The organism is Stenotrophomonas sp. 1278 (genome assembly GCF_029892765.1).
GTDB classification, from domain to species: Bacteria; Pseudomonadota; Gammaproteobacteria; order Xanthomonadales; family Xanthomonadaceae; genus Stenotrophomonas; species Stenotrophomonas indicatrix.
In genome coordinates this window covers 1-114,795 of record NZ_JARXWD010000001.1, presented here as the reverse complement: position 1 = coordinate 114,795, position 114,795 = coordinate 1, and the positions used below count along the sequence as shown (strand labels likewise).

99 protein-coding genes (1 of these 99 only partly in view) are annotated in these 114,795 nt (G+C 67.2%); 41 read left to right on the top strand and 58 right to left on the bottom strand.

The annotated features are described in order from the left end of the window. Positions 1–930: the 5' portion of a ShlB/FhaC/HecB family hemolysin secretion/activation protein gene (locus tag M2299_RS00495; RefSeq protein WP_280883628.1), read on the bottom strand. 693 nt of this gene lie to the left of the window's left edge; only the first 930 of its 1,623 coding nucleotides appear in the window; it begins with the start codon at positions 928–930; its stop codon lies beyond the left edge, outside the window. 201 nt (positions 931–1,131) lie between these two features. Between M2299_RS00495 and M2299_RS00490 the strand changes: the two genes are divergently transcribed. Continuing rightward, positions 1,132–1,473, top strand: coding sequence for a hypothetical protein (locus M2299_RS00490; RefSeq protein ID WP_032974574.1), 342 nt, complete (start codon positions 1,132–1,134; stop codon positions 1,471–1,473). A gap of 7 nt (positions 1,474–1,480) precedes the next feature. On the opposite strand, the gene M2299_RS00485 is transcribed toward M2299_RS00490, so the two are convergent. Further along, positions 1,481–1,939 (bottom strand): general secretion pathway protein, encoded by a 459-nt coding sequence (locus tag M2299_RS00485; protein WP_280883627.1) that lies wholly within the window; start codon positions 1,937–1,939, stop codon positions 1,481–1,483. A 116-nt stretch (positions 1,940–2,055) separates the two neighbouring features. On the opposite strand from M2299_RS00485, the gene gspH reads away from it, so the two are divergent. Genes gspH through M2299_RS00470 form a run of 3 tightly spaced genes read left to right on the top strand, consistent with a single transcriptional unit; the run spans position 2,056 to position 3,472 of the window. Next, positions 2,056–2,502: a type II secretion system minor pseudopilin GspH gene (gene gspH / locus M2299_RS00480; RefSeq protein WP_025874377.1), complete on the top strand. Its 447-nt coding sequence runs from the start codon at positions 2,056–2,058 to the stop codon at positions 2,500–2,502. Further along, positions 2,499–2,861, top strand: coding sequence for a type II secretion system minor pseudopilin GspI (gene gspI, locus M2299_RS00475; protein WP_025874376.1), 363 nt, complete (start codon positions 2,499–2,501; stop codon positions 2,859–2,861). The genes gspH and gspI overlap by 4 nt, the downstream gene beginning before the upstream one ends. Then, on the top strand, positions 2,858–3,472 hold the full coding sequence (locus M2299_RS00470; RefSeq protein WP_099844321.1) for a prepilin-type N-terminal cleavage/methylation domain-containing protein: 615 nt from the start codon (positions 2,858–2,860) through the stop codon (positions 3,470–3,472). The genes gspI and M2299_RS00470 overlap by 4 nt, the downstream gene beginning before the upstream one ends. A gap of 324 nt (positions 3,473–3,796) precedes the next feature. Here the strand turns inward: M2299_RS00470 and M2299_RS00465 are convergent, their stop codons facing one another. The 15 genes from M2299_RS00465 to M2299_RS00395 form a co-directional block, all read right to left on the bottom strand. Then, positions 3,797–16,198 carry a filamentous haemagglutinin family protein gene (locus tag M2299_RS00465; RefSeq protein ID WP_280883626.1) on the bottom strand — a complete coding sequence of 4,134 codons (12,402 nt, stop codon included), beginning with the start codon at positions 16,196–16,198 and terminating at the stop codon, positions 3,797–3,799. 196 nt (positions 16,199–16,394) lie between these two features. After that, positions 16,395–17,588 (bottom strand): substrate-binding domain-containing protein, encoded by a 1,194-nt coding sequence (locus M2299_RS00460; RefSeq protein WP_025874374.1) that lies wholly within the window; start codon positions 17,586–17,588, stop codon positions 16,395–16,397. 255 nt (positions 17,589–17,843) lie between these two features. After that, positions 17,844–19,043 carry a type II secretion system inner membrane protein GspF gene (gene gspF, locus M2299_RS00455; RefSeq protein ID WP_180831054.1) on the bottom strand — a complete coding sequence of 400 codons (1,200 nt, stop codon included), beginning with the start codon at positions 19,041–19,043 and terminating at the stop codon, positions 17,844–17,846. 7 nt (positions 19,044–19,050) lie between these two features. Beyond that, on the bottom strand, positions 19,051–20,493 hold the full coding sequence (gene gspE / locus M2299_RS00450; RefSeq protein WP_280883625.1) for a type II secretion system ATPase GspE: 1,443 nt from the start codon (positions 20,491–20,493) through the stop codon (positions 19,051–19,053). Beyond that, complete coding sequence (gene gspD / locus M2299_RS00445; RefSeq protein ID WP_280883624.1) at positions 20,490–22,865, bottom strand: type II secretion system secretin GspD; 2,376 nt, start codon at positions 22,863–22,865, stop codon at positions 20,490–20,492. Before gspD ends, gspE begins: the two co-directional genes overlap by 4 nt. Beyond that, entirely contained in the window at positions 22,862–23,389 is a 528-nt protein-coding gene (gene gspM / locus M2299_RS00440; RefSeq protein ID WP_280883623.1) for a type II secretion system protein GspM, read from the bottom strand. The genes gspD and gspM overlap by 4 nt, the downstream gene beginning before the upstream one ends. Beyond that, positions 23,386–24,552: a type II secretion system protein GspL gene (gspL, locus tag M2299_RS00435; protein WP_280883622.1), complete on the bottom strand. Its 1,167-nt coding sequence runs from the start codon at positions 24,550–24,552 to the stop codon at positions 23,386–23,388. The genes gspM and gspL overlap by 4 nt, the downstream gene beginning before the upstream one ends. Next, positions 24,549–25,409, bottom strand: a complete 861-nt coding sequence (gspK, locus tag M2299_RS00430; RefSeq protein ID WP_280883759.1) for a type II secretion system minor pseudopilin GspK — start codon at positions 25,407–25,409, stop codon at positions 24,549–24,551. Before gspK ends, gspL begins: the two co-directional genes overlap by 4 nt. Positions 25,410–25,463: 54 nt before the next feature. After that, on the bottom strand, positions 25,464–25,901 hold the full coding sequence (gene gspG, locus M2299_RS00425) for a type II secretion system major pseudopilin GspG (protein ID WP_033831258.1): 438 nt from the start codon (positions 25,899–25,901) through the stop codon (positions 25,464–25,466). A 57-nt stretch (positions 25,902–25,958) separates the two neighbouring features. Continuing rightward, positions 25,959–26,543, bottom strand: coding sequence for a hypothetical protein (locus M2299_RS00420; RefSeq protein ID WP_280883621.1), 585 nt, complete (start codon positions 26,541–26,543; stop codon positions 25,959–25,961). 119 nt (positions 26,544–26,662) lie between these two features. Next, a complete protein-coding gene (locus tag M2299_RS00415) occupies positions 26,663–27,214 on the bottom strand; it encodes a hypothetical protein (protein ID WP_280883620.1) in 552 nt (183 codons plus the stop codon). Between the two features lie 52 nt (positions 27,215–27,266). Further along, on the bottom strand, positions 27,267–28,247 hold the full coding sequence (locus M2299_RS00410) for a DUF4880 domain-containing protein (RefSeq protein ID WP_280883619.1): 981 nt from the start codon (positions 28,245–28,247) through the stop codon (positions 27,267–27,269). Positions 28,248–28,316: 69 nt separating this feature from the next. Continuing rightward, on the bottom strand, positions 28,317–28,847 hold the full coding sequence (locus M2299_RS00405) for a sigma-70 family RNA polymerase sigma factor (protein WP_280883618.1): 531 nt from the start codon (positions 28,845–28,847) through the stop codon (positions 28,317–28,319). A gap of 16 nt (positions 28,848–28,863) precedes the next feature. Next, entirely contained in the window at positions 28,864–29,544 is a 681-nt protein-coding gene (locus tag M2299_RS00400; protein ID WP_345782451.1) for an STN domain-containing protein, read from the bottom strand. 148 nt (positions 29,545–29,692) lie between these two features. Continuing rightward, a complete protein-coding gene (locus M2299_RS00395; RefSeq protein WP_025874361.1) occupies positions 29,693–30,157 on the bottom strand; it encodes an Lrp/AsnC family transcriptional regulator in 465 nt (154 codons plus the stop codon). Between the two features lie 124 nt (positions 30,158–30,281). Between M2299_RS00395 and M2299_RS00390 the strand changes: the two genes are divergently transcribed. The 5 genes from M2299_RS00390 to M2299_RS00370 all read left to right on the top strand — a co-directional run bounded on the left by M2299_RS00390 (position 30,282) and on the right by M2299_RS00370 (position 34,373). Then, positions 30,282–31,016: an AzlC family ABC transporter permease gene (locus tag M2299_RS00390; protein WP_033831262.1), complete on the top strand. Its 735-nt coding sequence runs from the start codon at positions 30,282–30,284 to the stop codon at positions 31,014–31,016. Further along, the gene (locus M2299_RS00385) at positions 31,013–31,327 is read left to right on the top strand and encodes an AzlD family protein (RefSeq protein WP_033831264.1); all 315 of its coding nucleotides are present in this window, start codon (positions 31,013–31,015) and stop codon (positions 31,325–31,327) included. The genes M2299_RS00390 and M2299_RS00385 overlap by 4 nt, the downstream gene beginning before the upstream one ends. A gap of 117 nt (positions 31,328–31,444) precedes the next feature. Further along, complete coding sequence (locus M2299_RS00380) at positions 31,445–32,272, top strand: hypothetical protein (RefSeq protein ID WP_280883616.1); 828 nt, start codon at positions 31,445–31,447, stop codon at positions 32,270–32,272. Positions 32,273–32,412: 140 nt separating this feature from the next. Next, entirely contained in the window at positions 32,413–32,841 is a 429-nt protein-coding gene (locus M2299_RS00375; RefSeq protein WP_005409905.1) for a PAS sensor domain-containing protein, read from the top strand. Further along, on the top strand, positions 32,838–34,373 hold the full coding sequence (locus M2299_RS00370) for a sulfite reductase flavoprotein subunit alpha (RefSeq protein ID WP_280883615.1): 1,536 nt from the start codon (positions 32,838–32,840) through the stop codon (positions 34,371–34,373). The genes M2299_RS00375 and M2299_RS00370 overlap by 4 nt, the downstream gene beginning before the upstream one ends. A gap of 328 nt (positions 34,374–34,701) precedes the next feature. Here M2299_RS00370 and M2299_RS00365 read toward each other — a convergent pair whose 3' ends face one another. From M2299_RS00365 to moaA, 11 genes are all read right to left on the bottom strand, one after another. Then, on the bottom strand, positions 34,702–35,370 hold the full coding sequence (locus M2299_RS00365) for an ATP-binding cassette domain-containing protein (RefSeq protein WP_032974546.1): 669 nt from the start codon (positions 35,368–35,370) through the stop codon (positions 34,702–34,704). Continuing rightward, a complete protein-coding gene (gene modB / locus M2299_RS00360) occupies positions 35,360–36,043 on the bottom strand; it encodes a molybdate ABC transporter permease subunit (RefSeq protein ID WP_280883614.1) in 684 nt (227 codons plus the stop codon). The genes M2299_RS00365 and modB overlap by 11 nt, the downstream gene beginning before the upstream one ends. A gap of 3 nt (positions 36,044–36,046) precedes the next feature. After that, the gene (gene modA / locus M2299_RS00355) at positions 36,047–36,790 is read right to left on the bottom strand and encodes a molybdate ABC transporter substrate-binding protein (protein WP_222389283.1); all 744 of its coding nucleotides are present in this window, start codon (positions 36,788–36,790) and stop codon (positions 36,047–36,049) included. Between the two features lie 19 nt (positions 36,791–36,809). After that, a complete protein-coding gene (locus M2299_RS00350; RefSeq protein ID WP_093818502.1) occupies positions 36,810–37,586 on the bottom strand; it encodes a helix-turn-helix domain-containing protein in 777 nt (258 codons plus the stop codon). Positions 37,587–37,655: 69 nt separating this feature from the next. Further along, positions 37,656–38,021, bottom strand: a complete 366-nt coding sequence (locus M2299_RS00345) for a hypothetical protein (protein ID WP_223485760.1) — start codon at positions 38,019–38,021, stop codon at positions 37,656–37,658. Then, positions 38,018–38,515, bottom strand: coding sequence for a molybdenum cofactor guanylyltransferase (locus tag M2299_RS00340; protein WP_263291420.1), 498 nt, complete (start codon positions 38,513–38,515; stop codon positions 38,018–38,020). Before M2299_RS00340 ends, M2299_RS00345 begins: the two co-directional genes overlap by 4 nt. A gap of 225 nt (positions 38,516–38,740) precedes the next feature. After that, positions 38,741–39,220 carry a molybdenum cofactor biosynthesis protein MoaE gene (locus tag M2299_RS00335; RefSeq protein WP_280883613.1) on the bottom strand — a complete coding sequence of 160 codons (480 nt, stop codon included), beginning with the start codon at positions 39,218–39,220 and terminating at the stop codon, positions 38,741–38,743. 3 nt (positions 39,221–39,223) lie between these two features. After that, positions 39,224–39,484 (bottom strand): MoaD/ThiS family protein, encoded by a 261-nt coding sequence (locus M2299_RS00330; protein WP_280883612.1) that lies wholly within the window; start codon positions 39,482–39,484, stop codon positions 39,224–39,226. After that, positions 39,484–40,737, bottom strand: coding sequence for a gephyrin-like molybdotransferase Glp (gene glp, locus M2299_RS00325; protein ID WP_280883611.1), 1,254 nt, complete (start codon positions 40,735–40,737; stop codon positions 39,484–39,486). Before glp ends, M2299_RS00330 begins: the two co-directional genes overlap by 1 nt. Then, positions 40,734–41,732, bottom strand: a complete 999-nt coding sequence (gene moaCB / locus M2299_RS00320) for a bifunctional molybdenum cofactor biosynthesis protein MoaC/MoaB (RefSeq protein ID WP_280883758.1) — start codon at positions 41,730–41,732, stop codon at positions 40,734–40,736. The genes glp and moaCB overlap by 4 nt, the downstream gene beginning before the upstream one ends. Positions 41,733–41,740: 8 nt before the next feature. After that, a complete protein-coding gene (moaA, locus tag M2299_RS00315; protein WP_280883610.1) occupies positions 41,741–42,721 on the bottom strand; it encodes a GTP 3',8-cyclase MoaA in 981 nt (326 codons plus the stop codon). Positions 42,722–43,301: 580 nt separating this feature from the next. Here moaA and M2299_RS00310 point away from each other — a divergent pair. The 5 genes from M2299_RS00310 (at position 43,302) to M2299_RS00290 (ending at position 46,245) form a co-directional block, all read left to right on the top strand. Then, positions 43,302–43,679 (top strand): hypothetical protein, encoded by a 378-nt coding sequence (locus M2299_RS00310; RefSeq protein WP_080148616.1) that lies wholly within the window; start codon positions 43,302–43,304, stop codon positions 43,677–43,679. A gap of 210 nt (positions 43,680–43,889) precedes the next feature. Beyond that, positions 43,890–44,405, top strand: coding sequence for a hypothetical protein (locus M2299_RS00305; protein ID WP_280883609.1), 516 nt, complete (start codon positions 43,890–43,892; stop codon positions 44,403–44,405). Further along, positions 44,384–45,196 carry a hypothetical protein gene (locus tag M2299_RS00300; RefSeq protein WP_099842682.1) on the top strand — a complete coding sequence of 271 codons (813 nt, stop codon included), beginning with the start codon at positions 44,384–44,386 and terminating at the stop codon, positions 45,194–45,196. Before M2299_RS00305 ends, M2299_RS00300 begins: the two co-directional genes overlap by 22 nt. 111 nt (positions 45,197–45,307) lie before the next feature. Beyond that, positions 45,308–45,676, top strand: a complete 369-nt coding sequence (locus M2299_RS00295; protein ID WP_280883608.1) for a hypothetical protein — start codon at positions 45,308–45,310, stop codon at positions 45,674–45,676. 5 nt (positions 45,677–45,681) lie between these two features. Continuing rightward, positions 45,682–46,245, top strand: a complete 564-nt coding sequence (locus tag M2299_RS00290; RefSeq protein ID WP_280883757.1) for a nuclear transport factor 2 family protein — start codon at positions 45,682–45,684, stop codon at positions 46,243–46,245. Between the two features lie 37 nt (positions 46,246–46,282). On the opposite strand, the gene M2299_RS00285 is transcribed toward M2299_RS00290, so the two are convergent. Further along, positions 46,283–47,098: a helix-turn-helix transcriptional regulator gene (locus tag M2299_RS00285; protein ID WP_059064369.1), complete on the bottom strand. Its 816-nt coding sequence runs from the start codon at positions 47,096–47,098 to the stop codon at positions 46,283–46,285. A gap of 77 nt (positions 47,099–47,175) precedes the next feature. On the opposite strand from M2299_RS00285, the gene M2299_RS00280 reads away from it, so the two are divergent. The 4 genes from M2299_RS00280 to M2299_RS00265 are packed head-to-tail and all read left to right on the top strand — an operon-like array spanning position 47,176 to position 51,671. After that, entirely contained in the window at positions 47,176–49,134 is a 1,959-nt protein-coding gene (locus M2299_RS00280; protein ID WP_280883607.1) for an FUSC family protein, read from the top strand. Between the two features lie 4 nt (positions 49,135–49,138). Further along, positions 49,139–49,354 carry a DUF1656 domain-containing protein gene (locus tag M2299_RS00275; protein ID WP_032975345.1) on the top strand — a complete coding sequence of 72 codons (216 nt, stop codon included), beginning with the start codon at positions 49,139–49,141 and terminating at the stop codon, positions 49,352–49,354. Further along, entirely contained in the window at positions 49,351–50,235 is an 885-nt protein-coding gene (locus M2299_RS00270) for a biotin/lipoyl-binding protein (RefSeq protein WP_223485781.1), read from the top strand. Before M2299_RS00275 ends, M2299_RS00270 begins: the two co-directional genes overlap by 4 nt. Further along, positions 50,232–51,671, top strand: coding sequence for an efflux transporter outer membrane subunit (locus M2299_RS00265; protein ID WP_280883606.1), 1,440 nt, complete (start codon positions 50,232–50,234; stop codon positions 51,669–51,671). Before M2299_RS00270 ends, M2299_RS00265 begins: the two co-directional genes overlap by 4 nt. A 75-nt stretch (positions 51,672–51,746) precedes the next feature. Here the strand turns inward: M2299_RS00265 and M2299_RS00260 are convergent, their stop codons facing one another. The 3 genes from M2299_RS00260 to M2299_RS00250 form a co-directional block, all read right to left on the bottom strand. Beyond that, on the bottom strand, positions 51,747–52,310 hold the full coding sequence (locus tag M2299_RS00260; RefSeq protein WP_280883605.1) for a fasciclin domain-containing protein: 564 nt from the start codon (positions 52,308–52,310) through the stop codon (positions 51,747–51,749). 292 nt (positions 52,311–52,602) lie between these two features. After that, the gene (locus M2299_RS00255) at positions 52,603–53,250 is read right to left on the bottom strand and encodes a hypothetical protein (protein ID WP_162887658.1); all 648 of its coding nucleotides are present in this window, start codon (positions 53,248–53,250) and stop codon (positions 52,603–52,605) included. 236 nt (positions 53,251–53,486) lie between these two features. Then, entirely contained in the window at positions 53,487–54,404 is a 918-nt protein-coding gene (locus M2299_RS00250; RefSeq protein WP_280883604.1) for a M14 family metallocarboxypeptidase, read from the bottom strand. Positions 54,405–54,548: 144 nt separating this feature from the next. Between M2299_RS00250 and M2299_RS00245 the strand changes: the two genes are divergently transcribed. The 6 genes from M2299_RS00245 to M2299_RS00220 all read left to right on the top strand — a co-directional run bounded on the left by M2299_RS00245 (position 54,549) and on the right by M2299_RS00220 (position 62,563). Continuing rightward, positions 54,549–55,202 (top strand): DUF3348 family protein, encoded by a 654-nt coding sequence (locus M2299_RS00245; protein WP_032975341.1) that lies wholly within the window; start codon positions 54,549–54,551, stop codon positions 55,200–55,202. 10 nt (positions 55,203–55,212) lie between these two features. Then, on the top strand, positions 55,213–57,477 hold the full coding sequence (locus tag M2299_RS00240) for a DUF802 domain-containing protein (protein ID WP_280883603.1): 2,265 nt from the start codon (positions 55,213–55,215) through the stop codon (positions 57,475–57,477). Then, positions 57,474–58,133: an OmpA family protein gene (locus M2299_RS00235; protein WP_100436428.1), complete on the top strand. Its 660-nt coding sequence runs from the start codon at positions 57,474–57,476 to the stop codon at positions 58,131–58,133. The genes M2299_RS00240 and M2299_RS00235 overlap by 4 nt, the downstream gene beginning before the upstream one ends. Then, a complete protein-coding gene (locus M2299_RS00230) occupies positions 58,123–58,500 on the top strand; it encodes a DUF2894 domain-containing protein (RefSeq protein WP_025874312.1) in 378 nt (125 codons plus the stop codon). Before M2299_RS00235 ends, M2299_RS00230 begins: the two co-directional genes overlap by 11 nt. Positions 58,501–58,779: 279 nt before the next feature. Continuing rightward, entirely contained in the window at positions 58,780–61,080 is a 2,301-nt protein-coding gene (locus tag M2299_RS00225; RefSeq protein WP_280883602.1) for a TonB-dependent receptor, read from the top strand. A 22-nt stretch (positions 61,081–61,102) separates the two neighbouring features. After that, on the top strand, positions 61,103–62,563 hold the full coding sequence (locus M2299_RS00220; RefSeq protein ID WP_280883601.1) for an esterase-like activity of phytase family protein: 1,461 nt from the start codon (positions 61,103–61,105) through the stop codon (positions 62,561–62,563). Positions 62,564–62,786: 223 nt separating this feature from the next. Here M2299_RS00220 and M2299_RS00215 read toward each other — a convergent pair whose 3' ends face one another. The 10 genes from M2299_RS00215 to M2299_RS00170 form a co-directional block, all read right to left on the bottom strand. Continuing rightward, positions 62,787–63,230, bottom strand: coding sequence for a transposase (locus M2299_RS00215; RefSeq protein ID WP_025878591.1), 444 nt, complete (start codon positions 63,228–63,230; stop codon positions 62,787–62,789). A 260-nt stretch (positions 63,231–63,490) separates the two neighbouring features. Next, positions 63,491–64,255, bottom strand: a complete 765-nt coding sequence (locus M2299_RS00210) for a 2,3-dihydro-2,3-dihydroxybenzoate dehydrogenase (RefSeq protein WP_280883600.1) — start codon at positions 64,253–64,255, stop codon at positions 63,491–63,493. Then, positions 64,246–68,124, bottom strand: a complete 3,879-nt coding sequence (locus M2299_RS00205) for a non-ribosomal peptide synthetase (RefSeq protein ID WP_099842704.1) — start codon at positions 68,122–68,124, stop codon at positions 64,246–64,248. Before M2299_RS00205 ends, M2299_RS00210 begins: the two co-directional genes overlap by 10 nt. After that, a complete protein-coding gene (locus M2299_RS00200; RefSeq protein WP_088100136.1) occupies positions 68,121–68,378 on the bottom strand; it encodes a phosphopantetheine-binding protein in 258 nt (85 codons plus the stop codon). The genes M2299_RS00205 and M2299_RS00200 overlap by 4 nt, the downstream gene beginning before the upstream one ends. Beyond that, entirely contained in the window at positions 68,378–69,010 is a 633-nt protein-coding gene (locus M2299_RS00195; RefSeq protein WP_099842706.1) for an isochorismatase family protein, read from the bottom strand. Before M2299_RS00195 ends, M2299_RS00200 begins: the two co-directional genes overlap by 1 nt. Then, on the bottom strand, positions 69,010–70,662 hold the full coding sequence (locus M2299_RS00190; RefSeq protein ID WP_280883599.1) for an AMP-binding protein: 1,653 nt from the start codon (positions 70,660–70,662) through the stop codon (positions 69,010–69,012). Before M2299_RS00190 ends, M2299_RS00195 begins: the two co-directional genes overlap by 1 nt. After that, positions 70,659–71,852 (bottom strand): isochorismate synthase, encoded by a 1,194-nt coding sequence (locus tag M2299_RS00185; RefSeq protein ID WP_280883598.1) that lies wholly within the window; start codon positions 71,850–71,852, stop codon positions 70,659–70,661. The genes M2299_RS00190 and M2299_RS00185 overlap by 4 nt, the downstream gene beginning before the upstream one ends. Then, the gene (locus M2299_RS00180; protein WP_100436436.1) at positions 71,849–73,045 is read right to left on the bottom strand and encodes an MFS transporter; all 1,197 of its coding nucleotides are present in this window, start codon (positions 73,043–73,045) and stop codon (positions 71,849–71,851) included. The genes M2299_RS00185 and M2299_RS00180 overlap by 4 nt, the downstream gene beginning before the upstream one ends. A 152-nt stretch (positions 73,046–73,197) precedes the next feature. Beyond that, positions 73,198–73,527 (bottom strand): DUF3817 domain-containing protein, encoded by a 330-nt coding sequence (locus M2299_RS00175; protein WP_238379081.1) that lies wholly within the window; start codon positions 73,525–73,527, stop codon positions 73,198–73,200. Between the two features lie 88 nt (positions 73,528–73,615). Continuing rightward, positions 73,616–74,551: a TIGR03571 family LLM class oxidoreductase gene (locus M2299_RS00170; protein WP_100436437.1), complete on the bottom strand. Its 936-nt coding sequence runs from the start codon at positions 74,549–74,551 to the stop codon at positions 73,616–73,618. 54 nt (positions 74,552–74,605) lie between these two features. On the opposite strand from M2299_RS00170, the gene M2299_RS00165 reads away from it, so the two are divergent. The 5 genes from M2299_RS00165 (at position 74,606) to M2299_RS00145 (ending at position 78,575) form a co-directional block, all read left to right on the top strand. Then, complete coding sequence (locus tag M2299_RS00165) at positions 74,606–75,085, top strand: GNAT family N-acetyltransferase (RefSeq protein ID WP_280883597.1); 480 nt, start codon at positions 74,606–74,608, stop codon at positions 75,083–75,085. Between the two features lie 99 nt (positions 75,086–75,184). Then, positions 75,185–76,708: a thioredoxin family protein gene (locus tag M2299_RS00160; RefSeq protein ID WP_280883596.1), complete on the top strand. Its 1,524-nt coding sequence runs from the start codon at positions 75,185–75,187 to the stop codon at positions 76,706–76,708. 327 nt (positions 76,709–77,035) lie between these two features. Then, on the top strand, positions 77,036–77,665 hold the full coding sequence (locus M2299_RS00155; RefSeq protein WP_099842716.1) for a Fe-Mn family superoxide dismutase: 630 nt from the start codon (positions 77,036–77,038) through the stop codon (positions 77,663–77,665). Then, positions 77,662–78,237, top strand: a complete 576-nt coding sequence (locus M2299_RS00150) for a flavin reductase family protein (RefSeq protein WP_099842718.1) — start codon at positions 77,662–77,664, stop codon at positions 78,235–78,237. The genes M2299_RS00155 and M2299_RS00150 overlap by 4 nt, the downstream gene beginning before the upstream one ends. Beyond that, complete coding sequence (locus tag M2299_RS00145) at positions 78,237–78,575, top strand: tetratricopeptide repeat protein (RefSeq protein ID WP_033831318.1); 339 nt, start codon at positions 78,237–78,239, stop codon at positions 78,573–78,575. Before M2299_RS00150 ends, M2299_RS00145 begins: the two co-directional genes overlap by 1 nt. A 4-nt stretch (positions 78,576–78,579) precedes the next feature. Here the strand turns inward: M2299_RS00145 and M2299_RS00140 are convergent, their stop codons facing one another. Both M2299_RS00140 and M2299_RS00135 read right to left on the bottom strand, forming a co-directional pair. Next, positions 78,580–79,728, bottom strand: coding sequence for an acyl-CoA desaturase (locus M2299_RS00140; RefSeq protein ID WP_280883595.1), 1,149 nt, complete (start codon positions 79,726–79,728; stop codon positions 78,580–78,582). Between the two features lie 13 nt (positions 79,729–79,741). Further along, entirely contained in the window at positions 79,742–80,812 is a 1,071-nt protein-coding gene (locus tag M2299_RS00135; RefSeq protein ID WP_238379082.1) for a ferredoxin reductase, read from the bottom strand. A 92-nt stretch (positions 80,813–80,904) separates the two neighbouring features. On the opposite strand from M2299_RS00135, the gene fabR reads away from it, so the two are divergent. The 3 genes from fabR (at position 80,905) to M2299_RS00120 (ending at position 84,455) form a co-directional block, all read left to right on the top strand. Then, a complete protein-coding gene (fabR, locus tag M2299_RS00130) occupies positions 80,905–81,561 on the top strand; it encodes an HTH-type transcriptional repressor FabR (RefSeq protein WP_025878574.1) in 657 nt (218 codons plus the stop codon). A gap of 196 nt (positions 81,562–81,757) precedes the next feature. Beyond that, a complete protein-coding gene (locus tag M2299_RS00125) occupies positions 81,758–83,917 on the top strand; it encodes a TonB-dependent receptor (protein WP_280883594.1) in 2,160 nt (719 codons plus the stop codon). Beyond that, positions 83,907–84,455 (top strand): thioredoxin-like domain-containing protein, encoded by a 549-nt coding sequence (locus tag M2299_RS00120; protein WP_099842724.1) that lies wholly within the window; start codon positions 83,907–83,909, stop codon positions 84,453–84,455. Before M2299_RS00125 ends, M2299_RS00120 begins: the two co-directional genes overlap by 11 nt. A 62-nt stretch (positions 84,456–84,517) precedes the next feature. Here M2299_RS00120 and mntR read toward each other — a convergent pair whose 3' ends face one another. After that, positions 84,518–84,994, bottom strand: a complete 477-nt coding sequence (gene mntR, locus M2299_RS00115; RefSeq protein ID WP_025878571.1) for a manganese-binding transcriptional regulator MntR — start codon at positions 84,992–84,994, stop codon at positions 84,518–84,520. A 117-nt stretch (positions 84,995–85,111) separates the two neighbouring features. On the opposite strand from mntR, the gene M2299_RS00110 reads away from it, so the two are divergent. Next, a complete protein-coding gene (locus M2299_RS00110) occupies positions 85,112–86,443 on the top strand; it encodes an Nramp family divalent metal transporter (RefSeq protein ID WP_025878570.1) in 1,332 nt (443 codons plus the stop codon). 93 nt (positions 86,444–86,536) lie between these two features. Here M2299_RS00110 and M2299_RS00105 read toward each other — a convergent pair whose 3' ends face one another. The 4 genes from M2299_RS00105 to M2299_RS00090 all read right to left on the bottom strand — a co-directional run bounded on the left by M2299_RS00105 (position 86,537) and on the right by M2299_RS00090 (position 90,809). Next, the gene (locus M2299_RS00105) at positions 86,537–86,863 is read right to left on the bottom strand and encodes a thioredoxin family protein (protein ID WP_032975313.1); all 327 of its coding nucleotides are present in this window, start codon (positions 86,861–86,863) and stop codon (positions 86,537–86,539) included. After that, on the bottom strand, positions 86,835–87,314 hold the full coding sequence (locus M2299_RS00100) for a flavodoxin (RefSeq protein ID WP_223486338.1): 480 nt from the start codon (positions 87,312–87,314) through the stop codon (positions 86,835–86,837). The genes M2299_RS00105 and M2299_RS00100 overlap by 29 nt, the downstream gene beginning before the upstream one ends. 13 nt (positions 87,315–87,327) lie before the next feature. After that, on the bottom strand, positions 87,328–88,368 hold the full coding sequence (locus M2299_RS00095) for a ribonucleotide-diphosphate reductase subunit beta (RefSeq protein ID WP_080148588.1): 1,041 nt from the start codon (positions 88,366–88,368) through the stop codon (positions 87,328–87,330). A gap of 113 nt (positions 88,369–88,481) precedes the next feature. After that, on the bottom strand, positions 88,482–90,809 hold the full coding sequence (locus tag M2299_RS00090) for a ribonucleoside-diphosphate reductase subunit alpha (protein WP_243378228.1): 2,328 nt from the start codon (positions 90,807–90,809) through the stop codon (positions 88,482–88,484). Positions 90,810–91,291: 482 nt separating this feature from the next. Here M2299_RS00090 and M2299_RS00085 point away from each other — a divergent pair, with 482 nt between their 5' ends. Together M2299_RS00085 and M2299_RS00080 are read left to right on the top strand one after the other, a co-directional pair. Beyond that, positions 91,292–92,269: a zinc-binding dehydrogenase gene (locus M2299_RS00085; protein WP_032975309.1), complete on the top strand. Its 978-nt coding sequence runs from the start codon at positions 91,292–91,294 to the stop codon at positions 92,267–92,269. 220 nt (positions 92,270–92,489) lie between these two features. Next, complete coding sequence (locus tag M2299_RS00080; RefSeq protein ID WP_099842734.1) at positions 92,490–95,111, top strand: TonB-dependent receptor; 2,622 nt, start codon at positions 92,490–92,492, stop codon at positions 95,109–95,111. A gap of 69 nt (positions 95,112–95,180) precedes the next feature. Here M2299_RS00080 and betT read toward each other — a convergent pair whose 3' ends face one another. Continuing rightward, positions 95,181–97,160 (bottom strand): choline BCCT transporter BetT, encoded by a 1,980-nt coding sequence (betT, locus tag M2299_RS00075; RefSeq protein ID WP_280883593.1) that lies wholly within the window; start codon positions 97,158–97,160, stop codon positions 95,181–95,183. Positions 97,161–97,361: 201 nt separating this feature from the next. Continuing rightward, positions 97,362–97,742 carry a VOC family protein gene (locus M2299_RS00070; RefSeq protein WP_280883592.1) on the bottom strand — a complete coding sequence of 127 codons (381 nt, stop codon included), beginning with the start codon at positions 97,740–97,742 and terminating at the stop codon, positions 97,362–97,364. A gap of 158 nt (positions 97,743–97,900) precedes the next feature. Here M2299_RS00070 and M2299_RS00065 point away from each other — a divergent pair, with 158 nt between their 5' ends. Next, on the top strand, positions 97,901–99,571 hold the full coding sequence (locus M2299_RS00065; RefSeq protein ID WP_280883591.1) for a hypothetical protein: 1,671 nt from the start codon (positions 97,901–97,903) through the stop codon (positions 99,569–99,571). A gap of 66 nt (positions 99,572–99,637) precedes the next feature. On the opposite strand, the gene M2299_RS00060 is transcribed toward M2299_RS00065, so the two are convergent. Together M2299_RS00060 and M2299_RS00055 are read right to left on the bottom strand one after the other, a co-directional pair. Then, on the bottom strand, positions 99,638–99,958 hold the full coding sequence (locus tag M2299_RS00060; RefSeq protein WP_222389192.1) for a multidrug efflux SMR transporter: 321 nt from the start codon (positions 99,956–99,958) through the stop codon (positions 99,638–99,640). After that, positions 99,958–100,311 (bottom strand): SMR family transporter, encoded by a 354-nt coding sequence (locus M2299_RS00055; protein ID WP_099784469.1) that lies wholly within the window; start codon positions 100,309–100,311, stop codon positions 99,958–99,960. The genes M2299_RS00060 and M2299_RS00055 overlap by 1 nt, the downstream gene beginning before the upstream one ends. Before the next feature lie 161 nt (positions 100,312–100,472). On the opposite strand from M2299_RS00055, the gene M2299_RS00050 reads away from it, so the two are divergent. Continuing rightward, positions 100,473–101,324 carry a LysR family transcriptional regulator gene (locus M2299_RS00050; RefSeq protein WP_033831329.1) on the top strand — a complete coding sequence of 284 codons (852 nt, stop codon included), beginning with the start codon at positions 100,473–100,475 and terminating at the stop codon, positions 101,322–101,324. 67 nt (positions 101,325–101,391) lie between these two features. On the opposite strand, the gene M2299_RS00045 is transcribed toward M2299_RS00050, so the two are convergent. Next, the gene (locus M2299_RS00045; RefSeq protein ID WP_280883590.1) at positions 101,392–102,312 is read right to left on the bottom strand and encodes a M14 family metallocarboxypeptidase; all 921 of its coding nucleotides are present in this window, start codon (positions 102,310–102,312) and stop codon (positions 101,392–101,394) included. 131 nt (positions 102,313–102,443) lie between these two features. On the opposite strand from M2299_RS00045, the gene M2299_RS00040 reads away from it, so the two are divergent. From M2299_RS00040 to M2299_RS00030, 3 genes are all read left to right on the top strand, one after another. Next, positions 102,444–104,525, top strand: coding sequence for a TonB-dependent siderophore receptor (locus tag M2299_RS00040; RefSeq protein WP_280883589.1), 2,082 nt, complete (start codon positions 102,444–102,446; stop codon positions 104,523–104,525). A gap of 63 nt (positions 104,526–104,588) precedes the next feature. Then, complete coding sequence (locus tag M2299_RS00035) at positions 104,589–106,355, top strand: chloride channel protein (protein ID WP_049469216.1); 1,767 nt, start codon at positions 104,589–104,591, stop codon at positions 106,353–106,355. A gap of 84 nt (positions 106,356–106,439) precedes the next feature. Beyond that, complete coding sequence (locus tag M2299_RS00030; protein WP_025878554.1) at positions 106,440–107,156, top strand: MgtC/SapB family protein; 717 nt, start codon at positions 106,440–106,442, stop codon at positions 107,154–107,156. A gap of 15 nt (positions 107,157–107,171) precedes the next feature. On the opposite strand, the gene M2299_RS00025 is transcribed toward M2299_RS00030, so the two are convergent. Continuing rightward, a complete protein-coding gene (locus M2299_RS00025) occupies positions 107,172–107,576 on the bottom strand; it encodes a MerR family transcriptional regulator (protein ID WP_025878553.1) in 405 nt (134 codons plus the stop codon). A gap of 64 nt (positions 107,577–107,640) precedes the next feature. Here M2299_RS00025 and M2299_RS00020 point away from each other — a divergent pair, with 64 nt between their 5' ends. Further along, positions 107,641–108,468, top strand: a complete 828-nt coding sequence (locus M2299_RS00020) for a class I SAM-dependent methyltransferase (RefSeq protein ID WP_280883588.1) — start codon at positions 107,641–107,643, stop codon at positions 108,466–108,468. Between the two features lie 84 nt (positions 108,469–108,552). Here M2299_RS00020 and M2299_RS00015 read toward each other — a convergent pair whose 3' ends face one another. The 3 genes from M2299_RS00015 to M2299_RS00005 form a co-directional block, all read right to left on the bottom strand. Further along, positions 108,553–108,843 (bottom strand): hypothetical protein, encoded by a 291-nt coding sequence (locus tag M2299_RS00015; RefSeq protein WP_170929478.1) that lies wholly within the window; start codon positions 108,841–108,843, stop codon positions 108,553–108,555. Positions 108,844–108,964: 121 nt separating this feature from the next. Next, positions 108,965–109,801 (bottom strand): OmpA family protein, encoded by an 837-nt coding sequence (locus M2299_RS00010; protein WP_025878550.1) that lies wholly within the window; start codon positions 109,799–109,801, stop codon positions 108,965–108,967. A 62-nt stretch (positions 109,802–109,863) separates the two neighbouring features. Further along, on the bottom strand, positions 109,864–114,435 hold the full coding sequence (locus tag M2299_RS00005; protein WP_280883587.1) for a YadA-like family protein: 4,572 nt from the start codon (positions 114,433–114,435) through the stop codon (positions 109,864–109,866). Positions 114,436–114,795: the final 360 nt, after the last annotated feature.

Here is a 114,795-nt window from a genome sequence, read left to right as displayed (position 1 = left end):
CTGGCGCCACCAAGCGCTGCTGCCCGGCAGGCGGTAGTTGAGCTTGAGACCAATGGAATGACCGTTGCCGATCACGTTGGTGCCGGTGCCCGTGCCTGCGCCGCCTTGTCCGCCGGCATTGAGTACGCGGCTGTCGGACGTGTAGCCCGATGCCTCAAGACTCCACGGCGTGCCCTCGAAGGGAACGGTGTAGGAGGCGGAGAACACCTTTGCCTGGTGGGTGTCTTCCGGCGCGATGAACACGCCGATGCTCGCACTGTGGCCGCGCCGCCACAGGTTGTCGTGGGCCAGCGATGCACTCAGGCGCAGCTTCTCGGTATCGGCGCTGTGGTCGTTGTTGAGCGCCGCACTGGCACGCCAGGGCGACTTCTCTTCCACCTGCAGGTCCACATCCATGGTGCCCGGCACCTGGCCTTCGCGCACCAATGGCATCACCTGGCGGCGGCCCCCTTCGTTCAGCGCCGTCAGTTCCTTCTGTGCCTGGTCGAAATCGGGCACGCGCCCTTCAGCCAACGACGGCACCCGCTCGCGGATGCGCTCGGGTGAGTCATGGCGGGCACCGACCACGCGCAGCTGGCCAATGGGCGTCTGCTGCACCTTCAGCAGCACCACGCCCGCGTTGACCTGCTGCTCGGGCAGCTCCACATAGACCGATTGGTAGCCGGCCTGCTGGTACAGCGCGTTGACTGCATCGCGCGCCTTCTCGACATCGGCGAGCGTTTTGCCGGGGCCGAGGAACGGTTCGACCGCGCGTTCGATCTGGCGCGCATCGAGCACGGTGTTGCCGCGCACGATGTACTCGTTGATGTTCACCGTGGGCGCTGGCGCGGCGTCCTGCGCGAACGCTGGAGACGGCAGCGACGCCAGGGCCAGCAGCAAGGGATGCAGGCGCAGCGGAAGGCGAACGGCACGGCACGGAACGGGAGTCATCGAAGGCATCGCGTCGTATCGAAGGGAATGGCCAGGGAGCGGCGCGTGGGTCTACCAACAGGACGTGCAGGCCGCGTCAAAACCGCCAACAGTTTTGTGACAGCACTGTCATCTGTTGACGATGCTGAAACAGGCGCAGGCGGACACTTCGCCTGGCACACGTCTTCATTGCAAAGCGCTTGCTGCCTCGGGTGATTCAGGATGCACACCACTCTGCTTACGCCAAACCGCCCTGCCCTCTGCCTGACGTTGGTTCTGGCTCTGGCTTCGCCCTGGGCGCGGGCCGACCAGGCTGCCAAACAGGCAGATGCAGCGCCATGCATCGAAGTACAGGTCAATGGCGAGCGCATCCCCGCCTGGGACTGCCTGCAACGCAAGCTGGCGCCGGCAGAGAACAACGCCCTCCATCCCAATCTTCCCGAGGCCGAGCGCTTGATGCGCAAGCCCGGCAACCAGTTGCTGCAGTACAACCTGGAGGGCACGCGGCAGCGCATGGGCGATGCGTTCGGGCGTTCGGTGGTGCCGCAGCGTCCAGCGCGCTGAGCCGTGTTCAGTGCCGCCCCAGCGCGGCGGGAACGATGCCATCGGTGGGCAGCGGCGGCAGTTCGGGCACGGGCAGCGAGCGCGGCTGGCCTGCCTGTTGCAGTTCAACCGCGTTCGCGCTGATTGCTGCCAGGACCGTGGATGGGCCGAGACGCTGGCCCGGTGCATAGGCCTGGGCAGGCGCACCATCCACCGACAGCAGCGCCAGCGGCGCCTGCTGCCCGGCCATTACGCCCAGCACGGTCACGTCGGTCTGTACTGCACCTGGCGAAAGCAGCCGCACCAGCGGTGCGCTCGCAGCGTCGTCGAAGGCCGGGGCAGCGGGTACGGCGACCTGCACTGTGGCGGTGCCAATGCGAACCGGCGCCATGAACAGGGCCATGCCCCAGTATCCCGCCACGGTCAGCAGCAGCATGGCCGCCAGCAGGGTCAACGTGCGATTGCGATCCCAACGCCTGCCGTCCATGTTCCGCACCTTCGCCAGGTTCCTGTGCGGCCACGCTAGCAGCTGACGCTGACGCTTTTGTTTCATCATCCGCGCCTACGCTGGCAGGTATCGGCAAGGACGGGAGGCGATGTCCGATGCAACGCAGACCACGCGGTTTCACCCTGATTGAACTGATGGTGGTGCTGGTCATCATCGGCATCTGCACGGCGGGTATCGGCCTCGGCCTGGGCAGCCTGCTCGACCCCGCGCGGCAGCTGCGCCAGGAATCGGAGCGGCTGGCGCAGCGCCTGCAGGTCGCTCGCGATGAAGCGCGCATTGATGGTCGGCCGATCCGCTGGCAGGCCACTGCAGAGGGTTACCGCTTCAGCCGCCGCGACAGCCAGGGCTGGGTCGAGCTGCGGCGTGATGACCTGCTGCGCCCCCAGCAGTGGCAGACCCGTGGCATCACCGTGCAACCCACGGCTGCCATCGAGCTGAGCCCCGAATGGATTGGTGTGCCGTGGGAGCTGGCGTTGTCGCTGGACGGTCGTCGACTGCGTCTTCGTGATGATGGCAGCGGACAATTGCAGGTCCTGCAGTGAAACGGCAGCAACACGGATTCACCCTGATTGAGGTGCTGATCGCGTTGGCCATCGTGGCCATCGCATTGGCGGCGGTGATGCGCTCGGTGGCGGTGGCGACCGATGACCAGTCGCGTCTGCGTGACCGTCGGCTGGCCCTGTTGTGCGCGCAGGACCGCTGGCAGGAGCTGCGTCTGTCCGCACAGCCTCCCGGCGATGCACGTCTGCTGTGCCTGCAGGGGCGCACCCGCTTCCTGGTGCAGCAGCACCTGGGCAATGGCGCCGACGGACAACCGCAGCTGGAGTTGAGCGTGGTGGCCGAAGATGCACCGAAACAATCGCTGACGCGCCTGCAGTTGCCGTGGACGGCGGCGCCATGAAACGCGCGGCGGGCGGTTTCACCCTGATCGAGGTGATGATCGCCATCACCATCATGGGCGTGCTGGCGGTGATCTGCTGGCGCGCCCTGGACAGCGTGGCCAATACGGACCAGCGCCTGCGCCAGGCCGATGCCGAGACCAGCACGGCGATGCGGGTGCTGCAGCAGTTCCAGCGCGATATCGAGATGCGCGCTGACGATGCGCTGATGAACGGCGCGGTGCGCCCGGCCGATCAACCCGCGCGGCTGCTGCCGCCGTCGTTGACCAGTGAGCGCCACCCCGATGGTGGCTTCACGCTGGAGATCACCCGCAGCGTCGGTAGTGATGGGCTGCAGTGGCAGCGCGTTCGCTGGTGGCGGCAAGGCAGCACGTTGTGGCGTGCCAGCGGTACGCCTTCCGATCATTATCCGCTGCCGGCGCCCGAGCCAACGCGCGGGTTGCTGGTGGCACGTGATGTGCAGCGCTTCGAGGTGCGGGCGTGGCAGCCAGGGGTGGGTTGGGCGATGCTGCCGAGCCAGGGCGAGGTATTGCCGGCTACCGGTCTGGAGTTGCGGTTGGGGTTGCGTGATGGGCGCGGGCCGTTGAATTACCGGCGGGTGGTGGCGCTCTGAGAGGAGCATCCACGCATGGCGTGGATCTACTGGACTGCATCCACGCATGGCGTGGATCTACTGGACTGCATCCACGCGTGGCGTGGATCTACTGAGAGGCATCCACGCATGGCGTGGATCTACCGCCCTCCTGCCGCCGGGCGCTGTCCCGCGCCCGGCGGCGCCGTGTCGGTGGTCCTCACCGCTGATGGCTGCTCCTTGCCCTCGGTGCCGTCCTGGCTGGGGCCGCCACCGTTCCCTGGCAGCTGGCCCGATCCTCTGTTCTGCGCGTGGTGGGTGCGGACCTTGGCCCGCACCGCTCCTCCATTCACGTATGGCGTCGGTCTACTGCACCTGCTGCTTGCCCGCGTCTGCGCGCGCCTGCGGGAACTGGAAGGCGCTGTTGACGTCGTAGCCCGTGGCGGCGGCCGTGTTTCCGCGCGTTGGCGGGTCGATGCTGCTGCTGGCACTGCCGAAGCCCAGGATCTGCACGCTGATCACCGACGGCTGGTTGCGCCGCGCATCGTCCTGGCTCTTGCGCATCACGTCCTGTGCGGCCTGGCTGGCGCTGTTGGCCGCAGCGCTTGCCGACGCGAGCGCGTTGACGTTCACCGAGGCCAGTACCGGCAGGCCCTTGCTGTCGCCCTGCACCTGGATATTGGCGGCGTTGAGCACCTGCAGTGCCGCCAGGTTGATGTTGCCCGACACGCGGATACCCGCCTCGCCGGCATCGATGGTGCCCAGCGGCGCGATCAGGTCGACATCGCCCGGCGCCACTTCGGCGATCGGGTTCAACGTTGCGATGCCGGCGCCGCTGGCCGGTGCCTGCGGCGACAGGATGACGTTGCCCCAGGTGTCGTAGACCCGACGCGGTGGGGTGTACAGCAGCGTGGTCTGCGAGCCACGGCCGGCGTTGATGTCGCCCTGCTCGGACCACGCCAGGATGTCACCACCAAAGGTGGTCATCACCCGCGACAGGCCCAGCAGCACGCTGTCCTGGCTGAACAGACGGATGTCGCCCTGGCCCTGGGTGACCAGGCCCGCGCTGGCCGGAGGTACCACGCCCTGCACGCCCACCACGATCTGCCCGCCTGGCGCCATCAGCTCGATGTTGCCACCCGCTTCGGTGCGCACACCGGAGCCGCCATACATCACGACATCGCCAGTACGGTTGATCGTTGCGCCATTGGCATCCTTGTCCGGCATCAGCGTGGCGATCGCTTCGCGCCCGCGCAGGTAGGAACCGAAGCGCGGCCCTTCTGCATTGGTGTACTCACGACCACCTTCGCGCAGTTCAGCGTAGTAGACCTGGCGCAGGAAGATGCGCTGCTGCTCCTTCGGCAATGCGTCGAACACGGCCAGCGCCCCGGCGCCATCGGCAGCCAGACCGAAGCGCTGCTGCAGCCACTGCTTCAGTTCCTTGTCATAGATCTTCACCGCCTTGCCGGGCTGCGATGCCAGCGACTGCGCCGGATCGGCGAGCGCGGCCGGATCCAGATAGCGTGCGCGCAGTGCATCGAAATCAAGATGCTGGTTGCCTGCGGTCACCGCAATGCTCGCACCCGGCCGGGTGTCAGCCTGCACGATACCGCCGAGGCTGACGATGCTTCCCGCCTCTTCCTGGCGCAGCTGGCGGCCGGCGCTGACCTCGACATTGCCGGGGCCGGCCACCGTCAGATTGCTGCGGATGATGTCGCGGCCCGCGTCGATCCCACTGATATCGGTACTGCTGGTGTTGAGCGCGGTAACGTTTGCATTGATGACATCGCGACCGGCGCGCAGCTGTACTGCCGAGCCCGCTTCGTACCAGTCGAACACGGTGCGCCCGTTGTTCCCCGTATCGCGCGACAACTGCCGCCTACTGCCGCTGCCCAGCCCGATGATGTCGCCGGCCACGGCATAGAATCTGCTGGCTACAGTTGGGGTAGTTGGTAGCAGCGCGCCGAGCGCTGTATTGGGACCGAACGCGAAATACGGCAGCACGGCCTCAGGGTCGGCCCTGCCCCCGTCCACGGATACGTTGCTGCGCACGGTTCCGGCATTTCCCGGCCCCCGCGCGATGAAGCCCGGATCGAACGGGCCCGGAACGCGGGCATCACTGCTGGAGCGCACAATCTGGGTGGCCTGTTCGGCAGCCAGGATGGAACCTCCTGCCAGCACCTCCAGTCGACCCGACGCCGAGGGCGCCAGCAGGATGACATCCTGGGCACCGAGGGTGGCGCCGCTCGCCCGCAGACTGGCGAGATTGATGTTGCCGGAGGCCGCCACGGCGCTGAACCGGGACGGATACAACCAGTAGTTGAGGATGACGTCACCATCGCTGGGGCTGATGTCTATTACCTCCCTGCCCTGGTTGCTTCCGCTGACATGCTGCGTGCCGACCAGGCCCGGCGAAAGGTTCCCGCCTGCCGAGAACAGGTCCAGTGCGGTGCGTTGTGTCCACAGCGAGAACCAGCTCGAGCCCGACGCGTGGCTGCCATCGTCCAGCAGGATATCGTTGAAATTGGCCACCGGCACCCGCCCGGGGTCGGCCGCACTGCCCAGCACCACATCGCCGCGCGCCTGCACCAGCGCGGTGGAATCACCCAGGATGAGCACCGGCCCCGCCATCGCCACCGGGGCGTCGGCCACGAACGGATTCTTCAGCCCCAACGTTCCGTAGCTGCTCTGTATCGCACTGACACCACCAATGTGCGCCGCCTGCAGCAGTGTGCTGCCGCGTAGATTGGTCACGGCGCCATTGAGATCCAGATCCTGCAGGAAACCTTCGGGCTGCTGCGCGCTCGCGCGCAGGCCGGGGTTGAGCGCTCCGCCGCTTCGCAGCGTCAGGTCGCCGCCCCCCGTCAGATGCAGCTCACCGTCGCTGACGCGTCCGGTCGATCCGACCGCAGCGACGATCGCGCTGGAATGGGGCGCCGTCAACAAGCCCAGGGCATTGCCCATCGGCGAGATCACGCCCGAGTGGCGGCCTGCTTCCAGGGACAGATTGCCCCCACCCAACGTGCCGAAGCCGGTGAAGCCGACCATGCGGGGCGTCGCGTCCAGTTCGGCGCCGACGGTGCTGTAGGTGCCGAAGTTGATCCACCAGCTGGTTGCTGTGGTCTGCACACCTTCCGTCGTGCCCGAACCCTGCCGCCACAGCCAGCTTCCCACCGCGGCACTGGAATGCCCGGCCTGGTCACGTTGCGCCGTGCCCGATTCGGAGCGGCCGGTCCAGACATCGCCGATGATGTCCCGCCCCGCTTCAACACGCAGATTGCCGCCCTGGTCCGGGTACCACGCCTGGTAGCCGGCGATGGCCGCGTCATAGGATCCGGAGGCCTGCGTCGCGCCGAGCAGCGCGGTGTTCATCGGTTTCGGCGCACGTGCCGCGTTGAAGCGCGCGTCGTTGCCATCGCCCAACAACGTCGGCGCACCTGCGGTGTACACGCCGAAGCCGGACTTCATGCGAACGTCCTGCGCGGCCAGCAGTGCCAGATCACCCTTGCCGGTACGCAGCACGCTCCAGGCCGGTGCCCCCAGCCGCTTGCCATAGGTCGTGACTTCCGTCAGCGTGCCGCCGCCATAGCAGTAGCCCATTGCCGCGCAGATCTCTTCCTCCGACATGCCCATCTCGGCACCCAGTTCCGAAGCCGGGCGGCCGACCCAGGATTCATCGCCCCACCATGCCAGCGAGCCTTCCTTGTCCACCAGGCGCGGCGCGGGGCCGCAGAAGGAGCCTGCACCACAGATCTCCGCCTCGGTGGTCCCGATGATCTCGGCCACCTCGGCAGGTGACTTTCCGGCCAGACTCTCATCGCCCCACCAGTACAGAGAACCCTCCAGATTGACGATGCGATCACCCTTCCATTCCGTCGTCGTGGTGACAGTGCCGATGGTGCTGTAGTGGCTGTCGGCCAGCACGATGCTGCCATCGCTACCCCAACGGCGGGTCCGCGGATCGGCAGCCGCCGTATCCGCACCGGCCACCGCGGTCAGATCCCACGAGGTGGTGCCGTCGGGCAGCATCGCCGCCAGCGCCCAGTTGCGCCCTTGGCGCCCGCTGGCATCGGCCGTTCGCAGCTTCACCGGCGCATCGCCGGCCAGCTCCACCTTGGTCATCGACGGGATGATCGCACCGGCATGCAGGTCCAGTGCGCCGGAAAGCTTCATTGCCATGGGCAGGGCGACACCGGCCGGCCACACCTGTGCGGCCACCGGCGCCGGCGTGCGCAGGCGGAAGCCAGCGCCCAGGCGGGCACCGGACTGCAAAGCCAGCGCCTGTGCCAGCACGGTACCGGCCGCCATCACCTGTCCGCTGCCTGTCGTCACGGCCGCGCCCAGAACGGTACCGGCGGGCAGCAGCAGCGGCCCGGACAACACCATCTCCGCCGGCAGCACGGTTCCCGCCGGCAAGGTTACGGCCTCGAATGGCAGTGCATAGTTCAGCGTGGCGCCAGCACGGAACTCGGTGCCGCGCTGCAGCTGGACACCTTCGCCGGGCACGATCAGGTCGCCGCCGAACGCGGTGTTGGGCGTACCGCTACTGCGCCCTTCCAGCAACACCCAGCCGTCCTCATCGGGATTGGCGGGCGGCGGCGCGAAGCCGTCGTTGATGCTGCCATAGACATTGATATCGCCCTCGGCACGCAGCACCAGCGCGGCCGATTCACCGAAGCCGCGGCGCGCAGGATCGAGCCGGTTCGACTGCGGTCCGTAGCGATAGCCGGACAGATCGATATCGCCGGCCACGACCAGATCGCCACGCGGGTTGTCACTGCTGGTCCGCGCCACGATCTGCACGCCGGGGCGCAGGCGGTAGCTGCCCAAGGCGGCAGTGCGCTGCTGCAATCCCGTATTGACCAGCGCGGCGTTCATCCACTGGCTGTTGTCCGGGTCCACCACCGTATCCAGCCATTGCTGGTTGATCACCTGCGGACGATGGCCATGCACATCCGGAGCGCTGGCCAGCGGCGCCGAATCATAGCTGCGGAAGGCGTTTACCTGGACGTCGGCGGCACCGGCGATGCGGATGCCGCTGGCCACATTGATCGCGGCGTCGTTGCTGCCCACGCGTGGCACGTTGAGCTTGACGCTGCCGCGTGCGCGGCCATCATTCTGGCCGGGGCCGCTCCCCGCGGCCACCGAGGTGCCGGCGCGCAGGTCCATCGAAGAGGCAGCGCCCAGCTGCACGCTGCCATTGGCCGAGGTCAGTTCGATCATGGCCCGGTTCGGGCTGTCGATGATCTTGCCGTAGCTGTCCACGCGCAAGGCGCTGCCATGCGCGTCCAATGTGCCATCGATACGCAGCACATCACGGGCCGACAGGCGGATGCTGCCAACCTGTTCACCGCTGGCATCGATGCGACCATTGACCTGCAGGCTGCCGCCATCGACGCTGACATCAACGTTGCGTGCCTTCACTTCATCGCCGATCACCAGGTCGCCTGCGCTCAACTGGAACGTCCGGCCACCGGTAATGCCGCCGGCGGTAAGCCGTGTGTTCAGTCCGGAGAAATCCTGCAGCTGACGTGCACGCAGCACCAGTTCGCCGCCGTCGTAGGGCACTTCCGTGCCACCGGCGTCGTAGCGGCCACTGGCGCCGCCAAGCAACGTACCCGCCAGATCGACACGGCCGCCCTGCGCGCCCAGCGCGGAAACCGTCAAGCGGCCGCCGCGGTTGTTGCGGGCGGAAAGATCGATGCGCGACGCCGCGTCGGCAACGATGTCACCGTCACGGCTCGACAGCGCTACGTCGCCGCCCCAACTGTACTTGTCCACGTCGAACAGGCTGACCTTGCGCCCGGCCATGTCCAGCACCGCATTGCTGCCGAGCGCCACGCCCTGGCGGGCATTGGCTTCGAACCGGCCGGACGCCAGCGCCACCCGGCTGTCGATCACAACGCGTTCGGCCGTGATGGACAACTCCGCACCCAACGCATCGCTGCCCGCGGTTGCCGCAGCACCGCGCAACTGCACCGTACCGCCATTGCGGATTGCCAGCTGCGCGCCCGCACTGCCGGTCAGCAGCGGGGTAACGATATCCAGCGCGCCGCCGCTGAACTGCCAGCCGCTGCCTGCCACGTAATCGCCCTGCCACTGGAAGACATCCAGACTGCCCTTGCCGGAGAACAACATGCGATCCGATGCTGCCAGGGTAACGCCGGCGAAGCCGAGCACCTGGCGATCCGCGGCCACCGACGAACTGGGCCGGGTAAAGGGCGCACGCCCCAGCTCCAGCGCCCTTGCATTGATTTCCAGCTGCCCTTGGCCAAGCCGGCCCACCATCGCCTCGCCGGCCGGCTGGGTCTGCTCTCCGCCGGGCAATGTGGTGCCGGCCAGCGTACCGTCCCAGACCAGCGTATCGGCGAAGATGCGCGCGCGATCGGTCGCGGTTCCGTAACCGTGAATGGCCGGTGCGCCCAGCACCAGGCTGCGCAGGCTGCTGCGGCCGGTTGCGCCCTCACGGGTATCCAGGTCCACGCTGCCGAACACGTTGATGGCATCGCGCGCGGTCAGGTTGAGGGCTTCCAGCGCCGGCGCGCCGGTAGCGGTGTTTCCGCGCAGCAATCGCTGCAACACCTCCTGGTTCATGGTCATGCCGACCGGCAGGCCGCCGGCCGCCGCTGCCGCCGCAATGGCCTCGGCGCTGCCGAGATTGAGCGCCGACATGCCCAGGCCGAGCTGGCGCGTGCCGTAGCTCACCGCGTCGCCAATGTTCAGGGCGCCGTCGGTGACCACGTTGATGCTGCCTGCCGACAGCAACCGGGTCTGGCCGCTGCAGTCCACCACGCATCCGCCGATGTCGATCGCCACCGGACCTGCAGCGCCTCCGCCCTGTGCACTGAGCGCCGTCAGGCGCTGGTTGGACACGGCAAGCAGGCCGCCCGACACCAGGTAGGGCGCCGTGGGCTGCGCAACACGCGACGGATCGGCCCCGGTCAAGGTATCGATCGAAGCGCCCTGCTCCACCAGGATTCCCTTGCCTCCGAACGCGGCCGACAGCAGCACTTCCTGCGCCGTCAGGGTGACGCCGTTGCGCACCACGATGTGCCGCGCGCTGCCTTCCAGCGAATAGGTCGTCGCGTCACGTCGCAGCACGCCGCCAATCAGCATCGTTTCCGGGCGGAACGCATTGAGCGCGGAGTCGAAGATGGTTGCACCGCTGCCGCTGCCGGCGCTGTCGCCTTCGGTGGCAATCACCAGCACCGCGCCATCGGAGGTGCGCAGGTTGACCGAAAGCGTGCCGCCGCGCCCGTCATTGCTGCCGGCGTTGAAATGGGACAGGCCCTGGAAGATCGCGGCCGGCACGGCCGAACGTCCTGCGCCGTCGCCAAACACCAGGTTGAGGTTGCCGGCGTCGGTCGGCCGCCAGCGCAGCGCTTCGCCACGCCGCTCGGCCACGCCCTGCACGAACGCGCTGTAGGAGGTCTCGTTGTAGCTGGCATGGCGGCGCACCACCTCCGCTGGCGTCAGCACCAGATCGGTGAGCAGCGGTGAGACACCACCGCCCAGGCTCTGCGCCTGGTGTCCACTGACGCGCCAGGAGCCAGTGCCGGTCGCCACTGGCTGGCGGCTGCCGACGGCGCTTTCGGCGCCAACTTCGACGCGGAATGCGCCCTTCTGCAGGGCGTAGCTGGCCGGCAGCAACGTGTAGGTTCCCGCCGGAAGGCCGGGAACGCCGGCGGTTATGACGATCTGTTGGCCAACGCGCGGATCGGCACTGCCGTCAGCGGTGCCCAGCGGCGCCTGCGTGACCGAGTGTCCCGGCATGATCGCGTAGACCGCATTGTCACTGCCGCTGAAGCGGTAGCGCGGGTTCGCATCCGCCAGCGCATGCCGCAGGATGTCCACCGAGCCACCGCGCCCTGCCACGAACGCGGCACCGGACAGCTCGCCTCCGCCGGACACATCCAGCACGCTGCCCGCCGCGCCACTGAAGGCATTGGCCACGATGTCGATACCGATTGGGATGCTGATCGAGCCGGGGCCCAGTACATCGAAGTCGGCACCGTTGCGGCGCCAGCTCACACCGTCCACGGTGCCGCCAAAGGGCAGCGCCAGCCCGGCGCCACTGATGGAGGTCACGCTGCCGGCAAGCAGATCGACACGGCTGGCACGATTCGAGTTGAACTCGTTGCCGCCCAGCTGCACGCGGCCCCACGGCGCCTGCACCGTGCCGCCCTGCACCACCGTTGCCGCCACCAGCTCCAGGCTGCCGAACGCAGAATCCGGTGCCGGTTGCGCGCCGCCCGCAATGCCATGGATGCGCAGCACGGCGTCGGGGTTCTGCCAGGACGGCACGCCCGAGGGACCGATGTCGGGAACGCCGGCCACGATGCGTCCCTGGGCCCTGGCCGCAGGGTACAGGCGTGCGGCGCTGATATCGATCGAACCCGGGCTTGCCAGCGTAGAGATTCGTGAAGTGCTGGCGACTGGCGCCAGCATGCGGATGTCGCCGCTGCTGCGCAGCCCGACCTGATCAAAGCCGGCCAGCCAGGTGACGTCGCGCAGGTCGATCAGATCGGCGTCCACCTCCAGGCGATGCTGCCGGCCGGTATCGAACGGTGCCTCCAGCGGGCGCAGCGTGCCTTCCCCGGCCGGCTGCCACCAGCGCCCCTGCGCAAGGCGGACATACGGCGCGGCCAGTTGCAGGCGGCTGCCCGCGCTGTTGCCCGGGACGAAGCCGAGGTATCGCTCGTTCACGCCTTGCAGGCGCAGGCTCTGGTCCATGCGCAGATTGACATCTCCCTGGGCGCGGATATCGCCGAACAGGGCCAGATGATCGAAACCACCGGCCTCGACTTGCTCCACCGACAGTGCCGCATGGCCGTATTCAAGGCGTGCAGGCAGGCTCGCCGTCTGCGCGGCGTGCTGGGTCAGCGAGATCACCCGCGGCGCCAGCACCTCCTTACCGTCTGCCGTTCTGCCGTAGGTGCCGCCACCGAAGGCAACACCAAGGGTGCCACCGCGCGCACCGTCGCCGCCCGCCGCTGCATCCAGTTCGCCGTGCAGGTACAGGGCATTGCCCGCACGCAGCACGATGCTGCCGCCATCGCTGTCGACCCGGGTACGCCCGCTGCCATCGATATCGAGCAGCGCCGAAGCACCGGACGCATCCAGCCGTGCACCGCGCTCCACCACCACGAAGGTATCGGGCGGCAGGTGGCGCACGTTGTCCTGGTCCTCCCAGTCCAGCGCCCCCCCGATCTCGATGGTTCCGCCCTTGCGCACCTGCCCGCGCAACGTCCTGCGCGCGTCGAGCAGGGAAACGGTGTCGCCGCTCACGTCAAGCAGTGCGCCATCGGTGATCGTCCACTGGCGCTCGCGGCGTGCATCGCCGCGTACGCCCGACGGATCGAATGCCTCGTCCAGGCGGATGCGCCCGCCGGCCGCCTTCAGACTACCGGCCACAGTCAGGTTGCCGGCGCTGAACAGTTCGATCGACTGGCCCGGGTCGACCTCGATCCTGGCCCCCTTGCCAACGCGCAGGTCGGCCGTGGACAACAGATGCCCGGCGCGCAGTGTCAGGCTGGCGCCGCCACGCTGCGACACGCGTCCGCTGGCTGGATCGGCCTCATACAACGATGGCGTCCAGGCCTGCACACCCTGCTCGCGGGCCAGTGCCTGCTGTGCGCCCTCGGCCAGCCGCAGCGCCGGTCGTTCCACCTGCAGCTGGGTACCCTCTTCAACCGTCAAGCCGTTGTGACCGGCGATGTCATAGCCGGCAAAGCCACTCTTGAACAGCGCTTCCTGCAAGTGCAGCGACGACGCCGATGCGTCCGTGCCAGGCGCGCCGATGGCCACCGCACCGCCTGTTGCCAAAGTGAAGTTGCCGCTGCCATTGCCGAGCGCGCTGAAGCGTGCGTCCTTGCCGATACGCAGCCGGCCACTGCCGTCGGTGGCGACCTCGGTGCTGGCCGCGAGCAGGCTGACGCTGCCCCCCTTGCCCACGCGCCCCTTGCCATTGGCATCGATGACACCACCGGCATCCACCGAAATCCGTGCACCCTCGCCCACGTTGATGTCGTGGCTGCCGTTGAAGCGCAGCTGTCCACCGTCGATCCACGCCTGTGCCGGACCGCCTTCCGGCGCGGCAAGCGCATTGCTCCAGCCGCCGCCAAGATCGATCCGCGCGCCCGCCGCAACATCGAGCGCGCCGCGCCCGGAGGACAGCAGGGCCGTCGGCCTGCCGAGCACCAGAAGCAGGTTGCCGGCCTCCACCTGGCCGCCGGCAATCTGCACCGTTCCGCCGAGGCTGACGCGGCTTGCGGCAAGGCCAAGCCGGCCGCCCTCCTGCAACCTGAGCGTGCCGTCCAGATCGATGCGGCCGGCCGAAGCGAGGTCCACCTGCCCCCAACGCTGGGCGCTCAGGACCTCACTGTCCAACCACACGGTATTGCGCTGTGCTTCCCCGACCGGCGCCTGCAGCGTCCACGGCCGGGTGTCGGCCTGGAGCTCTCCGATGCGGACCTGCGAATCGAACACTGCACTGCGCCCGGTGTTGTCGAAACGCCCAAGCCAAAGCTGGGCGTTGCGGGCCGCCGCCGTCTGCGCCTGCGCGTACCCGTCCTGTCCCTGGTCTGGGCGGCGCGTCTGCTGCACGCCCTGGAAGGCCACCGTATCCACCTTGCCCTGCAGGACGGCCGTGGGCGCCGAGATCAACAGGCGGCCGGCGTCGCGTCCCACGGTGTAGCCATTGTCGAAGCGCTGGCCAGGGGCAACCAGTGGATTGCGGAAGGATTCGGTGACCCCCCAACGCTCCTGCTTCAGTTCGTAGCCCTGGTACAGACCGTCGTACAGCATCTCCGCCGGCGCATCGTCAAGCCGGTACAACTGGCCATCGCGCCCACGCAGCCAGCTCTGCTGGACCACGCCCGACTGCACATCCAGGCTGCCACCGGCCAGATTGATGCGCGAACCGGCGTGGCTGACCACTTCCTTGCCTGCCAGCTGGACGGTGCCGCCCTGCGCCGCCCATTCGCTGATCGAATGCCCCTGATTGTCCAGGTAGCCACCCACTTCCAGCAGGCCGCCGCCGGCATACCAGCGCGTACCTTCATAGCCACCGGTACCGGCGGCAACTTCGATCAACTGGCGGCGGTCGATCCACACCTCGCTGCTGATCAGCTTGCCGCTGTCACGGTTGTCCGGCGAATCGCGCAGCTCGTTGCCCTGCACCTTCACCTTGACGTTGTTGCTCTCCATCGCCACCTGCACGCCCACCGCACCGGAGACGTCCACGCGCGCGCCATCATCCAGGTAGCTGCGCCGGCTGGCGTCGGCGATCACCTGGCCGCCGGTGGCCACCGCCAGCGAGCCGGCCTGGAAGTTCACATCGCCGCCGGAGACGACTTCGATGCGTGATTGCTCCCGGCGGTCCTGCAGCCGCGAGAGATTGTCGAAGGTGCCACTGTTGCTGGCGCCACGAAGCTTGTCCTGCTCGGTCGATTCCTTGATGAGGGCGTCGCGCTGGCTGTCAAGCGCGGTGCTCTTGCCATCATCTTCGATCAGCACTGCCGTCGTCGAACCCGTGGCCAGCGTCACGCTGCCCTTGCTGTCGGAGGACGAACTCAGCAGATGCACGGTGCCGCGCTGGTTCAACGTCGTTGTGGCCACCGCCACGCCGGCCTGTTCGACCGTGCGGCCGGCAAGAGTGACGTCGCCCTCGCGCGCCTGGATCAGACCGCTGTTGCGAACGCTGCCGGCCGTGCTGTCGGTGACGAAGCGCGGCGCGATCTCATTGCCCCGCGTGGTCGAAGCCGTGTTCTGCGCCGTACCCGCGCCACGGCGGATCACGAAGCTGTCGCCGGCCGCCAGCTGGGTCTGGCCCCTCCGGGTTTCGATCTGGCCCGCATTCTCCACGCTGTGGCCGGCCAGCAGCACATAGCCACCGCCGCGCGTTGCGCTGGTGGGCTCATGCGTGGTGATGCGCGCACCACGTTCAACCATGATCTTGCCCGCCGCATCGGTCAGGGCGGACGTGTTCGCATCAACGCTGTACAGACCGTTGTCACGGAACTGCGCGTCGCTGATACGTGCTGCAGCAGCAACCAGGTTGCGGACGTTGACCTGGCTGTTGTTGCCGAACACCACGCCGTTGCGGTTGGCAACGAACACCGTGCCATTGGCCTTCAGCTGGCCGAGAATCTGACTGGGCCTTGCGGCCGGATCATTGACCCGGTTCAACACGGCCCAGTCAGCGTTCTGCAGGAAATTCAGCGTGGTGTTGCCACCGATGTTGAAGGTTTCCCAGTTCAGGATCGCCTGGTCGGCGGTCTGCTCGATGCTGACCTGCACCCGGCCGTCGGCGCCCTGCGACTGGGTCGCTTCGCGGGCATTGATCCAGCCACGGGTCAGCGGATTCTCGTCCACCTTCAGGCCATCCTTACCCAGCCCATCGGCCACCACGAAGCCCGCCTCGCGTCGCGCCTGCCGGGCCTGCTCCTGCATGCGCTGCTGCAATGCGATGGCCTGCGCGGCCGTGCCGAGGTTGTCGATCGACTGCTGCAGCTTCTGTCGCGCCGCATCCTGCTGTTGTGCAGGCAGCTGGAACTGGATCGGCGCGCCATTGGGCATACGGCCACTCTGCGCTGCCGCACCTTGGGCGGCGCCGCGGTCGGCGAACCAGCCGGGGCTGAAGGCCTGCTGCGCCTGGCTGGCAGGAGCGACCACGCTGCCCAGCGCCACGGCCACGGCCCAGGCCATCGGGTGGCTGCGCCAGAGGGAGGCGGAGAAACGGGCGGCGGGCGAATGCGGGTGCGACATCGGGGACCTCGTCAACCTGATGGGCCGCGTCGGCCGCGGCGAGTACGAAGGGGGCCTGCGTAACGCATGCCCTGCACCTGATAGACGGTGGCCGCGGCGTGAAGACGACAGCTCAGCGCGGATGCGGTGCCACCACGAAGGAAAGCGCCGGCATTTCGGCCGGCGCTTCGATCAGCAGGTGTTGCCTTGCAGACAGTTACAGCGGACGGCCGATGCTGGCGCAGGTGCTCGGGTTGTTCACGGCGCCAGCATTGCTGGCAGTCGCGAAGCGGGCACGGACCGCATCACGCCAGGCCTTGGTCAGCGGGATGAACTTGTGCGCGCGGATGGCCGCATCGTTCGGGCCCTGCTCGACGCCGGCGACCACGACACTGCCGTAATGGCGGGTCAGGAAGCCACGCACGTTGGCGCCGACAGTGGCGTTCTTGTAGCACTGGCCGAACACGAAGTTGGTGTAGCCAGCGATCGGGTAGCCCGCGCTCGGGTTGCCGAACACCGGCACCCAGTTGGCGGGATTTTCAGCAGCGGCGCCGGTCGGCGGCGCAGCGGTTTCCAGGGTCGCCTGCACGCTCACTTCATCCGGCGAGAAGGACTTGACCTTGGCCACCTTGGTGGCATCGGTCAGGCTCGGGATGACGTCCGGGCCAACGTAGCCGATGCGGCCGTCAACGGCGTACACCGCGTTGTACAGCGAGGTGCCACCGGTGGCCGGCGCGGCGATGAAGTTCGACGGCACGGTGGTGAACAGGTTGGCGAAGGTCGACTGCACCGAGAACGCCGGCACGCCGTTGGTCAGCTTCAGGGTGGTGCCGGAGACGTCCGCCGGCTGGCAGGCGCTGGTCAGGAAGCGGGCCAGCAGCTCGCTGGTACCGCTGCTCTCGCCACGGTAGACAACCTGCAGGGCACCGGTACGGCCCGAACCAGCCAGCTGGCTCCAGTCATTGATCTTGCCGGAGAAGATGCCGCAGATCTGGGTGACCGACAGATCAACCGCCGAACCGGCCTTGTTGAACGGGATGGTGACCGAGGTGGCGACCGACGGGATCTGGACCAGCGCGCCGAAGCGGTTGGCATCGCCAGCCACGTTGTAGGTGCTGTTGTAGGTGCTCAGCTCGGTGCTGCTCAGCACCGAATCGCTGCCGGCGAAATGCACGGTACCGGTGGTCGAGAACAGCGCCGAGTTGTTTTCCAGGAAGGCCTTCTTGCCGGTGCCCGAACCGGTCACGGCGTAGCTGAAGTTGGCCGGCAGGATGCTGTCGGCCTGGCCCTTGTAGAGGTCGGCCGGCAGCGAAGCGCCGCCGCCGGTGACAGCGGTCTGGGCCGACGCGGCACCAGCAGTGGCGAGCAGCGCGGTAGCAACCAGCGCGGCCAGGGTCTTGTACTTGGTCATGATCTTCTCCTGAAGGGTTTACTGCGAAGGTGAAACACCAAGGGAGGAACGGTCACTACACGCCTGCTGCCGCCGAGGGCCTCCCAGCCCACTCTGCGGCGACAGGGACATGCTGGTCGCCGCCGATGACAGGCCGCTTAAGAAACCTGTGGAAGATCGAAAAAAGGTGTGGAGGATTGTGTGGAGAATCGAAAGCCTGCCGCGCTGCGCGCTCGCCGGGCATGGCCCGTCGCTACCCGTGATGCGCTTCGCGCATCACTGCACCAGCTGGTTCATCTCCATGATCGGCATCAGCACGGCCAGCACGATGGTCAGCACCACGCCCCCCATCACCAGGATCATCGTGGGCTCCAGCAATGCAGTGAGTGCCATCGCGCGGCGTTCAATCTCGCGTGAGATGGTCTGTGCAGCGCGGTCGAGCAACGGTGCCAATGAACCGGTCTTCTCGCCACTGGCCACCAGATGCACCAGGATCGGCGGATACACTTTCTGCACCTTCAGCGCAGCGCCAAGCGAAGTACCTTCGCGCACGCGTGCGGCCACATCATCGGCACAGCGCGCCAGCAGCGCATTGCCCAGTGTCTGTCGTGCGGCGTCCAGTGCGCGCAGCAAGGGCACACCGGCATCAAGCAGGATCGCCAGTGTCGATGCGAAGCGTGCGCTGTTCACGCCCAGCACGAAGCGCCCCACCATCGGTACGCGCAGCAGCAGGGTGTCCCAGCGCAGGCGAAGATCCGGCCGCCGCAGTGCCAGCCGCCAGCCCACCACCAGCGCGCCGATGCCCAATCCCGTCCATATGCCCCATGCGCGTACGAACGCACTGGCCACCAGCATCACCTGGGTCAGCATCGGCAGCGTCTGCCGCGCCTGCACGAACGCAGTCACTACTTGGGGAACCACGTAGCTGAGCAGGAAGATCACGATCGCCACCGACACCAGGCTGATTGCCGCCGGGTAGATGAACGCCGTCAGCACCTTCGCCTGCAGCGCGTTGCGCTCTTCGATGTAGTCGGCCAGGCGCTCCATTACCCGCGCCAGATCGCCGGAATCCTCGCCCGCACCCACCAGGGCACGATAGATCGCGGGAAAGTCGCGCGGCCGAGCCGCCAGCGCCACGGTCAACCGTTGGCCGGCGCGCACATCGGCACGCACCGCAGTGAGTGCCTGCGCAATGTGCGGGCGTTCGGCCTGCTCGATCACCGCGCTCAACGCGCTTTCCAGCGGCAGGCTGGCGGCCAGCAGGCTGGCAAGTTGCCGCGTGGCCCAGGCCAGTTCGCTGGCCGACAGCCTGCGCGCGCCCCAGCCACTGCCGGCATTGCGTGCGGCTGATACCTGTACCGGTGTCATCCCACGCCCGCGCAGTTGCTGGCGCACGCCGCGCGCGTTGTCGGCGTCCAGCTGTCCCTTCTCGATGCGCCCCTGCGCGTTGGCGGCCTGGTAGTCGAACAGTGCCATGCGCGCCTCAGTCGTCGCCGGTCACGCGCAGGATCTCCTCCAGCGTAGTCACCCCGCTGTCGACCCAGCGCTGCCCGTCCTGGCGCAGGGTGCGCATGCCGGCGCGCCGCGCGGCCTCGCGCAGCGCAGGTTCGCCCTGCCCTTCATGGATCAGTGCCCGCACGCGCTCATCCACCACGAACAGTTCGTGGATACCGGTGCGCCCGCGGTAGCCGCTGTTCGCACAGGCGGGGCAGCCTACGGCCCGCCACACGGTGCGGCCCTCGGCATCCACTTCGGCACGCCGACACTGCAGGCACAGCCTGCGCACCAGCCGCTGCGCCAGCACGCCACGCAACGATGAGGCGAGCAGGAAAGGTTCCACGCCCATGTCCGCCAGTCGGGTCACCGCCGAAATCGCATCGTTGGTATGCAGCGATGCCAGCACGCCGTGACCGGTCAGCGACGACTGCACCGCGATCTGCGCCGTCTCCAGGTCACGGATCTCGCCGATCATGATGGTGTCCGGATCCTGGCGCAGGATCGCGCGCAATGCCGTGCCGAAGCTCATGCCGATGCGCGCGTTGACCTGGATCTGGCCGATGCCGGCGAAGTCGTACTCCACCGGGTCTTCCACCGTGAGGATGTTGCTGGTGCTGCTGTCGAGCTGCCCCAGTGCCGCATACAGCGATGTGGTCTTGCCGCTGCCGGTCGGCCCGGTCACCAGCGCGATGCCATGCGGCTGGCGGATCAACCCGGTGAAGGTGGCCAGCGTATCGTCGGCCATGCCGAGGCGTTGCAGCTGCAGCCGCCCGGCATCCTTTTCCAGCAGGCGCAGCACCGCCCGTTCGCCGTGCCCGGTGGGCACGGTGGAGACGCGGATATCCAGCGGCCGGCCACCCACGCGGATCGCAATGCGCCCATCCTGCGGCAGGCGCTTCTCGGCGATATCCAGGTGGGCCATGATCTTGATGCGCGAGACCAGCGCCGCGTGCAACGCACGTCGTGGCTGCACCATGTCACGCAGGGTGCCATCGACGCGGTAGCGCACCACCGAATGGGTTTCGAAAGGTTCGATGTGCAGATCGCTTGCACCGTCACGCGCGGCCTGTGCCAGCAGGGCGTTGATCATGCGGATCACCGGCGCGTCGTCCTGTGCATCCAGCAGATCGGTCACCTCGGGCATGTCCTGCATCAGCCTGTCGAGATCGACTTCACTTTCGGCCGCGCCGACCAGTGCAGCGGCATCGCCACCGTCACGATACTGCTCGCCCAACCGCTGCTGCCAGGCCGCCGCATCCAGCACCTGGAACGGCAGCGGCCCGTGCCGGCGGCGCAGTTCGGCCACCGCCCAGGCGGCGGTCTCGGCAGTTCCCAGCAGGACCGGCGCGCCGCCTGCTTCGGCCAGCATCACGCCGTGGCTGCGCACCCAGGCATACGGCAGCGCTGGCGGCGGCGTGGCCATGCTCATGGGCCGATGACCAGTTCCGGGGTGTAGCCCAGCCCGCGCAGCTGCTGCAGCGCCGGGTCGAGCGTGGCCGGGTCGCGTGCCACCCGCACCCGCAGTCGCTGTCCAGTTTCGCCCGGCGTGGTTTCGGCATAGGCCTGCAGGCCAAGCGCGCGCACCTGTGCCACGGCCTGCGTGGCACGCGCTGCATCCAGCCCCTGCGCGAACTGCACCACCTGCACAGTGCCCTCGCTGGCCGGATACAACGCCGCAAGGCTGCCGTTCTGCGGCGGCTGGCCCTGGCCATCACGTGCATTGCCCTGGCCCAGCACCGACAGATCCTGCGGCGGCAGCTGCGGTGCCGACAGTGCCGGCAACGCCCAGCTCTGTACCGGCTGTGCAGCGGCCTGGGCGTTGCGCATGTAGTCGTAGCGGTCGCGGGTCAGGCGCTGTCCGGCGGCCGGGTCGCGCACCACGTGCGGGCGCAGGAACACCATCAGGTTGGTCTTGGCCCGCTTGCGCGTATCGCTGCGGAACAGCGCGCCCAGCACCGGGATCTTCCCCAGCCCCGGCACGGCATCGCGGCCATGGCTGACGCTGTCTTCCAGCAGGCCGCCCAGCACCATGATCTGGCCGTCATCGAGCAGCACGCTGGTGTCCAGCGCGCGCTTGTTGGTGATGATGCCGGCGCTGCCCGAGCTCTGCGCATCGATGCTGCTGACTTCCTGGTAGATGTCCAGCTTCACCGTGCCGCCCTCGGAAATCTGCGGGCGCACCCGCAGCTTCAGGCCCACGTCCTCGCGTTCGATGGTCTGGAACGGGTTGTTGCTGCCACCACCGCCATCGGTCACATAGCGGCCACTGACGAAGGGCACGGTCTGCCCGACCATGATGCTGGCGGCCTCGTTGTCCAGCGTCATCAGGTTCGGCGTGGAGAGGATGTTGGCGCCGCCTTTGCTCTGCAGTGCGTTGGCCAGCGCCTTCATGTTGAGGATCTGGCCCACGCCCGGCAGGTTGATCGTGCCGTCGATCACGCCGATGTTCAGCCCGTCTTTCGGCAACACGTCGAGCGTGGTGCGCGCGGTGGTGTTCAGCCCACTGCCGCCGGTGGTGCCGCCGAAGTGGGTGCCACCGAAGGTGCGGCCGTTGCCCAGCATCCATTGCACGCCCAGCTCGGCGGCGTCGGTCTGGTTGACCTCCACGATCAGGCTCTCCACCAGAACCTGCGCCCGACGCTGGTCCAGCTGGTCGATCACCCGCCGCAGGTTGCGGTACACCGGCTCCGGGGCAGAGATCAGCAAGGTGTTGGTGGCGATGTCGGCCTGCACCGAAATGCCGTTCTGGCTGAAGCCGGTGCTGCCGCCATCGATCGGTTCGCGACGGCCGGGATCAAGCCGCGGCGATTCCAGCGCATTGCCTTTGTTCTTGCCCTGTGCAGGCTGCGGCGGCGGGCTGGCGCTGCGGCTGGTCTCGCCCGGCAATGCAGTGATGCCGTCGCTGCTGCCCATTGCCGGCGCATCGCTCTGCCCTGCCACCACGCCCCGCAGCACCCCGGCCAGCTGGGTGGCCTGGGCGTTGCGCAGGTACACCACATGCAGGTTGCCGGACTCGTCCTGGGCCTTGTCCAGCTTCTCCACCAGCTGCCGCGCCAGGCGCGTGCGGCCCGGGCTGCTGGAACGCAGCAGCACGCTGTTGCTGCGCGGGTCGGCCATCACCACCACCTTCTGCGCCGGCTCCGCGCCCTGCGCATCCAGCAGCGGTGCGACCATCGCCGCCACGTCCACGGCAATGCCCTGCTGCAGCTTCACCACATCGGTGTCCATGCCGGCCGGCGTATCCACGCTGGCGATGACCCGCGCGATGCGCTCCAGGTTGTCGGCGTAGTCGGTGATGACCAGCGTGTTGTTGCCGGGGTTCGCGGTGATCGGATTGTCCGCGGTGATCATCGGCCGCAGCACCGCCACCAGCGCCGCGGCACTCTCGTAGCGCAGGGCAAACGTGCGCGTGGCTATCTCGCCGCCCGCACCACCGGCACCAACGCGGCCGCCCAGCAGCTTGGCATCGGCCTGCGGCACCACCCGGCTGACGCCCCCGCTTTCAACCACGGCAAAACCGCGCATGCGCAATGCACCCAGCAGCAGCTGGTAAGCCTGCACACGGCTGACCGGCCCATCGGAGACCACGGTCATCTTGCCGCTCACCCGGGGGTCGACCAGGAACTGGCGGCCGGTGAAGCGTGCCGCCATGCGCAGCACCCCACCGATGTCGGTGTCCACCAGGTTCAGCTGCACCGGTTCGCCATTGGCGTCCTGCGCCTGCACCGGCGCCGGAAGATGGGCCAGGCCCACCACCAGTGCCAATGCCGCGCTGCAGCCCAGGCTGCGCATCGCCTTCATGGATGGCCACCGCCCTGGGCGGCCATCACGATGTTTCCGGAAATCCGTGCCGCCGGCATGTTCGCGTCCCCTGTCCGTTGCAGTTGCAGTTGCTGCAGTTCGATGGCCGGGTCGGCCAGCAGAGGCAGCAGCCAGTTCCAGAGCGCATCGGCGGGCACACTGCGTACCTGCAGGTGCCAGCGCCCGTCGCGCGTTTCGATATGCAGGCTGCCGGCCAGGCCGGCAGCGGTGATCTGTTGGCGCAGGCCTGCAAGTGTCGGCCGCCGGCCTTGTGCCTGCTGCTGTTGTTCACGGGTGCGCAGCAGCGGTGCAAGTGCTGCCGCCTGCGCCTGCAGCCGTGGTAGCTCAGCCTGCCAATGGCTGCGCTGCTTAAGCAGCGGCTGCAGCCAGCCCAGCCACAGTGCGGCCGCCGCTATCGCCGCAGCCATCAACAGCAGCATCGCGCGCTCGCGCGCCGCCAGCCGCTGCCAACGCTGCGACAGTCCGCGCACGAAGCCCGCCGGCCGTAGTTCCGCTGTGGTCACGGCGCAGTCCCGCTGCTGATCCGCAAGCGGCCACCGGCTTCGTGCGCAAGCTGCAGCCCCTGTGCCTGCATCGCCTGTTGCCAGCGCTCCAGCCGTTGCGCGTCCTCGGCCAACACCTGCGCGTCAGCGTCCAGTTCCAAGTCCAGCTGGCCCGGTTGATAGCGCAGGCTGCGAACCTGGCCAGCCAACTCGGGGATGGCCTGCAGCACGCCGGCAACCTGCTGCTGCACGGCAGGAAGTGCCCGTGGCGCTGCCGGCGCCGCCAGTGCCCGCCGCGCCTGCACCACCGGATCGACCACATCGTGGATCTCGGGGAAGTGCGTGCTGAACTGCCGCGCCAAGTCATGCTGCAGGGCTTCACCCTCGCTGTGCCAGCGCGACACCTGCAGTTGCAGGCCCAGCGCAGCTAGCACCGCGGCCGCCAGCGCAAGACCGATGGCCACGCGTGGCGCACCTGCACCCGAGGCCGGCAACGGCAGTGACCAGCCAGGCAGCGGACCGCTGCACTGCACCGCCTGCGTCAGCACGCTGGCCGGCAGACGCTCGGCCCAAGCGGGCGGCACGGCATCGATCCACTGCACTGCCTGCACGCCGGCCTGCTGCAAGCGCACGGCCAGTACCTGCATCACCGAGGCCAGGTCACGCCCACCGCACCACTGCACGAAGCCACGATCACGGCCACAGCGGACCAGTACCTGCTCACCACACAGCTGCAGGGTGGCCTGCCCGACCGCCCACGGCAGCAGCAAGGGCGTTGGGTGCAGCGCCTGCAACTGCAGTCCGCACTCCTGCAGCTGCTGCTGTACGCGCGCAATCGCCTGCAGGCCAAGCCACGCCACCGCCACCGTGCCATCGGCCGCCTGGGTGCCATGTCCCAGCGCCACCTCCTGCAGATCATCCAGCAGCATCGCTTCCACTTCACCCTGCAGGGCCGCCTGCAGGCGTCGCCCGGACAGCGGCGGCAGCTGCAGCTCAAGCAGGATCAGGTCCTGCGGGTCAAGGCTCGCATGCACCCTCGTCTGCGGAAAGCGCTGGCCCAGCGTCGACAGAGGGTCGCTGCCCGTGGCCAGCACGCGGTCCTTGTGCAGCTGCGCCCACTCCACCGCGCTGTCCCCATCCAATCGTTCCAGCGCCGGCAGGCGCACTCTCAGCTGCAGGCTCATGCACCGATCCTTGTCCATACCCGTTGCACACGCACGCTGTCGTCACGGTACTCGCGCCAGATCAATGCGCGGAAATCCACCGATGCGCCGTCTGCCTGTACCTGCCCTACCGCCAGGAACCACTCGCTGTGGATACCCAGCGGCATCAGCGCCATCTGTTCGTTGCTCAGCTGCAGCCGGTTGGCGATGTCACCGCGGTTGAGCAACCAGTGGCCACGATCACGCTCGCCCAGCAGCGCCTGCAGGCGCCCGGCTTCCACCCCGGGTGCAACCGCCTGCAGTACGGCGATGTCACCTGTATTGGCGTTGACCAGGGTCTGCGCTGGCAGCACCACCGTACGCCGCGCCAGTGCCTGTATCGCCACCGGATCGGCGCCTGCCAGCACCTGCTCGATCAGCGACTCACGCGGCAACGGTGCACGCGCCTGCCGATCGCCATCGCGCAGGCGCGACTGGACCTGCGTTGCGGCGCTGGCACAGGCCGCGCGGGGCAGCCCCTGCCCCACACACAGCGAAGTGAACGCACGCAGTGCCTCTGCGGCAGGCTGGCCGTCAGCCAGCAGCGTGCGCAGGTTGAACCTCGACTGCGCGTCCACCAGCTGCAGGTGCACCGGCAGTGGCGCCTGCAGCTGCACCGGCCGCGCCCAACGTCCACTGCCAACGGTAGTCAACTGCTCGCGCGCGTCCTCACGCAACTGCTGCGCCGCGCGTTCCAGCGTGACGTCCACCGCCATGCGTACCTGCATGCGCAGCTGGTCGCTGCGTACCGCACGCAGCTGTGCCGACTGGCGGGTCAGCAGCGCAGTGGCGATCACCGCCACCAGTGCCACCACCAGCATCGCCACGATCACCGCCATGCCCTGCTGGCGGGCAAACGCACCTGGAATGTTCCGGCGTGCCATTGTCCGGCCTCACAGCTGCCAGGAGCCGATGTCCGCATTGCCGGCCTCACCGCCGGGCTTGCTGTCGGCCCCCAGCGAGAACACGTCGATATCGCCGTGCGTGCCGGGGTTCTGGTACTGGTAGGGGTGCCCCCACGGGTCATCCGGCAGGCGGTCGAGGTACGGCGTGACCGGCATCGCGCCGCTGCCCTGCGGCGGTTTCAGCAGCGCCTGCAGCCCCTGCCCGGCACTGGGATAACGGCCATTGTCCAGCCGGTACAGCTTCATGGCCTGCATCAGTGCGGCGATGTCCTGGCGTGCCGCCACCACGCGGGCCTGGTCGGGGCGATCCATCAGCCGGGGCACGATCAGTGCAGCCAGAATGCCGATGATGACCACCACCACCATGATCTCGATCAGGCTGAAGCCCTGCTGCCGAGCCCTGCGACCACCCATCTGCATTGCCATTGTTCCGCCCTCATCATCCTGGAAGAGACCGCCGCCCCATGGTCAGCGGCGCATGTGTCAGTACGATAAACATCCTGCGGAAATCGGCCGTTCCTGCAGCCGATCACCCACACGGCGCGCATTCCCCACGCAGGCAGCGTCCAGCAGCGACGACGGAACGCGCGCAAGCGTTTCCTCCACGCAGTGCTGCAGCAGTGGCGCGGCACACGCCTGCAGCAGGCGCATGCACTGCAGGGGAGACCAGGCCATGCCATGATCGAAGCCGATGAATTGCCGGTACACCTGGTGATAGCGAAGATCGTCGTGCAGGCGCTGCACGCTGCCAGGGGCGCACAGCGCGATCAGCAGCACCGCACGCTGCACCATGCGCACCTCCGCGCTCTCCTGCGCAAGCGTGGCCAAGGCCGCTTCAGGCCACGGCTGCAGGCATGCGTCCAGCGCCTGCCGCAGCAGCATCAACGGATGGCCGCTGACATCCAGCGCTGACCACCTTGCCGCATCGGCCCAGGCATCGCTGGACAGCATCCACACCCACGGCTGCCCATAGCGCTGCACATTCACTGGGACGTGCCGCGCCTGCTCCAACGACTGGCTCAGGTGGCGGTCCAGCTCCAGCATGCTGATCCTGCGACTGTCGTTCATCGGCGTCGCCTGCGCTCTGCGACGCGGGAGCGTCGTACTCTGCAGAAGACGTCAGCAAGGCAACCGAAGCGACAGCACGAATGCAATGTTGAGCAGTGCGTGGCAGCATCGCGGGAATGTCACCGCAACGTCATCCGCCTGCAGGCTTGCAGGTCCAGGCGCGGCGCCTCTCCGCCACACCGCCGGGCCAGCACGGCAACGTCGCTGCGCTGCGCGAATGCCGCCAGCGCGTGCATCGCGTCCGCGTCATCCAGCAGCGCCGCCGTCGTCGCCTGCAGCAGTGGCAGCTGCCATCCCTCCATCTGTGCATCGCTGGCGGCCACGAACCAGTGCCACAACCGGTGGTAGCGCACGTGATCGTGAAGTGCCGCCAGACCCTCGATGCCGTGCATGGCCATCAGCAACAAGGCACGTGCCAGTGCAGCGGCAGGCAGCATTCCCGATTCCGAAAGTGGCAGCGCCTGCCGCTGCAACCGCAGCAGCATCGCCAACGGATGGTCCTGTGGCTCGAACTCCAGCAGCACCGCCTGCTGCCGCCACTGCGTGTCGGACACCACGCATACCCACGGCGCGCCATAGCGGTGCACCATCAGCGGCCGCCGCTGGGTGGTTTCCAGCAGCGCCGACAGATTGCGGCGCAGATCCAACACACCGATGGTCTCGTTGCGCATCCTTGGCCTCTCATGCATGCATCGGGCGTGCGCGTCGCGCGCAGCCAGGGTCTTACCCCAAGACGGCAATTCCACCGGGAAAGCGACGCAGGCCGAGTGACAGCGTCTGCCCGAGCTGCTCCAGTGCGGCATCCGGATCATCAATGCGGAAGCGACCACTGACCGGCGCCCGCGCCAATGCGGATTCGCCCAGCAGCACCTTGCCGCGCCGGTAGCGGTTGATCTCGGCCACCACCTCACGCAGTGGCGCGCGGCGGAACACCAGCATGCCTTCGGTCCACGCGCTGACTTCGGCCGCCACGGCTTCGGCCACCACGCCACTGAGGCGCTCGTCATACACCGTCTGCTGGCCGGCCTGCAGCTGCAGGCGACCTTGCGGATGCTCGATGCGCACGCTGCCGTGCAGGCAGGTCACGCGCACCTGGCCATCGGTGTTGCGCACATCCAGGCGTGCTGCGCCCTCGTCGGCCACCAGGCAACCCGGCCCGGCGAACAGCGCCAGGCGCGCTCCCGCCGCGGCCTCGATCGCCGCCTGTCCCTGCACCAGTTCGAAGCCTTCCCCCTGGGCATCACTGCGCCGGCGCAGGCTGCTCTGCGTATCCAGTTCGATCTTCAGGTGCGGCGTCGGCGCAATCTGCAGCCGCTCGCCGGTACCGGTATGGAAATCGGCGGTCATCGCCGTCACCGAAGGCCACAGGCCCAGCGGTGGGTGCAGCGCGGCCACCACGGCCAGGCTCGCCGGCGCTGCCACAGCCGCACCCAGGAATGCACGCCGGCTCCAGCGTTGTGCCGGGGTTGCCGCTTGCGGCTGTCGTGCGGCGGCAGGCAACTGCTCACCGGCCAGGCGTACCTGCTCCCATTGCCGTTTCGCGCGCGCAAAGGCGTGCCGATGGCCGGGATCAGCCTCGCACCATTGGCGGAATTTCCTGGCATCGGCCGCCGTGGCTTCGCCCGAGGTCAACCGTACCACCCACGCGTGGGCCTGGCGCTCCACGGCGTCGAGCGGGCGGTGCGGTTGGTCGTCAGCGTCCATGAGGGCTCTTGCCGTCCCCGCACGCTGCGGGGTTCTGCTCGGCGTCAAAGTGTAGACGGATGCCGTGCCTCAGAACCGCACCTGCCGTCCCTGCCCGCTGCGTTCGGCCAGGTAATCCTGTGCGGCTTTCAGCTCACGCTGCACCAGCCGCAACGACACCCCCAGGTACTCGGCCACATCGCGCTGCTGCAGGCCGTCCACGCGGATCGCCAGCAGTATCCGGCGGCGGCGCTCGGGCATCCGCTGCAGCAGGCCGACCATGTCTTCCAGCGCCATCTCCTGCTCGGCCGCCTGTGCCGGCCCCGGGCCGGGATCGGCCATGTCCATCAACGTATCCACTTCTTCCAGGCTCAGCAGGCGATGGTCGGCGCGCTGGCGGTCGATCACGGTGTTCATCGCCATGCGCAGCAGGTACGCCGCTGGGTTCTGTACCGGGTCCAGGCGATCGCGACGCGTGCTCAGGCGCATCCAGGTGTCCTGCAGCGCGTCGCCGGCCAGCTCTTCCGAGCCCAGCTTGCGCACCAGGCGGCGCTTCAGTTCGTCGTACGCGCCCAGCAGATGGTCCATCAGGTCTACCGCCCCAGCCGTGCTGTTGCTCATGTTCGATTCCTTGACGTCATGGTTGGGGCGGGCGCCGGCCACAGTCGTGGCCCGCGCTGGAAGGACGGATCTGCAGGGTCACCGGCTGCGGCAGCGCGGCAGCATCGGCGCCCAGCCGCAGCGACTGCATCGCCTGCAGAAGACGCGCATCGCGGCGGGGGCTGCCGCTGCCGGCAAGCAGCTCGGGTTCCTGCACCTGGCCGTCGTTGGCAATGCGGAAGCGCAGCGTCGCCGCATAGGCGCCCGGTGCAAGGTCAGGGTCGCCACAGAACGCAGTGCGCAGCCGCTGCTGCAGGTCACCGAAGCGGCGCCGCTGCCCAAGGTCGTTGGCCACACCGGTCGCAGAGGCCTCGGCAGCGGCGCGTGCGGCGCGGCGCAGGACCACGCGCTGCGCGCCGATCAGCTCGGCCTCGACACCCGTATCCTGCAGCACCACCTGCAGCGCCTGCAGTGGCGGCAGGCTGGCCTGCAGCGGATGGCTGCTGCGGCCCGTGCCGAGGTCGCCGGGATACATCACCGACCAGCCGCTGACGACGCTGAAGCGCTCGACCGCCTGTTCCAGCGGCTGCGCGGGAATGTCATAGGCGCGGATGTCGTCCTGTGCGGCGGCAGCGAAGGCGAACAGCAACCCGGCGGCGGCCGCCACCCTCCAACGTCTGATCGCATGCTGTCCATTCAGCCCCCTGACGTAGAACACATGACCCTCGGCAGCGACATCAGCTGCAGCGGCGAAGCGCGGTGCGACCAGGCGGGTCGACCTGCGCACGGCCGGCAAGCGGGTCAAACCGTAGCGGCGTCACGTGTCATTGCGATGACGGCGGCGCGCAGGGGACGCGCCGGGCCGTTCAGACCGGCAGTTCAGTGGTCTGCTTGATCCGCTGCATGGGGATTTCGGTCTTGGTGTTCTGCACCCCGGCGATCCGGTTGAGGTGCTGTATCTGGAACTGCCGGTACGCATCAAGGTCGGCCACCGCCACCCGCAGCAGAAAGTCGCAGTCGCCCGCCATCAGATGGCATTCAAGCACTTCCGGGAAGGACTTGATGCTGTTGATGAAGTGGTTGGTGGTGTCTTCGTCCTGGCCACGCAGCCACACGCGGACGAACACCGTGAACCCACGCCCGATCCTGGCCGCGTTGAGCAGGGCCACGTAGCGATCGATGTAGCCGCCCTCTTCCAGCAGGCGGACCCGGCGCAGGCAGGCGGACGGCGACAGCCCCACCTGTCGCGAAAGCTCCAGGTTCTGCAGGCGACCATCGCGCTGCAGGGCGTCGAGGATGCGGCGATCCAGGTTGTCGAGCTGGTACTGCATGAAATTTCACCCATCAGACTGATGGCCGCATGATATTCCACATTCCGTCGGCTCAATGGCATCAACGCAACCCGATTTCGTGATCGGACCGTTAGCATGGGCCACCCCCACCCGTTGTTGATCCATGGACGCCCGAACCACCCTGCCCCTGCCTGATCCCGCGTGCGACACCGCACCGCGCGCCGAATTCCTGCGCGGCCTGCGCGCCGCCGTGCCGGTGATGATCGGCTTCATTCCTTTCGCCTTGGTGCTCGGTGCCCAGGCCGCCCAGAAGGGCCTGTCGGCGCTGGAAGTGCCGCTGATGACCGGCCTCAACTTTGCCGGTGGGTCTGAATTCGCCGCGGTCGAACTGTGGACTTCGCCGCCACACATCGCGCTGATCGTAGCGATCACCGCACTGGTCAACAGCCGCCATCTGCTGATGGGCGCCAGCCTGGCGCCGTTGCTGCAGCACCTGCCGCGCCGTCGCGTGCTGCCGGCGCTGTTCTTCATGTGCGATGAAAGCTGGGCACTGGGCGTGGCCGATGCGCGCCGTCGGGCACTGGGCTTCAGCCTGTCCTACTACCTCGGCGTGTCGGCCGGCCTGTACACCGTGTGGGTGCTGTGCACCGCGCTCGGCGCGATCGTCGGCCCACTGCTCGGTGACATCCACGCCTACGGCTTCGACATGGCCTTCCCCGCCGTGTTCCTGGTGCTACTGCGTGGCATGTGGCAAGGCATGCGCGCCGCCCGGCCATGGCTGGTCAGCCTGGTGGTGGCAGCGGGCACCTACCTGCTGGTGCCCGGCGCCTGGTACGTCGCCAGCGGCGCGCTGGCCGGTCTGGCCGCTGCGTGGCTGCTGGCCGAGGACGCCGCATGATCTTCAACGGCCTGATCCACTGGACCTCGGTGCTGACCATCATCCTGATGGCCGCCGCCACCTATCTCACCCGCATCATCGGTTTCCTCGCGCTGCGCAACCGCACCCTGAGCAAGCGCGCGGTGACGGTGATGGAAGCCGCCCCGGGCTGCGTGCTGATCTCGGTGATCGCCCCGGATTTCGTGGCCGACAAGCCGGCCGATCTGGCCGCACTGGCGATCACGTTGCTTGCGGCCACGCGGCTGTCGATGCTGCCGACCGTGCTGATCGGCGTGGTATCGGCGGGTGTGCTGCGGTATGTGATGGGGTGAGCGCCAGAGGACAACCGGCGCCGACCGTCGACTTCCCTATGCAACACGTCTGATTGTGCGTGCGCCGGGGCGTCTGCAAGGATGCATCCACCGCCTTGGAAGGGTGATCTCCTGCAGATGGAATCCTGGTTGCGGCACGCCACGGGCGCAGCAGCGCTGCTGCTCTGCGCCAGTGCGTGCAATACCCTCGATATTCCCCCGCGCGATAGTGTCGGCGCGGACGGAGCGTTTGCCACGCGCCTGCGCGGAGCGCCCTCGCAGCTTAGCGTTGGCACCGCATCGGTACTGCGCGGCCAGGAGAGTTCCGAGCAGACGACGCACTCGCACACTTGCCAACGGGAAACAATCGAAGTGATGGTGCGCTGGGTCGAACCCAGCCTATCCACTGACCAGGCAGTGAATCTATGCACTGCCGCCGCGCACGCCGCGAGACAACCGCTCCGTGCCGCAGGCCTGAACGATACACCGGTCCGCTACCAGGTCACGATCGTCAGCGACGGCGGCGGCATCTGGCAACAACCTGCCAGGCCAGTCCGACCAGAACTGGTGGTGGCGTTCTGGTTTCCCGCTGGCGACGACGCTGCTGCACTGCGTGCGCGCGTAATCTCCACCACCGCGCACGAGTTCCACCATATCGCCACCGCGATGGCAGGCCAGCGCCGATGGGGAGCGCACCGGGAACCGGAGGCCTACCTCGCCGGGGCATGCGCGCTGCTGGCGATTGAAGGTGAGCTTCGGCGCGAGCAGCTACCTGGCCGCCATGATCCCCGCGCTGACAGCCTGCTGCCGGCGGCTGCACAGCGCTCTGGAAATGCAGGCAACACGATGGGCCAGTCGTTGCAGGCATTCTTCAGCGGGGATCGTATCCAACGCGATGACGAAGAAGGGCGCGCCTTGCTACGACACTGCCACCACACCATCGGGTTCCCCGCCATCGCCCGCTAGCGCCGCCCCTCCCTGCGACAGCCGGTCGCAGCCCCCTCCGGGCACACGCTTGACCTATATCAATCCGCCCCATGCCACGGGCGCGTATCTCTATGCAGGAACCCAATACGCCGGCGTCACCGGCATCCAAAGGACCTGCGATGAGCTACACCCCCGACAACGCCCAGCTGCTCAACGCCATGCAGAACGTGATGGTGATCTCCACCACCGACCTGCAGGGCAACATCACCTATGCCAACGACCTGTTCTGCACGCTCACCGGGTTCGCGCGCGAGGAACTGATCGGCCAGCCGCACAGCATCGTCCGCCATCCGGACGTACCCAAGGCCGTTTACAAGGACATGTGGGACACCATCAAGGCCGGCAAGACCTGGACCGGCATCGTCCCCAACCTTGGCAAGGGCGGCGTGCTCTACGTGGTCGACACCACCGTGCAGCCACTGTTCGACGCCGACGGCAACATCACCTCGTACATCAGCATCCGCCGCGTGGTGAACGACCTGATGCAGAACTACGACCTTGTCGAGTTCAGCAAGGAAAAGTTCGACGACTTCTACGAGGCTGCGTGAACGCCATCCCCACACGCAGGCCCATCAGCCGGCTGCTGGTGGGTTTCGCCTCCGAGTCGGGCAACGCCCGCGCCCTGGCCCAACGCCTGGGTGCGGACCCGGAACTGCAGCCGCATGGACCGCAGGTCCTGCCGTTCAATGACATCGATGTGGCCGGCCTCGGCCACGGCGATGTGCTGCTGGCCATCTCCAGCTCGTTCGGCGACGGCGAGCCACCGGCCAATGGCGAGCGCTTCTTCGAGTCGCTGCGACAGGCGCCCGCCCTGCCCGGACTGCGCTACGCGGTGTTCGGCCTGGGGGATACCGGCTACCCCAGCTTCTGCGGTTTCACCAAGGCGCTGGATGCAGCGTTGAGCGATCGTCAGGCGCAGCCACTGCTGCACCGTGTCGACGCCGACCTCGGCTACGAACAGTTCTTCCAGCAGTGGCGGCCGGTGCTGGGCCAGGTACTGGACGGTGATGTGACCGCCGGCCAGGATCTGCGCCTGCAAGTGACGGCCTACGGCGAAGACAACGCGTTCGCCGCCGGCATTGTCGAACGGCGCCGACTGAATCACAGCACCCCCGCCGCCTGGCACCTGCAGCTGGACATCGCGGGCAGCGGCATGGCCTACCGGGCCGGCGACACCCTGCATCTGGTTGCAGAAAACGATCCTGCGCTGCTGCAGGCCCTGGCCAGCTGGTATGGCGATTCCAGCGCCGTCGACGCGCTGCGCGACCGCGAACTGCGCCTGCTCAGCAAGGGCGTACTGCGCGAACTGGCCAGGCTGGGGGGTAGCGACGTACTGAAAAGCCTGCTGAAGATCAGCCAGAAACGCGAACTGGACGCCTACCTGCATGGCCTGGACCTGCTGGACGTGCTGCAGGACCACGCCACCCCGCAGTCGGTTCCGCTGGCGCGATTGCGCGAGCTGCTATCACCCTGCCTGCCGCGCGCCTACTCGATTGCCTCGCATCCGCGCGATGACCAGCTGAGCCTGTGTGTACGCGAAGTGCGCTACACCCTGCGTGGCCGCGAACGCTTCGGCACCGCCACCGGCAGCCTGCTGCACGGCGGCGACACGGCGCGCGTGTACTGCCGCTCCAATCCGGGCTTCCACCTGCCCGAAGGCGGCAACGCACCTCTGCTGCTGGTGGGCACCGGTACCGGCATCGCGCCGCTGATGGGCCTGATGCAGGAACTGCAGGCCACCGGCGATGCACGGGAGGTCCATCTGGTGTTCGGCGAGAAGCACCGCGAGCATGACTTCCTGTACCGCGAGCAGCTGCAGGACTGGCAGGCGCGTGGCGTACTGGCTGGCCTGCACACCGCGTTCTCGCGCGATGGTGCGCAGAAGGTCTATGTGCAGCATGTGCTGCAGCAGCAGGCCACGCAGATGCGGGAAGTGCTGGCCCGTGGCGGCCACATCTACCTGTGTGGCAACAAGAGCCACCTGGAAGGTGCGATACGCGAAGCCATCGACGCGATCGGCGGCGAAGGCCATTGGGATGCCCTGCGCGGTGAGGGCCGCACCCACTGCGAGCTGTATTGAACCGTCCCTCGGGTAGAGCCGGCCGCTGGCCGGCTGCTGTTGGCGCTACGACGCTGCCGGCCAGCGGCCGGCACTACCCGCGTGGATATACGGCGCGCCAGGATATGGCTCGCCATGACCGCCGCGCATCAACCACCGACGATGCGCCCGTCCACCACGCGCGCCACCCGCTGGCCGAACACCGCCACATCCTGATTTGAACCGTCCCTCGGGTAGAGCCGGCCGCTGGCCGGCTGCTCTTCGCACTACGACGCTGCCGGCCAGCGGCCGGCACTACCTGCGTGGATACACGGCGCGCCAGGATATGGCCCGGTACGACCGCCGCGCGTCATCCACCGACGATGCGCCCGTCCACCACACGCGCCACCTGCTGGCCGAACACGGCCACATCCTGCGGATCGTGGCTGATCAGCAGCAGCGGAATACCGGTTTCATCCAGCACGGTTTCCAGCTCCTGGCGCAGGTGCTGGCGCAGGTCGTGGTCGAGCGCTGCGAACGGTTCGTCCAGCAGCAACGCCTGTGGCCGCGTCACCAGTGCACGCGCCAACGCCGTGCGCTGGCGCTGTCCGCCCGATACCTGCGACGGCAGCAGATCCGCCACGTGCTCGATCCGGAATGCCTGCAGCCACTGCTCCACTGCCTCGATACGGGTGCCGCGCGGTGGATTCAACCAGCCCCGCTGCAGCCCGAACGCCACGTTCTGGCGCACGCTCAGGTGCGGAAACAGCGCGTAGTCCTGGAACACATATCCCAGGCGACGACGCTGCGGTGGCAGATCGACCCCCGCTCCCGCATCGAACAGTGTCTGCCCGTGCAGGCGCACATGACCATGCTCCGGGCGCAGCAGGCCGGCCACCGCTTTCAGCGTCAGGCTCTTGCCGGCACCGGAAGGCCCGAACAGCACCACCTGCCGCTGCGTGCACTGCAGTGCAACGTCCAGCTCGAACGTCTGGCCGGACGCCTGCAATCGCCGCTGCACCTGCAGGTCAAGCCACATCGCGCAGCTCCCGACGGCGCCCGCCCACCAGCCGCGCGGCCAGCAGCAGGATCACGATGCACACCACCGACGTCAGGATCACCAGCGCATTGGCCTTGCCATCCTGCCCTGCCTGCACCGCTTCATAGATGGCGATCGACAAGGTCTGCGTGCGGCCCGGAATGCTGCCGGCCACCATCAGCGTGGCGCCGAACTCACCCATCGCCCGTGCGAACGCCAGCAGCAGGCCCGCCAGAATCCCGCGCCATGCCAGCGGCAGGGTGATGCGGAAGAACACCGCCGCTTCGGACACACCCAGCGTGCGCGCGGCCTGCTCCAACTGACCGTCCACTTCCTCGAATGCAGCGCGTGCTGGCTTGAACACCAGCGGAAACGACGCCACCGCAGCAGCGATCACCGCCGCCTGCCAGGTAAACACCAGGTTGATGCCGAACCACGACTGCAACCAGGCGCCGATCGGGCCATTGCGCCCGATCAGCACCAGCAGGTAATAGCCCAGCACCGTCGGCGGCAGCACCATCGGCAGGGTCAGTATCGAATCCAGCAGTTCCCGACCGGGAAAGCGCCGTCGCGCCAGCAGCGCGCCAAGTGCCACGCCGGCAACAAGATTGATCGCCGTGGCCCAGCCGGCCACCTTCAACGACAATCCCAGTGCGCTCCAGTTCAGGTCCATCCGTCAGGGCTTGCCGAACCCGTGCTTGTGCAGGATCGCCTGGCCCTGCGCCGAGCGCACGAACGCCGCGAAGCGCCTGGCTTCCACCGGCTGCGTGCTGGCCTGCACCACCGCCAGCGGATAGGCGATGCGTCCGGCGACCGGAACCTGGAACGCGCGCCGCACGCGATCAGGCATTGCCTGCGCGTCGGTGGCGTAGACAAAGCCCGCATCCACCTCGCCCCGCGCAACGTAATCCAGCGACTGCCGCACGTTCTGCGTACTGATCACCTTGCCCTGCACGGCCGGCCACAGCTTGGCGGCCTGCAACGCCCCCTGCGCGTAGCGGCCCACCGGTACGCTGTCCGGGTTGCCCAGTGCGATGCGCTGCACGCCGGCACCCGCCAGATCGGCCAGTGCGCGCGGCGGCGCCTTCGCCTGCGGTGGCACGACCACCCACAACGCGTTCACCGCGAAGACCTCACGCGTACCGGCCGCCAGCAGCTTCTGCTGCGCAGCCTGGTCCATCGTTGCCTCATCGGCCGAAGCGAACACATCCACCGGTGCGCCGCGCGCGATCTGCTGCAGCAGTACGCCGGAAGCGGCAAAGTTGAAGTCGACCCTGCTGCCCGGGTTCGCCTTCTCATAGGCTGCGCCCAGCTCGCGGAAGCTTTCGGTAAGACTGGATGCCGCCGACACCGTAAGTTCGGCCGACCACGCTGGCAGCGCAGCCACCATCCCCAGCAACAACACGCCCAGCGTCTTCATATCGGCTCCTTGGCCGTGTTCAATCCGGTTCGGAATCCCTGGCCACGGCCAGCGCCGCCAGCCGCTCGGGTTGCAGCAGCAGCATCTCACGTTGGTTGACTGCAATCACACCCTCATCGCTCAGCCGCCGCAGCACCCGGCTGACCGTCTCCGGCGCCATCCGCAGATAGTTGGCGATCTCGGTGCGGGCCATGGTCAGGTTGAAGCGGGTCGCGGAAAAACCACGCCGCGCATAACGCGCCGACATATCCAGCAGGAACGCCGCCATCCGCTCCTCGGTGCGGTGGTTGGCCGCCAGCGTGGCGACTTTGCCGATCTCCGCGCTGAGCAGGCTGAACAGCTTGGCCTGCAGCCCCGGCATGCGGGTGGCCAGCAGGCTCAGCTTGGGGAACGAAATGCGGCACAGGTGCACCGTATCCAGTGCCACCGCATTGCAGGGGAAGCGCGAACCGTGAATCGCATTGAGCCCGATTACCTCGCCCGGCAGAGCAAAACCCAGCACCTGCTCGTTGCCCTGGCTGTCGTCGACGAAGGTCTTGACCATGCCTGCGCGCACAGCGGCGATGGAATCGAAGGCCTCACCCGCACGGAAGATGTATTCCCCCGCATGGAACGGCCCCACGTGGTCTACCAGCACATGCAGTTCGCCCAGCGCCGTCTTGTCATAGCCCTGCGACATGCAAGCATCGGAGAAGGCACAAGTGCTGCAGAAATGCAGCGCGTCGCCATCATCGGCGGCGGCAGGATTCGGCGTGGCCCGGCCGGGGCGCGGCTGAGGGGACGGAATCGAAGACATCACGGCAACGCTCGAACGGAAGCCTCCATCATACGGCACGGCCCCATCACCTTCCGTGCACTGCACGGGTCACGCCGCAGGTGACGTGCCGCGCCGGCCTGCGCCGCGCTGGCGCACGCTGTCGCGCACATCCACATCGAACTGCAGTTGCAGCGTGGTGCCGTCGTCCAGATACAGCGCAAAGGCCAGGCCATCACGGCACGGCAGGCGCCCGGCAAGGTCCTCCACCGAACCGCGTGGCAGCACCAGGCGGCAATCGGTGCCACTGTCGAGCAGCACAGCGCTTTCACCGCCATGCAGCGAAACGGCCGTGCCCCAACCGCCGCTGCCACCGAACCGGGTCAGGTTCTCCACCGTTTCACCGGCCAGCAGCCGGGCCAGTTCGGCCTCGTCCAGGCGCAGCCGCATGGTCTGTTCCTGCAACTGCACCTTCATGAGGCAACGTCCTCCCATTGGGTGGGCGTATTGCAGTTGACCAGGGCGCCTTCATCGGCATGGGCCAGGCGCAGGGTCTGCGCGTCCAGCCGGTGTTGCAGGGCCTGCAGGGAGCGCGGGCCGAGGGGATCGTGGATCATGTTTTCGAGGATCGTGCGGCTTTCATTGCCCACATTAAACAGCATCGGAAGCGGATGCCCGTCAAAGATCGTGCAAGCGCCGCTGTGCCGGTCACGCAGCTGCTGCAATAGCTCCGGTGTCAACCGGGGTGTATCCACCGGCACCACCCAGGCAGGGCCATCGGGCATCTGCATCGCCACGCTGTACAGGCCACCCAGTGGCCCGCAGCGCGTGATCTGGTCCGGCACGCCGCCGAACGCCGGATAGCGTCCGCTCACCCAGACCCGGTCTGCCCCGGCCAGCCGCAAGGTGCCGCGCATGTGCTCCAGCAGGGTGCGCCCCTGCCAGGGCAGCATCGCCTTGTCGCGGCCCATCCGGCTGGACAGGCCGCCGGCCAGCACGATGCCGGCAATGGGCGTTTTCACGCGGGAAACCCGACCACGCCATACGTGGCCGCTCCCGTCGGGCGCGAGGGGAAGGCGCCATCCACGCATGGAGCAACCGTGCAGGTACGCCTCAGTAGAGCCACGCCATGCGTAGCTGCTTCTGCCAAGCGCGAGGGGAAGGCTCCATCCACGCATGGCGTGGATCTACTGGCGTCAGTGGTGCTCATGGGCCGGTTCACTGTCGGCGTGGCACAGCGTGCAGCCTTCGCTCCACTCGCTGTCGCCGTCCTCGTAATGTTCCTGCTTCCAGATCGGGCACTGGTGTTTCACCGCCTCGATCAACTGCCGGCACGCGCGGAACGCTTCATCACGGTGCGGGCTGCCCGCAGCCACCACCACCGCCACATCGCCAATGCCCAAGCGGCCCTTGGCATGCGCCACATACAGCTTCAGCTTCGGCCCGAACGTCGCTTCGATCTCCGCCGCGAAGCGCTGGATCTCGTTCAGCACCAGCGGTTCGAACAGGTCATAGGTGATGCCGGTCACCGGCCGCCCCACATTGAAGTCGCGCACCTTGCCGATGAACACATCGATGCCGCCGAATGCCGGGTCGGACACTGCCGCGATGCCTTCGACCGGGTCGATGGCGCGCTGCGCACGGTCCACCACCTTTGCCGTCACGTTGCTGCTCATGGCTCAGCCCCCGCTCACCGGCGGCAGGATCGCCACCTTGCCATCGGCAGGCAGCGCCTCGTGGTCACGCAGCACGCGCTGCTGGTCGGCAAAGGCCGAATAGTCCAGCAACCCGGCGCGGAAACCGGGAAAGCGCACCGGCAACAGCTGTCGTAGCGCCTGGCGCAGGTCGGCCACGGTGCCACCGGCCACCTCCAGCGCAATCTCGCGGCTGTCATCCAGATCGGAAAACGCACCGAACAACTGCAGATTCACCTGTTTCATCATGACTCCTGGGTTGCCAGCTGCAGCGGGTCCTGATGGCCCCAGCCCTGCACGCGCACCGGTGTGCCGGCCGCGACGAGGTCACCCTCGCCCTCCAGCACCACCCAGGCGTTGGCCTGCAGCATGGATTTCAAACGGAACGATTCCTGCCCAGACAGCACGCGCGCGCTCAAGCGCCCCTGCGCGTCCACGTCCACCCGCGCACGCGCGTGGAAGCGCAGGCCCGGCGGCTTGCGCACATCGGCCTGCAACGGCAGCTGCAGCAGCGGCTCTGCGGCCAGGCCCAGCAGGCGACGCAGCACCGGTTCAACGAAGAAACGCTGCCCCACCGCCGCCGACACCGGGTTGCCCGGCAGGCCGAAATACAGCGCTCCATCGGGCAGCACTGCAAACAGCAGCGGCTTGCCCGGGCGGATCGCCACCTTGTGGAACACGATGCGGGCGCCGCGGGCGCGCAGCGCATTGGGAATGAAGTCGTAGCGGCCGGCCGACACCGCGCCGGTGCTGATCAGCACCTTCGCACCCGCAGCCAGCGCGTCGTCCAGCACCGCATCGAAGGCAGGCACGTCATCGCCTACCGTGCCCTGCCACACCACCTCGGCACCGGCGGCCTGCAGGCGGCCGATCAGGTAGGGCCGGTTGCTGTCACGGATCTGTCCGGAGTCCAGCGCCTGCGCCGCTTCGGTCACCAGCTCCTTGCCAGTGGCAATGACAGCGACCTTCGGCCGTGCCACCACCGCCACCTCGGCCACGCCGATGGCGTGCAGCAGAGTGCGTGCATTGATGTCCAGCGCCTGCCCTGCCTGCAGCACGCGCTCGCCTTCTTCCACGTCCTGTCCGCGCAGGCGCACGTGCTGGCCAGGTTTCACCCCGCTCTTCAACGCAATGCGGGTCGGGCGACCCTGCTCGCTGGCAAGGATCTCCACGTTCTCGATCGGCACCACCGTATCCAGCCCAACCGGCATGCGCGCGCCAGTCATGATTTCCCATGCACCGTCGCCGCCCTCGGTACCGGCGTCGCCCGCCGCCTGCCAGCCCTGCACCACAAATTCGGTATCGCTTTCGAACGGCGTGCCATTGGCGCGCAACGCGAAGCCGTCCATCGCCGAGTTGTCGAACGGCGGCAACGACTGCCCGCTGATGATGTCCGTGGCCAGGATGCGTCCACCCGCCTCATGCAGCGGCAAGTGTTCGGCCGGCAGCGGCGTGGCGGCTTCCATCAGGTGCTGCAGCGCTTCGCTGTAGGCAATCATGCGTGGCCACCGCCATCGACCATCGCCAATGCGTGGCCCAGCACCGGCGCCAGAATGTCCAGGCATTGCGCGGCCGCACGCGGGCTGCCCGGCAGCGCAAACACCAGCATGTCATCCAGCTGCACCACCTCTGCCCGGCTCAGCCAGGCCATCGGCGTGTGCTGCGCACTCAACGCGCGCACCATCTGCGCCAAGCCGTGCACCGGTCGCGCATTCAACGAACGCAGCGCCTCCGGGGTCAAGTCGCGCGGGCCAAGCCCGGTGCCGCCGGTACACAGGCACAAGCGCACGCCCTCGCCCGCCAGCGCACGCAGGCGGCCCACCAGCGGCTCGATGCCATCGGGCAATACCTCGGCAGCCACCACCTCGCCACCGAGCGTCTGCAGCCCGCTCACCAGCTTCGGGCCGGACTCGTCGGCATAGCTACCCTCACTGGCGCGATCGCTCAGGGTGATCACCGCGCAGGCCGCACCGTTCAGGCCCTTCGGCGGGCGCGGCCTGAAGCGCTCGCGCTCACCCTCATCGATGCCGTCGGGATGCAGCCACAGGCCGCGCTTGCCGCCCTCCTTGAACAACAGGCGGATGCCCTCGATGCGCAGCGCCGGCTCCACCGGCTTGCTCAGGTCGTACAGGGTCAGCAGTGCCGCGTTGACGCCGGCCAGTGCTTCCATCTCCACCCCCGTGCGGGCCTCGCTGGCGCACTCGCACCACACGCGTATCGCCTGCCGCTCCGGCACCGGTGCGCAATACACCTGCACCAGTTCCAGCGGCAACGGGTGGCACAGCGGCATCAGCATCGAGGCCATCTTGGCGCCCTGCAGCCCAGCAATCTCGGCCATCACCAGCGCATCGCCCTTTGGCAACCGGCGCTCGACAATCAGCGGGTAGGCCACTGGCCCGGCATGCAGCTCGCCCACCGCCACCGCGCGGCGGCGGCTAATACGTTTGTCGCGCACATCGGCCATGTGGAAGGCCGCCTTCAGATCACCCGGCATCGTGTTCCTCATCCTCCAATCGAAGCCAGGTGCGGAATCAATCCGGTCTGGCCCTGGTGCAATCCGTGCCCGGCCGCTTTCAGGCCAAGCTGTGTGGTGATGCGTGCCAGCAGCGCGTCCTGGTCGTCGTCGCTCTGCAGCAGCGGGCGCAGCGGCACGCCGAATTCGCCGAACAGGCACAGCCGCAGATCGCCCTTGGCGGTCACCCGCAGGCGGTTGCAGCCCTTGCAGAAGTCACGCGAGTACGGGGCGATGATGCCCACCGTGCCGCGATGCTGCGGGTGGCTGAACTCGCGCGCCGGGCCGGCATCGGCCGCGCGCGGGCGCTCGTGCCAGCCAGCGGCCAGCAGCTGCTCGATCACCACATCGGCACGCAGATGGTGGCGCTGGAAATAGGCTTCGTTGTCGCCGGTACGCATCAGTTCGATGAAGCGCACGCTGAAAGGACGGTCGCGCAGGAAGTTCATCCACTGCGGCAACTCATCGTCGTTCAGGCCGCGCAGCAGCACCGCGTTGAGCTTGATGGCCGGCAGGCCCAATGCCTGTGCCATCGCCAGCCCCTGCTGGATTTCCGGCAGGCGGTCGTGGCCGGTGATGGTCCTGAAGCGCTCGCGCTGCAGGCTGTCCATGCTTACGTTCAGCGCGGTCAGGCCGGCCCGGTGCCAGCCCGGCAGGCGCCGCGGCAGCAGCGTGCCATTGGTGGTGATGGCCACCTTGCGGATGCCCGGCACGGCCGCCACCGCAGCGATGATTTCGTCCAGATCCCTGCGCAGGCTGGGCTCGCCCCCGGTCAGGCGGATCTTGGTCATCCCCAGCATGGCAAAGGCACGCACCAGGCGCGCGATCTCGTCCACCGCCAGGAAGCGCGGGCGGCCGTCGGCCTGGTAGCCATCGGGCAGGCAATAACTGCAACGGAAGTTGCAGGCCTCGGTCAATGACAGGCGCAGATACGGGAAGCGGCGTCCGAACCCGTCGGTGAGTTGGCTCATGGCTGTTTCACTCCTGAGCCCACCATGCCGCTGGGCGCCTGAACAGGTTGTCGACCCGAGCCCTCAGAGTGCGCCGGAGCGCTGGAAGCGTCAACCCGGAGCTCGACTGCGGTGGCGCTGGAGGGTACGGCCTTCAACCCTGTCGTTTTCGAACCGGCTGCTACGTCTCGCTTCTTCACTCAACCACGACACCTGTCGCAGATTGCCTGGTCGCGGTGGGCCAAGGCGGCAGCCAGCGCTGCCGGTACTTAACAGCGTGGTTCAATGCCGAAAGCGTCTCCAATCGTGAGTTATTTGCAACTTCTCTGATTGGCATTGCACAGCGACGCGGGCTCAGATGGCGTGCCACCGAAAACGGGTGGCCGGGCTTCGAATCCCCGTGATGCTCTATGCGTTGTTTACGCTTGCCAGCCGGCGTCACCTTGCGTGGCGCCGGCTGGCAATCCGTCTGCCGGCTATGGCGGGCGGTGCGTGGGGGCTTGATGCCCGCCGGTGTATGCGTAGAGCTCCGGGATTCGAACCACGTACCGTCCGCCACCTCTATGTGGCGGCTACCGATTGCCTTGCACGGAGCCTCGCCATGAACGGATCTGACCTGCCCCACCTGCACGCCTACAGTGACCCAGCCAATGCCGATGACCTGGCAGAGGCTGTGCCCACTGCGGGTACGAACACCCTGATTGCCAACCTGAAGCGCATCGGCAAAGGCGCCGCCGCCGACGGGCAGCCCTGGCCGGAGCGGCATCAGTTGCCCGGCCGCTGCATGGCGCTGGCCGATGCCGATTGCGCATTGGCCGGCTTGCGGGTGGTGCAGGAGGTACTGCTGGCGGCGGAGCGGACCCGGCAGAACGGCGAGCCCGAGGACTATGTGGGCGACCGGGTGATGGAGGGGCTGATGCTGGCGTGCCTGGCGTTGAGTGCGCAGGCTGTGGGGCGGTTGCAGGTGAGCGAGCAATAGCATCTTTCGATGTCGTCTATGCCCTCTTTTCGGCCCGGCGTTCGCCCACACAAATGCAACGCCCTTCTCATTACTCGCCGTGCGATGGCCGTTCCAGACTGGCGCGCGCGCCCATCATTACCGGCGGCACGACAATACCGGCAAGGGCGATCAGGGCAATTGAATCACCCGCCCTCTCAGAGTTGTGCAGATGGAGACATCGAAAAACCAATGAAGATTGTCAAGAGCGCTTTTGCATTGCTCGTCGCAGCCGGCTTCTACATGGCATCGAGCAAAGCGCACGCGTATGTACTGATAAAAGAAGAGGCAGCCATCAAGCTGATAGACGGCATCCCTGCAATCTGCATCCCATCAAGGTCGTGGGGGTCGTACCAGGTGAGCAGCCTTCTCGTGATGGAGCTCTATGCACACCGCAAAGAGAGGTGGTTGATAACACTCAAGGATGACGCCAGGCCAATGAAACTCAGGCCTGGCAAGTGCATTTCATACGGGTCGATACCCAGGGGCTACCAGCTCGGCCCACACAAAGAAGATGCGCATCATTTCAGTTTTGAAACGAACAAAACCTATCGATTCAGCCTTTACCGGGCTGGCCGATTCATGGCGATATTTCAGACCGGAATCTATGAGACCACATTCTGCTTGAAAGAGGATGCCGACGGCACCGTCAGCATTCAGACCGTCAGCATTCAGAAGGAGTCAGCATGCCCCGGCTCAAGCAGATGAGCCTTCCAATGCCAGCAGCAATCCTCGCCCTGCTGCTTCTGAGCGGCTGCCACCTTACCCGGAATCAAGCACTTTCACCCAAGCCGGAGGCTGGCACAGTCAAAGTGACCATCAAGGTCCCCGAGGAGCTTGCGGCCAGAGACATGCGGGTGATCTACCGCTCGACGAAATGCACCACGACGTATCGGTCCACGCTGGACTGGGAAAAACGTACACGAGACAACTATGCGGGACTTGAGCTTCAGCCTATGCGCCGCCAAGGAACGGATGTTTACGAGGCCACAGTGGCAGTCAATGGCGGCGGCGCGTGCCGCTGGAAACTCAGCAACGTAACCTTTGGAGTCAAGTACGGAGATCCATCTAGATTTGGAGATGATGTGAGGTTTGGCATGGGAGGCAACGTCGTTGTAATGTTTGATGAGACCGATTCCGTGCGTGGAGGCCCCTACACCGAACCCAGCGTCAGCGCCGAAGGCATCCTTTCAGTAAAGCAGGACTATTATCCATGGCTGATGGAATGGTTTATCGGAGGACATCAAAAGTTCATCAACCTGACAACGGATGCAGACATATACATCAAGTATCGCGCACCTAACGCACGCGCCATCCACTTCGAACCCATTTTTCATCCCGGATTTCTGACCCACTCAGTGCAACCCAAGATGAAACGCAAGGGCAGTGAAACCATCTTTTACTATCCCGATGGCAGCAGCAGGCCGGAGCCATATCACGACAAGCCCCGGTTCAAGACGCTTCAGGACATCCGAATGGCGACTGAGGCGAGTGACTGATGAACTGAGCCGTTCGGCTGGTCCCTCCACGAAAGGTCAATCACCATCATGAGGCTGCCCATCCTCTTCGCACTCTGCTTGATACTCATCTCCTGCGATCTGGATCTGGTGATGGACAGCTCCTACGCCACGAAGCAGGAAGCCGTCGACGCCGAGATGATTGCCAAGGGCTGGATTCCCGCGTGGGTGCCCGAGGAGGCGACCGACCTGCGCGAGGTGCACGACCTCGATTCAAACGTGAGCGCGCTTGCCTTCAGCAAACCACGCAGCAAGCAGTTGTTGTTGCCGCCCGGTTGCCGGCCCGTCAACCACAGCGCTACCCAGCCGGCGCTGTTCAATCGAAGCTGGTGGCCGAGTGAGACCGCTCTGAAGCGCGCCTATACCTTCTTCCGTTGCGAGCCCGAATTCGGCAAGTCGATCTTCGTCGCAACAAGCAGCACAGGCAATCGCGTGCTCTTCTGGCGCACGTACGCTCGCTGATGCGCATGCCCACCCTCCCCTTCAACCCGACACTACAGATGCACACTCCAGGAACGGTCCTCACCTCGCTCGCCCTTTGCCTGTTGCCCTGCCTTCCAGCTTGCGCAGAACAAAACACGCCTGCCGATATGGAAGCGATCGAACAGGTGATCGAGTCCTTCCGCACCTCGCTGATCAACAAGGACAAACCGACCTACATGAGCTTGTTCTTTTTGGACAAGCCGGAAGACATCGGCTGGCAGTTCGTGTCCGAGGACCGGCGATTGGCGGACATCCACAGGACCAAGCCTGATGCAATCAAGGCACGCAATATTCCGTCGAACAACTTCATCTCGCTCATCGATGAGGCGGTGGCCACGGCAGAGCCACGGGAGGAGAAGTTCTTCAACACCAAGATCGACACAGACGGCGATGTGGCATCGGTGTCGTTCGACTACAGCTTCCATGCCAACGGCGTGAAGGCAAACTGGGGCCGGGAAATGTGGCAGCTGGTCCGCACCGAGCAGGGCTGGAAGATCTTTTCAGTGATCTATTCGATACGCGACAAACGCAGTTCCGCGGAGAGCTGATACTTCCTTTCAGCCAATCAACGTCAGCCAGTCAACGTCAACCGCCACGCGCGGCAGAATCCTGATTCCGCAGCCGCGCCGCAAAATACCGCGTAGGCGATTGCCCCAGCGCTTTCTTGAACATCGTGATGAACGCCGTCACCGATTCATAGCCCAGGGTTTCAGAAACCCGCTGCACCGCCGCGCCGCCGGCAAGCTCGCGAATCGCAACCAGCAGATGCAGCTGCTGCCGCCAGCGCCCGAACGACAGACCGGTTTCCCGATCAATCAACCGCGTCAACGTGCGCTCGCCCAACGCCAGGCGTTTGGCCCACTCGCTGATGGTGCTCCGGTCGGCCGGATTGGCTGACAGCGCCGCAGCCAGCGCACGGATCTTGGGGTGGTCACTCACCGGCAGGTACAACCGCTCGGCCGGCATCTGCACCAGTTCGTCCAGCAACACTCGCGCCAGGCGATCGGTGTGCCCGCCGCGCGGGTAGTCCTGCGGTGCATCGGCCAGGTGCAGGATCATCTCGCGCACCATCGGCGAGATCGACAGCGTCACGCAGTGCAGTGGCAGGTCGACAACGCCTGGCTCGACGAACAGATAGCACAGGCGGGCGTTGGCGGTGGCCCGGTTGCTGTGCGGCATGCTGCCCGGAATCCACACGCCGCACTGTGGCGGCACGATCCACAACGCATTGGCCACCTCGCAGGTCACCGCGCCATGAAGTGCCAGGATCAGCTGTCCCTTGCGGTGGTCATGCACTGGAATCTCGGCATCGTGGTCGGCCACCTGCAGGCGGCTGGCCACTGCCGGCCGATCCGTCGCGTCCGGGTCCAGATCAAAGCCAGGCAGTGAAATGCGAGTCATTCTCGATGACCGGATTCAGCGATAGACTGACATTCTAGCGAAATTCGGCGGCGGGGCTCGCTGAATACGATGGCGCCATGCACATCCCCGCCCCTACCCGCCCTTGGCTTTCGCGCCCCATCGCGCTGTTGACGTCGCCCGCATTGAAGGTCGACCGCGAAGCGGTGCTGTTCTCGCTCAAATGCCTGCTCGCCGCGATCCTCGGGCTGTATGTCTCGCTGCGCATCGGCCTGACCCGCCCGTTCTGGGTGATCGGCACTGTCTACCTGGTGTCGCAGCCGATGTCCGGCGCGACACTCAGCCGTGGCCTGTTCCGGCTGCTGGGAACGGTCGGCGGTGCGGTTGCTACGGTGCTGCTGGTGCCGCGGTTCGCCAACGCGCCGCTGGTGTTGAGCGTGGTACTGGCCGCCTGGATGGGCCTGTGCCTGTATTTGGCCATGCTCGACCGCACACCGCGTGCGTACGCCTTCCTGCTGGCCGGGTACACCACCAGCCTGATTGGTTTCCCGGCGGTGATGGTGCCCGATGACGTCTTCACCATCGCCGTCACCCGCGTGCAGGAAATCTCCATCGGCATTCTTGCGGCGACGCTGGTCCATGGCCTGCTGTTGCCACGCCGGGTCTCGCCGCGTGTGCACGCGCGCGTGGCATCGATCCTCGCCGATGCGGAGCGCTGGACGCGGGACATGCGCGTTGGCGCAAACGAAACGGTACTGGCTGCGGATCGCTCCAAGGTAGCCGCGGACCTCCTCGACCTGCACACGCTGTCCATCCACCTGCCGTTCGACAGTGTGCACGGCATCGCCCAGGTGCAGATCCTGCGCGCACTGCATGACCGGATGCTCGATGTGCTGATGCTGTCCAGCGCCGTGGACGAATCACTGGCCCAGCTGCGCGCGCAACCCGCCGGCACGGCGCGCACAGCATGGCCGGACCTGCTGCGTGCAGATCTCTGCGCACGTCAGGCCGAACTCGATGCTGCGCATCACGACTGCCGGTTGCTGGAAGAGCAGCTGCACACTGCCCGCCCGGACTGGCGCCGGCATGTACCCGTGCACCTTGCCAGGAAGGCGAACGGTCATGTGCTGCATCGTGACCACCGGATCGCCCTGCGCAGCGCCTTGGGCGCCTTCGTTGGCATCGTACTGGCCTGCGCGCTGTGGATCATTACCGCGTGGTCCGATGGTGCAACCGCCGTCTCCATCATCGGCACGGCCTGCGTGTTGTTCGGGACCACCGAGGCACCTGCCGGGCATGTCATGCGCTATCTGATCGGGTCGACCATCGGCGTGGTCATCGGGCTGTTCTACACACTGGTGATCTTTCCGGGCCTGTCCGATTTCGTCGGCCTGGCCATGGCACTGGCGCCGGCACTGCTGGTGTGTGGCTCGTTCCTCGCCCGCCCGCCGTTCATCATGGGCGCATTGGGGGTAGTGCTCACCTTCCCCCTCATCGCCGGGTTGGGCGCCACCAATGCCACCCACATCGCGGGCGCGCTCAACAGCAGCGTCGCGCTGTTCGTGGGTACGGCGGCGGCGCTGTGCAGCATGTCGCTGTTGCAGACGCTGGACAGCAATCGCAGCCGCGCGCGCCTGCAGGATGTGATCCGGCGGGACATCGCACGCCGCGCCGCCGGGCAGGTGCGAAATGCCAGCGACTGGACAAGCCGCATGGTGGATCGGCTTGCGCTGCTTGCCCCTCGCCTGCGCGGCCATCCGGATGCAGCCCCCACGTTGCGGACGCTGTTTGCGGACATGCGCGCGGCCAGTGCCGTGGCCGAACTTCGCGTAATTGGCGGGGCGTTGAATGATCGCCGCAGCCACGACTGCCTGGCCCAGTTGCTGCACAGCGCGTCGGCCCACTTCCGTATCCGTACCTCCACATGCCGCACAGTGGATACGCCGCTGCTGGAATCACTCGAGCGCACACGCGAGGTGATCATCGCTGGCAGCAACGGCGCATCCAAGCCTGTTCTTGCGCTGCTTTGCGGCCTGCGCCGTGACCTGATCGCTCCGTTGATCGTACATGGGGACTGAGTCGATGTTTTCCGATATCTCCATTGACGGCGTCTTCGTTCCCGGGCTGCTGGCGGTGGCACTCATCGCGCTGGCGCTGTCGATGATGGCCTCGCGGCTATTGGCAAGCCTCGGCCTGTACCGGCTGTTCGCCTATCGCCCGCTGGTGGGCCTTTCGCTGTTCGTGATCCTGGCGGAGCTGCTGATCCAGCTCGCGCCCCTGCTTGAGAACCTGAAATGAAGCACCTGTTGAGTGTCATTGGCCGCTGGAGCGCAACGCTCTGCCTGTTCGCCGTTGCCGTGATCGCGGCCCTGTCCCTGTGGAGCCGTTACGAAACGCAACCCTGGACGCGCGACGGCCGCGTGCGCGCCGATGTGATCCGCGTGGCGTCGGACATGGGCGGGCTGGTAACCCAGGTGCTGGTGCAGGACAACCAGCGGGTGAAAGCCGGGCAGCTGCTGCTGGTGCTGGACCAGCCGCGCTACGCCGCCGCGCTGGACAAGGCCGATGCCGCAGTGAACAGCGCACAGGCCACGCTTGCCCTTGCCCGCCGTGAATCGAAGCGGGACATCGCGCTGGGCAACCTGGTGGCTTCGGAAACGCGGGAGCGCAATGCCGCCAAGGTCGATACCGAAGTGGCCGGTCTTGCACAGGCCCGAGCGGAGCGGCGGGTGGCGCTGCTGAACGTGCAGCGCACCGAAGTGCGCGCCAGCGCCGATGGCATCGTCACCAACCTGGACCTGCACCCGGGCGACTTCCTGCAGCCGGGTGCCCAGGCGCTGGCGCTGATCGACGGCGCCAGCCTCCGGGTCGAAGGCTATTTCGAAGAAACCAAGCTCAACTGCATCAACGAAGGCGATGCCGCTGTCGCCCGCCTGATGGGCGATGGCCGCGACGTGCATGGGCACGTGGAGAGCATCGCCGCCGGCATTGCCGACGATCAGCGCGCGAGCACCCACAACCTGCTGCCATCGGTTGCGTCAACGTATACCTGGGTGCGGCTGGCGCAGCGGATACCGGTGCGCATCCACTTGGACGACGTGGCACCGGATACGCGCCTGATCGTCGGCAGAACCGCCAGCGTGACCATCACTCCGCGCACGCAGGGAGCCTGCAAGTGATCGGCACCGCATCACGCGTAGGCGTGCTCGCCTGTGCGCTGTCGCTGGCCGGATGCGTGTCCGGCCCGGACTACACGCTGCCGGCCAATGCGGTTGCCGCCGCCCCGGCAGCCCGCCGCGCATTCGTATCGAGCCACCAGGCGGCCTACGCACAGGCCGAGCTGCCGGACCACTGGTGGCAGCTGTATGACGATCCACGGCTCGATGCCTATGTCAGCGAAGCACTGCGAGCCAACACCGATCTGCGCGCGGCTGATGCCAACCTGCGCCGCGCCACGGCGATGGTGCTGCAGTACCGGGCCGAGGGCTCGGCAAGCACCGACGCAGATGCATCGGCCACGCTGGCCCATGCCGGGGGATATACCTCACCCACCTCGCCACCGCAGGTGTATGCGCTCGGCATCCACCTGGCCTACCCACTGGATCTGGCAGGTGGCATCCGCCGCGGTATCGAAGCTGCCAGCGCCGATGCAGAGGCTGTCGCTGCAGCACGTGACCAGGTACGGGTGGTGGTCGCCGCCGCCGTCACCCGCGCTTATGTCGGCATCTGTTCGACCAACCTCACCCTGGCGGCGACGCAGCGTGTGCTCGATGCGCAGCGCGCCACGCTGGACGCCACCACGCGCTTGGCGGCCGGCGGGCGCGGAACCGAATTCGACGTCAGCCGGGCGCGCGCGGCGGTCAACCGCAGTGCGGCGGCGGTGCCGCATCTGGTTGCCGAACGGCAGGCGGCCCTGTTCGCGCTGGCGACGCTGATGGGACGCGTACCAGCCGACTATCCGCAGGACGTCGCCAACTGCCAACAACCGCCGCGCCTGCAGCAACCGGTTCCGGTCGGCGATGGTGGCCAGCTGATCCAGCGCCGCCCAGATGTCCGCGCGGCCGAGCGCAGCCTGGCGGCCGCCACCGCGATGATCGGCGTGGAAACGGCAGCCCTGTACCCACAGGTGAGCATCGGCGCGTCCGCCGGCACGGCAGGTTCATTCAAGCAGCTGCTGAGCAGCGACAGCGTCGGCGCGTCCTTCGGACCGCTGCTGTCGTGGCGCTGGCCGAACCGCCGCGCAACCCGGGCGCGGATCGATGCGGCCGGCGCCAACGTCGATGCCACGCTGGCATCGTTCGATGGCATGGTGCTGGACGCGCTGCGGCAGACCGAAACCGCGCTGTCGGCCTACGCGCAGGAGATCGATCGCGAGCACAGCCTTGCCCTCGCCCGCGACGACGCGGCACATGCCAGCGATCAGGCCGGGCAGTTGTACCGGTTCGGCAGGATCGACTTCATCGACGTGCTGTCTGCCGAGGCCGCGCTGGCCGATGCAGAGTCTGCCCTGGCAGCATCGCGCGCGCAGCTGGGGGATCGTCAGGTGGATCTGTTCCTGGCGCTGGGTGGGGGCTGGGCGGCGGCAGGCACAACGCCCGACGCGCTTGATCGCTGAACCGCGCTCAATCGTGAGCGGCTGGCCTGTGAAACCAGCCGCTCCCGCACTGCCATCGATGTTGCGGCCCTGGGCTTACTTCGGCATCAGCACCGAATCGACCACATGCACCACGCCGTTGGACTGCCTCACGTCGGCGGTGGTTACTGCAGACTTGCCGCCTTTGGCGTCGACCACCCAGACCTTGCCATCCTGCAGCTTCACCGTCAGCACTTCACCCTGCACCGTTTTCAGCGTGCTGCTGCCACCGTGGCTGCGCGCTGCTGCGGTCAGCTGGGTGGAGGTGTAGGTGCCCGGTACCACGTGATAGGTCAGGACCTGGGTCAGCGTGGCCTTGTTTTCAGGCTTCAGCAGCGTTTCCACGGTGCCTGCGGGCAGCTTGGCGAACGCCTGGTTGTCGGGAGCAAATACGGTGAACGGACCCTTGCCGCTGAGCGTGTCAACGAGCCCGGCCGCCTTCACCGCAGTCACCAGGGTGCTCAGGTTCTGGGCGGTGGAGGCGTTTTCGACGATGGTCTTGTTCGCGTACATCGGCACGCCACCGACCATCGGGTTGTCGGCGGCAAAGGCGGCCGGGGCAGTTGCGCAGGCAACCGCGACGGTGGCGGCAAGAGTCAGGCGCTGGATCTGGGTACGCATGTTCGTGTCCTCGTTGATAGCCCAACCGGGCTGGGAAATGCGCAGCATTCGCTGCCGTCACTGCACCACCTTGCAGCCATGCGGGAATGCAGGGCATCCGTAGCAGCAGGGAAGAAGCGTTGCGTGCATGAGGGCATACGCCGCAAGCCGATGGCCGGATGCATCGTTTGGCGCTGGGGCAGTGAACGGTTCAACAAGGTGCGTGCCGCGTCGTGAGGATGTTCACGGGATCGTGATGCGCTGAAGAGCGGAGAGTTGCCGCGATCGGCTGTCCAAGCAGAGCGGCGGTGCTTCAGCTTTCGCCGCTGGCCCTGAGCTGGGCACTCAACAGACGTGTCAGGGTCCTGCGTGCCAACCAGCCCTGCAGTTGCTTGGCCTTGATGGTCTTGGCCATGAGGCAGGGCGCGCCTTCCACGGTGTGGTCGATGTGGTAGCAGCGCGAGGCGCCACAGAGCTCGGCCTGGCTGGCGGTCACGATGACCACGGTCACCTCCAGGCTGGTGAAGGCGATATCCGCCTTGATGTCCGGGTTCTCAGTGCCGGCACGGTCGATGAGCGTGCGGAAGCGGCCCAGGTCGCGTTCTCCGCCGCTGCTGAGCGGCCCCACGTTGGTGGCGCGCCGGATGTCCTCCTCCTCTCCGGGGACAGCGTTGTTCCAATGTTCAGTGCGCTCGGGAATGACTGCGCGGACGACCTTGCCGCCCGGCTCGATCAGATCGATGACCACATCCAGCAGATACACCGGCTCCAACCCAAGGTTGGTCACAAAACAGTGCGCATCCAGATGCTTGCCCGCACCGGAGGTGATCAGAATGGATGGCCGTTGCTGGCGGCGGTAGCTGCGCAGGAACACGCTCAGATAGACCACCCAGATCAGCGCCGTTACGCAGGTCATGGCGGCGGTGATCAGAGGTGCAAGGTGAAGCAGATTCTGGAGCATTCCCGATGGTGTCTCACGCAGCTTCGCTGGAGAGAACATCATCGCGATTGCATCGCTCGCGGGCCGTGAAGCCTGCCGTGGCGAAGACGGCACCTCTGCGCGGTTGCCCGCTGGCGTCGGTGCCCGGCTTGGTCGACGCGTCGAACAGTCGTCGTCAGCGGGCAGAAGGAACTGACTGGCCCGGCTGCGCACCGCAGCGGCCGAGCAAAGGCTCGGCGCCGCAATGCGGTACTCGATCAGTTGGCCAGAGCGAAATCCAACCCCGCGCACACCGCCGCCACCTGGGCGTCGTTGCATTCCTGCGGGTTGGTGCGCGGGCTGTCCGGGTACACCTCGGTGGTGGTGGCATACAGCGCATCGGTGAAGCCGGCACATGCGCCAATCGAGCGCGACTCACCCCACACCACGCCCAGCGACTGCAGCGGCATGCCCACCAGATTGCCTTCGGCGTCGGCCGGGGCAATGTGGGTGATCGGCGCCACGGCGGCGATCAGCGCCTTCTGGAATTCGTGCTGCGGGTCTTCGCTGTTGCCGATCACATAGAAGCCATCGGGAATGGTGTCGCGCTCGAAGGGCTTGCCATCGCGGGCGCAGCGGGCCGGGTCGAACTCGTGCAGATCGCTGTCGGTGGTCTCGTGCAGGTCCAGGTGCACCCGGATGTTGGCCTTGCGTTCGGCCACCCAGCGCATCAGCGAGGCGGCTTCCTCGATCAGGCCGGCGTCACGGAAGCTGCGGTTGGGATCGATGGCATTGGGATTCCAGCGCTGGATGCGCTCATAGCCCCACGGGCTCACGCACGGGGCCACGATCAGGTTGAAGCGGCCCAGGTAACGCTCGGCGTGCTGCTCCAGGAACTGCAGGGCGCCATGCACGCCGCTGGTTTCGTAGCCATGCACGCCGCCGGTGACCAGCGCGGTCGGCAGGGCCGGGTTCCAGTCGTGGTTCACCACCGCAAACAGCGGGTAGTGGTCCGGGGCGTAGTCCAGCTGGCCGTACTGCACCACGTCGAAGCGCTCGTCCAGCCGCTCCAGCGCGGTCACCACGTCTTCGTGGTAGCTGCGCTGCCGCTGCTGGCGGGCCCGCCACTGCGCGCGTTCGGCGTCGCCCCAGGGCTGTCCGGGGGTGCCGATCGGGTAGAACTGCGCAACGGTCATCTCAAGCTCCAGAAGTCGGGGTGCGGTGGTACAGCCGACCATTTTAAGCCTTGTGGCCCGATCGGTGCTGCCCCTCGCCCCCGCCTTCATACGGCCGGCCTCATCTGGTTGTAAAATCAACGGTTTTTGGCCCCCACCCCCTTGATGGCGAACGCAGCGCAGCCGGTCGTGGATGGACCGGACTTCCTCCGTCTGCTCGCCCGTCTCAGCGACGGCGCGATGCCGGCCTCCAGTCCCGCCCTGACCGATCGCCTCGGCCAGTGGGTGGACTGGAGCCGTGCCGTGGCCCTTGCCGGGGCGCTGGATGGCCGCCTGGCTGAACCGGCCGAGGCCGCCGAAGCGCTGGATGACCTGCTGGCCGATTGCGCCCAGGCCGAAGCGAGCCTGTTGGCTTCGCTGAGCGAGGATGCCGAGGCCGAGCGCCTGCTGGACCTGGCCGAGGCCGCCGCCGCGCCGAACTTCGCTTCGTTGCGGCAGCGCTACCGGGTGCTGCAGCAGGCCATCCAGACCGCTACCGGCCGCCTGCGCGGCCGCCTGCGCGACCAGCTGGTGCAGGCGTCACCGGAGCTGGCGCGGCTGGCCGAGGTCGATGCGGTGATGGAGCAGACCTTGAGCCCGCGCGAGCACAGCCTGCTTGCCACCGCCCCGGCGGTGCTGGGTGCCCGATTCGAACGCGTGCACGGCCAGCCCGGCTGGCGCGCGTCCTTCCGCCACGACATGCGCACGCTGCTGCTCGCCGAGCTGCAACTGCGCTTCCACCCGATCCAGGGGCTGCTTGCCGCCCTGCGCTCACACTGACCGGAACACCATGTCCAGAACTGTTTTCCACGTCCTTGTCTTCCTTGCTGGCCTGCTGGCCGTGTGCTGGATCGGCGTCGGCTATGTCTCGGTGCACCCGCTGGGTGCAGCCGTGGCAGCGATCATCGCAGCCTGCTACATCGCCGGTGGCGTGGAGCTGTACCGCTACCGGCAGGCCAGCAATGGCCTGCGCGCCGCACTGGCTGACCTTTCGCTGGCCAAGGAAAGCCTGGCACCGTGGCTGGAGCGTGTGCCGCTGGGCCTGCGCAATGCCGTGCGCCTGCGCGTGGAAGGCGAACGCACCGCCCTGCCCTCGCCGGTGCTGACGCCCTATCTGGTAGGCCTGCTGGTGCTGCTGGGCATGCTCGGCACGCTGCTGGGCATGATGGACACCCTGCGCGGCACCGGCCTGGCGCTGCAGAGCGCCACCGACATGGCGGCCATCCGCGGCTCGCTGGCCTCGCCAGTGCAGGGGCTGGCGGTGGCCTTCGGCACGTCCATCGCCGGCGTGGCCAGCTCGGCCATGCTGGGCCTGCTGTCGGCACTGCTGCGCCGCGACCGCCTGCAGGTGGTGCAGCAGCTGGACCGCGCCATCGCCACTGACCTGCATCCGTATTCGCAAGCCTGGCAGCGTGCCGAGTCGCTGCGCCTGCTGCAGTCGCAGTCTGCGGCGCTGCCTACGCTGATCGATCGCCTGCAGGCGATGACCAGCACCTTCGAACAGCACAGCGCGGCCGCCAATGAGCGCCTGCTGGCCGGTCAGGCCGAGTTCCTGACGCAGAGCCAGGCGTTGCAGGAACGCCTGGCCACCTCGCTGCAGCAGTCGCTGCGCGAAGGTGCAGAAGCCAGTGCTGCGGCCATTGGTGGCGCGCTGCAACCGATGGCCGAAACCACCCTGGCCGGCCTGGCCAGCCACGGCCAGGCGCTGCATTCGCGTGTCGAACAGGCCGTGCAGCAGCAGTTGAATGGTCTGGCCGAGGGCTTCGAGCGCAGCCGCGTGGCGACCGAAGCGAGCTGGGCCAAGGTAGTGGCCGAGCAGACCGGCGCGCAGCAGGCGCTGGTTGCCGAACTGCGCCAGCATCTGCAGTCCTTCAGCGAAGGCCAGAGCACGCAGGGTGAAGCCCTGGTGGCACGCATCGGCGAGCGCCTGCAGGCCGATGCCAGTAGCAACGCCGAGGCCTGGCGCGCTGCTGCCGAACAGCAGCATGCATTGAACAGTGAACTGGTCGAGCGCCAGCAGCAGGCGCTGCAGCATGCCAGCAGCCACCTGGATGACCGTGCGCAGGCGCTGCTGCAGGCACTGGATGAGCGCCACGCCGCCGGCCAGTCGCTGCTGCAGGAACACGAGCAACAGCGCTTGCAGGATTGGCAGGCCGCACAGGCCGCCACCGCCACGGCGCATGCCGAACTGCAGGCGGGCCTGGATGCACGCGAACAGCAGCGCCAGCTGCGTTGGGACGCGGTAAGTACCGAGCTGCAGCAGGCGCACGCGGCGTTGCAGGCCCAGCTGCTGGCAGGCGACGAACAGCGCCTGCAGCGCTGGAGCGATGCGTTGCAGAGCGTTTCGGCCGATCTGGCCGAGCGCCTGCAGGCCAATGGCCAGCGCCTTGCCGAACAGCAGCAGCAGGTCTGCGACACGTTGGCACAGACCGCGCAGCAGATCGGCGAGAACGGCCGTGCCCAGGCCAGCGCCACGCTGGCCGAAGTGTCCACCCTGCTGCAGACTGCGGCCGCGGCACCGAAGGCCGCCGCCGAGGTCATCAACGAACTGCGCAGCACCCTGTCCGAAAGCCTGGTGCGCGACAACAAGATGCTGGAAGAACGCGGCCACCTGCTGGCCACCGTGCAGACCCTGCTGGACGCGATCAACCACGCCTCGCACGAGCAGCGCACCGCTGTGGATGCACTGGTCGGAGGCTCGGCCGAACTGCTGGAACGCGTCGGTAGCCGTTTCAGCGACCATATCGCGGCCGAGACCGGCAAGCTCGATGGCATCGCCACGTTGCTCAATGGCAGTGCCGGTGAAGTGGGCCAGCTGGCCGGCACCTTCGGCGCTGCCGTCGAGCAGTTCGGCACCGCTTCGGCGGAGCTCACCGGACGCCTGGAGCAGATTGGCGGTGCGCTGGATGCCTCGCTGGCGCGCAGCGATGAGCAGCTGGCGTACTACGTGGCACAGGCGCGCGAGGTGGTCGACCTCAGCCTGCTGTCGCAGAAGCAGGTGATGGAAGAACTGCAGCAGCTGGCCGCGCGCCGCGGCAAGGCCGGCAGCGCATGAGCGACGAGCTGGAGGTCGACGGCGGCTCACACGCCCCGATCTGGGCGGCATTCGGCGATCTGATGTCGGTGCTGCTGGGCGCGTTCGTGCTGATCCTGGTCGGCGTGGTCGCCGTGCAGCTGGAGTTGTCGCAGCGCCTGGACCAGGAGGTCAAGCAGCGCCAGGCCGAAGCCAAGCGCCTGCAGACGCTGGAACAGGCGCTGGCCGGCCCGCTCGCCGCCGGCCGGGTGACGCTGGTGAATGGCCGCATCGGCATCAGCGGCAGCGTGCTGTTCGCGCTGAACTCCGACCAGCTGCAGCCGGAAGGCCAGGAACTGCTGCGCAGCCTGGCCGCGCCGCTGGCGGCCTATCTCGGCACGCGCGAAGAGATCCTGATGGTCAGCGGTTTCACCGATGACGCACCGGTGCGGGAAGGCAACCGCCGTTTTGCCGACAACTGGGAGCTGTCCGCGCAGCGCTCGCTGACGGTGACCCGTACCCTGATCGCCGACGGCGTACCGGCCGATGCGGTGTTCGCCGCCGCGTTCGGCAGCGAGCAGCCGGTCAGCTCCAATGCCAACGAAGATGGCCGCGCGCGCAACCGCCGTGTGGAGATCGCGCCGATTCCCAAGCCCAAGGCTGCTGCGCCGGGCGAGAAGAACAGCAATGGCAGCTGAGTCCTCGCCTTTGGAGGGATTGCGTGCCCTGGTGCGCGACCTCGACACCGGGTCGCGATCGCTGCTGCACTACCCGCAGGTGCCGATGCTGGACGACGTGCGCCGCGAGTGGTCCGAGCTGCGCAGCGAACTGCAGGTGCGCCGCTCGCTGCGCACCGAAGCCCCGGCGGATGGTGGGCCGCTGAACTCGGCGGTGCTGGTGCAGCGCATGCTGGACACGATGCAGGCGACCAGCCCCGGGTATCTGCGCCACTTCATCGACTATGTCGATACGCTGTCGTGGCTGCAGGCGTTGCAGGATGGCGCCGCCAGCGGCGCTGATGCAGCAAAACCCAAACGCACACGCAAGCCGCGCAACGCGGGTTGATCCCGTCGACGCTGCTACTCCGGTAGATGCCAACCTTGGTTTGCGCCTCTCGACAACACAACGCAGCGGCCCGCAGCGCTGCATGCCAACCAAGGTTGGCATCTACCCGTGGCACGGGGTTCGATGACCATGTCACCAGACAGTCATCTGTCTAGCGCACCATTTTCACGTTGATCGCGCGGCGCCCAAGGCGCCCGTGATCGCATCGCGTGTTTCCCCTTTCATCTGCCTAAGCTCCGCTTCCATGCGGCGGCTCGCGCTTGCCTGAGTGCCCGTTCCATGACCAAGACCCTGTTGGCTGCTGCGCTGTCCCTGGCCCTTGCACCGACCGCGTGGGCGCAGCAGGCGCCGTCTGCCACCGAACTCGATGCGGTTTCAGTCATCGGCAGTGGCGAGGCGCGCCAGGTGCAGCGCATCACCCGCGAGAACCTGGACATCCTGCCGCCGGGTACCAGCCTGCAGAAGACGCTCAACCTGCTGCCCGGCGTCAACGCGCAGTCGGCCGACGCGCTGGGCACCAACGAACAGTCGATGACCCTGAGCCTGCGCGGTTTCAACTCCACCCGCCTGGGCTACACGCTGGACGGCGTGCCGCTGGGCGATGGTGCGTACAACAACTACAACGGCCTGACCATCAACCGTGCGCTGATCAGCGAGAACATGGCGGGCGCCGAACTGGCGGTGGGCATCGGCAGCCTCGGCACGCCGTCCACCAGCAACCTCGGCGGCACCATTTCCTATACCTCCGACCGCCCGGCGCAGGAACTGGGCGGCCGCGTGGTGCAGACCTTCGGCAGCGATGCCAACCGTCGCACCTTCGTGCGCGTGGACAGCGGCGAGTACAACGGATTCTCCGGCTACGTATCGGGCATGAACGCGGTCTCGGACCTGTGGAACGACCAGACGGCGTACAACAAATCCACTACCAAGCAGTTCAACGCGAAGGGCGTGTGGAACTTCGGCAGCGGCCAGATCACAGGTTTCGTCGACACCTCGCGGACCAGCCAGGCGGATTACTTCTACCTGTCCAAGGACGAGATGTCCCGCGGCCTGGGCTGGGACTGGGGCGGCTACGCACCGGACTGGAACAAGGCTGTGGCCAAGGCCTACTGCAACACCGCCAGCCTCACCGCGAAGAAGTGCGACAACAGCGGTCCGGACAAGGACGCCGACGGCGCATTCACCGCCGGGCAGATCCTGCGCGATGACAACCTCTACTACCTGGCCGGTGATTTCTTCCTGGCCGATGGCTTCAGCCTGCGGGCACTGGCCTACCACCACGATGACCGCGGCGAAGGCCACAACTGGAACAGCGGTGCGTGGTCCAACAAAGGCACCGCGCAGGAAATCCCGATCATCTTCCGCAACACCATCTACACCATCGACCGCGATGGCGGCACGCTGTCCTTCGATTGGGAGCTGGGCGCACACCGCCTCGAAGGTGGCCTCTGGTACGAACGCAACACCAGCAGCGCCGAACGCTACCAGACGGCGGTGGACGGTCCAGGCGACCTCAGCGGCATGAACACCCTGCCCTCGGATGTGGGCGTGTTCGCCCAGCGTACGCGCTGGAAGACCCACCAGTTCTTCCTGAAGGACACCTGGCGGCTGCTCGATGACCGCCTGACCCTGGAGTTCGGCGCCAAGAGCCCGCACGCCACCTCCGATGCGCAGGCGCTGCCGGGCGATGCGAAGACACCGATCCTGCCGAGCTCGAACAACCAGTTCGCCACCGGTTCGCTGAAGGCCAGCAGGAATTTTCTGCCCAGCGTGGGTGCCAACTTCCGCCTCAGCGAGCATCACGAAGTGTTCGCCAGCTACGCCGAGAACATCGCCATGTTCCAGGGCGGCTTCAAACTTGGCCCACAGGCGGTCAGCCAGGCCACCTGGAACGCGCAGGGCAACCTGAAGCCGGAAGAATCACGCTCGCTGGAGGCGGGCTATCGCTTCGTCACCGATACGTTGCAGGCATCGGTCGCTGCCTACAGCGTGCGCTTTGACAATCGCCTGCTGCAGTACAACCCCTGCGATTCGAGGCAGCCGGTCGGCCCCACCTGCGGCAACCGTTTCTACAATGTCGGCGGCGTCGACAGCCGCGGTGCTGAACTGACCGTGCTGTGGACACCGAACGAGCACTTCAGCTGGTACACCTCGGCATCCCTGAACCGCTCGACATATGCCTCCAACTACACGCAGGCCGGCGTCGAGCAGCAGATCAAGGGCAAGATCCAGACCGACACGCCCAAGCAGCTGCTGGCCACCGAAATCACCTGGCGCGACAACGGCTGGTTCGCCAGCCTGCGCGGCAAGTACACCGGCGAACGCTTCTACACCTATACCAACGACCAGGGCTTTGGTGGCTTCACCGTGTTCGACCTGGCCGGTGGCTACGATTTCGGTCAGGTTGGCTTCGCCAAGGGCATGCGCCTGTCGCTGAACGTGACCAATGTGGGTGACAAGCGCTACGCCAGCAACCTGGACTCGAGCGTGTTCGCCCCCAGCGACCCGGCCGGCAAGCTGTATGTGTTCCATGCGTCGGCACCGCGCCAGGTGTTCGGTACCATCGACATCCGTTTCTGATCGCCGGCCGAGGAGTCCGTTGATGTCCGTTACTGCCCTGCTGTTGGCCGCGCTCTCGGTCAGCGGCTACAACGCACCGCATGAAGCCCGCGGCGTGCCGCCACGCGCGGTGGACGTGGCCAGCTTCACTTACGTGGACAAGGGATTGGTCGCCGCCGGACGATTGCCGGCCGGCACCGTGGACTTCCTCGGCGATACGCTGGGCTCGTTCTCGTCGTTGGCGGTACAGCCGGGCACGTGGCGGCGTACCGCGCGTGGCTATGAAGGGGTGCTGTGGACCCTGCCCGACCGCGGTCGCAACGATCCGGAAGCCGGCCTGTTCTACGACTACGCCGGTCGCCTGGAGCGCATGCAGCTGCGCATCGACTGGCCTGCAGACAAGCCAGAGAGCTTCGGCACGCTGACGATGAAGCCGGAAAAGGGGCTGGCGCTGAAGGACTACAACGGCCAGCCATTCACCGGTGCCGACCCCGGTGACCACACCATCATCCAGCGTGGCGTGGTGCTGCCCTCACCCGCCGTGGGCGCGGGGGCCGGCAAGGTCGCACTTGATGCCGAATCGCTGCAGTTCACTGCCGACGGCCACTTCTACATCGGCGACGAGTACACCGCCAACGTCTATTACTTCAATGCACAGGGGCGGCTGCAGGGCGTGATCGTGCCGCCGCAGGCGATCCAGCCACAACGTGATGGCAAGCCCGCCTTTGGATCGTTGGCCCCGCCGCAGACCGGGCGCCGCAACAACCAGGGCGTGGAAGGCATGGGCCTGTCGCCCGACGGCACACGGCTGTTCGTTGCCCTGCAGAGCGCGCTGATGCAGGACAGCGCGGCGGGTAATGCCGCCGGCCGCATCAACACCCGCGTGCTGGTCTACGACGTGTCCAGCAACCCGACGCCGACGCAACCGGTGGGCCACCATGTGATGATCCTGCCGGCCTACGCCCACGACGGCAAAGGCAAGCTCGACCGTACCGCTGCACAGAGCGAGCTGCGTGCGCTGGACAACGAGCGTTTCCTGATGCTGGCGCGCGATGGCAATGGACTGGGCAAGGAGGGCAACGACCCGATCGTCTATAAATCGGTGCTGCTGGTGAACGTTGCGCAGGCCTCCAATCTGGTGGACACGGCCTATGAGACCGGCACGGCATCGGTGCTGGCCGATCCCGCTGACGCCATGTTGAAGACCGGCATCGTGCCCGCCAACGTCAAAGAGGTGCTGAACCTGCTCGACCGGCCGCAGCTCGCCCGGGCCGGGCTGGACCTGGACACAGGGCGTGGCCCTCACCCGGGATTGCTGTCGGAGAAATGGGAGGCGATGGATGTGTTGCCTGCGCTTGATCCAGAGCACCCGAACGACGTACTGCTGCTGATCGGCAACGACAACGACTTCACCGCCCGCAACTGCCGCATGCAGGGCGAGCACTGCGACAGCGCGTACGACAACGACAACCGGGTGCTGGTGTATCGGCTCACCCTGCCGTAGTGCCGGCCGCTGGCCGGCAACCTCACAAACCCCGACCGGTGGTAGTGCCGGCCGCTGGCCGGCAGCTTCATGAATCTCCGGAAACACCGCCTGGTTGCCGGCCAGCGGCCGGCACTACCCGACAGGAAAAACCCGCGCGCCTGCCCCGTGGTAGTGCCGACCGCTGGTCGGCAGCCTCATGAATCTCCGGAAACACCGCCTGGTTGCCGGCCAGCGGCCGGCTCTACCAGATCGACCACGCATAGGGATACTGGCCAATCTCCCTGGCCAGGCCCGCCCGAATGGGATTGCCCAGGATATACAGAGCCTGGCGGTGCAACGATTCCTCTGCCCTGACCGCATGATCGAAGTACCCGGACTGCCAGACCACGCCGCGACGACCGACCAGCCGATTCAAGGCCAACGCGCTGGATGACTTGAACCGACGGGCGATACCCGACAGCTCCGACGCACGTAGTTGCAACATCCAATGCACATGATCCGGCATCACCACCCATGCCAGTGACTGGACCAGGCCTTGTCGCTCCAGTTCCTCAAACTGACTGGAGACGCAGCCTGCGGTAGCGCCGCATTCAAAGCGTCGGCGGCGCTGGCATGTTGTCGTGGTCAGCACATATACCTGACCGATGATGGAGCGCCGCCCGTGGCGCAGGAGATCGCTGCTCATGGCCCATCGTGGATCAGGCAGACCTCGCTGGCTGTCGGGGAACAGCGCGAGATTCCATGAGGATGTTGCTGACAGTCTGCTGGGGTTGCCGGCCAGCGGCCGGCACTACCCAACGCAAAAGCCCGTCACGTCCGCCCCGTGGTAGTGCCGGCCGCTGGCCGGCAACCCACGCCAACGCACAAGCCCATCGCGCCTGCCCTGTGGTAGTGCCGGCCGCTGGCCGGCAACCCATGAACCCCGCCCGGCGGCGCCCGGCCCCGTCACCCGCGCAGCGTGGCGCCACCATCCACGTACAGGTCACTCATCGCCACGTGCCCGGCCTGCTCGGACAGCAGGAACATCACCGCCTGCGCGATGTCCTCCGGCGTGGCCAGCTTGCGCAAGGGGATGCCCGCCTTGTAGGTGGCCGGACTGCCGGCGATCACCCGTGCCGCGCCCTGCTCGTCTTCCCACATGCCGGTCTGCATCGGGGTCAGCGTGGAGCCCGGCGCAACGATGTTGCAGCGGATGCCCAACGGTGCCAGCTCCAGGCCCAGGCAGCGGGTGAACATCGTCGCCGCCGCCTTCGAGGCGGCATAGGCGGCCATGCCATGCCGTGGCACGCCCGCCGCGTTGGAACTGACGGTCACGATGGCGCCTTGCCGGCGCGGCGACATCACCCGTGCCAGTGCGCGGCCCACATGGAACACACCATCGGCATTGACCGCGAACACCCTGCGCCAATCCGCGTCACGGGTGTCCACGACCTCACCGACATGCAGCACGCCCGCCACGCTGGCCGCCAACATGATCGGTCCCACCGTGGCTTCCACCTCGTTTACCAGCGCGTCCACGGCCGCGCCGTCGGTGACGTCCAGTGCGAAAGCCTGCACGCGACCATCGTCGGTCGTCAGCGCAGGTCGCTCGCGATCGGTTGCCACGACCCGGCACCCTGCGTCCAGCAGTTGCCCGACCAGCGCCGCACCGATACCGCCCGCTGCGCCGGTCACCAGCGCCACATTTCCTTCAAAACCCGTCAGCTGCATGTTGCGCTCTCCTGTTGCCTGTCCCACTGCTGCAGCCGCGCCGACAACCACGGTGCCAGCTGCGCCACCGCATCACGCCCGGTCAGTTCGGCGTGCAGGAACGGCAGCTCGATGGCATCCACCTGCAGCGCATGTGCCTTCCATAGCGCGGACTGCAACTGCGGCCGTGCCTGATGATCGCGTCCGGCCCGCACATGCGCCAGCGTTCCGACGAAGGGTCGGTGCTGGTGTTCGCGGATCAGTCGATTGGTTCCGGTCACCGCCCGTACCACGCCGTCGAGCACCACCTCGGGCAGGCTGCCCAGCGCGCTGCCGCCGCGCCGCAGGAAGGCGAGGATGCGCCCGCGATCGTCCAGTTCCGGATGCGCGTCCGGGTCATGCCCGGCGATGGCCAACAGCGCCCGCAGTGCCGCGATCGGGTCGGGCTCCGGTTCGGCACGCCAGCATTCGCTGGGATAGGCATCGAGCAGCACCAGTTCGCCGACCTCGCGGCCGATGTCATGCAGGCGCACGGCCATCGCCTGCGCGAGGATGCCGCCCACCGACCAGCCGAGCAGATGGATCGGCCCCTGTGGCTGCAGCGTGATCACCCGCTGCACATAGTCATTGGCCATGGCCTCGATGCTGCCTGGCAGCGGTTGCGTGGGGTCGAGCGCGGGTGACTGAAGCCCGTACACCGCGCGCGTTGGCTGCAGCGCCCGGGCCAGTGCGCGATAGTTCCAGGCAATGCCGCCTGCCGGGTGCAGCACGAACAGGGGGGCTGCGGTTGCCTCGTCGGATGCAGACAGCGCAATCACCGGCCCCAGCGCGTGATCGGCGCGTGCGGGCGGCTCGGCAATGCGTGCCGCCAGCGCGGCTACGGTCGGTTGCGCGAACAGCGCGCCCAGCCCCAGCTCGCAACGCCAGCGCTGCTCGATGGCCAGCAGCAGGTGCACGGCCGACAGGGAGTCCCCTCCGATGCTGAAGAAATCCACATCAACCGCCACCGGCAGTTCACCCCCCAGCGCCTGTGCGAACAGCCCGGCCAGTTCCTGCTCCAGCGGCGTACGCGGCGCCTGCCCCGCAACGTCCTGCTGCGGCGGTTTCGGCAGCGCAGACCGGTCCAGCTTGCCATTGGCGGTCACCGGCCACTGATCCACGCCCACGAACGCAGACGGCACCATGTAGTCCGGCACCCGCGCCAGCAGATGGCTGCGCAGCGCCGCTGCATCGAACAGCGCCGTCGGCACATAGGCGACCAGCCGCGCCTCGCCGGGTAGATCATCGCGCAACAGCACTTCCACCCGGTCCATTCCAGGCAGCTCGCGCAACGCTGCTTCAATCTCGCCAAGTTCGATGCGCAGGCCGCGCAGCTTTACCTGATGGTCGCTGCGCCCCAGGTACTCGACCGCACCGTCGCCCCGCCAGCGTGCCACGTCGCCGGTGCGGTAGATGCGCTCACCCGGCAGGAACGGATCCGCCAGGAAGCGCTCGGCCGTCAGGTCGTCGCGGCCGAGATAGCCGCGCGCCAACTGCACACCGCCGAGGTACAGGTCACCGGCCACGCCCACCGGCACGGGCTGCATCCGTGCGTCCAGCACATACAGGCGGGTGTTCCAGACCGGGAAACCGATCGGCACCGGGCGCGAGCGGTCATCGGCCGAGGCTGGCCACCAGCTCACATCCACTGCCGCTTCGGTCGGCCCGTAGAGGTTGTGCAGTTCGGCATGTACCCGCGCGTGGAAGCGGTCGCGCAGTGCGGCATCCAGCGCCTCGCCACTGGTGAACACGCGCCGCAGCCGCAGGTCCTGTGAGGCCGGTGCAGCCAGGAACGCATCCAGCATCGACGGTACGAAATGTGCGGTGGTGACACCATGGACGCGGATCAATCGCGCCAGCTCGGTCGGGTCGCGGTGTGCGTCCGGCCCCGCCAACACCAGCGTCGCGCCGCACAGCAGTGGCAGGAAGAATTCCCAGACCGATACGTCGAACGTTGCCGGGGTCTTCTGCAGAATCCGGTCGTCGGCACCCATGCCATAGTGCTCGCGCATCCACAGCAGGCGATTGACGATGGCTCGGTGTTCGATCACCACGCCCTTGGGCTCGCCGGTCGAACCGGAGGTATAGATCACATAGGCCGCATCGTCGCCCGTCGGGCCCGGCCAGGGTGCGGCAAAGCTCACGTCGGTCCACTGCTCCGGCGGCAGCACCGGCACATCTGAAAGACGGGATTGCACGCCGGCCTCTGCCAGTACGCAGACCGGTTGCGCCGACGCCAGGATGCGCGCCAGGCGCTCCGCGGGATGGGCAAGGTCCAGTGGCAGGTACGCGCCGCCTGCACGCAGCACTGCCAGCAACGCAACCACCAGTTCCAGCGAACGCGGCAGCGCTACGGCAACGACCGTGCCCGGGCCCACGCCCAGCGAGCGCAGCTGCGCGGCCAGGGCGAAGCTGCGGGCCTCCAGCGCAGCATGGTCCAGCGTCGTATCGCCGAACACCAGCGCCGCTGCCGACGGATCGCGGTCCATGCCCTGCTGCAGCAGTTCGACCAGGGTGGTGCCAGGCAGCGCATGCGTGGTGGCATTGAAGCCATGCACGACCTGCTTCAATTCTTCCGGCGTGGCCAGTGGCACCGTCGCGATGTCTTCGGCCAGCAGCGCGGCCGACACGAAATGCAGCAGCCGCCGGGCATGCGCCTTCATGTCATCCAGCCCATACAGGGCCGGGTTTGCTTCAATCTCCAGATCCAGCAGGGTCTGTCCATCGCCACGGAAGCCCAGTGTCAGGTCGTCGACCGGGCCGGTGCTCAGCACTTCCAGTGAAGCCTGCACACCCGGCAGCGCCAGCGGCTTGTAGAACGGCTGTACGTTGATCAACGGCCCATGCAGACGGTGCTGTGCACCGACCAGGCCGAGGTCACGACGCAGCTGTTCGCCACGGTAGCGCCCATGCTTGCGGCTCTGACTGAGCTGGCGCCCGATGCGCCGGCAGAATTCCTCGACGCCGCCCTCGCCCCCCGCTACACGCAGCGGCAGCACGTTCATCACCATCGCCGGCACCCGCGCCGCCGCGTTGCCCAGCCGCGCCATGTACGGCACCCCGAGCACGACTTCCTCGGACGCACTCATGCGACGCACATACTCGGCGGCCAACGCGGCAAGCACATCCGGCCACGGCTGCAACCACGATGCCGAGACCTGCAGCAGGTGCTCGCGCAAGGCGGGGTCCACCGGCTGCACCCAGCGCAATGCATCGTCACTGGCCGCGGCGGTGCCGGCCAGGCCGGTGGAGGCCGGGGCGCCCTGCAGCGCCTGCAACCACCACTGCCGGTCGACGTCGCGGCGCGCATCACTGCGGTAGCTGGCATCATCGGCCAGCACGCCCGCCAACCCTGGCAGCGCACTACCGGTGCGGCCCGCATACAGGGCGCAGACGCGGTCAGTGAACAGCGCCATGCCATAGCCATCGGTGGCCAGGTGATGCACGCGCAGGTACCAGGCCCAGCGCTGGCCCCCCAGGTCGAACAGCACCTGCTGGCTCAGCCGGTCGCGGGTCGGGTCGACCGCGCTGCAGCGGTCAGCCAGCATCGCCGCACGCGCCGTCTGCTGCGGATCATCGGCCGCGGCGACATCGCGCAGCTGCAGCAATGGCACCCGCGCGGGCTCGTGCCACTGCACGGGCTGGCCGTCCTCGGCCTCGGCGAAACGCAACGCCAGCGCCTCGGCCTCGACGGCGGCCTGGTTGGCGGCAGCGGTGAACGCCGGCACATCCAGCAAACCCTCGATCCACACCGCGTGCGCGGTATTGAATGCAGGATTCTGCGGTGCCAGCCGCTGGGCAAACCACAGCCCTGCCTGCGCCTCGGTCAGCGGCAGCGGCGATCCGTTCATGCCGTCTGCGCGGCCTGCAGCTGCTGCACCACCGCCCACCACTGGCGCAGCGTGGTGTGCTCAGCCAGCTGCGCGAACTCCAGTGGCAGCCCGGTGTTGCCCCAGGCCAGCACCAGCCCCAGCATGCGCATCGAATCCAGATCCAGATCGATCAGGTTGTCATCATCGCCGATGTCCGCCGCGTGGCAGTCCAGCACGCGGGCGACGTCGGCGCGCATGCGCTCCAAGGTCAAGGTTTCGGTCGTCGCGTTCATCACATTGCCTCCAGCAGCTGGTCGGTGGTCATCGGTACGCCGCAGGTGCGGGCGATCCAGTGCAGCGCCTGGTCATGGTCGGCACGCGAGAAATCGGCCACGGCATCGGCAGCGATGAACGTCTCGATGTCACGCTGGAACGCCTCCACCGCCGTCGCGGTGCATCCGATGTGCGCGTAGACGCCGGTGATCAGCAGCTGGTCGCGGCCGCGCACGCGCATCAGCGTTTCCAGATTGCTGCGCTGGAACGCGCTGTAGCGGTGCTTTACCAGCACATGCTCGCCCGGCTGCGGCGCGAGTGCGTCGATGATCGGCTCGTGGTCGGCACGCCGGCCCATGCCCGGGCCCCACAGGTCTGCCTGCAGGCCGCGGTCGCGGCGGTCCTGGTCGCCGTGCTGGGCGGTGTAGAACACCGGAATGCCGTGCATACGGCAATGTCCCAGCAGTCGCGCGATGTTGTCCACCGCCGGCTGGAGCGGCGCGTTGCCGGCGTCGAATGCGGCGAGGAAATAGCGCTGCATGTCGTGTACCAGCAAGGCAACACGATCACGCTGGGGGCGCCAGGCGCCTCGCGCCTGCGGCAGTTCCGCAGCGGTCGGCAGGGAATACGGGGTAATGCGGGGCAGCGCCATCAGCGCGTTCCTCCTGTCTGTTGCAGATGACGCGCGCGCAGCTGCGCGCGCAGTTCGCGGCGGCTGATCTTGCCAACCGCCGTAGTGTCGAAACTGTCCACGAAAACAATCTGATCGGGCACCTTGAACGCGGCCAGGCCACGCCCGCGCATCCACGCCTTCAGCACCGGCGCCTTGATGGCCTCGCCCTGCTGGATCACGAAGGCACAGCTGCGCTCGCCCAGGTAGTCGTCGGGAATGGAGACCACGGCGGCATCGAATACGCCAGGATGGGCCAGCAGATGGTCTTCGATCTCCTCGGCGGAGATCTTCTCGCCCGCCCGGTTGATGTGGTCGCCGGCACGGCCCTGCACCACCAGATAGCCGCCGGGCAGCTGCTGCACGCGGTCGCCGGTGCGGTAGAAGCCGTCGTCGGTGAACGAGCGCGCGTTGGCCGCCGCGTCATTGTGGTAATTGCGGATGGTGTACGGACCGCGCGTGAGCAGATGACCGACCTCGCCTTCGGCAACGGGCTGGTCGTGGTCGTCGACCACGCGCACTTCATCATCCTCGCTGATCGGCCTGCCCTGGCAAGCGACAATCAGCTCCTGCGGGTCATCCAGCCGGGTGTAGTTGACCAGGCCTTCGGCCATGCCGAACACCTGCTGCAACGTGCAACCGAGGCCATCGATGACCCGCCGCGCGGCTTCCGGCACCAGCTTCGCTCCCCCGACCTGCAGCACCCGCAGGCTGGACAGATCGTGCCTGCTGGTCGCCGCCGCCTGCGCCCACAGCAGCGCCAAGGGCGGCACCAGACCACAGCAGGTCACCTTCTCGCGCGCGATCAACGGAAATGCCGCATCCGGGCCAGGGCCCGGGCTGAGCACCACGCGGGCGCCGGCGTACAGCGCACCGAAGAAACCCGGCGAGCTCATCGGGAAGTTGTGTGCTGCCGGCAGCGCAACCAGGTACACGCTGTCGCGGTCGATGCCACAGATTTCGTTGCTGGCGCGGAACGAGTAGATGTAATCGTCGTGCGTGCGCGGAATGAGCTTTGACAGCCCGGTGCTGCCACCGGAGATCTGCAGGAACGCCACCGACTGCGGATCAGGATCGGCCGGCAGCTGGCTGCGATCGCCCTGCAGCGATTCCAGCGCGACGAACTCGGCCGCATCGCCGTCGATCAGCACGTGGCGTACCGCCGGCACTTCCGCCTGCAGCGCGCGCGCCAGGCCACGATGATCGAAGCCTTCATGGACATCGGTACTGATGTAGGCACTGGCCTCGGCCTTGCGCGCAAAGTGGGCCAGCTCGGTGATGCGATGTGCCGGCAGCGCGTACACCGGCACCAGCCCGGCGCGGAACAGGCCACAGACCGTTGCGATGAAACCGGCCGTATTGCCCAGCTGCACCAGCACGCGCTCGCCGGGTTGCAGGCCCAGCGCCAGCAGCCCGGCGCCGATGCGCCCGGCCTCATGCCAGAGCTGCGCATAGCTCAGGCGCACATCGCCAGCCACCACCGCGATGTCATCGGCATGGCGCTCGGCGCGTTCGCGCAGGAAACCCGGGAAGGTTTCGCCACGCCAATGACCTGCGGCCCGATAGCGCGCGACCAGCGCTTCAGGCCATTGCTGTTGCAGCGGCAGGCGCGAATCAACGGTGGACGGCGTCATGCGGACACCTCGATCATGGACAGCGGGTCCTGCACACCCAATGCGTTGAGCAGGGCAGCAAACTTGGCGGCGGTTTCGGCCACTTCGGCCTCGGGCTGCGAGTCGGCGACGATGCCGGCGCCGGCATACAGGCGCAGCTGGGTGCCCTGCAGGCGCGCGCAGCGGATCGCCACATACCAGTCGCCGTCCCCCTGCGCATCGAGCCAGCCCACCGCACCGGCATAGAAGCCGCGCGGCACCGGTTCCAGCGCACGGATGCGCTGCAGTGCCTGCAGCCGCGGGGTACCGCAGACGGCCGGCGTGGGATGCAGCTCGGCCAGCAAGGTCGCCGCCGACGTAGCAGCGTCCTTCAGCGTGGCGTGGATGCGCGTACCCAGATGCCACATGCTGGCGGTGGCGTGCAGCACCGGGCGTGGTTGCGCTTCGATATGGCTGCACCAGGGCGAGAGGCCATCGACAATGGCGTCGACCACATGCCGGTGTTCGTCATGATCCTTCGCCGATGCCAGCAACGCCTGCGCGGCGCGCTCGTCCGCAACCGGATCGGCACTGCGCCTGGCCGAACCGGCCAGCGGATGCGACAGCACCTGCGCCCCGCGTTTGCGCAGCAGCAGCTCCGGTGTCGCCCCCACCAGCCATGCCGGCGCCTGGCCAACGTCCACCGGCAGCGGCACGGCGTAGGTCGCCACCGAAGGATCGGTGCCGAGGCGGGCCAGCAGCATTTCCGGTGACAGCGCCTGCTGCGTGTGCGCCAACAGGCTGCGCGCCAGTACCACCTTGTGCAGCTCCGGGTCCGGCGCGCGCATCGCGCTGACCGCGTCGGCCACGGCCGCTGCATACGCCTGCGCCGAGGGCTCGGCAGTCAGCGCTCCGGACAGCGCCGGCGCCGCCTGCGACTGCACGGGTAACGCCGGTAGCAGGCGCTCGGGCTGGTACAACGCATCATCGGCGCGCGGCTCGAACGGCACCGCGCCGACCAGCAGGCCCGGCCCACCGCGCTGCTGCGCGAAGAACGTCGCCACGCGCTCGGCCAGCGTGGCCAGCACACCGGTCGGCAAGGGTGCGCGGCAGCCGCGCGCGTGCATCTGCTGATCGGCCTGCCGCAGCAGGAACAGCGACGCTTCGGCGGTGGGCTCGGGCAGCATCGACGCAGCCTCCGGCCACGCGCCCTGCATCAGGGAATCGTTCATGGGGTCTCCTTCATCCGATACGCTGCTGCCAGCACGCACAGCACCAGCAGCAGCACGCCGACCAGCAGGTAAGGCAGGCTGGCGCCGCTGCGATACAACAGGGTGCCGAGCATCGGCCCGGCCACCATGCCCAGCCCCTGCGCCGCCGCGACGGTGCCGGCCGCCGCCCCCTGTTCGTGCGCCTGCACCGCGTCGGCGGCCAACGCCTGGAACGAGGGGAACACGAAGCCCATGCCGAACGCTGCAAGCGCGTAGGCCGCCGGCAACTGCCAGGTCTGCTGCACCGCCGCCACCGACGCAAAGCCGATGCCTGCGATCAGTGCGCCGAGGATGATCCAGCGCCGGGGATGCACGTCCAGTTTCATCACCAGCCCCTGCGCGAGGATCAGGCCCACGCCGACTGCAGTCAGTGCGATGCCGGCCATGCGTGCACCTTCGGCTGCATCCAGGCCGAAACGATCAATGGCGAAGAAGCCGACCGTGACCTGGGCGATGGTCACCGTCACCATCGCCACGAACGCGGCCATCTGCGGCAGGCGCAGCCGCGGGTCGAGGCGCGACAGCGGTACGCGGTTACGGCTGTGTGCGGCTGCCACCGGCGGCGTGGCCGGCAGGCGCCAGGCCAGCAGGCCCAGCGCGAGCAGCGGCAACAGCGCAGCCACGTACAGCGCCAGCGGCAGGTTCTTGTAGGCAAGCCATCCGGCAGCAGCCGGACCCAACACCATCCCCAGCGCGTTGGCGCTGCCAAGGCGGGCGAGGAATTTCGCACGTTGGCCGGTGGGTGCCTTGTCGGCGATCAGCGCGGCAGCGGTCGGCGGCACAGCCGCGTAGAACAGGCCGATCAGGCCACGTGCACCGACCAGCACCAGCACCGAGACCAGCACCGGCGGTATTGTCTGCAGCGCGACATCGATGAACACCGCCAGCGCGATGTAGACCACGGTGTAGGCACTCATCGCCAGCATCAGCACGCGCTTGCGGCCGATGCGGTCGCTGAGCTGGCCCCACGGGCGAGCGGCCAGCATCCACAACACGCCCGCGGCCGTGACCGATAGACCGGCATGCCATTCGGACAGGCCCAGCAGGCGGACCACCGGGCCGATGACGGCGACAAAGGACATCATCGCCATGGTGCCGATCAGGGCAGCCAACACCAGCGCCGGCAAGCCGGGAACCACGGGACGTGCATGCATGGAACACCAACCGTAACCAGGGAGGGAACGCCGGGCGCATCCGCACCCCGCGCGACGTCGCCCTGTCAGGCGGCGACGCCATCCTTAAATGATAACGGCTCGCATTTGCATTTGATACCCATTCGCTTAACGGGCACGCACCTGCGGGTGCATCACCGTCCTGCGCGTACCGACAGCAGGCCGCGATGCGTGAACCACCACTCCAGCGGTAGGGTCACCAGCGGCGGAATCGCAGCCAGCAACGCCAGCCCCGTTGCCCACCATGGCCAGCGCAGGCGCAGCGCCGCAAACAGCGTCACCGCCACGTAGACCAGGAACGCCACGCCATGCAGCGGCCCGAACAGCTTCACCAGCGCGACGTTGGCCTGCGGGCCGTACTTGAGCCACATGCCGGCCAGCAGACCGGCCCAGGTGATGGCCTCGATGAAGGCGACGACGGCGAAAAGGCGCCCGGTCGGGTGCAGCGGGTTACGGTGGGTCACGCAGGGCTCCAGCGCTGGATATCAAATGCGAATGATACGCAGATGCGAACATGCCGGATACCTGCGGCGTGTCCACCAAGGTGGACACCTACCGACGCGTATCGGGCAGGACGTGCTCGCCGATCTCGCCCAGTACGTCGTCCACCGGCCGGCCGTTGTCCACCAGGTTGAACATCACATGCGCCACACCCTGCGCGTGTACGCGTTGCAGGTACGCGCGCAGGCCATCGCGGCCCACCTTCAGGCCCAGCGGCAGCGGCTCCGCCGGCGCAGTTGGATCGGTCTGCAGGTCCAGCAGCATCGACTGCACGAATGGCTTGGGCGCGCCGCCGCTCTGGGCCAGCGCCTGCTGCCACAGACCGATGCGCCCTTCCTGCGCGGTCTCTTCGCGGTGATAGGTCGCCCAGCCTTCGGCCTCGCGTGCGATCCACTGCAGGCTCTGCCGCGCGGTACCGACCACCAGCATCGGAATGCGCCTTGCCGGCGCGGGAAGTACGTCGTATCCACCGGTTGCCTGCAACACCGGCGCGCGCTCGGAGGGTTCGGGGGACAGCGCCGCACGCAGCAGCGACCAGCGCTCGCGGAAGGTGCCCGCCCTGCCCTGTAGGTCCTCGCCGAAGGCCGCGAACTCTTCTGGTCGATCACCCGAGCCCAGCCCCAGCACGAAGCGTCCACCGCTGATCCGGTCCAGCGTCAGCGCCGATTTCGCCACCTGCAGCGGTTGCCGCAACGGCAGCACGATGGCCGCAGTGCCGATCACGATGCGCTCGGTCGCCGCGGCCAGCATCCCCAGCCACAGGAACGGATCATCCAGCGCACTGGCGGTCGCATCCGGCCCCTGCGGCACCATCAGCGGCACATCGCGGGTCCACAGCGCGGCAAAGCCCAGATCGTCGGCCAGCCTCGCGACGCGGCACGCCTCCAGTGGATCGGCCAGGCCGCGTGCGGCCACCGGCGTCATCAGGCCAAGGCTCAAGCCCTGCTCTGGAAACAGACGTGCATGGGCAGGATTGAAATCAGTCATGCCGCCAGCTTAGCGTGGGGCATTGATGGCGTCCCACAACAGGAAGTACAGCGCATGCCCAGGATCCGTCCCGCCCACGTCGATGACCTGCCCGCGATCAGCGCGGTGTGCATGGCGGCCTTCACTGCAGCCGTTGCGCCCATGCTTACCGCCGAGGGCATCACCACCTTCGGCAACGTGGCCGCAGCCAGCGCGTTCGCCGAGCGCCTGCAGGGTGACAACCACATCCTGGTGGCCGAACAGGAGGGCCGTGTGGTCGGCGTGGTGGAACTGAAGGCGGGCCAGCACCTGGCGATGCTGTTCGTCGCGCCGGAGCTGCAGGGGCAAGGCATCGGTCGTGCCCTGCTGCAGGCGGTGCTGCCGCAGGTACGCGGACCGCAGATGACCGTGCGCGCCTCGCTCAACGCGGTGCCGGCCTACGAACACTATGGGTTCGTGCTGGATGGCGACGTCGGCGAGTACCACGGCCTGATCTACCAGCCGTTGGTGTTGGCGGTGCCCGCTCCGGTGGCTGCGCCCCCTGGTCCGCACTGATACCCAGCCCACATGCCGTGCTGCGCGTGCGACATAAGCAAACTGCATCAGCCAGTACCGCGACCGTTCCTACAATGGCCCACCACCCTGTCCTTCGAGATGCTGCCGATGCGCGTCGCGCTTTCCCTGTTGCTGTTGGCCTCGGCCCTGAGCGCCTGCTCCCCCGCGTCCGCGCCGGTACCGACGGCGAAGGCGGCATCGACCGCCCCGGCCTCCGCCATCGCCTGGCGCCAGGGCGACGTGGATGATGCCTTCAACGAAGCCGCCGAGAGTGGCAAGCCGGTGCTGCTGTACTGGGGCGCGGTGTGGTGCCCGCCGTGCAACCAGCTCAAGGCGGGGCTGTTCAAGGATCCGGCCTTCATCGCACTGACCGGCAAATTCGTGCCGGTCTACCTGGACGGCGACGAAGAAGGCGCGCAGGCATGGGGCGAACGCTTCGGCGTGCGCGGCTATCCAACCCTGATCGTGCTCGACCCGCAGCGCAACGAAATCACCCGCGTGGCCGGCGGCAACGACGCGGCCGAACTGACCCGGGCCCTGACCGTCGCCGCCAGCCGCCGCAGCGCTGTCGCCGAAACACTTGCGACCGCGCTGGCGACGCCGGCCACGCTTGGCGCCGAAGACTGGCAGGTACTGGGCGATTACGGCTGGGAGGTGGATGCCAACCGCCTGGCTGGCAAGCGCAGCGCCCAGGACGTGCTGCAGCAGCTGGCCAAGGCCGCACCCGAGCCTGCGCTGCAGCGTCGCTTCGCGCTGCTCGCCTTGGCTACCGCCGAGAAACCGACGGCAGCGCCCACCCAGGTACGCGAACTGTTGCAGGCGGTGCTGGCACAACCGGCGGAGGTACGTCGCAACCGCGAGCTGCTGGGGTATGCCGGCGCCGGGCTGGTCAAGCAGGCCAGCGCCGGTCCGGCCAGCAGCAATGCCCTCGGCCAGCAGTTGCTGGTCGCACTGGAACGTGCCGACGCCGCGCGTGGTGATCGCGCAGACGATGCCTTGTCACGTGCGTTGACCGAGTTGGCGCTGGCACGCCAGCAGCAGCCTGAAGGCGCGCTGCCGGCAGCACTGGTGCAGCGCGTAAAGCAGCGCGTGGCCGCCGCCGATGCCGCAGCCACCGATGCACACGCGCGCCAGGCCACCATCAGCAGTGCCGTCTACGCGCTGCGTCAGGTCGATGATGATGCAGGCGCCGAGGCCTTGCTGCTGGCAGAGCTGAAGCGCAGCGAGCAGCCTTACTACTACATGCCGGAACTGGCCGAGCTGGCCGAGCAGCGTGGTGATACCGCCGGCGCCCTGGAATGGCTGAAGCGTGCCTATGAAGGCGCTCAGGGCCCTGCCACGCGCGTGCAGTGGGGCGTGCTGTACGTGGAAGGCCTGCTGCGGCTGGCACCCGATGATGCACCGCGTATCGAGCAGGCCACCGAGGCCTTGATCGCCGAGCTGGACAAGCAGCCGTCCGGCTACCACCAGCGCACGCGCCAGCGCTTCGAACGGCTGGCCGGGCAGCTGCAGGCGTGGAGCGCCAAGCACAAGGGTGAGGACACGCTGGCGCGGCTGCAGCAGCGGATGCAGGCGGCCTGTGGTGATCAGGTTGATAGCGGTTGCAGGGAATGGCTGAGCTGACGCCGGACGCAGGATTCGACGGATACAGGTAGTGGCGGGGGGCGGGCGGGCCGCCCCCCCCCCCCCCCCCCCCCCCCGGCGCCGCCCCGCCCCCGCCACTACCCTGCTGCTTCTGCTCTCGCCTTTGACGTCGCCTCCGCGCCGGCGCGTGGACCTGTCCTGCGTGGGCGGACCTGCATGGGCCCATCCGCCCACGTGATCCCGGGACAGTCAACGCGCCGACAGCGCCCTCTTTTCAACTACCCCGCTTGACCTCAACCAATGTTGAGGTGCGATAACAGTCTCCCCACGGCCATACCCCTGGCCTTCCCTACGGAGACTGTCTCGATGCCGCACTCGCTTCCCGCCCTCCCCTATGCCTACGACGCCCTCGAGCCGCACTTCGATGCGCGCACGATGGAGATCCATCACAGCAAGCATCACCAGGCCTACGTCAACAACCTCAATGCCGCGCTGGAACAGGCGGGCCTGCCGGCACAACCGGTGGAAACCCTGATCGCCGACCTCGACGCCCTGCCCGAATCGATCCGCGGTGCAGTGCGCAACAACGGCGGCGGCCACGCCAACCACAGCCTGTTCTGGACCGTGCTCAGCGCCAATGGCGGCACCGCCGATGACGCGCTTGCCGCGGCCATCGATCGCGACCTCGGTGGCTACGACGCCTTCAAGGAAACCTTCAGCAAGGCCGCGCAGACCCGGTTCGGCAGTGGCTGGGCGTGGCTGACCGTCGATCGCGATGGCCGCCTGCAGGTCGAAAGCACCGCCAACCAGGACAGCCCGCTGATGGGCGCGGCGGTGGGCGCCTCCGGCAACACCCCGATCCTTGCCCTGGATGTCTGGGAGCACGCCTACTACCTGCATTACCAGAACCGTCGCCCGGACTACATCGGCGCGTTCTTCAACCTCATCAACTGGGCAGAGGTCGGCCGGCGCTACCGCCAGGCCAGGGCCGCATGAATGCGGACTCCGGTGCATACGCCGGGCCGTGGGCGGGGGTGTTCCCCGCTCCGGCACCGGTGCCATCGGTCAGCCTGCCGCCGCGTGCGCTGCGGCGGTTGCTCGGCCATTTCCCTACCGGCGTGGCGATCGTCTGCGCCCGCGACGCACAGGGAAAACCGCAGGGGCTGACCATCAACTCGTTCGTGCCGATCTCGCTGCAGCCGCCACTGGTGCTGTGGAACCTCGCCCTGCATGCGCAGAGCCTGTCCACGTTCCAGCGCGCCACCCGCTTTGCGATCAGCGTGCTCGGCGCTGGCCAGGAAGCCCTGGCGCGCCGGTTCGCCGATCCGCAGGTGCGCCATCGATTCACCGATGTGCCCTTGCTGGATGACGGCGAAGACGCTCCACCGCGTATCGCCGGTGCCGTGGTCCATCTCACCTGCACCCGCCACGCGCAGTGGCCGGTCGGCGATCACCTGTTGCTGGCCGGGCGCATTGTCGATGTGCAGGAAGCAGGCGGCACGCCGCTGCTGTTTCATCGCGGCCGCTTCCAGGCGGGACCGGTGGAAACCCTGCTGGAGGTGCGCTGATGGACATCGAAACGCTGGAGAGGATGCTTGCCGCCGGCAAGGACAGCGCACTGCTGCGCTTCGGCCTGGGCAAGAGCTGGCTGGATGCCGGCGACCCGGTGCGCGCAGCCACCCATCTGGGCCGCTGCGTGGTGCTGGACCCGGACTATTCGGCGGCGTGGAAGCTGCTGGGCAAGGCCTGGCTGGCCGGTGGCCAGCCGCAGGCGGCGCGCGAAGCGTGGCAGCGCGGGCTCAGCGTGGCCGGCAGCAAGGGCGACCAGCAGGCCCGCAAGGAAATGCAGGTGTTCCTGCGCAGGCTCGATCGCGATTCACCTGCGCTGTTGGCGAAGGCCGGCTGAAGACTCAGCCGGCGTTGGCCGACGCCGGTGCCGGCATGATATCCGGCATCGGCAGGCGGCGCGGCTTGCTCGGGAACGCGTGGCGCAGGATCCGCCAGACCACCTGGGTGAACTGCCGCGGCAGCGAGCCGTTGTTGTAGTGCTGGCCGTAGCGCCGGCAGATTTCCTTCACTTCCTTGGCGATGGCCGCATAGCGGTTGGCCGGCAGGTCCGGGTAGAAGTGGTGCTCGATCTGGTGGCTGAGGTTGCCCGACAGCACGTTGATCACGAAACCGCCGCTGATGTTGGACGAACCGCGCAGCTGGCGCAGGTACCAGTGGCCACGCGATTCATTGCGCAGGCATTCCTTCGGGAAGGTTTCCGATTCGGCGGTGAAGTGGCCGCAGAAGATGATCACGTAGGTCCAGATGTTGCGCAGGCCGTTGGCCACCATGTTGCCCAGCATCACCGGCAGGAAGAACGGACCGGCCAGCAGCGGGAAGAAAACGTAGTCCTTCAGCACCTGGCGGATCATCTTGCGGGCCACCGGACGGGTCTGCAGCCACATCGCACGGCTGCTGATGCGGCCCTTGAACCAGCGCCCCAGGCGCAGGTCCTGCGCCGCCACGCCCCACTGGAACAGCAGCGCGAAGAGCGGTGCGATGATCGGCTGCAGCAGGTAGAACGGCTTCCAGCGCTGTTCCGGGAAGATGCGCAGCAGGCCATAGCCGATGTCATCGTCCATGCCACGCACGTTGGTGTAGGTGTGGTGGCGGAAATTATGGGTCTTGCGCCAGTTGTCGGCGGTGGCAACGATGTCCCATTCGTAGGTGTTGCCGTTGAGCTTGGGATCGCCGGTCCAGTCGTACTGGCCGTGCATCACGTTGTGGCCCAGTTCCATGTTTTCCAGGATCTTGGCCAGCGCCAGCAGCAGCGTGCCGGCGATGCAGGCCGGCCACAGCAGCGGCGCCCAGAACAACGGAGAGAACGCGCCCAGGAACAGCAGGCTGCGGCCGAGCACGCCGGACCAGCGCACAGCCGCTGCGACGCGGCGGATGTAACGGGTGTCGGAGGCGCCGAGGCTGCCGATCACACGGTCGCGGATCGCATCGAGTTCCTCACCAAACGTCTGCATCTCGGCAGGGCTCAGGGCACGGTCGGTAGCGCGGGTCATGGCAGCGGAGTCCTCAGAGATCCAGGGTCAGGTCGGTGGTCGGCGCGCTCACGCAGATCCGCACCGGCACGGCCGTTTCGGACTGGGTATCGCCGGTGCGCAGGTGGCGGGTGGTGCCACTGACGCGTTCACAGGTACAGCTGTTGCAGATGCCCATGCGGCAGCCGTGCTTGGGCGCGATGCCCTGCGCTTCCAGGCTCTCCAGCAGCGAGCGGCCACGCGGCACGATCAGCCGCCGGCCGCTGCGGGCCAGGGTCAATGCGACCTCACCCAGGCTGTCGGCATCACTGAGTGCCGCAGGCGGCGTAAAGGCTTCAGCCTGGAAACCGGCCACCTGCTGCGCCAGCCGCGTGCGCGCAGCGGCAACGAAGCCATCCGGGCCACAGGCCAGCACATGGCGCTGCGCCAGCGGGGTGTCGTCACCGGCAACGGCCAACGCGTGGCTGTCGATGCGCGCGGCCGGCACCTCGCCTTCGCGGGTGGTCAGCAGATGCACGCGAAGGTTCGGGTTCGCTGCGGCCAGCGCCTGCAGTTCATCACGGAACTGGAACGCCGCGGCGCTGCGCTCCCAGTAGAACAGGTCGACCGGCGCCGCCAGCGGGCGCTGGCAGGCGTCGCGCAGCAGGCTGCGCATGGGCGTGATGCCGCTGCCGGCCGCCAGCAGAAGCACCGGCGCTGCGGCGGGCATGTGGAAATCACCGAAGGCCGCATCCAGCCGGAACAGGTCGCCTGGCTTGGCATGCGCTACCAGATGCTGGCTGACCTTGCCGCCTTCCACCGCCTTGACGGTAATGGCCAGCTCACGACGGCCCAGGCGGGTCGGGCTGTAGCTGCGGCGCAATACACGCCCCTCAAGCTCGACGCCCAGGGTGACGTGCTGGCCGGCGCGCATCCCGGCCCAGTGCCGGTTGCAGCGCAGGACCAGGGTAGCGGCGCCCTCGCCGGCCGGCTCGCGCCGTACCAGGCGGGCCATCGGCTCACGCAGGGTCCACAACGGATTCAGCTGGCCCGCCCAGAAGTCGAACAGCGACGGCGACAGCCAGCGGTACGGGGAAAACAGGGAAGGACGGACGACAGCGCTCATGGATGCACTATACGGCCGCACACACAGCTGTGTATACATGTGTATATTGCGCCGGATTGGGTATGATTCAGCCTTGCCCCTCCGGAAGTACCATGGCCGCCGCCACCGTTCTGTCTCCGCCTGAAGATGCCAGCAGCCCGGCCCGCCGTACGGTGAGCCGCGAAGATCTGCTGGCCGCCGCGTTGAAACTGATCGGCCCGCATCGCAGCCTGTCCACCCTCAGCCTGCGCGAAGTCGCGCGCGAGGCGGGCATCGCACCCAACAGCTTCTACCGCCAGTTCCGCGACATGGACGAACTGGCCGTCGCCTTGATCGACGTGGCTGGGCGCTCGTTGCGCACCATCATCGGCGAAGCCCGCCAGCGCGCTACGTCCAGCGCCACCAGCGTGGTGCGCGTGTCGGTGGAAACCTTCATGGAACAGCTGCGTGCCGACGACAAGCTGCTGCACGTACTGCTGCGCGAAGGCGCGGTCGGCTCGGACGATTTCAAGCACGCGGTCGAACGCGAACTGCACTACTTCGAAGAAGAACTGCAGCATGACCTGGTGCGCCTGGCCGCACTGGATGGCGCGGTGCTGTACAAGCCGGAACTGGTGTCGATGGCAATCACCCGGCTGGTGTTTGCGATGGGCGCTTCGGCCATGGACCAGCCCCCTGAGAACGATCCGGAACTGGTCGAACAGATCTCCACGATGATCCGCATGATCATCGTCGGCGCGCGCACTCCCGCCGCCTTCCGCCGCGGCTGACCGCTTCCGGTGCATGACCACCGGCACACACGTGTGCGCATTGTGTAATGTTATAACATTTACGTTCGAGTAAAGGCCACGGTTCACGCACGCGCCGAGACCCCAATATAGCAATTGCTATGTTGATGACCATCTGCTTTCATGTGCGCCAGCCAGGTCGCCCTCGCCGCCCTCCCTTCCCAAGGACGACGCCCTCATGCGCATTGCTGCCTCCCTTCTCCGCCGGCTGCCGCTGGCTGCCGGTATTGCCGCCGCCCTGCCGGTGACCGCATTCGCCGCACCGCCTTCGCCTACCGAGCTGGACCGCGTGCAGGTGAAAGTCAGCACGGCCACCCGCAGCGAACGCCTGCTGTCGGACGTGCCGATCCGCACCGAGGTACTGCGCAAGGAGGACATCGCCCTGCGCGCGGCCACCGACTTCTCCCGCGCGGTCGAGCTGATCAACGGCCTGCGGGTGGAGAGCAACTGCCAGAACTGCAACACCAGCGAAGTGCAGCTGCTGGGCCTTCCCGGTGCCTACAACCAGCTGCTGTTCGATGGCATTCCACTGTTGTCCACGCTGGGCAGTGTGTATGGGCTGGAACAGATTCCCGCCGGCTTCGTCGACCGCATCGAAGTGGTCAAGGGCGGTGGTTCGGCGCTGTACGGGCCGGGCGCCGTAGCCGGTGTCATCAATCTGGTTCCGCCGCTGCCGGCACGCAGCGGCGGCCATGTGCAGGCGGGCGTGGATGTTCTGAAGGGCACGCCGCAGAAGAACGCCGACGTGCGTCTGGATCTGGTCGCCAGCGAGGCCGACGCGGGACTGTCGGTGATCGCCCAGCGCAACTGGAACAGCGGCATCGACTACAACGGCGACGGCTATACCGAGATCACCCGCAAGAACCTCAAGGTCGGTGGCCTGCAGGCCTGGTATGCGCCCACTCCGGGCACGCGCCTGCGGTTGGACCTGCAGGTGACCGATGAGAGCCGTCGCGGTGGCAACCGCCTGGACCAGCCCGAACACCTGGCCAACATCGCCGAATCGCTGGACACGAACTACCGCCGCGGCAGCCTGTCATGGGACCAGGAGGTGAGCGGCGACGTCGACTTCCGCCTGGCCTATGCCTTCGCCGACATCGACCGCGACAGTTTCTATGGCGGACTCGGCGACGTGGTCACCGATCCGTCCGCACCCGGCTACGATCCTTCGCAACTGGACCCGAACGTACCGGGCAGCCCCGCATCACGCTCATGGCGCCAGTACGGGCGCACCCACAACCCGCTGCACTACATCGACAGCCAGTTGAACTGGCGGCTGGGTGCACACACGCTGGCGTTCGGCGTTCAGTACAAGCATGAGGGCCTGCGTGACGACAATCGCGATGGTGCCGGCCAGCGCCTGGCCGTGCTCGAGGATGCAACCTTCCACAACCTCGGCGCGTTCGTGCAGGACGAATGGAGCGTACGCGAGGACGTCGACCTGGTGCTGGGCGCGCGCGTGGACAAGAGTTCGGAACTGGACAGCGCCGTGTTCTCACCGCGTATCGCCCTGGCCTGGCAGGCCACGCCACGGCTGAAATGGCGAACGGGCATCGCCACCGGCTTCCGTGCGCCGGAAATCTTCGTCGAGGATGTCCACGTCGATACCCTCGGCGGCGAGCAGGTGCGCGTGCGCAACACCCGTGGCCTGAAGGAGGAGCGCGCGCTGACCACCCTGTTCGGGTTCGACTGGCGCTCCGACCCGGCCGACCCGGTATGGAGCTGGGATGCCACCGCGTCCTACGCACGCATCCGCGATACCTTCGCGCTGGGCGAGATCCAGCGCGGCGATGATGGCCAGCTGACGCAGCTGCGCTACAACGCCTCCGGCTCGAACGTGCTGGGCGTGGAAACCAACCTCGGCTGGCAGCCCTCCCCGCAGTGGCGGTTGACTGCCGGCGCATCGTGGTACCGCTCGCAGTTCCGCGAGCCGCAGCGCATCTTCGACGACACCGCCGACGGCGGCGACACCGTCATCGACAGCCGCGACTATCTGAAAACCCCGCGCTGGACCGGCCTGGCCCAACTCAGCTGGATGCCGGCCGAGCCCTGGGAGACGTTCCTGGCGCTGCGCCACACCGGATCGATGCCGGTGCTCAACAACCGGCTGGCCGAGCTGCATCGCACCCGCGCCTTCCTGGTCACCGACCTCGGCGCGCGCTGGCATCGCCATCTGGGTGCGCAGGCACAGCAGGAAGTGTCGGTGGCGGCGGGGGTCAAGAACGTGTTCGACCAGCGGCAGAAGGATCTGGAAAGCGGCGCGCTGCGCGACAGCGATTACGTGTACGGTCCTCGCTTCGCCCGCTCGTGGTACGTCAACCTGCGCTATGCGTTCTAGCTGGCTGCCCGCGCTGTTGCTGGCACTGGCATGGCCGGCAGTGGCTGCCGACCTGCATGCGCAGGTCTCCGCCTCGCTGATGCGGCCCGAGCCACGTGCCCTGCGCCCGATGCAGTGGTCGCCACCGCCAACGCTGATCGCGCTGTACTTCGGCGCCGACTGGTGCGCGCCCTGCCACGCTTTCGTGCCGACCCTGCGCGGCGTGCGTGACGCGCTGCGCGAGGCCGGCGCCGATACCGAAGTGGTGTATGTCAGCCTGGATGAAAGCGAGGCGGCGTTGCGGCGCTACATGCACCTGCAGCAGATGCCGTGGCCGGTGCTGGACCCGCGTCGTGCGCAGCGCATGCCAGCGCTGCAGGCATTGGCGGGCCCGGCCCCGCCCAACCTGGTGCTGATCGATGCGCAGGGCGCGGTGCTGGCCAATGGTTGGCAGGGGCGCCATTACCGCGGGCTGCAACCGGTACTGCAGGAATGGTGGAAGCAGGCATGTGCGCAACAGCAGGCGCACTGCCCCGATGACGGCGCTCAACCCCGGTAGCGCCGGGCCATGCCCGGCGAAATGCGTGAGGCGGCAACGCGCCCGCCGGGCATGGCCCGGCGCTACCGTTCGGCGGAACCGCCCTCGGCCTTGCGCACGAATGCGTCGAACAGCGCCAGCGTCTGTTCGCTGACGTGGTGCTCGATGCCCTCGGCATCACGTCGCGCGGTATCCGGGTCCACGCCCAGCGCCAGCAGGAAGCGCTCCACGGTCTGGTGGCGCTGGCGGCTGGCATGGGCCAGCGCCTCGCCCTCCGGGGTCAGGAACACGCCGCGGTACGGGCGCTGCACCACCCAGCCATCGCGGGCCAGCCGGCGCAGCATCTTCGCCACGGTCGGCTGGGCCACACCGAGGCGGGTGGCGATGTCGACCTGGCGGGCCTCGCCGCCGTCGGCCAGCAGGTCGGAGATCAGCTCGACATAATCCTCCACCAGCTCCATCCGGTGTGCCTCGCGCACTTGCCGGAAGCTCTCGACCTGGCGCTCGGCCTCGATCAAGGGGGTGCTTTTCAGCGATGTCGAATCGTCCGTCTTGCCCACGCGTGTGCCTGTCCTGCAGTTGTCATCCGGGTGCGAACCTGAATTCTGGACCAGTGACGCAGTAAAGACGATTGTTTCACATTGCTATGCGATATAGCAGTGGCTATATTGGCAGCCATGAACACTGTCGCGCCCACCGACTCTCCGGCCTCCACCGCGGCCAGCCTGGGTGCGCTCAACGCGTCGATCGCCGTACCCGAAAAGGGCCATTGGTGGTTCCGGCTGCTGGCCTTCCTGGGCCCCGGCTACATGGTGTCGGTGGGTTACATGGATCCGGGCAACTGGGCGACCGATCTCGCAGGTGGCTCACGCTTCGGCTATCTGCTGCTGTCGGTCATCCTGATCTCCAACCTGATGGCGGTGATCCTGCAGGCGCTGTCGGCACGGCTGGGCATCGCCACCGGCATGGACCTGGCGCAGGCCTGCCGTGCGCGCTACCCCAAGCCGGTGAACCTGGCGCTGTGGGCGTTGTGCGAAGCGGCGATCATCGCCTGCGACCTGGCCGAAGTGATCGGCACGGCCATCGCGCTGAAACTGTTGTTCGATCTGCCGCTGCTGTGGGGCGCGGTGATCACCGCGCTGGACACGCTGCTGGTGCTGCTGTTGATGAACCGCGGTTTCCGCGCGCTGGAAGCCTTCGTGATCGCACTGCTGCTGGTGATCTTCGGCTGCTTCATGGTGCAGATCGCGCTGGCCGCGCCGCCGGTGATGCAGGTGCTGGGCGGTTTCATTCCGCGCGCGCAGGTGGTCACCGATCCGCATGCGCTGTACATCGCCATCGGCATCATCGGTGCCACGGTGATGCCGCACAACCTGTACCTGCATTCTTCCATCGTGCAGACCCGTGCCTATCCACGCACCGATGAAGGCCGTCGCAGCGCGCTGCGCTGGGCGGTGACCGACAGCACCTTTGCCTTGACCCTGGCGCTGTTCATCAACGCCAGCATCCTGATCCTGGCGGCGGCGGTATTCCATGCCAACGGCCGCTTCGACGTGGAAGACATCGAGCAGGCGCACCAGTTGCTGGCACCGATGCTGGGCGTCGGCCTGGCCTCGACATTGTTCGCGGTGGCACTGCTCGCCTCCGGCCTGAACTCCACGGTGACCGCGACACTGGCCGGGCAGATCGTGATGGAAGGGTTCCTGCGCCTGCGCCTGCCGCCGTGGCTGCGGCGGCTGATCACCCGCGCGCTGGCGATCATTCCGGTGGTGGTGGTCATCATGCTGTTCGGCGACCAGGGCGCGGTGAAGCTGCTGGTGCTGAGCCAGGTGGTGCTGTCCATGCAGCTGCCCTTCGCGATCATCCCGCTGGTACGCATCGTGACCGACAAAGTGACGATGGGTGCGCTGGTGGCACCGCGCTGGCTGGGCGGCATTGCCTGGGTGATCGCGCTGGTGATCGTGGTGCTGAACGTGAAGCTGCTGGTGGATACGTTCGCAGCCGGTTGATCCGCGCGGTGGGAATCCGCCGGGCATGGCCCGGCGCTACCGCTGGCGACCTGCAGTAGATCCACGCCACGCGTGGATGTGGCATGACCGGCGCTACAGGAACTCCGCGATGGCCGCTTCGATCTGCTGCGGCGACTGGAAACCCGGCATGCGCATGCGCTCGTCACCGTCCAGGAACAGCGACAACGTAGGGGTCTGCCGCAGGCCCAGCTCGCGGAAGAACGCCTCGCCCACCACCTCCAGCTGCACCCGCAGCAGGGTCGTGCCCTGCCCTGCAGTGCCGCTGGCGACCCGCTGCAGCGACATGTCCAGCATCCGGCAGCCCGGGCATTGGTCCTTGTGGAAGTCCACCAGCACGCGTGGATGGTCGGCCAGCAACTGCTGGAACTGCTCAGGCGTGGTGGCGTCGATGATCTGCATCGGTGGTACTCCAGTAGTGATCCAGGACCGCTTCGGTCCAGGTATCGATGGCCGCGGCATGCCGCCGGCCATGTGGCATCTGTTCGATCTCCAGCGGCGGGTAGCCACTGTGGAAATAGCGGATCAGCCGGTGCACCGCACCGCAGTAGTACTCCTGCCCCCACTGCGTTTCACCGGTGCCGAACACCGCCACCTGCCGCGGCCGCTGGCCGCGCTCGGCGATGCCTGCCACCCAGGCCTTCATCTCCGACGGTGTGCGCCCGGCGTTGTCGGTCCAGCAGCCCAGCAGCACCAGGTCGGCCTCGTCCACCGGCAACGGCGGGGCCTGGCGCAGGTCGTCGGCGTCCTGCCAGTGCACGGCGTGGCCTGCGGCCCGGCAACGCGCGGCGATGTGGCGGCCGAGCTCACGGGTGTTGCCGCTGAGCGACGCCACCACGATCAGGATGCGCAGCGCCGGGCCGCGCTCAGAGGTCGTCGAAGCCGTTGTCGACGTTGGTCTTCTTGTAGCTTGCATTGCGCATCTCGAAGAAGTCGGTCTTGGTCTCGGTGAAGTTGTCGGCGTAGGCCTTGATCCACGGCATCACGTTGTCGGTGGTGTCGCTGTACAGGCGCTCGATGCCGAGCATGCCGGCCATCTTGTTGGCGCGGTACTTCACGTAGCGCACCATCTCGTCCACGTCGATGCCATCGATGCCATCCAGCACCTCCGCCGACCACTGGGTTTCCAGTTCAATGGCGTGTTCGAACGACTGGTGCACGTAGGCGGTCAGCTCGTTGGTCTGCAGTTCCGGGTTCTCGCCGATGATGGCGCGGATCAGCTCGCTGATGAACTTGGTGTGGGCCAGCTCATCACGGTTGATGAAGCTGATGATCTTGCCGGTGCCGTTCATGCGGTTCTGCCGCACCATGTTGTAGAAGTACGCGAAACCGGAATAGAAGTTGATGCCTTCCAGGATCGAGGACTGGATCAACGACTTCAGCAAGGTTTCGGCAGTCTTCTCGCCCATGAAATCGTCATAGGCCCCCATGATCGGCGCGTTGCGCTTGATGATGGTGGGATGGGTGCGGGCGATCTCGAAGATGCGGTTCTGGTTGGGCAGGTCGGTGATCGAGGCCAGCACGTAGCTGTAGCTCTCGTTGTGGATCACCTCCTGCTGGCCGATGATCGCCGCGTTGGCGTGCGCGGCCGGATCGGTGATGTACTCGGCGACGTTGTAGATGAAGCGCGTCTGCGGCGAATCCAGCGTGGCCAGCAGGCCGATGATGGAATCGTAGGCGTTCTTCTCGCGCGCGTTGAGCTCGCCGTACTGGCGTGCATCCACCTTCATGTCCACCTCGTCGGGGATCCAGAAGTTGGTCGACAGCTCCTTGTAGGCGCGATAGAACGACGGGTACGGAATGTCGTTCCAGTTCAGGATGCCGCTGGTGCGGCCGTTGATGATGCCGGTGCTGCGGTTGGGGTGGCGCGGTTCGAGGATCTTGATGCGGTCCAGGGGTGTTGCCATGGTCTTTCCTGCAGAGGTAGCGCCGGGCCATGCCCGGCGGAAGGTAAGGTGCGGTGGCCGCGCGGTGCGCTCGCCGGGCATGGCCCGGCGCTACCGCGGTTGGAGCGCAGCGATCAGCTTGAGCACCACTCGCACTCGCTGATGTCGATGTCGTTGGAGCGCACGTAGTAGGTGGTCTTCAACCCTTCCCGCCAGGCACTCAGGTGCAGCTCCAGCAGGGTGCTGGCGCGGATCGTGCTGGGCACGTACAGGTTGAAGCTGATCGACTGGTCCACATGGCGCTGGCGGCGTGCGTTCTGCCGCACGCTGGCGAACTGGTCGACCTTGTAGGCACCCTTCTCGTAGTACGGCCAGGTGTCCAGCGACAGGCCAGGCGCGGCCACCGGCCGCCGGAAGTCCTTCTTTTCCTCGTAGTAGAACGCGCTGTAGATCGGATCGATCGACGCGGTGGAGCCGGCGATCTGCGCGGTGCTCATGTTCGGCGCCACCGCCAGCAGCCAGCCATTGCGCAGGCCGTTGGTGGCCACCTCGCGCGCAAGACTGTCCCAGGCCGCGCCACTGTAATCGCGGTCACGGAAATAGTTGCCGTTGTGCCAGTCGCTGCCGGCGAACATCGGATAGCTGCCCTTCTCCTTGGCCAGCTGCGCGCTGGCCTGGATGGTCAGGAAGTTGATGCGCTCGAACAGGCGATCGGACAGTTCCTCGGCTTCGGGCGATTCCCAATGGATCGCCTGCTGTGCCAGCAGGTGGTGCCAGCCGAACGTGCCCAGGCCGATGGCGCGGTACTTGCGGTTGGTGATGGTGGCCTGCGGCACCGGCAGCGCATTGAGATCGATCACGTTGTCGAGCATGCGCACCTGGATCGGAATCAACCGTTCCAGCACATCCTTGGCCAGCAGATCCTCGGGGGCGGTGATGGCACGGCCAAGGTTGATCGACGACAGGTTGCAGACCACGAAGTCGCCCGCGCGGCGGGTGGTGACGATCTGGTCGCCGCTGACGATCTCCTGGATCATCCGCGTCGGGCTCATGTTCTGCAGGATCTCGGTGCACAGGTTGCTGGAATAGACCATGCCCGCATGCTTGTTCGGGTTCTTCCGGTTCACTTCGTCGCGGTAGAACAGGAACGGGTTGCCGGTTTCCAGCTGGCTGAGCATGATCCGCTTGAACAGGTCGATCGCCTTCACCGTGCGACGGCTGATGCGCTCGTCGGCCACCAGCTCGGCGTAGCGGTCGCGGAAACTGCCCTGCCCTCGCTTCTCGTCGTAGAAATCCTGCAGGTACCAGCCCTTGGCCTGCTTCACCTCGTGCGGATCGAACAGGTACCAGTCGGCACGGCGCTCGACGGCCTCCATGAACAGGTCCGGCACGCAGATGGCGGTGAACACATCATGCGCACGCAGGCGCTGGTCGCCGTTGTTCAGGCGCAGGTCCATGAACGCCTCGATGTCGCGGTGCCAGATGTCCAGGTACACCGCCACTGCACCCTTGCGCTGGCCGAGCTGGTCGACCGACACTGCCGTGTTGTTGAGCTGCTTGATCCACGGCACCACGCCGCCGGACGAGTTGGGCACGCCGCGGATCGGCGCGCCACTGCTGCGCACGTACCCCAGGTACGCACCCACACCACCACCGTGCTTGGACACGCGGGCGATATCGGTGTTGGAGTCATAGATGCCCTGCAGGCTGTCGTCCACCGTGTCGATGAAGCAGCTCGACAGCTGGCCGCCGACCTTGCCGGCATTGGCCAGGGTCGGCGTGGCCACGGTCATGTACAGGTTGGACAACGCCCAGTACGCCTCGCCCACCAGCTGCATGCGGCGCACGCGGCCGCTCTCACCAGCCCCGCCCTCGTTCTGCATCAGGTACAGGGCAATGGTCAGCCAACGTTCCTGCGGCAGCTCATACACCTCGCGGCTGCGATCGGTAGCCAGGTAGCGCGTGGCCAGCAGGTACAGCCCGTTGTAGGCGAACAGACGATCGCGCTCGGGGTCGATCATCTCGCCGGCCTGCTGCAGCTCTTCCTTCGAATAGCAGCGCAGGATGTCATTGCTGTAGATGCCGCGGTCGGCCAGGCTTTCCTGCAGGCCCACGAAGGAGCCGTACTTCAGGCTGACATCGTAGAAGCGGTTGCGGCTGGCGCGCTTGTACAGCCGGCGCAGGTACAGGCGTGCAGCGAACTGCTCCCACTGCGGCGCGACAAGGTCGACGCGCGATTCCGCTTCGCGGATCAGCAGATCCACCAGATCATCGGCACTGATGCTGGGCTTGCGTTCGACCATCGCCAGCACCACGCGGCGATAGTCGGCCACATCCAGCTGCGGCAGCTCGGCGTGGATGGTGTCGATGCTGCGCAGCAGGCGCGCCGCATCGAACGGCAGGCGACGATTGCCGGCCTCCTTGGTGATCCAGGTCGGCACGCGCTCGCCGCTGGCGCGCATGGCGTCGCCGGCGCCGGCCAGGTCGGCCACGCGGAAGGTACTGTCGGTCATGGTGGTGGAACTCCAGGCTCGTGCGCGCATCGGCGCCCGATGCCATGGCGGCCCTGCACGCGATACCGGCGCACGGGGCGAACGGGTGAAGTGCCAAGGGGCGGGAACACAGGTCGTCGGCATCTGCCTGCGCCTGCGGCCGGTATCCGGGCCGTGGGGGCGACCTGCGTCCGCACGATGGCGGCCGCGTCGACACGGCAAGCCTTCAGGGGCGGGCCGCGGGACGTTTGCTGCATGTCCGGCGGCGGCGGCTGACCGGGAGTGACGGCCACAACATAGTGGGGATAATTCGAGCCGTCAACACAAGATGCGGTGATCGCGCGCCAACGCGACCATCGGTCGCAGGATGCCGTGTTGCACGTGCGCGACCTTGTCGACGCCGGGCGCATCCCCAGTTCGATACAACGTCAACTTTCATTGGAATACCGCCCATGCGCGCTGCCCTGTACTCCTCCTTCGGCGATCCAGCCCAGGTCCTCGCCGTTGCCGATGCCCCCCTGCCCGAACCCGGTCCCGGCGAAGTACGCATCCGCACCGTGCTGGCCTCGATCCACAACCACGATCTGCTGACCGTGCGTGGCCTGTATGGCTACAAGCCGACGCTGCCGGCGATCGGCGGCAGCGAAGCACTGGGCGTGGTCGATGCGCTCGGCGAAGGCGTCGACGGCCTGCAGATCGGCCAGCGGGTTGCCGCCGCCTCCGTGCACGGCACATGGGCCGAGGCGTTCATCGCACCGGCGCGGATGGTGATCCCGATGCCGGACGCGATCGCCGATGAAATGGCCGCACAGCTGATCGCCATGCCGCTGAGCGCGTTGATGCTGCTGGAATTCCTGCACGTCGAGCAGGGCCAGTGGATCGTGCAGAACACCGCCAACGGTGCCGTCGGCAAATCGCTGGCGATGCTCGCAAAGGCGCGCGGCGTGCACGTGGCCAACCTGGTGCGCAATGCCGAGGCCGTGGCGCAACTGCAGGCACTGGGCATCGATCACGTATTCGATACCTCGGTGGACGGCTGGAAGGACCGCGTGCGCGAAGCCACCGGGCAAGCGCAGGCCGCTGCTGCAGTCGATTCCATCGGTGGCGATGCCAGCGGCGACCTGGTCGACCTGCTCGGCCACCACGGCACCCTGGTCTCTTTCGGTGTGATGAGCGGCGAACCGATGCGCATTCCCGCCGGCGGCCTGATCTACAAGGAAGCCACGGTGAAGGGCTTCTGGGGCAGCAAGGTCAGCCAGGCAATGGCGGTGGAAGACAAGCGGCGGTTGGTGGGTGAACTGCTGAAGCGTGCGGCCGGGGGTGAACTGACCCTGCCGGTGGAGCAGATCTTCGCATTGGACGACATCGCCCAGGCGGCGAAAGCCGGCGCCGGATCGGGCCGCAATGGCAAGGTGCTGCTTCGCGCGTGATGCCCACGGGGTCGGATCCCTTTCCGAAAGGAAAGGGCTCTGACCCTGCAGGAGCGTGCGGACCAACGGTCCGCACCCACCGGGATGGTCTGCCGCACCGAGGCCGCCGACTTTCGTTAAGAACCTGTGATGTATAACTGAATGCGCTTTCGTCATTGGAAGGTGCACTCACCCGCGTGCGGTACTGACGGCTCCTCCACCGTTTGGCGTAGTCGCTTCCATGTATCGCACCACCCTGCTTTCCAGCGCGGTCGCGCTGGCCCTCGTCGCTGGCACCGCCGGCGCTGCTGAAACCGCCGACACCGGCAAGGACAGCACCACCCTCGGCACCGTGCTGGTGACCGGCTCGAACATCAAGCGCAGCGACACCGCCGGTCCCAATCCGGTGCAGATCGTCACCCGCGAGCAGATCCTGCAGACCGGCCGCTCCACCCTTACCGACGTGCTGCGCAACCTGTCGGCCAACGCCGGCAACAGTTTCGACGAGCAGTACACCGGCAGCTTCGCTGCGGGCTCGGCCTCGATCGGCCTGCGCGGCCTGTCACCGAAGAACACGCTGGTACTGGTCAACGGCTACCGCGTGGCCAACTTCGGTTTTGCGCTCAACACCCAGGACACCTTCGTCGACCTCAATGCGCTGCCGATCAGCGCGGTCGAGCGCATCGAAGTGCTGAAGGATGGCGCCTCGGCGGTGTACGGCTCGGACGCCATCGCCGGCGTCATCAACATCATCCTGCGTCGCGACTTCCAGGGCGTGGAAGTCGGCGGTGGTTTCGGCACCGCCACCCAGGGCGGCCTGAACGAGCGCAAGGCCAACCTGCTGGCCGGCTTCGGTGACCTCGAGCAGCAAGGCTGGAACGTGCTTTTCGGGCTGGACCTGCTCAAGCGCGACCGCCTCGATGCTGACCAGCGCGCGTACACCCGCGACGGCGATTTCCGCGACAAGCCCGGTGGCCGCCTCGCCGGCTGGTCCACCGCCGGTGGCAACTGGCTGTCCAATCCGCGCGCACCGCAGCCGTTCTCGCCCTGCCCCGAGGGCAGCGAGCTGCGTCCCTACAGCGACTTCGGCAGCACCCTGCCCGGCCAGGCCTGCGCCTTCAACGCGCAGCCGTTCAAGACCCTGCAGCCCGGCGCCGAGCGCCTGCAGGCATCGTTGAGCGCGACCTATCGCTTCAGTGACAGCGTCGAAGCCTTCGCCGACGTGCTGTACAGCCACAACAAGGCCGACCAGATCTTCAGCGCCCCGCTGACGGTCGGCCCGGGCCTGCGTGCCTACAATCCCGCTACAGGTACGCTGACCGATATCGCCGCTGTCCTGCCGGTCGGCCATCCGAACAATCCGGGCAGCACGCCACTGCCGTTCGAGTACACCTTCTTCGATCTCGGCCCGCGTCTGAAGGACAACACCCAGGTGTTCTACCGCGCCCTCGCCGGCGTACGTGGCACCGGTGAACGCTGGGACTGGGAAGTGGCCGCACTGACCTCGCAGAGTGCGCAGCGCGAGTACGTGGACAACTTCGTTGACCGCTACGCCTTCCAGCAGATCCTGCGCGACGGCAGCTACAACTTCCTCGATCCGTCCAGCACGCCGGGCGCATTGGACGAACTGCGCCTGCAGACCAAGCGCCCGGGCTGGTACAAGCTGCACTCGCTCAACGTCAAGGCATCGACCTCGTTGTGGGAACTGCCGGCGGGTGCGATCGGCTTCGCCTGGGGCGCGGAATTCCGCAAGGAATCGCTGGACGCGCGCACCAGTGCGCAGGTGCTGTCCGGTACTGAACTGCGCCCGGCGATCAACATCGTCGACGGCGAGCGCCAGGTCAGTGCCGCCTATGCCGAGTTCAGCGTGCCGCTGCATCGCACCCTGGAGCTGCAGGTGGCCGGCCGCGGTGACCACTACGATGACTTCGGCAAGGCATTCTCGCCGAAGTTCGCGCTGCGCTGGCAACCACTGGACAGCCTGCTGCTGCGTGGCTCGTTCTCGCGTGGTTTCCGTGCACCGTCGCTGCCGGAGATCGCACCGGGGCAGACCATCAGCTACGGCTCGGTGGTCGACCCGTTCGATCCGCTGCAGCCGGGCGGCAGCCGCGGCGTGACCAACCTGCGCACCGGCAATCCGGACCTGAAGGCCGAACGCTCGCGCAACCTCAACGTCGGCGCCGTGTGGTCACCCGATGCCGATTCCAGCATCGGCCTGGACTGGTACCGCATTGAACAGGACAACCTGGTCAAGCCGGACAGCGCGCAGTTCATCGTCGACAACCCGGGACTGTTCCCCGGTCGCGTGCAGCGCGATGCGCAGGGCCGCATCCAGATCATCACCAACCAGTACGCCAACCAGGGCGAGCTGACCACCTCGGGCATCGACCTGGAAGCCAACCGTACCTTCCGTACCGACGGCTGGGGCAACTTCACCGTGGCCGGCAGCTGGACCCACCTGCTCAGCTTCAAGCAGCCGCTGGTGGCCGGCCAGGCGCCATATGACGGCGCCGGCAACAACCGCCATGGCGCGCTGCCACGCACCCGCGGCACCACTTCGTTGAACTGGGCGGTGGGCGACTGGAGCAGCACGCTGAGCCTGCAGTACGTGAGCGGCTATGACCAGCGCGTAGCCACGGCCACCAGCAATCCGGGCCTGCGCGATCGGGTCAAGCCATACCACCAGCTGGACCTGTACGTGGCCTATGAAGGCATTCCGAAGACCACGCTGTCGCTGTCGGTGCTGAACCTGACCGACAAGGACCCGCCGTTCGATCCGGCCGGCGGTTCCAACGGCTTCGACATCAGCCAGTACAACCTGCGCGGGCAGTTCGTTTCGCTGGGCGCGCGCTACCGGTTCTGATTGAACAGGAGGGTGCGGACCAACGGTCCGCACCCTCCAAAGGCAAGGGCCATGCCCGGCGTGGCTGCATCAACGGCTCAGGTGCAGGAACTGCAGGTGCCGTTCGTACTGGCTGATGATGTCGTTGATGATCTGCTTGCGGCTGTAGCCGACCAGGTCGTAGTCCTGGCTACCCTCGTACAGATGCACTTCGGCGCGGTAGTAGCGCTGGTTGCGCAGCTGCTGCGCGGCGAAGGACGGGGTCAGGTAGCCACTGAGGATCACCCGGTACTGGAAGTCCTGTTGCTCGCCGTGGTTGACCGACAGCTCCATGTCGCCCGCTTCGAACCGCGTCTGCACGTCCCAGCCCTGCTCGCGCAGCTGCTCGGCCACCGCCTCCATCGCCGGCTTCACCGTGTCGTCCATGAAGCGGTACACCTGGTCGCGTACCGGGAAGTGCATGGCCTGGGTCAGGCGCTGGCGCCAGCCCTGGTGGTGGCGGTCATCGCCGATCAGCGGCGATGGCCTGAACTGCTGCGCGCGCTTGCGGTGCGACTCGTCACTGAAGGCACGGGTCAGGCCCCACATCATCAACAGCAGCACCGCCGAGAACGGCAAAGAGGCGAGCACCACTGCTGATTTCAGCGCATCGATGCTGCCGGCCAGCAGCAGGCCGGCGGTCAGCACCGCGATCACCGTGCCCCAGAACACGCGCAGCCAGCGCGGGCCATCGTCCTCCGGCGCACCGCCATGCGAGGACAGCGTGGACAGCACCACCGCCCCGGAATCGGCCGACGTCACGAAGAAGATGAAGCTGACCAGCACGGTCACCCCGATCACCACCTTGCTCCACGGGTAGCCATCCAGCAACGCATACAGCACCGTCGGTGGGTCATCCACCGCCAGCTGCGCCAACTGCTGCTGGTCATGGTGCAGCACCTGGTCCAGCGCGCTGTTGCCGAAGATCGACAGCCACGCCAGGGTGAAGCCGAGCGGGATCAGCAATACGCCGAACACGAACTCGCGGATGGTGCGGCCGCGCGAGATGCGCGCGATGAACAGGCCGACGAACGGCGCCCAGCCGATCCACCAGGCCCAGTAGAACACCGTCCAGCCGCCCAGCCATTCCGGCCGGCCGCCATAGGCGTATACGTCGAAACTCTTGCCCACCACGCTTCCCAGGTAGTCGCCCAGGTTCTGCATCAGCGTGCTGAGCAGGTACTGGGTGGGGCCGGCGCACAGCATGAACAGCACCAGCGCGATCGCCAGCAGCATGTTGATGTTGGCCATCCAGCGCACGCCCTTCTCCACGCCGGACACGGCCACTGCGACCGCCGCGCCCATCATCGCCACCACCAGCAGGATCTGCACCATGTTCGAGTGCGGCACGTTGAACAGGTGCGACAGCCCAGCGTTGAGATGCAGCACGCCAAAGCCCATGTCCGCGCCGATGCCGAACACGGTGGCGACGATGCCCAGGGCGTCGACGGTATAGCCGATGGGGCCGTTGATGCGCTTGCCGATCAATGGATACAGCGCCGAGCGCAGCGCCAGTGGCAGGTTGTGCCGGTAGGCGAAATAGGCCATCGCCATCGCCGCCAGCGCGAACACGCCCCAGCCGTGCAGGCCCCAGTGCAGGAACAGCAGCTGCATGGCCTGGCGCGCACCGGCCTCGCCCGCGGCCGGATCACCCTGCGGCGGCTGCAGGTAGTGGGTCAGCGGCTCGGAAACGCAGAAGAAGAACAGGGTGATGCTGATGCCTGCTGCGAACAGCATGCCGGCCCAGGAGAGGTAGCTGAACTCCGGTTCGTCATGGTCGGCACCGAGCTTGATGCCGCCGTACTTGGACAGCGCCACGCCGACCACGAACACCAGGTACAGGGTCATCGCCAGCAGGTAGTACCAGCCGACGTTGAGCGCGGCCCAGTCCTGCGCCTTGACCAGCAGGCGACCGGCGCCGATCGGATACAGGCTGACGAACAGTGCGAAGGCAACGACTACGATCGCCGCGAAGGCGAAGACGGGCCGCAGGGTTCGCACCGGCTGATGTTGAGGCTCCAGTGCTTCCATGGGCAGCCATCTCCGGATCGATCAAAGAGTAAGCCGCCGGATTCTGGCTGAATCGCAGTGGACACAGGATGAAGTCGTGGCATCGCGCAGGCACCATCGGCTGGATTTCCGTGCTACGCGCGCGCCTGCAGACCGGCGGGCGTGCCGGGCGGCGTTGTCACTTTGGTCCGATTACGACACGCCGCGTCCGGCACCGACGATTCAACCCATCACATGCACGGCGCACAGCTTGTTGCCGTCGCGATCACGCAGGTAGGCCAGGTACAACTGGCGCTCGGCCTTGTGCCGCACGCCGGCCGGGTCTTCCACCGCGGTACCGCCGTGGGCGACCCCCGCTTCCTGCCAGGCATGCACCGCCTGCGGGTCTGCCAGCGCAAAGCCGATGGTGCCGCCGTTGGCATGGCACGCCGCCTCGCCATCGATGGGCGGGATGACCATGAACATCCGTCCATCCTTGATATAGACCAGCTTGCCCTCGTCATCGAACACGCCTGCACGACCGCCGATGGCAGTGAACAAGGCATCGTAGAAGCGGCGGGAAGCCGCCATGTCGTTGGTTCCGACGGTGACGTGACTGAACATGCGGGCACTCCGTTGCGGGAAAGTCCGAGTGTCGGCCAGCCCGCCTTCTGTCGCAATGGCAGGCGGGCATGACCGAGCGTAGCCGGCCCAACAAATGCTGATAATCTTGGACGTTACAAACCATCGACAAATGACAGACAGACGGCACGGAGGCCCAAGTGGATAGCGTACTGATCAGCACCGAGGCGTATTCACAGTTGGCCGATCAATTGAGAGCGGCTCTGCTCAGCAAATCTGTTCGTGCGATGTCTGTGTCGGGACCATGGGGGACAGGGAAGACACACTGCGTTCGTTCGACGCTCAAAGCGAACAGGCGGGAAGCGGCATTTGCCTCGCTCTTCAGCGTCAAGAGCATCAACAACCTGAAACTGACCCTGCTCGACAACATCGTCGCTGAGCAGGGAGGGATCCGCGGTTGGCTGGCGAGAAGAACGAAAGCCGATCGCGATGTCTATGGTGCAGCCATTGAAAAGCTCTATTCCGGAGCGGCCATTGCCAATGATCTTGCGTTGATCGCCTTCAGGAGCGCTGTCCGCGGAAAGGTGATCGTTCTCGATGACCTTGAACGAAAGCATCCTGATCTGGATATCGACGAAGTCGCTGGCTTCATCGACGAGCTGATGGAACTCAGCGCTTGCCGAGTCATCCTAATAATGAACAGCGAGCGGCTGACAGATCACTCGAAGTGGATGCAGATCCGCGAGAAGATAATTGACCGGGAGTTGTTCTACTCTCCAACCCCGCAGGAGTCCACGGCCATCGCACTTCCCGGTCATCATCTGGCTGGGATGATTACCCCCCTGATCACTGGCTGCGGCATCACCAATATCAGGGCGATCAGGCGGATCGCACTGGAAATTGATTGGCTGAGCGAAAAGAAGTATTCACAAGGCAAGCCGCTTCGGGAATTCCTTGCATCATTCATACTGATGATGGGCGCCAATCTTCACGCATTGGGGCAGCAAGGGGTGATGGCCAAGATCGCTCCCGACCGGACCGGCAGCATCAAGCAGCATGATCAATTCAGAAGCGCTTGCAGCACTCTGCTCATCGACCCCGATAACGAATTCATCGACAGCATAGATCTCTTTCTTCGTACTGGCGCCATGCCCAGCGAGCGCATAGCATCGGTGCTGGACAGAAGGTGCACGACCGAGCGTGTCAGCGAGCTGCAATTCGAATCCATCGCGGTTCGAAACGATTACTTCTGGGACATCGACTGGAGCGACGAGGAAGCGCTGGATTATTGTCTGGAATTGTGCACGGAATCGGCCAGTTTCGGTGATCCGCATCTTCTCAGCCACATCCTGCAGACGCTGGAACTGATCGGAGGCCCGGAAGTGCTGCAATCCGCCTCACCGGCCCTGTCCACTTTCAGAACCACGCTGGAACGGCAACCCCGCGAATTCACCTCGCAGAACTACCACCCGGCGATCCTCAACGTCCTGGCGTCCCTGCAGCACCCACCTCCGGAAGGGGCCTCAACAAGGCCAGCAGTGAAAGACGATAGGATGCACGCCCTGGCTACCGGAGGGTTCGCATACGCACCAGTCCTGAAACTCTCAACTACCCGGTCTTCTTTCGTTGAACAGCTGGGATCCATGGATGCTGCGGATATGCGTTATGTCGTACCCGCGATGCTAAACAGGTGCGCGAACATCATCCCCAATTGCGAACATCCTGATCTCGAGGCAGCGAAGGCTTTCCAGGAAGCGTGCACTCAATACGTCGATGACAATCCACGGACCAAACGGGCGCGCCTGATTAGTGCCGCGATGACGGGCGATCATCCTGCGGGCCAGCTGGAATCCGCCCGTAACGTTGACTGAAGTGGGTGGATGAATTCCACCGCAACTGCGCCATGGAGCTGAAACGAACAGCCGCACCACGACAGATCACGCCGTACTGAGCAGCAGCACGGCCGCCGTGACCAGGCCGATGCCGATCCAACCGATCGGGCGCAGGCGATTGCCGAACAGCAGGCGACCGCAGGTGGCCGTACCGATCACGCCGATCGCGCCCCACATCGCATAGGCGGTGGCCAGGTCCATGTAGCGCACGGCCTGGCCCAGCAGAGCGAAGGCGATCCAGACCAGCACGATGGCGCCGACACCCCAACGCCAGCGACGGAAGCCATCGGACCTGGCCACCATCATGTTGGCGGCCACATCGATCAGCGCCGAGCAGATCACGAAAAACAAGGCCATCAAGTTCATCAGTGCGCCTCCCCGAGGGTGACACAGACGATGCCGACCACCGCCAGCACCAGACCGGCCAGCTGCTGCAGCGACAGGCTCTCACCGAACACGCTGATGCCGACCACGGTCAGCAGGGTCAGGCCCAGGCCTTCCCACACCGCATAGGCCACGCCGACGGCGATGCGGCGCACCGACAGCGCCAGGAAGTAATAGGAAAGCGCCAGCGCGGCGGCCATCACCACATAGCCGGTCCAGCCGCCATCGCGGGCGGCATGAGCCATGAAGGACGTGCCGACCACTTCGGCGACGATCGCCACGGTCAGGCAGGCCCAGGCGACGAAGGCGCCACGGGCGGGAACAGTACAGGACATGTGAAGCTCCTTGCGGGACGGGGACCGCGCCACGTCATCAGTAGATCCACGCCGTGCGTGGATGATCCGGAACGCCCCCGCAGACAGGGGCGACGGCGGCCAGTATCATCGTCTTTTACGGTGGTATCAAAATGGATTCCATCGACAGGAGCGATGGATCAATGCCCTATTCTCCCGAATCCCTGCAGGCCTTCGTCGAGGCCGCCGCGCTGGGCTCGTTCTCGGCGGCCGCCCGCCGGCTGCGCAAGACCCAGTCCACGGTCAGCACTGCCATTGCCCATCTGGAAGCGGACCTGGGCATGGTTCTGTTCGACCGCAGCGGCCGCTATCCGCAGTTGACCGACGCCGGCCGGCAGGTGCTGGGCCACGCGCAGGAAATCCTTGCCGCCGACGCGCGCCTGCAGCAACTCAGCGTGCGCCTGGCCGCACCCGTGGAGCCACGCCTGACCGTGGTGTTCTCCGATGTCTACCAGCTCGATCCGGCGCAACGTGTGCTGCAGCGGTTTGCCGAGGCATTTCCCGAGATCGAGCTGGAATGGCTGGATGCCGAGGGGCGCGACGTGCTGGAACTGGTTGATGCTGGCCGCGCCGGGCTGGGACTGCTGCCGCGCCAGGCGCAGTACCCCGATGCGTTGGTGGCCCAGCCCCTGGCCCACCACAGCGAACTGGCGGTGTACGTGGCCAGCGACCATCCGCTGGCGCAGGCCGGCGTGCGTGCGGCGGCGCAACTGGCCCGGCACCGGCAGGTGCGGCTGAGTGCGCAGGTCGACCACGCACCGCCGATCAGCGGGCCGGCATGGACCGCGTCGGACTACCTGATGGTGATGGAGATGGCCGAGGACGGCATCGGCTGGGCCGAACTGCCGCGTGCGCTGGTGCAGCGCTACGACCGGGGCCGCCTGCTGGAACTGCGCGTGCCGGGCTGGCCGCGCCGCATCCACAGCGACCTGGTGTGGCGCCGCGATACGCCGCCGGGGCCGGCGGCGTTGTGGTGGGCCGAGGCGTTGGGGTGAGGCAGTGCCGGCCGCTGGCCGGCATCCCCTTGCCCCGTGGTTGCCGGCCAGCGGCCGGCGCTACCGATCAACGATGGGCGAGCGCGTAATCCAGCGCCGAGCACACCGCCGCGACCTGCGCATCGTTGCACTGCTGCGGCGTCGCGCGCGGGCTGTCCGGGTAGACCTCGGTGGTGGTGGTGTACTTCGCCCTGGTGATGCCCGCACACAGGCCCAGCGGCACCAGCGCGTACTCGATCACGCCATGCGCGACCACCGGAGAACCGATGATCTCGCCCTTGTCGTCGGCCGGTGCGATATGGGTCACCTTCTCCACTTCGGCGACCACGGCCTGCTGGAAGGCCGGCTGCGGATTCCCGCTGTCGTCCACCAGGTAGAAGCCATCGGGAATCAGGCCCGGTTCGAACGGCTTGCCATCGCGCGCGGCGAGTGCGGGACGGAACTCGCTCTCGTCGCTGTCGGTGGTTTCGTGCAGGTCGATGTGCAGCACGAACTGGCCCTTCAACGGTGCGATCAGTTCGATCAGCGCCGTCGATTCACGGGCCGGGCCGTCCGCGCGGAAATTGCGGTTCGGGTCGATCGCATCGAAGTTCCAACGGTTGATGCGCTCGAAGCCCCACGGATTCACGCACGGCGCGACCAGAAGGTTGGCCTTGCCGGCGTAGTGGGCGGCATGTTTTTCGAGGAACTCCAGCGCGCCCATTACGCCGCTGGTCTCGTAGCCATGCACGCCGCCGGTCACCAGCGCGGCCGGCAACGCCGGGTTCCAGTCGCGGCTGCGCAGGGCGAACAGGGTGTAGGTCTCGCCTGCATAGTCGAGCTGGCCGTAGGCCACCTTGTCGAAGTGCCCGGCCAGTGCATCGATGCGCGGCAGCACCTCCTCGTCGTAACGGCGCAGGCGCTGCTGGCGCGCACGCCACTGCTCCCTTTCCGCAACGCCCCACGGCTGGCCAGGGGTACCGACGGGGTAGAAAGCAGCAGTGGACATGGCAGTTCTCAGCGGGTCAGGAGGCAATCGGCCACTTTACCACCGGGCCAAAGCGCTGAACGGCGGACCGATTCCAATGGCGAATGGAATCAGCAATAATTCTCATTTACGACCCTCCACGCCCCGCACCGATGTCCATTCCTGCCCCGCAACCGGCCCGCCTGCCCTTGGCTGCCGCCCTCGCCCTGTGCGTGTTTCCGGTCACCAGCGCGCTCGCGCAGGACAGCGCGACCACGCTCGACAGCATCCAGGTGTCGGGCAGTTGGTTGGGCACCGGCCTGCACGACAGCGTCAAGAGCTTCGCTGGCGCGCGTACCGTGGTCGATCGCCAGCGCATCGAGGCCAGCGGCGCCGCCAGCCTGGGCGATGCCATGCGCCGCATTCCCGGCGTGCAGGTCACCGACAACTCCGGCACCGCTGGCAGCTCGGTCTCGCTCAACATCGGCGTGCGCGGCCTGACCGGCCGCTACTCGCCGCGCTCGACCGTCCTGCTGGACGGCGTGCCACTGGCGGTTGCGCCGTACGGCCAGCCACAGCTCTCCTTCGCCCCGGCCAGCCTGGCCAATATCGAATCGATCGACGTGGTACGCGGCGGCGGTGCGGTGCGCTACGGGCCGCAGAATGTCGGCGGCATCATCAACTTCAGCACCCGCGCGATTCCGACTGCGGCTGGCCTGCACGGCGAGGCCGGCGTGCGCTACAGCGCTTACGACCACGGCGGCGGCGACAGCACCCAGTACAACGCGTTCCTCGGCGGCACCGCCGACAACGGCCTGGGCATGGCCCTGCTGTATTCGGGGCAGGACGGCCGCGGCTGGCGCCAGGGCAGCGATGACCGCTTCGATGATCTGGCGCTGAAGTTCGCCTATGCCATCGACGCACAGCAGGAGCTGCGCGCCAAGCTGTCGTACTACGATGTGCGCTCTCTGACTCCTGGCGGCCTGACCCGCGCCCAGTACCAGGCCGATCCGTTCCAGAACACCCGCCCGTCCGACTTCTGGAAGGGCCATCGCACCGGCATCGACCTGGGCTACACCAACACGCTGTCGGAGAACAGCGAGTTCGAGGTGCTGGCGTATTACAACGAAAGCAACCGGGCCAGTTCGCTGATCAACGCGGCCAACACACAGATCACGGTGCAGCCGCGCGACTACCGTGTGCTCGGCATCGAGCCGCGCTACACCCAGCGCCTGCACTGGGGCAGCAGCGTGCACGACATCACCGCTGGCTACCGCTTCCTGCGCGAGCGTGGCAACGACCGCAGCTACACCGTTACCCGCCGTACCGGTGCGACCGGCGCGACCACCCGCTTCGACAACGCCACCGATGCGCACTCGTTCTACGTTGATGACCGCATCGCCATCGGCCAGTGGCGGATCACGCCCGGCGTGCGCATGGAGTGGATCGACATGGACCGCCGCCAGGCCGGCGGCGGCGCGACCTTCAGCAGCCGCAACGACAAGGCCCTGCCCTCGCTCAACGTCGCCTACCTGCTGACCCCGCAGCTGACCGTGTTCGGCAACTACACCACCTCGTTCGGGCCGGTGCAGAACATCCAGTTGAACTCGCAGAGCGCGACCAATCCGCTGAACCCGGAAATCGCCAGGACCACCGAGCTGGGCGCGCGTTGGCAGGATGGCGCGCTGCGTGCGGAAGTGACCGTGTTCAAGATGCGCTTCGACAACCAGATCCTGCAGGTGCCGGGCATCACCCCGCCCACCTTCCAGAACATCGGCGCCACCGACCACAAGGGCGTGGAAAGCGCGATCGAGTACCGCTTTGCCGAAAGCAGCGCGCTGGCCGGGCTGGAACTGTACGCGAACTACACCTGGACCAAGGCCATCCAGCAGTCCGGCGACAACCGCGGCCTGGATGTGCCGTTCTACGCGCGCGATACCGACAGCGTCGGCGCCCGTTATGCGCTGGCCGGCTGGACCTTCAACGTGTCCAGCACCCACCAGAGCGGCCAGTTCTCCGATGCCGCCAACACCTGGGAAGAAGCCGCCGACGCGCGCGTAGGCCGTGTACCCGGCGTACGCCTGTGGAACGCGCAGGCCGCCTGGCAGCTGCGCTGGCTGGCCGACAGCGAGGTCGCGGTGGGCGTGAACAACCTGGCCGACAAGCGCTGGTACACCCGCAACGTGGATGGCAACGCCGGGCGCATGGTGGCCGCGCCGCGCACGTTCTACGTGCAGGGCCGCTACCGCTTCTGAGCATGGCAACCGCCTGATGCGGTGACGGTAGCGCTCACGGTGGCGGCGTATCATGCCGCCACCATGTCCTCCACCGCTTCGCCATCGCGCCTGCATCTGGCCTTCCAGGGCCTGCGCCTGCGCCTGCGCGGCAGCGACCTGTGGTTCATCGCCCTGGCGCTGGTGGTCGGGCTGATCGCCGGCGGCCTGACCCTGTTGCAGGCTGGGCTGGCACGCACCCTGCAGACGGCGCTGTATGGGCTGGACGAGGGCATGCGCCTGAGCTCGCTGCCCGCTTTGACCTGGACTGCCCTGCTGGTGCTGCCGCTGGGTGGCCTGGTGGTGGGCCTGGTCAGCCTGGCTGCCACGCGCCTGAAACGCCCCCTGCTGGATGCCGTGGAAGCCAATGCACTGCATGGCGGCCGCATGTCGATGCGCGACAACCTGATCGTGTTGACCCAGACCCTGGTCTCCAATGGCTGCGGTGCTTCGGTCGGACTGGAGGCGTCCTACACGCAGATGGGCGCCGGCAGCGGCTCGCAGCTGGGGCGGGTGATGCGCCTGCGCCGCAACGACGTGCGCATCCTGGTCGGTGCTGGTGCGGCCGGTGCGATCGCCGCGGCCTTCGGTGCACCGCTGGCCGGGGCGTTCTACGCCTTCGAGATCGTCATCGGTGCCTATACGCCGGCGGCACTGGCGCCGGTTGCGGTGGCCGCGCTGGCCGGCGCCTTCGTTGCCGACCAGGCCGGCGTGGACGCCTATCTGCTGCCGGCGGCATCGACCATCGACGTGCGCGCAGCCGACTATGCGATCTACGGCCTGCTCGGCTGCTGCTGTGCGATGGTCGGCATCGTGGTGATGCGCCTGATCGCCTCCATCGAGGGCACGGTCAAGCGCAGCCCGCTGCCGTTGTGGGGGCGCCCGGTGGTGGGCGGCCTGTTGCTGATTCCGCTGGCCCTGGCCAGCCCGCAGGTACTGTCGTCCGGCCACGGAGCGCTGCACCTGGACCTGACCACCCATCTGCCGCTGATCTGGATCGGCGGGCTGCTGACGCTGAAATGCCTGGCCTCCGGCATTTCGCTGGGCTTCGGTTTCCGCGGCGGCCTGTTCTTCGCCTCGCTGTTCATGGGCACCCTGGTCGGCACGCTGTTTGCCGGGCTGCTGGCGATGGCCACCGGCGTTCCTGTGGTCGACGCCACGTCGGCAGCGCTGGCAGGCATGGCTGCACTGGCCGCGGCGGTGGTTGGCGCGCCGATGACCATGGCCATGCTGGTGCTGGAAGGCACCCACGACTTCCTGCTGACCAGCGTGGTGATGAGCGCCGTGCTGGTGTCCAGCACCCTGGTGCGGCAGTGGTTCGGCTATTCCTTCTCGACCTGGCGCATGCACCTGCGCGGGGAAACCATCAAGAGCGCGCGTGACATCGGCTGGGTGCACAACCTCAATGCCGGGCGGATGATGCGCAAGGGTGTGGCCACCGCCCCGGCCGACCTCGATGCCGCCGCCTTCCGCCAGCGCTTCCCGCTGGGCTCGGGCAGCCGGGTGATCCTGATCGACAGTGAAGGCCACTACGCTGGCATCGTGCAGATTCCGCGCCTGTTCGGCGACGGCGTGAAGCCCGAGGACGTCGTGGGTACGTTCGCCGAGAACCGCGACGTGGCACTCGCCGCCAGCGCCGACGTGGTGAGCGTGATGCAGCGGTTCGACCAGACCCAGGCCGACGAGCTGGCGGTGGTGGCCGACGATGGCCAGGTGCTGGGCGTGGTGTCTGAAGCATTCGTGCGCAAGCGCTATGCGGAGGAACTGGACAAGCGCCAGCGCGAAATGATGGGCGAGCGTGTCGACGAGTAGATCCACGCCATGCGTGGATGATGCACCCTGCCCCTCCACGCGTGGCGTGGTTCTACTGTCACCTGCGGGAGGTAGACTGCGGCCATGCGCTTCATTGAAACCTTCCAGCCCGGCCCCTTCGCCGACACCGTGGTCAGCCTGCTGGCGGCGTTCGTGCTCGGCACCCTGATCGGCGCCGAACGCCAGTACCGGCAACGCACCGCTGGCCTGCGCACCAACGTGCTGGTGGCTGTCGGCGCTGCCGCCTTCGTTGACCTGGGCATGCGCATCGCCGGCAGCGCCGAGGCCGTGCGGGTCATTTCCTACGTCGTCTCGGGCGTCGGCTTCCTCGGCGCCGGCGTGATCATGAAGGAAGGCATGAACGTGCGCGGCCTGAACACCGCCGCGACGCTGTGGTGCTCGGCTGCCGTGGGCAGCTGCACCGGCGCGGACATGCTGGCCGAAGGGGTGCTGCTGACCGTACTGATCATCGCCGGCAATACCCTGCTGCGGCCACTGGTGAACGCGATCAATCGCATCCCGATCAACGAAGCCGCCAGCGAAGCGACCTACGAAGTGCGCCTGAGCGTGGATGCCGACGCGGTGCCGCGCGTGCGCGAGCGCCTGGTCGATGCGCTGGAAGCCGCGCAGTACCCCGTTGGCGACGTGCAACTGGTGGAGCACGCCGATGCGCCCACTGATGTGATCGCAGTGCTGGTCAGCACCGCGGTCAGCGCCGACGAACTGGACGTGGTGCTGGCGCGGATGGAACAGGTACCGGGCGTGCTGCATGCCACCTGGGAAGTCAGCACCCGCGATTGAGCGGGTGTCGGCAGTTCATCCGCGCGCTACGCGCTGCTGCGCTCGCAGCAACCTGCGGAACGAGGCGCAGCGCCGAGCATCCTCGGCGTGTGGACAGGCGGCAGCCCGCCGCAGCCGATCCTGAGCCCGCTGCAATCTGCGGATCTGCTGCTGCAGCGCATCGGCCCGGGCCAGCAATGCCGTGCGATCCAGTGCAAGCCCTGCCCCCTGCGGCATCGCTGCGCCGATCTGCTGCAGCGACAGGCCTGCCGATTGCCCCAGGCCGATCAGTGCCAGCCGTTCCAGCACCTGTTCGTGGTACTGCCGGCGCAGGCCGCGACGCCCCAGCACCTGCAACAGGCCGAGCTGCTCGTAGTAGCGCAGCGTGGAGGCCGGCACGCCACTGCGGCGGACCACCTCACCGATATCCAGTTCCTGCATCGTGCTTGACCTCAAGTGGGCTTCAAGCGCCACCATGGTCGCACTCCCCGCGCAAGGCAAGCCCATGGACGATTCACTCCCGCTCGATCAGAACACGCTCTGGAACGGCGCCGCCGGCGAGAACTGGGTCGCGCAGCAGACCCTGCTGGACGACCTGTTCCAACCGATGGCCGATGCCCTGCGCGACGAGCTGCCGGTTACCGTCACGGAACTGCTGGACGTGGGCTGCGGCACCGGCGCCAGTACGCTGAGCGCCGCCGCAGCACGCCCTGACGCCCGTTGCACGGGCGTGGACATCTCCGCACCGATGCTTGACCTGGCCCGCCAGCGCGCCGCCGCGATCGGGCGCGGGGTCGACTTCATCGTTGCCGATGCCCAGCGCCATCCCTTCGCAACGGCGCGCTACGATTGGATCCAGTCGCGCTTCGGGGTGATGTTCTTCGAGGACACGCAGGCCGCCTTCGCCAACCTGCACCGTGCCGCCCGAACGGGCGCGGGCCTGCGCTGCATCGCCTGGCGCAGCGCGCAGGAAAATCCGTTCATGACCACCGCCGAGCACGCCCTTGCAGACCAGCTGGTGCTGCCGGCGCGGGTAGCCGGTGCACCGGGGCAGTTCGCTTTCGCCGATGGCGAACGGGTGCGCCGGCTGCTGCAGCGTGCCGGATGGCAGGACGTGGACATCGCGCCGCTGGACCTGACCTGCTTCCTCAGCCGTGATGCGCTGGCCAGCTACGTCGGCCAGCTCGGACCTGTGGGTCTGGCCCTGCGTGCGTTGCCGGCCGCACGCGCCGAAGCGCTGCTGCAGCAGGCGCTGACCGCGTTCGCACCGTTCATCGACGCTGACCGTGTGCGGGTGGAAACCGCCTGCTGGATGATCCGCGCCCGCGCATAGCAACAGAAAAGGGGACGAAGGGATCAAGTCGTTCATGCCCCGGTTGTGCGGGAAACGACTTGATCCCCTCCGTCCCCTGTTTCTCTACAAGGCCTCGCCGGCATCGGCCAGGCGCGATTCGATGAGCGCGTACCACTGCTCGAGCATGTCGACCAGCATGTCCAGCTCGGCGTCGGCACGCTGCGCGCGGCCGCTGCGCAGGCACGCCTGTGCTTCCTGCAGCTGGGTGAGGAAGCCGGCAACGGTGTCGGCCTGCAGGATGAGGCCCGGCAGCCGGCGCCCGGGAATGCGCACGACCGCATGGTTGCCGAGCTGGCCGTACACGCTGAGAGTGGCTTCCGTCTTCATGGACAAGGGCAGGAATTGGGCATTCATCAGGTGCACCAGGGAAGAAACCTGCCCACCGGCAGGCGTGGAAAACGGGGGAGACGTTTCCACGTCCTGCCGGCAGGACAGGGGGGACTCGGGATGCCGGGGCACGCCCCGGCGCGGGGATTCAGTGCGATCGGGCCACGCCCGCGATCTGCACCCGGCGATTGGGCGCCAGGCAGGCGATCAGCTCGCGCCGGTTGCGCTGGTCGCACTGCACCAGCGGTTCGGCCGCACCCCGCCCTTCAGCGCTGATGCTCGCCGCGGATACGCCGCCCTGTACCAGCGCCATGCGCACCGCCTCGGCACGTCGCTGCGACAGCGTCTGGTTGTAGGCAGCGCTGCCGATGCGGTCGGTGTAGCCGACCACCTGGATCGACTGCACCTGGCTGGCCTCACGCACCTGCGCCAGTACACCCTGCACGGCCTGCTGGCCGCTGGCACTGAGTACGGCACTGTCAAAGCCGAACAGTGCATCGGCAGCCAGCCGCAGCGGCTGCTCCGGCAAGGGCGCCGGCGCCGGCGGTGGCGGCGGACGCGGCGGGTCGAGGACCGCTGCGCACGATTCAGGCTTCCAGTAGCCGCCTTGGGCGATGCCCTTGTTGTCGAAGCGCACCTGGAACTGGCAGGTGAAGTACTCCGCGCCCTGTGCGGTGCGGAAGTTGAACAGGTAGTTCCACTCGCGCACGCCCCACATGCCTTCGTTGAAGTGCGGGGTGCCGAGCAACGTGTACAGCTGGCGCTTGCTCATGCCCGGTGCGAACCGGCGCAGGTCGGCGATATCCGGATAGATGCCTTCCTTCAGCGATGCCTTGCTGGCCTCCGGGAAGGTGACGGCGGTGCTGTCGGCCGGGCCGTCGGCGGCCGGTGCGTGGCTGCGGCAGGCAACCAGCAGCCCTGCGGCCAGGATCAGGCCCAGCGTGGCGGCGACGCGGCCACTGCGAGCGATGCGATGCGGTTTCATGTCATTCCCCCTGTAGACGTTGCCCGCTGCGCCGGGCCGCGAATGCGACCCGGCGCAGGCGATCACCACTGGATGCCGGCACCGACGGCCACACCGGCCTCGCCGCGGCTGTTGGTGGAACCACTGAACTTGTAGATCCAGTGACCGCCCTCGGAGACACCGGAGATGCCCAGGGCCACGCCGGATTCGCCGTTGTAGCTGCCGGCGGCGATCGAGGCCATGTTGCGGCCGGCTTCGCTGGGCTGCGGCAGCGATGCGGTTGCCATCGCCGAGGCGATACCGGCCGAGGCGCGGTTGTCGGTCTTGCGCAGGTCGCGTTCGAAGCCGCCCATGCGCTCATCGGTGTAGGCCTTGGACCAGTCCAGGGTCTGCGCCATGCCCGACTTCAGCTGGTCGACGTTGACCGCGTCGGTACCGGCGGTGCCGGCAGCGACGTTGCGCACCGTGGTCGGGCCGCTGCTGGTGCTGCCCAGGGTCACGCTGTTGTAGTTGGTGGTGCCGTTGGTGGTGGTGTCATAGCGGATCGTGCCCTGCTGCGAAGCCTGCAGCTGGCGCACGTTGACCGCATCGGTCGCCTGCGAACCATCGGCCACGTTGACCACCTGGCGTTCGGCACCGGCTGCACCCACCGACACCGTATTGGCGCGGTTGGCGACCGAGCCTGCACCCAGCGCCACCGAGTTGTCTGCCTGCGCCTGCGAGCCGTTGCCCAATGCGGTCGAGTTGGCCCCGGCCGCAGTGGAGCCGGCACCGCCCGCGGCGGAGTTGGCGCCGGTGGCGGCCGGATCGGCCAGGTTGTTGCTGTTGTTGGCGCGGAAGCTGCCGGCAACGTTGGTGATGTTCTGGATCTTCTGGTCGGTGTAGGCCTTGGACTGGTCGATGGCGTAGTTCACGCCGTTCTTCAGCTGGCCGACGTTGGTCGCATCATGGTCGTCGGAGCCATCGGCCACGTGGGTGATCTTGCGCTCGCTGCCACTGCTGCCCACCGCCACCTCACCGGACGAGTTGCTGGCGCCGGCCTGGCCATAGGCACCGGTATAGCCGGTCTGCGCACCGACGCTGGCCACCGAACCGGCACCCAGCGCAACACTGTTGCCCGCGCTGGCATTGGCACCGTTGCCGACTGCTACGCTGCCCGCACCGGCTGCGCTGGCCTGCGGGCCGACCGCCAGTGCTTCGGCACCGGTGGCCGTGGCTGCGGCAGCCGTGGAGTTGACCGCCAGGTACGGGCTGCCGCCGCCGCTGCTGATGCGCTGGTTGAGCACCCGCAGCGAGCCGTCCACTGCAGAGAACGCAGCGGTGACGTTGCTGTAGTCGTTGCCGGTGATGGTGCCATCGGTGGCGATGGTGGAGATGTTGAAGGTCGGCGCGGTCCACAGCCCGGTGCTGCCGTTGTACACGGTGCTGCCACCGAAGTAGCTGGCCACCGTCTGGTGCGTGCTGAACAGCTGGTCGCCGGTGATGGCATCACTGCTGCCCGCCAGGATGCTGCCGGCGGCCACGTTGGTGACTTTCACCGCTGCACCGCCGGTACCGCTGAGGGTCACGGTATCGACCACGTTGCCACTCCCGTCCACGTCGTACTTCACGGCGCGCGCGTCCAGGTCATCGGTCTGCTCGGCCACATTGGCCAGCGAATTGCTGACCGCATCGAAGGCCGTGCCGACGTCGTTGTAGCTGCCCTGGCTGACCGTGCCATTGGCGGCGACGTTGTTGAGCGTGTAGGTCGGCGCGGTGACCACGCCATTGGCATCCACTGCAGCGCCGCCGCCGAGGTGGGTGGCCACCGTCTGGTTGGCCGCGAACAACTGCGCACCGTTGATTGCTTCGCTGCTGGCCGCGCTGATCTGGCCCGGGCCGAGGTTGCGCAGCGTGGTGGCGGTGCCGGACTGGCCGAGCGTCGCACTTGCGTAGTTGACGCTGCCGTCGCCGTTGAGGTCGTAGCGCAGCGCGCCCTCTTCGGAAGCCTGCAACTGACCCAGGTTGACCGCATCGGTGCTGGCGGTGCCGGCGGCGACGTTGGTGACCTGGCGTTCGGCGCCCGCGGCACCGATCGACACGCTGTTGGCCCGGTCGGCCAGGCTGCCGGCACCGACCGCGATGCTGTTGGCGGCGGTTGCGCTGGCACCGGCACCGACGGCGATCGCTTCGGCGCCGCTGGCCACGGCGTCGGCACCGGTCGAATTCACCCGCAGGTACCGGGTGCCGGTGTTGCGGATGTCGTTGATCTGCGTGTTGAGGTTGACCAGCGAACCATCCACCGCATCGAAGGCGTCGGTGACGTTGTCATACAGCCCCGGGGCCACGGCGCCACCGGTGGAGATGGTGCTGATCTCGAACAGCGGTGCGGTGAAAGTGCTGGTGAGCGGATCGAACGCTGCGCGTCCGCCGAAGAACTTTGCCATCGTGTCGTTGCTGGCGAACAGCTGCGCACCATTGACCGCCTCGCTGCTGGTGGCGTTGACCGCGCCGGCGGCCAGGTTGCCGATGGTGGTGGTGCCGGTGCCATTGCCGAGGGTGACACGGCGGTAGTCGGGGTCGCCTGCACCATCCAGGTCATAGGTGACCGCCGCCGCGCCGACCGCATCGATCTGGCTGATCGCACCCTTCAGCTGGGCCACGTTGACGGCATCGGTGTTGGCGCTGCCGGCCGCCAGGTTGGTGATCTGCCGCTCGCCACCGCCTGCGGTGCCCACCGACACTTCGCCCGCCGACACCTGTGCGGTGGTCAGGCCGTAAGCGCTGTAGCTGGCCTGCGCGCCGCGCAGTGCGGCCGAGCGATAGCCCAGCGCCACCGAGTTGGCCTGGTTGGAGGTGCTCTCTGCGCCGAGCAGGGTCTGCCCGTTGGCAGTGCCGCTGGCACTGTCGCCGACCACCACCGAGTGCCCCATGCGTGCTGCATAGTCGGCGGTGGGAACGCCGGTCGGATCGCTCGGATCATTGGCGCCCGCGCCCGGGAAGGCGACGTTGGCATCGACCTTGGGCAGTTCATGGCGGGCGTTGGCACCGATCACCACCTCCTTGGAGCCGTTGGCATAGGCGCCATCGCCCATCAGCACCTGGTAGTCCTGCGCTGCGTTGACCGCCCAGCAGGAGATGTCCGCCAGCGCGATGTCCAGGCACTTGGCCGCCCAGGCCGGCGAGTCCGTCGGCAGCAGCAGGCCGAGCAGGCCACCGGGATTGCCGTTGTTGATGTTGTAGATGTAGCTGTCGGAGGTGACGCCACCGATCAGGGTCAGGTGCGAGCTGCCACCGGTGACCGCGCCACCCAGTCCGTTGAGCGTGGTGCCGACCGGCGTTGCATTGACCACCGGCAGGCCGAGCACGTTGACCGTGGAATAGGTCTGCATGACGTTGGCGGTGCTGAGCTTCAGGTTGCCGTTGGACAGGTAACCGGTGCCGCCGAACAGGCTGGCGGTGGTCGGTCCGAGCAGTTCGGTGACACCGCCCACCAGGCCACCGGTACCGATCACCAGGCCCGCGTTCGGGTCGGCAGCGGCGGGCGCCTTCGGGCTGGTCGGCGGAATGGCCGACGGCGAGCTCAGGCCGAGGCTGCCCAGGGTATTGCCGACCAGGCCACCGACGGCGCCGGTCAGGTTGCCGACGGTGCCGTTGAGGTCACCATTGAGCAGGCTGCCGACCGCGCTGCCAACGCCGTTGAGCGCAGTGCCGACGCCGTTGAGCAGGCCGCCCAGGCCAAGCGCGCTGTTCTGCGCGGCGACGGTTGCGGTGCCGGCCAGCTTGAGATTGCGATCGGCGACGATTTCCTCGCCGTCCTTGCCCTGCACCCGTACCTTGCCTGCCACGCCGGTATCGAACGCTGCGGTGATCGCGCGGTCATCGGTGTCACCCGGCAGCTCTTCCTTGGCCGGCAGCGTGACCGCTGCGGTGGCACCGATCTGGCCCTGGCCTTCGATGTGATTGCCGGCCACGACCAGCTGCGAATCGACCTTGCCATCCACGGCCGCCTTCAAGCCGGACGGCGTTACACCCGCTGCCGCGGCAACCTGGGTGCCGGCGTCAATGCTGGCAACCGGCTTGCCGGCGACGCCGACATCGGCCTTTGCTGCCGCGTTGGCGGCCAGACCCAACGGCGCCTGTGCGGCCGGTGCGACGTTCGCCGCAAGCGCGGCATCGACACGGGTAGCGGCTGCAGTGCCAACACCGATGTTGGCGCGCACGTCGGCGCCCAGCACCGGTGCAGGCACCTGGCGCGGCGCGGCGCCGGCCGCCAGCTTGACCTGCACGGTGGCCGGCAGCACGTCGCGCACGACCGGCAATGACGTTGTGCTCAGCTGCAGGCCGACGCGTGCGTTGGCACTGATCGCCGGGTTCGCCTGGGCCTGTCGTGCAGCCGCGGCCAGCGCCACTTCGGCGTCCACCTTCACCGGCATCGGCTGGGTGTACTTGGCTGCCAGCGCCTGCAGGTCGCGCAGCGATTGATTGGCCTCTGTCGCCGCCGCAGGTCCGCTGGCCAGCACGCACAGCAGTGCCATGGCCAGGGTGCTGGGCACCAGAAGGCTGGCACGACGGTCGCGCGGTGCGGTACCACCGCTATCGCCGGTGGCCAGTTCCGAGGCCACAACCAGAGCATTGAGCTGGCGGTTCCATACACGCCGGTAGATGCGGTTCATGAGCATTTCCCCCGTAGGCGGACAACTTGAATGTCAGTGGACTTGCCGTTAGGCAGGTGACTGACATTTCGCGCCTTTCAGCGAGGGCTGAGCACTTCATTCCGGCAGGGCAATCGCGCATTCCGGCAAATCCACGGCCGGATTCGGCAGCCACATATGCAAATCCGGCAGGGAGGGCTGGCCGGGCTGCCGCCCGGCACCCGCAGAGGCGAAAACAAAAGCCAAAGCCGAAGGAACAGCCGGCTCTGGGTTTTCTGCGGGTTGGCGGGGCGGTGTGGGCTTGCAGGACACGCCGTAAACCCGTCCATGGGGGCTCGATGGCGCCATCCATGGCGCCAACGGTCCTGCAAGCCCACACCG

Bases quoted from the DNA above. Each gene is read 5' to 3' on its own strand.
- M2299_RS00490 (WP_032974574.1), top strand. From the start codon at position 1,132: ATGCACACCACTCTGCTTACGCCAAACCGCCCTGCCCTCTGCCTGACG.
- M2299_RS00485 (WP_280883627.1), bottom strand. From the start codon at position 1,939: ATGGACGGCAGGCGTTGGGATCGCAATCGCACGTTGACCCTGCTGGCG.
- gspH (WP_025874377.1), top strand. From the start codon at position 2,056: ATGCAACGCAGACCACGCGGTTTCACCCTGATTGAACTGATGGTGGTG.
- M2299_RS00470 (WP_099844321.1), top strand. From the start codon at position 2,858: ATGAAACGCGCGGCGGGCGGTTTCACCCTGATCGAGGTGATGATCGCC.
- M2299_RS00465 (WP_280883626.1), bottom strand. From the start codon at position 16,198: ATGTCGCACCCGCATTCGCCCGCCGCCCGTTTCTCCGCCTCCCTCTGG.
- M2299_RS00460 (WP_025874374.1), bottom strand. From the start codon at position 17,588: ATGACCAAGTACAAGACCCTGGCCGCGCTGGTTGCTACCGCGCTGCTC.
- gspF (WP_180831054.1), bottom strand. From the start codon at position 19,043: ATGGCACTGTTCGACTACCAGGCCGCCAACGCGCAGGGGCGCATCGAG.
- gspE (WP_280883625.1), bottom strand. From the start codon at position 20,493: ATGAGCATGGCCACGCCGCCGCCAGCGCTGCCGTATGCCTGGGTGCGC.
- gspD (WP_280883624.1), bottom strand. From the start codon at position 22,865: ATGAAGGCGATGCGCAGCCTGGGCTGCAGCGCGGCATTGGCACTGGTG.
- gspL (WP_280883622.1), bottom strand. From the start codon at position 24,552: ATGAGCCTGCAGCTGAGAGTGCGCCTGCCGGCGCTGGAACGATTGGAT.
- gspK (WP_280883759.1), bottom strand. From the start codon at position 25,409: ATGGCGGTGATCGTGGCGATGCTGGTGGTGGCACTGGTGGCGGTGATC.
- gspG (WP_033831258.1), bottom strand. From the start codon at position 25,901: ATGGCAATGCAGATGGGTGGTCGCAGGGCTCGGCAGCAGGGCTTCAGC.
- M2299_RS00420 (WP_280883621.1), bottom strand. From the start codon at position 26,543: ATGAACGACAGTCGCAGGATCAGCATGCTGGAGCTGGACCGCCACCTG.
- M2299_RS00415 (WP_280883620.1), bottom strand. From the start codon at position 27,214: ATGCGCAACGAGACCATCGGTGTGTTGGATCTGCGCCGCAATCTGTCG.
- M2299_RS00410 (WP_280883619.1), bottom strand. From the start codon at position 28,247: ATGGACGCTGACGACCAACCGCACCGCCCGCTCGACGCCGTGGAGCGC.
- M2299_RS00405 (WP_280883618.1), bottom strand. From the start codon at position 28,847: ATGAGCAACAGCACGGCTGGGGCGGTAGACCTGATGGACCATCTGCTG.
- M2299_RS00395 (WP_025874361.1), bottom strand. From the start codon at position 30,157: ATGCAGTACCAGCTCGACAACCTGGATCGCCGCATCCTCGACGCCCTG.
- M2299_RS00390 (WP_033831262.1), top strand. From the start codon at position 30,282: ATGGACGCCCGAACCACCCTGCCCCTGCCTGATCCCGCGTGCGACACC.
- M2299_RS00385 (WP_033831264.1), top strand. From the start codon at position 31,013: ATGATCTTCAACGGCCTGATCCACTGGACCTCGGTGCTGACCATCATC.
- M2299_RS00380 (WP_280883616.1), top strand. From the start codon at position 31,445: ATGGAATCCTGGTTGCGGCACGCCACGGGCGCAGCAGCGCTGCTGCTC.
- M2299_RS00375 (WP_005409905.1), top strand. From the start codon at position 32,413: ATGAGCTACACCCCCGACAACGCCCAGCTGCTCAACGCCATGCAGAAC.
- M2299_RS00365 (WP_032974546.1), bottom strand. From the start codon at position 35,370: ATGTGGCTTGACCTGCAGGTGCAGCGGCGATTGCAGGCGTCCGGCCAG.
- modB (WP_280883614.1), bottom strand. From the start codon at position 36,043: ATGGACCTGAACTGGAGCGCACTGGGATTGTCGTTGAAGGTGGCCGGC.
- modA (WP_222389283.1), bottom strand. From the start codon at position 36,790: ATGAAGACGCTGGGCGTGTTGTTGCTGGGGATGGTGGCTGCGCTGCCA.
- M2299_RS00350 (WP_093818502.1), bottom strand. From the start codon at position 37,586: ATGTCTTCGATTCCGTCCCCTCAGCCGCGCCCCGGCCGGGCCACGCCG.
- M2299_RS00345 (WP_223485760.1), bottom strand. From the start codon at position 38,021: ATGAAGGTGCAGTTGCAGGAACAGACCATGCGGCTGCGCCTGGACGAG.
- M2299_RS00340 (WP_263291420.1), bottom strand. From the start codon at position 38,515: ATGGGCCGCGACAAGGCGATGCTGCCCTGGCAGGGGCGCACCCTGCTG.
- M2299_RS00335 (WP_280883613.1), bottom strand. From the start codon at position 39,220: ATGAGCAGCAACGTGACGGCAAAGGTGGTGGACCGTGCGCAGCGCGCC.
- M2299_RS00330 (WP_280883612.1), bottom strand. From the start codon at position 39,484: ATGAAACAGGTGAATCTGCAGTTGTTCGGTGCGTTTTCCGATCTGGAT.
- glp (WP_280883611.1), bottom strand. From the start codon at position 40,737: ATGATTGCCTACAGCGAAGCGCTGCAGCACCTGATGGAAGCCGCCACG.
- moaCB (WP_280883758.1), bottom strand. From the start codon at position 41,732: ATGCCGGGTGATCTGAAGGCGGCCTTCCACATGGCCGATGTGCGCGAC.
- moaA (WP_280883610.1), bottom strand. From the start codon at position 42,721: ATGAGCCAACTCACCGACGGGTTCGGACGCCGCTTCCCGTATCTGCGC.
- M2299_RS00310 (WP_080148616.1), top strand. From the start codon at position 43,302: ATGAACGGATCTGACCTGCCCCACCTGCACGCCTACAGTGACCCAGCC.
- M2299_RS00305 (WP_280883609.1), top strand. From the start codon at position 43,890: ATGAAGATTGTCAAGAGCGCTTTTGCATTGCTCGTCGCAGCCGGCTTC.
- M2299_RS00300 (WP_099842682.1), top strand. From the start codon at position 44,384: ATGCCCCGGCTCAAGCAGATGAGCCTTCCAATGCCAGCAGCAATCCTC.
- M2299_RS00295 (WP_280883608.1), top strand. From the start codon at position 45,308: ATGGACAGCTCCTACGCCACGAAGCAGGAAGCCGTCGACGCCGAGATG.
- M2299_RS00290 (WP_280883757.1), top strand. From the start codon at position 45,682: ATGCCCACCCTCCCCTTCAACCCGACACTACAGATGCACACTCCAGGA.
- M2299_RS00285 (WP_059064369.1), bottom strand. From the start codon at position 47,098: ATGACTCGCATTTCACTGCCTGGCTTTGATCTGGACCCGGACGCGACG.
- M2299_RS00280 (WP_280883607.1), top strand. From the start codon at position 47,176: ATGCACATCCCCGCCCCTACCCGCCCTTGGCTTTCGCGCCCCATCGCG.
- M2299_RS00275 (WP_032975345.1), top strand. From the start codon at position 49,139: ATGTTTTCCGATATCTCCATTGACGGCGTCTTCGTTCCCGGGCTGCTG.
- M2299_RS00270 (WP_223485781.1), top strand. From the start codon at position 49,351: ATGAAGCACCTGTTGAGTGTCATTGGCCGCTGGAGCGCAACGCTCTGC.
- M2299_RS00260 (WP_280883605.1), bottom strand. From the start codon at position 52,310: ATGCGTACCCAGATCCAGCGCCTGACTCTTGCCGCCACCGTCGCGGTT.
- M2299_RS00255 (WP_162887658.1), bottom strand. From the start codon at position 53,250: ATGCTCCAGAATCTGCTTCACCTTGCACCTCTGATCACCGCCGCCATG.
- M2299_RS00250 (WP_280883604.1), bottom strand. From the start codon at position 54,404: ATGACCGTTGCGCAGTTCTACCCGATCGGCACCCCCGGACAGCCCTGG.
- M2299_RS00245 (WP_032975341.1), top strand. From the start codon at position 54,549: ATGGCGAACGCAGCGCAGCCGGTCGTGGATGGACCGGACTTCCTCCGT.
- M2299_RS00240 (WP_280883603.1), top strand. From the start codon at position 55,213: ATGTCCAGAACTGTTTTCCACGTCCTTGTCTTCCTTGCTGGCCTGCTG.
- M2299_RS00235 (WP_100436428.1), top strand. From the start codon at position 57,474: ATGAGCGACGAGCTGGAGGTCGACGGCGGCTCACACGCCCCGATCTGG.
- M2299_RS00230 (WP_025874312.1), top strand. From the start codon at position 58,123: ATGGCAGCTGAGTCCTCGCCTTTGGAGGGATTGCGTGCCCTGGTGCGC.
- M2299_RS00225 (WP_280883602.1), top strand. From the start codon at position 58,780: ATGACCAAGACCCTGTTGGCTGCTGCGCTGTCCCTGGCCCTTGCACCG.
- M2299_RS00220 (WP_280883601.1), top strand. From the start codon at position 61,103: ATGTCCGTTACTGCCCTGCTGTTGGCCGCGCTCTCGGTCAGCGGCTAC.
- M2299_RS00215 (WP_025878591.1), bottom strand. From the start codon at position 63,230: ATGAGCAGCGATCTCCTGCGCCACGGGCGGCGCTCCATCATCGGTCAG.
- M2299_RS00210 (WP_280883600.1), bottom strand. From the start codon at position 64,255: ATGCAGCTGACGGGTTTTGAAGGAAATGTGGCGCTGGTGACCGGCGCA.
- M2299_RS00205 (WP_099842704.1), bottom strand. From the start codon at position 68,124: ATGAACGGATCGCCGCTGCCGCTGACCGAGGCGCAGGCAGGGCTGTGG.
- M2299_RS00200 (WP_088100136.1), bottom strand. From the start codon at position 68,378: ATGAACGCGACGACCGAAACCTTGACCTTGGAGCGCATGCGCGCCGAC.
- M2299_RS00195 (WP_099842706.1), bottom strand. From the start codon at position 69,010: ATGGCGCTGCCCCGCATTACCCCGTATTCCCTGCCGACCGCTGCGGAA.
- M2299_RS00190 (WP_280883599.1), bottom strand. From the start codon at position 70,662: ATGACGCCGTCCACCGTTGATTCGCGCCTGCCGCTGCAACAGCAATGG.
- M2299_RS00185 (WP_280883598.1), bottom strand. From the start codon at position 71,852: ATGAACGATTCCCTGATGCAGGGCGCGTGGCCGGAGGCTGCGTCGATG.
- M2299_RS00180 (WP_100436436.1), bottom strand. From the start codon at position 73,045: ATGCATGCACGTCCCGTGGTTCCCGGCTTGCCGGCGCTGGTGTTGGCT.
- M2299_RS00170 (WP_100436437.1), bottom strand. From the start codon at position 74,551: ATGACTGATTTCAATCCTGCCCATGCACGTCTGTTTCCAGAGCAGGGC.
- M2299_RS00165 (WP_280883597.1), top strand. From the start codon at position 74,606: ATGCCCAGGATCCGTCCCGCCCACGTCGATGACCTGCCCGCGATCAGC.
- M2299_RS00160 (WP_280883596.1), top strand. From the start codon at position 75,185: ATGCTGCCGATGCGCGTCGCGCTTTCCCTGTTGCTGTTGGCCTCGGCC.
- M2299_RS00155 (WP_099842716.1), top strand. From the start codon at position 77,036: ATGCCGCACTCGCTTCCCGCCCTCCCCTATGCCTACGACGCCCTCGAG.
- M2299_RS00150 (WP_099842718.1), top strand. From the start codon at position 77,662: ATGAATGCGGACTCCGGTGCATACGCCGGGCCGTGGGCGGGGGTGTTC.
- M2299_RS00145 (WP_033831318.1), top strand. From the start codon at position 78,237: ATGGACATCGAAACGCTGGAGAGGATGCTTGCCGCCGGCAAGGACAGC.
- M2299_RS00140 (WP_280883595.1), bottom strand. From the start codon at position 79,728: ATGACCCGCGCTACCGACCGTGCCCTGAGCCCTGCCGAGATGCAGACG.
- M2299_RS00135 (WP_238379082.1), bottom strand. From the start codon at position 80,812: ATGAGCGCTGTCGTCCGTCCTTCCCTGTTTTCCCCGTACCGCTGGCTG.
- fabR (WP_025878574.1), top strand. From the start codon at position 80,905: ATGGCCGCCGCCACCGTTCTGTCTCCGCCTGAAGATGCCAGCAGCCCG.
- M2299_RS00125 (WP_280883594.1), top strand. From the start codon at position 81,758: ATGCGCATTGCTGCCTCCCTTCTCCGCCGGCTGCCGCTGGCTGCCGGT.
- M2299_RS00120 (WP_099842724.1), top strand. From the start codon at position 83,907: ATGCGTTCTAGCTGGCTGCCCGCGCTGTTGCTGGCACTGGCATGGCCG.
- M2299_RS00110 (WP_025878570.1), top strand. From the start codon at position 85,112: ATGAACACTGTCGCGCCCACCGACTCTCCGGCCTCCACCGCGGCCAGC.
- M2299_RS00105 (WP_032975313.1), bottom strand. From the start codon at position 86,863: ATGCAGATCATCGACGCCACCACGCCTGAGCAGTTCCAGCAGTTGCTG.
- M2299_RS00095 (WP_080148588.1), bottom strand. From the start codon at position 88,368: ATGGCAACACCCCTGGACCGCATCAAGATCCTCGAACCGCGCCACCCC.
- M2299_RS00090 (WP_243378228.1), bottom strand. From the start codon at position 90,809: ATGCGCGCCAGCGGCGAGCGCGTGCCGACCTGGATCACCAAGGAGGCC.
- M2299_RS00085 (WP_032975309.1), top strand. From the start codon at position 91,292: ATGCGCGCTGCCCTGTACTCCTCCTTCGGCGATCCAGCCCAGGTCCTC.
- M2299_RS00080 (WP_099842734.1), top strand. From the start codon at position 92,490: ATGTATCGCACCACCCTGCTTTCCAGCGCGGTCGCGCTGGCCCTCGTC.
- betT (WP_280883593.1), bottom strand. From the start codon at position 97,160: ATGGAAGCACTGGAGCCTCAACATCAGCCGGTGCGAACCCTGCGGCCC.
- M2299_RS00070 (WP_280883592.1), bottom strand. From the start codon at position 97,742: ATGTTCAGTCACGTCACCGTCGGAACCAACGACATGGCGGCTTCCCGC.
- M2299_RS00060 (WP_222389192.1), bottom strand. From the start codon at position 99,958: ATGAACTTGATGGCCTTGTTTTTCGTGATCTGCTCGGCGCTGATCGAT.
- M2299_RS00055 (WP_099784469.1), bottom strand. From the start codon at position 100,311: ATGTCCTGTACTGTTCCCGCCCGTGGCGCCTTCGTCGCCTGGGCCTGC.
- M2299_RS00050 (WP_033831329.1), top strand. From the start codon at position 100,473: ATGCCCTATTCTCCCGAATCCCTGCAGGCCTTCGTCGAGGCCGCCGCG.
- M2299_RS00045 (WP_280883590.1), bottom strand. From the start codon at position 102,312: ATGTCCACTGCTGCTTTCTACCCCGTCGGTACCCCTGGCCAGCCGTGG.
- M2299_RS00040 (WP_280883589.1), top strand. From the start codon at position 102,444: ATGTCCATTCCTGCCCCGCAACCGGCCCGCCTGCCCTTGGCTGCCGCC.
- M2299_RS00035 (WP_049469216.1), top strand. From the start codon at position 104,589: ATGTCCTCCACCGCTTCGCCATCGCGCCTGCATCTGGCCTTCCAGGGC.
- M2299_RS00030 (WP_025878554.1), top strand. From the start codon at position 106,440: ATGCGCTTCATTGAAACCTTCCAGCCCGGCCCCTTCGCCGACACCGTG.
- M2299_RS00025 (WP_025878553.1), bottom strand. From the start codon at position 107,576: ATGCAGGAACTGGATATCGGTGAGGTGGTCCGCCGCAGTGGCGTGCCG.
- M2299_RS00020 (WP_280883588.1), top strand. From the start codon at position 107,641: ATGGACGATTCACTCCCGCTCGATCAGAACACGCTCTGGAACGGCGCC.
- M2299_RS00015 (WP_170929478.1), bottom strand. From the start codon at position 108,843: ATGAATGCCCAATTCCTGCCCTTGTCCATGAAGACGGAAGCCACTCTC.
- M2299_RS00010 (WP_025878550.1), bottom strand. From the start codon at position 109,801: ATGAAACCGCATCGCATCGCTCGCAGTGGCCGCGTCGCCGCCACGCTG.
- M2299_RS00005 (WP_280883587.1), bottom strand. From the start codon at position 114,435: ATGAACCGCATCTACCGGCGTGTATGGAACCGCCAGCTCAATGCTCTG.